Annotated in this window: 96 protein-coding genes and 1 pseudogene (1 of these 97 only partly in view); 51 read left to right on the top strand and 46 right to left on the bottom strand. The window is 65.5% G+C overall.

Annotated features, from left to right (window positions below; all coding sequences use genetic code 11):
• Positions 1-81: 81 nt before the first annotated feature.
• From L0963_RS11795 to L0963_RS11785, 3 genes are read right to left on the bottom strand one after another with little or no spacing between them, the layout of a single operon-like run.
• Entirely contained in the window at positions 82-474 is a 393-nt protein-coding gene (locus L0963_RS11795) for a hypothetical protein (protein ID WP_234179717.1), read from the bottom strand.
• Entirely contained in the window at positions 471-953 is a 483-nt protein-coding gene (locus L0963_RS11790; RefSeq protein ID WP_234179715.1) for a DUF5681 domain-containing protein, read from the bottom strand. The genes L0963_RS11795 and L0963_RS11790 overlap by 4 nt, the downstream gene beginning before the upstream one ends.
• 57 nt (positions 954-1,010) lie before the next feature.
• A complete protein-coding gene (locus tag L0963_RS11785) occupies positions 1,011-2,399 on the bottom strand; it encodes a site-specific DNA-methyltransferase (protein WP_234179714.1) in 1,389 nt (462 codons plus the stop codon).
• A gap of 96 nt (positions 2,400-2,495) precedes the next feature.
• Between L0963_RS11785 and L0963_RS11780 the strand changes: the two genes are divergently transcribed.
• From L0963_RS11780 to L0963_RS11755, 6 genes are all read left to right on the top strand, one after another.
• On the top strand, positions 2,496-2,735 hold the full coding sequence (locus L0963_RS11780; RefSeq protein ID WP_234179711.1) for a hypothetical protein: 240 nt from the start codon (positions 2,496-2,498) through the stop codon (positions 2,733-2,735).
• Between the two features lie 152 nt (positions 2,736-2,887).
• Positions 2,888-4,969: a S9 family peptidase gene (locus tag L0963_RS11775; RefSeq protein ID WP_234179710.1), complete on the top strand. Its 2,082-nt coding sequence runs from the start codon at positions 2,888-2,890 to the stop codon at positions 4,967-4,969.
• A gap of 163 nt (positions 4,970-5,132) precedes the next feature.
• Entirely contained in the window at positions 5,133-8,009 is a 2,877-nt protein-coding gene (locus tag L0963_RS11770) for a valine--tRNA ligase (RefSeq protein ID WP_234179708.1), read from the top strand.
• A 92-nt stretch (positions 8,010-8,101) separates the two neighbouring features.
• The gene (locus L0963_RS11765) at positions 8,102-9,463 is read left to right on the top strand and encodes an MATE family efflux transporter (protein WP_267960654.1); all 1,362 of its coding nucleotides are present in this window, start codon (positions 8,102-8,104) and stop codon (positions 9,461-9,463) included.
• 98 nt (positions 9,464-9,561) lie between these two features.
• Positions 9,562-10,728: a sensor histidine kinase gene (locus tag L0963_RS11760; protein ID WP_231737217.1), complete on the top strand. Its 1,167-nt coding sequence runs from the start codon at positions 9,562-9,564 to the stop codon at positions 10,726-10,728.
• Position 10,729: 1 nt separating this feature from the next.
• Complete coding sequence (locus L0963_RS11755) at positions 10,730-11,464, top strand: LytR/AlgR family response regulator transcription factor (protein ID WP_234179705.1); 735 nt, start codon at positions 10,730-10,732, stop codon at positions 11,462-11,464.
• 16 nt (positions 11,465-11,480) lie between these two features.
• Here the strand turns inward: L0963_RS11755 and L0963_RS11750 are convergent, their stop codons facing one another.
• From L0963_RS11750 to L0963_RS11740, 3 genes are all read right to left on the bottom strand, one after another.
• Positions 11,481-11,822: a UrcA family protein gene (locus L0963_RS11750; RefSeq protein WP_234179703.1), complete on the bottom strand. Its 342-nt coding sequence runs from the start codon at positions 11,820-11,822 to the stop codon at positions 11,481-11,483.
• Positions 11,823-12,122: 300 nt separating this feature from the next.
• Complete coding sequence (locus L0963_RS11745; RefSeq protein WP_234179701.1) at positions 12,123-12,506, bottom strand: hypothetical protein; 384 nt, start codon at positions 12,504-12,506, stop codon at positions 12,123-12,125.
• 106 nt (positions 12,507-12,612) lie between these two features.
• On the bottom strand, positions 12,613-14,688 hold the full coding sequence (locus L0963_RS11740; RefSeq protein ID WP_234179700.1) for a M13 family metallopeptidase: 2,076 nt from the start codon (positions 14,686-14,688) through the stop codon (positions 12,613-12,615).
• Between the two features lie 234 nt (positions 14,689-14,922).
• On the opposite strand from L0963_RS11740, the gene uvrA reads away from it, so the two are divergent.
• Positions 14,923-17,814 (top strand): excinuclease ABC subunit UvrA, encoded by a 2,892-nt coding sequence (gene uvrA / locus L0963_RS11735; RefSeq protein WP_234179698.1) that lies wholly within the window; start codon positions 14,923-14,925, stop codon positions 17,812-17,814.
• Between the two features lie 209 nt (positions 17,815-18,023).
• On the opposite strand, the gene L0963_RS11730 is transcribed toward uvrA, so the two are convergent.
• Positions 18,024-18,575: a hypothetical protein gene (locus L0963_RS11730; protein ID WP_062902144.1), complete on the bottom strand. Its 552-nt coding sequence runs from the start codon at positions 18,573-18,575 to the stop codon at positions 18,024-18,026.
• A gap of 154 nt (positions 18,576-18,729) precedes the next feature.
• On the bottom strand, positions 18,730-19,062 hold the full coding sequence (locus tag L0963_RS11725) for a putative quinol monooxygenase (RefSeq protein WP_234179696.1): 333 nt from the start codon (positions 19,060-19,062) through the stop codon (positions 18,730-18,732).
• Positions 19,063-19,301: 239 nt separating this feature from the next.
• Here L0963_RS11725 and L0963_RS11720 point away from each other — a divergent pair, with 239 nt between their 5' ends.
• The 6 genes from L0963_RS11720 (at position 19,302) to phoB (ending at position 25,515) form a co-directional block, all read left to right on the top strand.
• On the top strand, positions 19,302-20,363 hold the full coding sequence (locus tag L0963_RS11720) for a substrate-binding domain-containing protein (protein ID WP_234179694.1): 1,062 nt from the start codon (positions 19,302-19,304) through the stop codon (positions 20,361-20,363).
• A gap of 258 nt (positions 20,364-20,621) precedes the next feature.
• Entirely contained in the window at positions 20,622-21,998 is a 1,377-nt protein-coding gene (gene pstC, locus L0963_RS11715; protein WP_234179692.1) for a phosphate ABC transporter permease subunit PstC, read from the top strand.
• Between the two features lie 49 nt (positions 21,999-22,047).
• Positions 22,048-23,262 carry a phosphate ABC transporter permease PstA gene (gene pstA / locus L0963_RS11710; RefSeq protein ID WP_234179690.1) on the top strand — a complete coding sequence of 405 codons (1,215 nt, stop codon included), beginning with the start codon at positions 22,048-22,050 and terminating at the stop codon, positions 23,260-23,262.
• Positions 23,263-23,279: 17 nt separating this feature from the next.
• Positions 23,280-24,062, top strand: a complete 783-nt coding sequence (gene pstB / locus L0963_RS11705) for a phosphate ABC transporter ATP-binding protein PstB (RefSeq protein WP_058812153.1) — start codon at positions 23,280-23,282, stop codon at positions 24,060-24,062.
• A 41-nt stretch (positions 24,063-24,103) separates the two neighbouring features.
• Positions 24,104-24,817, top strand: coding sequence for a phosphate signaling complex protein PhoU (gene phoU, locus L0963_RS11700; protein WP_003039083.1), 714 nt, complete (start codon positions 24,104-24,106; stop codon positions 24,815-24,817).
• Complete coding sequence (gene phoB, locus L0963_RS11695) at positions 24,817-25,515, top strand: phosphate regulon transcriptional regulator PhoB (protein ID WP_003039086.1); 699 nt, start codon at positions 24,817-24,819, stop codon at positions 25,513-25,515. Before phoU ends, phoB begins: the two co-directional genes overlap by 1 nt.
• 242 nt (positions 25,516-25,757) lie before the next feature.
• Here the strand turns inward: phoB and L0963_RS11690 are convergent, their stop codons facing one another.
• Positions 25,758-26,003 carry a hypothetical protein gene (locus tag L0963_RS11690; protein ID WP_234179687.1) on the bottom strand — a complete coding sequence of 82 codons (246 nt, stop codon included), beginning with the start codon at positions 26,001-26,003 and terminating at the stop codon, positions 25,758-25,760.
• Between the two features lie 98 nt (positions 26,004-26,101).
• A complete protein-coding gene (locus tag L0963_RS11685) occupies positions 26,102-27,487 on the bottom strand; it encodes an OprO/OprP family phosphate-selective porin (protein WP_234179684.1) in 1,386 nt (461 codons plus the stop codon).
• Positions 27,488-27,705: 218 nt separating this feature from the next.
• Here L0963_RS11685 and L0963_RS11680 point away from each other — a divergent pair, with 218 nt between their 5' ends.
• From L0963_RS11680 to L0963_RS11665, 4 genes are all read left to right on the top strand, one after another.
• Positions 27,706-28,614 (top strand): SDR family oxidoreductase, encoded by a 909-nt coding sequence (locus L0963_RS11680; RefSeq protein ID WP_234179682.1) that lies wholly within the window; start codon positions 27,706-27,708, stop codon positions 28,612-28,614.
• Between the two features lie 126 nt (positions 28,615-28,740).
• Positions 28,741-28,887, top strand: a complete 147-nt coding sequence (locus tag L0963_RS11675) for a DUF4328 domain-containing protein (RefSeq protein WP_442800564.1) — start codon at positions 28,741-28,743, stop codon at positions 28,885-28,887.
• Positions 28,884-29,048 carry a hypothetical protein gene (locus L0963_RS11670; protein WP_234179680.1) on the top strand — a complete coding sequence of 55 codons (165 nt, stop codon included), beginning with the start codon at positions 28,884-28,886 and terminating at the stop codon, positions 29,046-29,048. The genes L0963_RS11675 and L0963_RS11670 overlap by 4 nt, the downstream gene beginning before the upstream one ends.
• 79 nt (positions 29,049-29,127) lie before the next feature.
• On the top strand, positions 29,128-30,192 hold the full coding sequence (locus L0963_RS11665; RefSeq protein ID WP_062902138.1) for a hypothetical protein: 1,065 nt from the start codon (positions 29,128-29,130) through the stop codon (positions 30,190-30,192).
• Here L0963_RS11665 and L0963_RS11660 read toward each other — a convergent pair.
• The 7 genes from L0963_RS11660 to eno form a co-directional block, all read right to left on the bottom strand.
• A complete protein-coding gene (locus tag L0963_RS11660) occupies positions 30,164-30,517 on the bottom strand; it encodes a DUF2794 domain-containing protein (RefSeq protein ID WP_234179678.1) in 354 nt (117 codons plus the stop codon). The genes L0963_RS11665 and L0963_RS11660 overlap by 29 nt on opposite strands.
• Entirely contained in the window at positions 30,517-31,236 is a 720-nt protein-coding gene (gene epsC, locus L0963_RS11655) for a serine O-acetyltransferase EpsC (protein WP_234179676.1), read from the bottom strand. Before epsC ends, L0963_RS11660 begins: the two co-directional genes overlap by 1 nt.
• A 106-nt stretch (positions 31,237-31,342) precedes the next feature.
• Positions 31,343-31,975, bottom strand: coding sequence for a hypothetical protein (locus tag L0963_RS11650; RefSeq protein ID WP_234179674.1), 633 nt, complete (start codon positions 31,973-31,975; stop codon positions 31,343-31,345).
• Positions 31,976-32,119: 144 nt separating this feature from the next.
• Complete coding sequence (locus L0963_RS11645) at positions 32,120-33,496, bottom strand: pyruvate dehydrogenase complex E1 component subunit beta (RefSeq protein WP_234179672.1); 1,377 nt, start codon at positions 33,494-33,496, stop codon at positions 32,120-32,122.
• 1 nt (position 33,497) lies between these two features.
• Positions 33,498-34,568, bottom strand: coding sequence for a pyruvate dehydrogenase (acetyl-transferring) E1 component subunit alpha (gene pdhA, locus L0963_RS11640; protein ID WP_234179670.1), 1,071 nt, complete (start codon positions 34,566-34,568; stop codon positions 33,498-33,500).
• Between the two features lie 129 nt (positions 34,569-34,697).
• Positions 34,698-35,057 carry an FtsB family cell division protein gene (locus L0963_RS11635; RefSeq protein WP_058812028.1) on the bottom strand — a complete coding sequence of 120 codons (360 nt, stop codon included), beginning with the start codon at positions 35,055-35,057 and terminating at the stop codon, positions 34,698-34,700.
• Between the two features lie 123 nt (positions 35,058-35,180).
• Positions 35,181-36,455 carry a phosphopyruvate hydratase gene (gene eno / locus L0963_RS11630; RefSeq protein WP_234179669.1) on the bottom strand — a complete coding sequence of 425 codons (1,275 nt, stop codon included), beginning with the start codon at positions 36,453-36,455 and terminating at the stop codon, positions 35,181-35,183.
• 180 nt (positions 36,456-36,635) lie between these two features.
• Between eno and L0963_RS11625 the strand changes: the two genes are divergently transcribed.
• The 5 genes from L0963_RS11625 (at position 36,636) to L0963_RS11605 (ending at position 38,748) form a co-directional block, all read left to right on the top strand.
• Positions 36,636-37,211: a hypothetical protein gene (locus tag L0963_RS11625; RefSeq protein WP_040589091.1), complete on the top strand. Its 576-nt coding sequence runs from the start codon at positions 36,636-36,638 to the stop codon at positions 37,209-37,211.
• 7 nt (positions 37,212-37,218) lie between these two features.
• Positions 37,219-37,683: a phage holin family protein gene (locus L0963_RS11620; protein ID WP_234179666.1), complete on the top strand. Its 465-nt coding sequence runs from the start codon at positions 37,219-37,221 to the stop codon at positions 37,681-37,683.
• Positions 37,683-38,069: a hypothetical protein gene (locus L0963_RS11615; RefSeq protein WP_234179663.1), complete on the top strand. Its 387-nt coding sequence runs from the start codon at positions 37,683-37,685 to the stop codon at positions 38,067-38,069. The genes L0963_RS11620 and L0963_RS11615 overlap by 1 nt, the downstream gene beginning before the upstream one ends.
• Complete coding sequence (locus L0963_RS11610) at positions 38,053-38,439, top strand: hypothetical protein (protein WP_003039125.1); 387 nt, start codon at positions 38,053-38,055, stop codon at positions 38,437-38,439. The genes L0963_RS11615 and L0963_RS11610 overlap by 17 nt, the downstream gene beginning before the upstream one ends.
• Before the next feature lie 93 nt (positions 38,440-38,532).
• Entirely contained in the window at positions 38,533-38,748 is a 216-nt protein-coding gene (locus L0963_RS11605) for a DUF4170 domain-containing protein (RefSeq protein ID WP_003039127.1), read from the top strand.
• 55 nt (positions 38,749-38,803) lie between these two features.
• On the opposite strand, the gene L0963_RS11600 is transcribed toward L0963_RS11605, so the two are convergent.
• The 3 genes from L0963_RS11600 to L0963_RS11590 all read right to left on the bottom strand — a co-directional run bounded on the left by L0963_RS11600 (position 38,804) and on the right by L0963_RS11590 (position 42,644).
• Positions 38,804-39,082 carry an ETC complex I subunit gene (locus L0963_RS11600; protein WP_003039130.1) on the bottom strand — a complete coding sequence of 93 codons (279 nt, stop codon included), beginning with the start codon at positions 39,080-39,082 and terminating at the stop codon, positions 38,804-38,806.
• Positions 39,083-39,148: 66 nt separating this feature from the next.
• The gene (hrpB, locus tag L0963_RS11595) at positions 39,149-41,623 is read right to left on the bottom strand and encodes an ATP-dependent helicase HrpB (RefSeq protein ID WP_234179661.1); all 2,475 of its coding nucleotides are present in this window, start codon (positions 41,621-41,623) and stop codon (positions 39,149-39,151) included.
• 7 nt (positions 41,624-41,630) lie between these two features.
• Entirely contained in the window at positions 41,631-42,644 is a 1,014-nt protein-coding gene (locus L0963_RS11590; RefSeq protein ID WP_003039135.1) for a polyprenyl synthetase family protein, read from the bottom strand.
• Positions 42,645-42,748: 104 nt separating this feature from the next.
• Here L0963_RS11590 and L0963_RS11585 point away from each other — a divergent pair, with 104 nt between their 5' ends.
• Together L0963_RS11585 and L0963_RS11580 are read left to right on the top strand one after the other, a co-directional pair.
• Complete coding sequence (locus tag L0963_RS11585; protein ID WP_058812022.1) at positions 42,749-43,036, top strand: chorismate mutase; 288 nt, start codon at positions 42,749-42,751, stop codon at positions 43,034-43,036.
• Positions 43,033-43,728, top strand: coding sequence for a glutathione S-transferase N-terminal domain-containing protein (locus tag L0963_RS11580; protein ID WP_234179659.1), 696 nt, complete (start codon positions 43,033-43,035; stop codon positions 43,726-43,728). The genes L0963_RS11585 and L0963_RS11580 overlap by 4 nt, the downstream gene beginning before the upstream one ends.
• A 116-nt stretch (positions 43,729-43,844) precedes the next feature.
• Here L0963_RS11580 and rpoC read toward each other — a convergent pair whose 3' ends face one another.
• Together rpoC and rpoB are read right to left on the bottom strand one after the other, a co-directional pair.
• Entirely contained in the window at positions 43,845-48,125 is a 4,281-nt protein-coding gene (gene rpoC / locus L0963_RS11575; RefSeq protein ID WP_058812020.1) for a DNA-directed RNA polymerase subunit beta', read from the bottom strand.
• 52 nt (positions 48,126-48,177) lie between these two features.
• Complete coding sequence (gene rpoB / locus L0963_RS11570) at positions 48,178-52,356, bottom strand: DNA-directed RNA polymerase subunit beta (protein ID WP_058812019.1); 4,179 nt, start codon at positions 52,354-52,356, stop codon at positions 48,178-48,180.
• A gap of 410 nt (positions 52,357-52,766) precedes the next feature.
• Between rpoB and L0963_RS11565 the strand changes: the two genes are divergently transcribed.
• A complete protein-coding gene (locus tag L0963_RS11565; protein ID WP_234179656.1) occupies positions 52,767-53,384 on the top strand; it encodes a hypothetical protein in 618 nt (205 codons plus the stop codon).
• A 66-nt stretch (positions 53,385-53,450) separates the two neighbouring features.
• On the opposite strand, the gene L0963_RS11560 is transcribed toward L0963_RS11565, so the two are convergent.
• Together L0963_RS11560 and L0963_RS11555 are read right to left on the bottom strand one after the other, a co-directional pair.
• On the bottom strand, positions 53,451-55,250 hold the full coding sequence (locus L0963_RS11560) for a sensor domain-containing diguanylate cyclase (protein WP_234179651.1): 1,800 nt from the start codon (positions 55,248-55,250) through the stop codon (positions 53,451-53,453).
• A 91-nt stretch (positions 55,251-55,341) separates the two neighbouring features.
• On the bottom strand, positions 55,342-55,962 hold the full coding sequence (locus L0963_RS11555) for a TetR/AcrR family transcriptional regulator (protein WP_003039152.1): 621 nt from the start codon (positions 55,960-55,962) through the stop codon (positions 55,342-55,344).
• 51 nt (positions 55,963-56,013) lie between these two features.
• Here L0963_RS11555 and L0963_RS11550 point away from each other — a divergent pair, with 51 nt between their 5' ends.
• A complete protein-coding gene (locus L0963_RS11550; RefSeq protein ID WP_234179648.1) occupies positions 56,014-57,456 on the top strand; it encodes an 8'-apo-carotenoid 13,14-cleaving dioxygenase in 1,443 nt (480 codons plus the stop codon).
• A gap of 144 nt (positions 57,457-57,600) precedes the next feature.
• Positions 57,601-58,620 (top strand): hypothetical protein, encoded by a 1,020-nt coding sequence (locus L0963_RS11545; protein WP_234179646.1) that lies wholly within the window; start codon positions 57,601-57,603, stop codon positions 58,618-58,620.
• A 138-nt stretch (positions 58,621-58,758) separates the two neighbouring features.
• On the opposite strand, the gene rplL is transcribed toward L0963_RS11545, so the two are convergent.
• Together rplL and rplJ are read right to left on the bottom strand one after the other, a co-directional pair.
• The gene (rplL, locus tag L0963_RS11540) at positions 58,759-59,133 is read right to left on the bottom strand and encodes a 50S ribosomal protein L7/L12 (protein ID WP_003039166.1); all 375 of its coding nucleotides are present in this window, start codon (positions 59,131-59,133) and stop codon (positions 58,759-58,761) included.
• Between the two features lie 56 nt (positions 59,134-59,189).
• A complete protein-coding gene (gene rplJ / locus L0963_RS11535; protein ID WP_003039169.1) occupies positions 59,190-59,705 on the bottom strand; it encodes a 50S ribosomal protein L10 in 516 nt (171 codons plus the stop codon).
• 452 nt (positions 59,706-60,157) lie between these two features.
• Here rplJ and L0963_RS11530 point away from each other — a divergent pair, with 452 nt between their 5' ends.
• Together L0963_RS11530 and L0963_RS11525 are read left to right on the top strand one after the other, a co-directional pair.
• On the top strand, positions 60,158-60,724 hold the full coding sequence (locus tag L0963_RS11530; protein ID WP_442800563.1) for a PadR family transcriptional regulator: 567 nt from the start codon (positions 60,158-60,160) through the stop codon (positions 60,722-60,724).
• Between the two features lie 11 nt (positions 60,725-60,735).
• A pseudogene (locus L0963_RS11525) lies at positions 60,736-61,049 on the top strand (DUF2218 domain-containing protein).
• 67 nt (positions 61,050-61,116) lie between these two features.
• On the opposite strand, the gene grxD reads toward L0963_RS11525, so the two are convergent.
• From grxD to L0963_RS11510, 3 genes are read right to left on the bottom strand one after another with little or no spacing between them, the layout of a single operon-like run.
• Positions 61,117-61,446 carry a Grx4 family monothiol glutaredoxin gene (gene grxD / locus L0963_RS11520; protein ID WP_003039178.1) on the bottom strand — a complete coding sequence of 110 codons (330 nt, stop codon included), beginning with the start codon at positions 61,444-61,446 and terminating at the stop codon, positions 61,117-61,119.
• A 48-nt stretch (positions 61,447-61,494) separates the two neighbouring features.
• A complete protein-coding gene (locus L0963_RS11515) occupies positions 61,495-61,728 on the bottom strand; it encodes a BolA/IbaG family iron-sulfur metabolism protein (RefSeq protein WP_062769264.1) in 234 nt (77 codons plus the stop codon).
• Positions 61,729-61,754: 26 nt separating this feature from the next.
• The gene (locus tag L0963_RS11510; RefSeq protein WP_003039183.1) at positions 61,755-62,081 is read right to left on the bottom strand and encodes a DUF1476 domain-containing protein; all 327 of its coding nucleotides are present in this window, start codon (positions 62,079-62,081) and stop codon (positions 61,755-61,757) included.
• Between the two features lie 215 nt (positions 62,082-62,296).
• Between L0963_RS11510 and L0963_RS11505 the strand changes: the two genes are divergently transcribed.
• From L0963_RS11505 to L0963_RS11470, 8 genes are all read left to right on the top strand, one after another.
• On the top strand, positions 62,297-65,407 hold the full coding sequence (locus L0963_RS11505; RefSeq protein ID WP_234179641.1) for a CHAT domain-containing protein: 3,111 nt from the start codon (positions 62,297-62,299) through the stop codon (positions 65,405-65,407).
• Between the two features lie 4 nt (positions 65,408-65,411).
• Complete coding sequence (locus L0963_RS11500; protein WP_234179639.1) at positions 65,412-67,499, top strand: adenylate/guanylate cyclase domain-containing protein; 2,088 nt, start codon at positions 65,412-65,414, stop codon at positions 67,497-67,499.
• Positions 67,486-68,250: a hypothetical protein gene (locus L0963_RS11495; RefSeq protein WP_234179637.1), complete on the top strand. Its 765-nt coding sequence runs from the start codon at positions 67,486-67,488 to the stop codon at positions 68,248-68,250. Before L0963_RS11500 ends, L0963_RS11495 begins: the two co-directional genes overlap by 14 nt.
• 177 nt (positions 68,251-68,427) lie before the next feature.
• A complete protein-coding gene (locus tag L0963_RS11490; protein WP_234179634.1) occupies positions 68,428-70,221 on the top strand; it encodes a ShlB/FhaC/HecB family hemolysin secretion/activation protein in 1,794 nt (597 codons plus the stop codon).
• Positions 70,222-70,223: 2 nt separating this feature from the next.
• Positions 70,224-77,720 carry a hypothetical protein gene (locus tag L0963_RS11485; protein ID WP_234179630.1) on the top strand — a complete coding sequence of 2,499 codons (7,497 nt, stop codon included), beginning with the start codon at positions 70,224-70,226 and terminating at the stop codon, positions 77,718-77,720.
• 52 nt (positions 77,721-77,772) lie between these two features.
• Positions 77,773-79,233, top strand: a complete 1,461-nt coding sequence (cysS, locus tag L0963_RS11480) for a cysteine--tRNA ligase (RefSeq protein WP_442800562.1) — start codon at positions 77,773-77,775, stop codon at positions 79,231-79,233.
• Positions 79,234-79,309: 76 nt separating this feature from the next.
• Entirely contained in the window at positions 79,310-80,269 is a 960-nt protein-coding gene (locus tag L0963_RS11475) for a D-2-hydroxyacid dehydrogenase (RefSeq protein WP_234179624.1), read from the top strand.
• Positions 80,270-80,342: 73 nt separating this feature from the next.
• Positions 80,343-81,104, top strand: coding sequence for a haloacid dehalogenase type II (locus L0963_RS11470; protein WP_234179621.1), 762 nt, complete (start codon positions 80,343-80,345; stop codon positions 81,102-81,104).
• Here L0963_RS11470 and L0963_RS11465 read toward each other — a convergent pair.
• The 6 genes from L0963_RS11465 to pyk form a co-directional block, all read right to left on the bottom strand.
• Positions 81,101-81,949 carry a metallophosphoesterase gene (locus tag L0963_RS11465; protein WP_234179619.1) on the bottom strand — a complete coding sequence of 283 codons (849 nt, stop codon included), beginning with the start codon at positions 81,947-81,949 and terminating at the stop codon, positions 81,101-81,103. The two genes, L0963_RS11470 and L0963_RS11465, sit on opposite strands and share 4 nt — an antisense overlap.
• A 38-nt stretch (positions 81,950-81,987) precedes the next feature.
• Positions 81,988-83,925 (bottom strand): cytochrome c3 family protein, encoded by a 1,938-nt coding sequence (locus L0963_RS11460; protein ID WP_234179617.1) that lies wholly within the window; start codon positions 83,923-83,925, stop codon positions 81,988-81,990.
• Between the two features lie 10 nt (positions 83,926-83,935).
• A complete protein-coding gene (locus L0963_RS11455; RefSeq protein WP_234179615.1) occupies positions 83,936-84,829 on the bottom strand; it encodes a hypothetical protein in 894 nt (297 codons plus the stop codon).
• Positions 84,829-87,264, bottom strand: a complete 2,436-nt coding sequence (locus tag L0963_RS11450; RefSeq protein ID WP_234179613.1) for a cyclic nucleotide-binding domain-containing protein — start codon at positions 87,262-87,264, stop codon at positions 84,829-84,831. Before L0963_RS11450 ends, L0963_RS11455 begins: the two co-directional genes overlap by 1 nt.
• Positions 87,265-87,518: 254 nt before the next feature.
• Positions 87,519-88,292 carry an arginyltransferase gene (locus tag L0963_RS11445; protein ID WP_234179611.1) on the bottom strand — a complete coding sequence of 258 codons (774 nt, stop codon included), beginning with the start codon at positions 88,290-88,292 and terminating at the stop codon, positions 87,519-87,521.
• 205 nt (positions 88,293-88,497) lie between these two features.
• Positions 88,498-89,952, bottom strand: coding sequence for a pyruvate kinase (gene pyk, locus L0963_RS11440; RefSeq protein WP_003039219.1), 1,455 nt, complete (start codon positions 89,950-89,952; stop codon positions 88,498-88,500).
• A 113-nt stretch (positions 89,953-90,065) separates the two neighbouring features.
• On the opposite strand from pyk, the gene L0963_RS11435 reads away from it, so the two are divergent.
• From L0963_RS11435 to pal, 14 genes are all read left to right on the top strand, one after another.
• Positions 90,066-90,386, top strand: a complete 321-nt coding sequence (locus L0963_RS11435) for a DUF1244 domain-containing protein (RefSeq protein WP_003039221.1) — start codon at positions 90,066-90,068, stop codon at positions 90,384-90,386.
• A 63-nt stretch (positions 90,387-90,449) separates the two neighbouring features.
• The gene (locus L0963_RS11430; protein WP_003039223.1) at positions 90,450-90,692 is read left to right on the top strand and encodes a DUF2312 domain-containing protein; all 243 of its coding nucleotides are present in this window, start codon (positions 90,450-90,452) and stop codon (positions 90,690-90,692) included.
• A 216-nt stretch (positions 90,693-90,908) separates the two neighbouring features.
• On the top strand, positions 90,909-91,226 hold the full coding sequence (locus L0963_RS11425; RefSeq protein ID WP_058812003.1) for a YbjQ family protein: 318 nt from the start codon (positions 90,909-90,911) through the stop codon (positions 91,224-91,226).
• An 82-nt stretch (positions 91,227-91,308) separates the two neighbouring features.
• Positions 91,309-92,055, top strand: coding sequence for a YebC/PmpR family DNA-binding transcriptional regulator (locus L0963_RS11420; RefSeq protein WP_003039229.1), 747 nt, complete (start codon positions 91,309-91,311; stop codon positions 92,053-92,055).
• A gap of 105 nt (positions 92,056-92,160) precedes the next feature.
• Entirely contained in the window at positions 92,161-92,634 is a 474-nt protein-coding gene (ruvC, locus tag L0963_RS11415; protein ID WP_234179608.1) for a crossover junction endodeoxyribonuclease RuvC, read from the top strand.
• Positions 92,635-92,829: 195 nt separating this feature from the next.
• The gene (gene ruvA, locus L0963_RS11410; RefSeq protein WP_234179606.1) at positions 92,830-93,429 is read left to right on the top strand and encodes a Holliday junction branch migration protein RuvA; all 600 of its coding nucleotides are present in this window, start codon (positions 92,830-92,832) and stop codon (positions 93,427-93,429) included.
• Positions 93,426-93,836 carry a GFA family protein gene (locus L0963_RS11405; protein ID WP_234179603.1) on the top strand — a complete coding sequence of 137 codons (411 nt, stop codon included), beginning with the start codon at positions 93,426-93,428 and terminating at the stop codon, positions 93,834-93,836. Before ruvA ends, L0963_RS11405 begins: the two co-directional genes overlap by 4 nt.
• Positions 93,829-94,869: a Holliday junction branch migration DNA helicase RuvB gene (ruvB, locus tag L0963_RS11400; protein ID WP_217373280.1), complete on the top strand. Its 1,041-nt coding sequence runs from the start codon at positions 93,829-93,831 to the stop codon at positions 94,867-94,869. Before L0963_RS11405 ends, ruvB begins: the two co-directional genes overlap by 8 nt.
• A gap of 102 nt (positions 94,870-94,971) precedes the next feature.
• Positions 94,972-95,436: a YbgC/FadM family acyl-CoA thioesterase gene (locus tag L0963_RS11395; protein WP_086456697.1), complete on the top strand. Its 465-nt coding sequence runs from the start codon at positions 94,972-94,974 to the stop codon at positions 95,434-95,436.
• The gene (tolQ, locus tag L0963_RS11390; protein ID WP_086456698.1) at positions 95,430-96,128 is read left to right on the top strand and encodes a protein TolQ; all 699 of its coding nucleotides are present in this window, start codon (positions 95,430-95,432) and stop codon (positions 96,126-96,128) included. The genes L0963_RS11395 and tolQ overlap by 7 nt, the downstream gene beginning before the upstream one ends.
• Positions 96,128-96,643: a protein TolR gene (gene tolR, locus L0963_RS11385; protein WP_086456699.1), complete on the top strand. Its 516-nt coding sequence runs from the start codon at positions 96,128-96,130 to the stop codon at positions 96,641-96,643. Before tolQ ends, tolR begins: the two co-directional genes overlap by 1 nt.
• Positions 96,644-96,653: 10 nt before the next feature.
• On the top strand, positions 96,654-97,478 hold the full coding sequence (locus tag L0963_RS11380) for a hypothetical protein (RefSeq protein ID WP_062902111.1): 825 nt from the start codon (positions 96,654-96,656) through the stop codon (positions 97,476-97,478).
• A gap of 5 nt (positions 97,479-97,483) precedes the next feature.
• Positions 97,484-98,851, top strand: a complete 1,368-nt coding sequence (gene tolB, locus L0963_RS11375; RefSeq protein ID WP_186401840.1) for a Tol-Pal system beta propeller repeat protein TolB — start codon at positions 97,484-97,486, stop codon at positions 98,849-98,851.
• A 112-nt stretch (positions 98,852-98,963) separates the two neighbouring features.
• A complete protein-coding gene (pal, locus tag L0963_RS11370) occupies positions 98,964-99,479 on the top strand; it encodes a peptidoglycan-associated lipoprotein Pal (RefSeq protein WP_174531846.1) in 516 nt (171 codons plus the stop codon).
• On the opposite strand, the gene L0963_RS11365 is transcribed toward pal, so the two are convergent.
• The 11 genes from L0963_RS11365 to L0963_RS11315 form a co-directional block, all read right to left on the bottom strand.
• On the bottom strand, positions 99,466-100,239 hold the full coding sequence (locus tag L0963_RS11365; RefSeq protein WP_234179601.1) for a prepilin peptidase: 774 nt from the start codon (positions 100,237-100,239) through the stop codon (positions 99,466-99,468). The genes pal and L0963_RS11365 overlap by 14 nt on opposite strands.
• Before the next feature lies 1 nt (position 100,240).
• Positions 100,241-100,960: a type II secretion system protein N gene (locus L0963_RS11360; protein WP_234179597.1), complete on the bottom strand. Its 720-nt coding sequence runs from the start codon at positions 100,958-100,960 to the stop codon at positions 100,241-100,243.
• On the bottom strand, positions 100,960-101,442 hold the full coding sequence (gene gspM, locus L0963_RS11355; RefSeq protein ID WP_234179594.1) for a type II secretion system protein GspM: 483 nt from the start codon (positions 101,440-101,442) through the stop codon (positions 100,960-100,962). The genes L0963_RS11360 and gspM overlap by 1 nt, the downstream gene beginning before the upstream one ends.
• Positions 101,439-102,584 (bottom strand): type II secretion system protein GspL, encoded by a 1,146-nt coding sequence (gene gspL, locus L0963_RS11350; RefSeq protein ID WP_234179590.1) that lies wholly within the window; start codon positions 102,582-102,584, stop codon positions 101,439-101,441. The genes gspM and gspL overlap by 4 nt, the downstream gene beginning before the upstream one ends.
• A gap of 1 nt (position 102,585) precedes the next feature.
• Positions 102,586-103,593, bottom strand: coding sequence for a type II secretion system minor pseudopilin GspK (gspK, locus tag L0963_RS11345; protein ID WP_234179588.1), 1,008 nt, complete (start codon positions 103,591-103,593; stop codon positions 102,586-102,588).
• Positions 103,590-104,201, bottom strand: a complete 612-nt coding sequence (gene gspJ / locus L0963_RS11340) for a type II secretion system minor pseudopilin GspJ (RefSeq protein ID WP_326490188.1) — start codon at positions 104,199-104,201, stop codon at positions 103,590-103,592. The genes gspK and gspJ overlap by 4 nt, the downstream gene beginning before the upstream one ends.
• Positions 104,202-104,314: 113 nt before the next feature.
• Positions 104,315-104,692 carry a type II secretion system minor pseudopilin GspI gene (gene gspI, locus L0963_RS11335; RefSeq protein WP_062769336.1) on the bottom strand — a complete coding sequence of 126 codons (378 nt, stop codon included), beginning with the start codon at positions 104,690-104,692 and terminating at the stop codon, positions 104,315-104,317.
• Positions 104,682-105,170 (bottom strand): GspH/FimT family pseudopilin, encoded by a 489-nt coding sequence (locus L0963_RS11330; RefSeq protein ID WP_234179585.1) that lies wholly within the window; start codon positions 105,168-105,170, stop codon positions 104,682-104,684. The genes gspI and L0963_RS11330 overlap by 11 nt, the downstream gene beginning before the upstream one ends.
• A complete protein-coding gene (gene gspG / locus L0963_RS11325) occupies positions 105,145-105,624 on the bottom strand; it encodes a type II secretion system major pseudopilin GspG (protein WP_040589238.1) in 480 nt (159 codons plus the stop codon). Before gspG ends, L0963_RS11330 begins: the two co-directional genes overlap by 26 nt.
• Before the next feature lie 12 nt (positions 105,625-105,636).
• A complete protein-coding gene (gene gspF / locus L0963_RS11320) occupies positions 105,637-106,854 on the bottom strand; it encodes a type II secretion system inner membrane protein GspF (protein ID WP_234179583.1) in 1,218 nt (405 codons plus the stop codon).
• Positions 106,847-107,760, bottom strand: the 3' portion of a protein-coding gene (locus L0963_RS11315) for a GspE/PulE family protein (RefSeq protein WP_234179581.1). It continues 589 nt past the right edge of the window; only the last 914 of its 1,503 coding nucleotides appear in the window; its start codon lies beyond the right edge, outside the window — the gene reads right to left on this strand; its stop codon occupies positions 106,847-106,849. The genes gspF and L0963_RS11315 overlap by 8 nt, the downstream gene beginning before the upstream one ends.

The following is a 107,760-nucleotide window of genomic DNA, read 5'->3' as shown; positions in this document are numbered from 1 at the left end:
AGACCATCGAACACCGACGCTTGCAGCACCGCAAGCTCGCCGCTTAATATCAACCCCAGGACGAGGCCCGCGCTCCGCTAATCAACGCCGCGATCTGCGCCAAATGTTCTGACGACAGACATACCATTCGCTCTCCATGATCCGGCGCGTGTCGTTCGAGTGCTGACGCGCAAGATCTTGGCTGTAGCTCGCTACGATTATCTTGAATCCCGGATCATGGCCGAGCAGCCAGGCCACGAACGCAACCGACGCGGTTATGGATTTCAGGTGACGCGGTGGCACGGTGATTACCAGCCGCGTCTTTCGCCCTCGGCGAACTTCTTCAAGCTCGTGACACATGGCTTGGATGTACCACGCAGGGTGGAGCGGCGGGTCTCCCGGATGCAGCGTCTCATAGACTTTCATCAGGAAAAGAAGGAGTTTTGTTCGGCGCAGCGCCGAGAGCCTTGCCTGCTCCTTCGGGCCGATCCTCATGATCCTCGTCCCAGCTGGAGGCGAATATCTTCGCGGAACATCTCGAGAATCTCGATGTCGGTCTGGGAGAGGTCATCCCCGCTTCCTGTGCCTTGTTCCGCCATTGGAGCATCGGGCACCGCAGGCCTGTAAAGATTGAGCAGCAATATTATTGCTCGGGCATTACCCTTCATTGCCAGCTCGACGGTCTTCTGGAGAACCGCCTCCATCTTGCTCATTCGCTTCTCGCCGTCCGGCGTTCGCACCCGAACCTTGGCCGTAAGCGTTTCGCGAGCGAGTGTGTTAATTCCTTTCGCGCCGCGAGGCCGGCCTTTGGGATTGCCCGATTGCCCGGGCTTATACTGACTAGCTTTTGGTGGTCGCTTATATCCCACCTCATAGTCGGGTGCTCTATAATCGGGTGCTCTCGACGTCGAAATTGGACGATGGCGCGGGGGCGGATTTACGGCAGATCGCTGGCCGTCATCAACTTTGCTCATGTTTCGTCTCCTAGGAGAATTTCTGTTCGCTCCATCCTGCAACGGAGCGGAGAGTGGTCAGTCTTGGCACCGTTCAGACGGCGCGACTGCGGGCAGGCGAGCTGCGGAAGCGTCCGCAAACGTTTCACCGGTATCAACAAGGATTGCTTGCTGACCGGAAGCTTCCTCCCAGCGCCGGATCGCTACATCGACGTAGCCTGGCTCCAGTTCGATTCCGTAGGCACGGCGTTTTGTAAGTTCAGCGGCAAGGATGGTACTTCCTGACCCCATGAATCCGTCCAGAACTATCTCGCGGTGGTGGGTCACGTCTCGGATCGCATCAGCGATGAGAGCGACAGGCTTGACCGTGGGATGATCGGCGAGATCTTCGTCACGCGATCCCCCGAAGCTGTTGGCACCAGGATAATCCCACACATTAGTGCGGTAGCGGCCATGCTTACCGAGCTGCACATTGTTGGTATGGGCCGCCTTACCCTTGCGCGCTATCAGCACCAATTCGTGCTTCGAACGATAGAGCGACCCCATCCCGCCGTTGCTCTTGTTCCAGACGCAAAGATTGAGCGGCGTCAATCCATTAATCCGGACCGCTTCGAAGAGTTCAGAAAGGTGGCGCCAATCCATGAATAGGTCGAGGACGGCGCCGTCTTTGAGGTGCACGGCCGCGCACCTAAAGGCAGTCGTCAAGAAGGCTAAAAACCCCTCTGACGACATCTCCCCCGAAGCCTGCGCGAACTCGGCATGCTGATGCTTCCCCAGCCCGGACACATTGCCTTGGATGCGGACGTTGTATGGCGCATCGGTGAACAGCATTTGGGCCGTTTCGCCGGCCATAAGTCGATCCCAATTAGCTGCATCCAAGCTAGAGCCGCAAAGAAGACGATGGACGCCAAGACCCCACAGGTCGCCGACACGACTGACCGGTTGTTTTGGAAGGCTGGGTATTACATCGACTGGATTGGATTCTGAGGTCGATTCATCGCGATGGTCCATCATGACATCGATCTCAGCCGTCTCCCAGCCAATCATCTCGACGTTCACATCGCCAATTTCGATAATTTCGGCGAGCTCAATCGCGAGAGTAGGCTCATCCCACGATGATAATTCTGCCAGACGATTGTCGGCGAGACGGTATGCCCGAACTTCCGACGCAGTCCATTTGTCAGCGACGAGAACGGGAATCTCAGCAAGGCCTAGCCGCGACGCGGCTTCAACCCGCGCTTGGCCCGCGATAATCGTTCCTTGACCATCGACCAAGACTGGCAACGCGAATCCAAACTGGTTTATCGAAGCCATAAGCTTCACGATTTGCTTCTCGGGGTGCTTACGCGGATTATTTGCGTACGGCTTCAGCGAGGCCGGTCGACGATATTCGATCGGGCCAAGCCTCTGATCGAAATTGACCAGCGACGGCGTCTGCACCTGAGGCAATGTAGCGATGTAAGTCATGTCTGCTTCCTGGCTAGGCCAGCAAGAGCAGCAGGATGCGAAGTTGACGCCAAGCAGCTGGACAACAGACAACCTGCCCCGCTTGCGCGTGGCCGAATGAACGTTGCCTTTTTTCGTGCTGCGCTCGGGACCCGGCCCAAACATTCTGCGTCAAAAAAGACGCCGGAACCATACATCGCGGGGATATGGAATCAATCATTTTTGGAAATTACGGCGAGAAATTTTGCGCTGATCTGCGGACGAATGAGGAGGAATTCGCTGCTGTGGCGACGCAAATTCCCTGTTTTTAAATTAGGGAATTCCGTTGCTAAAGTGTCGGATTTCGAACGCTTCTGACACTCTCCCACGCAGCCGAAAGGCGGGCTACCGGCGGTCTTCGCTGTTAAATCCCGAGGATCAGGGAATATTGAGCAGAGAGCGGTTCGCGTCTGACTACCTGCACCGCCATCAGGACTTGAACCCGGCCGCCGCAGCGTTAAACCCGCGGCATGCGTAACATTCTCGTCCCCAGCGCGCTCGCGCTCGCCGCCGCCCTTTCCACGCCCGCTCTCGCCCGGCCGATGACCGAGGTCGATCTTGCGACGCTCAATCGCGTTGCCGCGCCCACGGCTTCGCCCGACGGGCGATGGGTCGTGTTCCAGATGACCGAGACCGCGCCCGAAACCTACAAGCGCTCGACCGGGCTCTGGCTCGTCGATCGCAAGGCCAAGGACGCCAAGCCCGCACGAATCGCCGATGCCCCCGGCAAGAATGAGGCGTCGCCCGCATTTGCGCCCGACGGCAGTCTGTATTTCATCTCGAACGCCTCGGGCAGCGATCAGGTCTGGCGGATCGATCCGAAGGCCGGCACGCCCGCGACGCGGGTTACTGATACCAAGGCGGATGTCGCGGGCTTCAAAATTTCGCCCGATGGCGCGCGCCTGCTCGCATGGGGCGACATCCCGATGGAGTGCGCCGATTTCGGCTGCGACGCGAACGACGTGAAGGACAAGGGCGCGCTTGTCGGCCCCGGCAGCGGGCGACTCTACAAGGACGGCACCGGCTTCGTCCGTCACTGGGACACATGGGAAACCCCCGGCACCCACAGCCGCCCCTTTGTTTTCAATCTGGCGGACGGCAAGGCGAGCGCGGCGCGGCCGGTCGCGGCCGGACTGGTCGGCGACACGCCGTCGAAGCCCTTTGGCGGCGGCGAGGAGCTTGCCTGGGGTGCCGACAGCCGCACCGTCTATTTCACGCTGCGCAAGGCCGATCGCCACGAGCCGACCTCGACCAACCTCGACATCTATCGCTGGCTCGTCGACAGCCGGATGATGCCGGTCAATCTGACCGAGGCGAACCAGGCGACCGACACCCTGCCCACCCCCTCCCCCGACGGCAAATGGCTGGCCTATGTCGCGATGGCGCGGCCGGGGTATGAATCCGACCGGCAGGTGCTGATGCTGCGCAACCTTGCGACCGGCGACACGCGCAAGCTCACCGACGACTGGGACCGCTCGGTCGCCTCGATCGCCTGGGCCGCCGACAGCAAGGCACTGTTCGTCACCGCGCAGGACACGCTTGAACATCCCCTGTTCCGCGTCGACGCAGCGAGCGGCAAGGTCGAACGGCTGAAGGCGTCGAACGAAGCCTTCGACGGCAACATCGGCGACGTCAGCGTGCTCGCTGGCGGCGCGCTGCTCTATGCGCGCAACACCGCCCTAGCCCCCACCGACGTCTATGTCCGCGATGCCAAGGGCAAGGTGACGCAGCTCACCGCGGTCAACGCCGACCGCATGGCCGAATTCGATCCGGTGCGGCTCGATCGCATGCAGTTCGCCGGCGCCAATGGCGACAAGGTGTGGGGGATGATCCTCAAGCCCGCGAATGCGACCGCCGCGAAGCTGCCGGTCGCCTTCATCGTCCACGGCGGTCCGCAGGGCAGCTTCGGCAACAGCTGGTCGACGCGATGGAACCCCCGCCTGTTCGCGCAACAGGGCTATGGCGTCGTCACCGTCGATTTCCACGGGTCAACGGGTTACGGGCAGGCCTTCACCGACAGCATCAACAAGGATTGGGGCGGCAAGCCGCTCGAAGATCTGAAGCTTGGCCTCGCGGCGGCGGGCAAGCAGGATGCACAGCTCGACATCGCCAACGCCTGCGCGCTCGGCGCGTCCTATGGCGGCTATATGATGAACTGGATCGCCGGCCAGTGGACCGACGGGTTCAAATGCCTCGTCCAGCACGACGGCGTCTTCGATGCGCGCGCGATGGCCTATGAGACCGAAGAGCTGTGGTTCGACGAATGGGAGCATGGCGGCCCCTATTTCAAGGTTCCCGAGGAATATGAAAAATGGAACCCGGTGAACCATGTCGACAAGTGGAAGACGCCGATGCTGGTGATCACCAGCGAGAAGGATTTCCGCATCCCCTACACGCAGGGCCTCGCCGCCTTCACCGCGCTTCAGCGCCGCGGCGTTCCGTCGCAGCTGCTCGTCTTTCCGGACGAAAACCATTGGGTGCTGAAGGGTGCGAACAGCGTCCAGTGGCATCAGACCGTATTTAATTGGTTGGACAGCTATCTGAAGAAATAGGCAAGACCGCGTGCTCCCGCGGAGGCGGGAGCCCATCACCGGCCGGTGCAAGTTGGAACCGGCAGAAGATGGGTCCCCGCCTTCGCGGGGGCACGCGATGGCTTGCAGTAAGTGCGTGTCCCCCCTTGCCGCTGCGCGTCCCGGCTGGCAAAGGCGCCCGGCTATGCCGATGGAAAAAACCTTCGATCCCGCCGCTATCGAGGCGAAATGGTCCCACGAATGGGAAAGCCGCGGGCTCTATCGCCCCGCGCGTCCCGACGCGACACCCTTCACGATCGTCAACCCGCCGCCGAACGTCACCGGCGCGCTGCATATCGGCCATGCGCTCGACAACACGCTGCAGGACGTTCTCGTCCGCTATGAGCGGCTGCGCGGCAAGGATGCGCTGTGGGTCGTCGGCATGGACCATGCCGGCATCGCGACGCAGATGGTGGTCGAACGCCAGATGGAAGCGCGGCAGGACAAGCGCACCAATTACAGCCGCGAGGACTTCGTCGAAAAGGTCTGGCAGTGGAAAGCGGAAAGCGGCGGGCAGATCACCGGCCAGCTCCGCCGCCTCGGCTGCTCGATGGACTGGTCGCGCGAACAGTTCACGATGGACCCGCATTTCACCCGCGCGGTGGTCAAGGTGTTCGTCGATCTCCATAAAAAGGGCCTGATCTACCGCGACAAGCGGCTGGTGAACTGGGACCCCAAGCTCAAGACCGCGATCAGCGACCTCGAGGTCGAAACGGTCGAGGTGAAGGGCGGCTTCTGGCACTTCAAATATCCGCTCGCCGACGGCGTGACGCTCGACGACGGGCGCGATTATATCGAGGTCGCGACGACGCGCCCCGAAACGATGCTCGCCGACATGGCGGTCGCGGTGCACCCCGATGACGCGCGCTACAAGAGCGTGATCGGCAAGGACATCCTCCAGCCGATCACCGGCCGCCGCTTCAAGATCGTCGCCGACGAACATGCGGACCCCGAACTGGGTTCGGGCGCGGTGAAGATCACGCCGGGGCATGATTTCAACGACTTCGAGGTCGGCAAGCGCGCGGGCTTCAAACCCGCCGAGATGCTCAACATGTTCGATGGCGATGCGAACGTCATCCAGACTGCCGACGGGCTGATCCCCGACGAATATCTTGGCCTCCACCGCTTCAAGCGCGATGGTGTCGATGGCGCCCGCGAACTGGTTGTGGCGCGCATGAAGGAAGCCGGCTTCCTGATCCCGCACGTCGACAAGGACGGGAACGAACATGACGCCGAACCGCGCACGATCCAGACGCCGTTCGGCGACCGCGGCGGCGTGGTGATCGAGCCATGGCTGACCGACCAATGGTATGTCGATGCCGAAACGCTCGCGCAGCCGCCGATGACCGCTGTGCGCGACGGGCGGATCAACATCGTCCCCAAGACGTGGGAAAAGACCTTCTTCAACTGGATGGAGAATATCCAGCCCTGGTGCGTCTCGCGCCAACTCTGGTGGGGACACCGGATTCCGGCTTGGTATGGGCCGGAAGCTTACGCAGACGACGAAAAGCTATCACCCAATTGGCCTGACCTTTCATTTGATGTGAGCGAAGACTTCGCGACGGCTAACTCGACGTTGCTGTCCGATCATGTTTTTGTGAACGAAACTGAAGAAGGTGCCATTGAAGCAGCGAAGAGTTATTACGGTAGCAAGCTGGGCGACCGTGAGATCATCGTTTGCGAAGATCGACTTGCTGCGATGGCCATGTTGTTGAACGGCGAATTTGATCTCAGCAAGTCGGTTCCAATTTGGCGCGATGCCGACGTCCTCGACACCTGGTTCTCCTCCGCCCTCTGGCCCTTCGCGACGCTCGGCTGGCCTGAAAACACCGAGCTTCTGAAGCGCCACTACCCCAATGACGTGCTCATCTCGGGCTTCGACATCCTCTTCTTCTGGGATGCGCGCATGGCCATGCAGGGGATGGAGTTCATGGGCGACGTGCCGTGGAAGACGCTCTATCTCCACGGCCTCGTCCGCGCGCCCGACGGCGCGAAGATGTCGAAGTCGAAGGGCAATGTCGTCGACCCGCTCGGCCTGATCGACCAATATGGCGCCGACGCGCTGCGCTTCTTCATGGCGGCGATGGAAAGCCAGGGCCGCGACATCAAGATGGATGACGCGCGCCTCGCGGGCTATCGCAACTTCGCGACCAAGCTGTGGAACGCCGCGCGCTTCTGCGAAGCGAATGGCATTTCGGCCTCGACCAGCTTCGAGGCCCCTGCCGCGAGCCTGCCGGTCAACCGCTGGATCATCGGCGAGGTCGCGGATACCGTCGCGGCGATGGAGACGGCCTTCGCCGCCTATCGCTTCGACGAGGCCGCGAATGCGATCTACAGTTTTGCCTGGGACCGTTTCTGTGACTGGTATCTGGAACTGATCAAGGGCGCGATCGACGACGAGACAAAGGCCGTTGCCGGCTGGGTGCTCGACCAGATTCTCGTCATGCTCCACTCCTTCATGCCCTTCATCACCGAAGAGCTGTGGACGGGTCTCGGCGACCGCGCCGACTATCCGCTGATCACGGCCAAATGGCCTGCTCCGGCGGCCGAGAAGGACGCCGGCGCCAGCGCCGACATCGACTGGCTGATCAAGCTCGTCAGTGAGCTGCGGACCGCCAAGGCCGAGCTCGGCCTGCCGCCGGGCGCGCGCCTGAGCGCGCATTTCCCGGCATCGCTCAAGGGCCGTACCGACAAGCTCGCAGCGCAACTCGACCGCCTCGCGCGGCTCGAGGCGATCAGCTTCGACCCCGCGCCTTCGGGCGCCTCGGCACAGCTCGTCGTCGAGGGCGAGACGATCACCGTCCCGCTCGAAGGCGTGATCGACATCGCTGCCGAGCGCGAGCGGCTGACCAAGGCGCTCGCCGCCGCGACCAAGGAACGCGACAGCCTCGCGGGCCGGCTGAACAATCCCTCGTTCGTCGAACGCGCCAAGCCCGAAGCGGTCGACAAGGCGCGCGCCGACCATGCCGCCAAGGAGGCCGAGGCCGACCGCCTGACCGCCGCGCTGGCCCGGCTGGGGTGAGCGAAGACGCGTCCGTTACGCCGGTAGCCGCCGCTGCCGACCCTGCCGCCGCGCCGGTTCCGCCGCGCCAGACCGCGCGCGGCGCCGGACGCATGAACCTGACCGAAGGGCCGATCGCGAAGACGCTGATCCTCTTCGCCTTGCCGACGCTCGCATCAAACGTGCTGCAGACGCTGTCGGGGTCGATCAATTCGGTGTGGGTCGGCCAGTTCCTCGGCGGCAGCGCGCTCGCCGCGACCGCCAATGCGAACATCATCATGTTCCTGATGTTCGCGACCTTCTTCGGCTTCGGCATGGCCGCGACGGTGCTGATCGGCCAAGCGATCGGGCGCGGCGATATCGACGCGGCGCGCCGCGCCACCGGTGCCGTCGTCGGCCTCGCGCTGATCTTCTCGCTCGTCATCGCCATCGTCGGCTGGTTCGCCTCGACCACCATCCTGCATTGGCTCAAGACCCCGCCCGAAGCTTTTGACCTTGCACATGATTATCTGCGCGTGACCTTCATCGCGATCCCGGCAAGCATGCTGGCGGTGACGCTGATGATGGCGTCGCGCGGCGCCGGCGACGCGGTGACGCCGCTGCGCTTCATGCTGTTGTCGGTCGTCCTCGACATCGCGCTCAACCCGCTGCTGATCCTCGGCATCGGCCCCTTCCCGCGCCTCGGCATCGCGGGCAGCGCACTCGCGACGGCGATTGCCGGGACGATCAGCCTGATCGCGATGCTCGGCTGGTTCTATGCCCGCGACCATGTGCTGCGGCTGCGCGGACCCGAACTCAAATATCTCCTCCCCAATATGGAGGAACTGCGCTTCATCATCGGCAAGGGGCTCCCGATGGGCGCACAGATGCTCGTCATTTCGGGCGCCGGGCTGGTGATGGTCGGGCTGGTCAATCGCGAAGGGCTCGTCACCGCCGCTGCCTATGGCGCGACGCTGCAATTGTGGAACTATGTCCAGATGCCCGCGCTCGCGGTCGGCGCGGCGGTCAGCGCCATGGTCGCGCAGAATATCGGCGCTGCAAAGTGGAACCGCGTCACCACCATCACCAATAGCGGCATCGCGATCAACCTGATGATGACCGGGGTGCTGATCGCGCTGCTGCTCCTTTTCGACCGCACTGCGCTCGCCCTTTTCCTCGGTAGCGATACCGCGGCAATCGATGCCGCGCGCCATATCCAGTTGCTCGCGACCTGGACCTTCCTGCCCTTCGGCACGACGATCGTGCTGATCGGAACGCTCCGCGCCAACGGATCGGTCGTGCCGCCGCTCGTCATCCTGTTCCTGTCGATGTTCCCGATCCGCCTCGGCATCTATTATCTGGGTTACCCGGCGCTCGGCGGCGATGCGATCTGGTGGAGCTTTCCGCTGTCCTCGTTCGCGTCGCTGACCATGGCGTGGATCGTCTATCGCCGCGGCAACTGGCGCCGCACGCTGCCGCAACCCCGCGTCGCCTGACCGGCCGCGTTTCGACCAAAAGGCGCGCGGCTTCGACTGACGCAGCGCGCGCACCTAGTTTTTTGCGCCATATTCGCGCAAAAGCGACGGCAATGAACATGACCATCCGCAAAGAGACGCTGCGCGACCAGCGTGCGCACATGCTGGCCGCATCGCCGGGCTGGCGCGCGTCGGACGCCCGCGTCAATCCCCGCGTCGCGATCGGTTCGATCATCGCGATGTGGCTGATCTATTTCCTGATCACGACCGGGCTGGCCTTGCTGGCCGGGGCCGCCGAGCAATGGGGTGCGATCGGCCGCCGCGCGATCGTCGTCATCGCCGGTATCCTGTGCACCTTCACCCTCTATCAGCTGATCCAGCGGGTTCAGCCGAAAAGCTTTGGCGCGCGGCTTGCCGTCGCGATGGGCGCCGCGGTGCCGCTTGTCGTCATCTACGCGAGCATCAATCTGCTCGTCTTCTTCTACTGGTTTCCATCAGGCGATACCCAGAAGATCATCGAAGAGGTGCAGTCCAAATTCCCCATTGCCTGGGAAACGGTGCTGATCCTCGACAGCTCGATCCGCTGGTATTTCTTCTTCGCGGTATGGGCAGCGCTCTATGTCGCCTTCGGCTATGCCAACGAAATGCGCGCGGTCGAGCGCCGCGCCAACAGCTACCGGGTCGAGGCGCAGGCGGCGCAGCTGCGCGCGCTCCACTATCAGGTGAACCCGCACTTCCTGTTCAACACGCTCAATTCGCTGTCGACGCTCGTCATGCGCGGATCGCAGGCGGAGGCCGAGACGATGATCATGAATCTGTCGTCCTTCCTGCGATCGAGCCTCGCGATCGATCCCGAACAGCTCGTCAGCCTCGACGAGGAAATGGCGCTCCAGCGCCTCTATCTCCAGATCGAGCAGGCGCGCTTTCCCGACCGCCTGCAGGTCGAGGTGACGATGCCGAAAGCGCTGGAGAATGCGCGCGTTCCCGTGCTGATCCTGCAACCGATCATCGAAAATGCGATCAAATATGGCGTTGCTCCCAGCAAGGGAAGGATTGCGATCCGCCTGTCGGCGAGCAGCGAATATGGGCTGCTCGTGATCCGGATCGAAAATGACATCGACCCCGCCGCACCGACCCCCGAATCGGGCACCGGCCTCGGGCTCGGCAACGTCCGCGAACGGCTGATTACACGCTACGGCCCGGTGGCAGGCTGCGAATGGGGACGGTCGGACAGCGGCGGCTTCGCGGTATCGCTGTGGCTGCCGATCGCGGGCGAAGGACACTGACATGCTGCAGACGCTGCGCACCCTGATCGTTGATGACGAGCCGCTGGCAATCGAACGGCTTCAGATTCTGGCGGGGCAGCAGGACGGGGTTTCGCTCGTCGGTACCGCCAGCGACGGCGCATCGGCGCTGCGCATGGTCGAGGCGCTCGCGCCCGATCTGTTGCTTTGCGATATCGCCATGCCCGACCTCGACGGGCTGGAGGTGGCGACCGCGCTCGAAAAGCTCGATTGTCCGCCAGCCATCGTCTTCGTCACGGCGTTCGATCGCTATGCTGTCGCAGCCTTCGACGTCGCCGCGGTCGACTATCTGCTCAAGCCCGTGTCGCCCGATCGTCTTGCCAAGGCACTGGCGCGCGTGCGCGAATGGCGCAGCGCTGGGCGAACTGCCCCGCCGAAGAGCCGGTGGATCAACGAATTCTGGGTTCAGAACCGCGGTGAGATGCTGCGCATCGATGCGGCGCAAGTCGATCTGATCGAGGCCGAGCGCGACTATATGCGCCTCTATGTCGGCAGCCGAAGCTGGCTGATCCACCAGACGATCAAATCATTGGAAGAGCGGATGAACCCCGATCAGTTCATGCGCATTCACCGGTCCAAGATGGTCCGGCGCGACGGCATCGTCGGCCTCAAACATCATGGCGACGGCGCGTGGAGCGTAGACCTGGGCCAAGGCGGACAGCACCGGATCGGTCGAACCTATCTTCACGAAGTAAAGGCGATCATGCACGGCGCGTGATCGCCCTTACCACCGGTTAGCGCACGGCGAACTCTGCCGGGCGTTCGAGGGCCAATTTCACATCGCCTCCACCGAAGAGCGCTGCCAACTGCGGTTCGGCGCTGCGCCGCGCGTTGGCGACGCAATCCCGCTCCAGCGCCCGCTGAGCCAGAGTCGGCCGGGGATCGGTGCGGCACATGCCGCGAATGGCGATGTGCACGCGCGTTTCCAGCCGAGCCCGGCCCTTGACGCTGCTCAGATTGAGATCGCTGTACGGCACGATAACCGTCGGCGCTCCGTCGGGGTCCGCGACGCGCGTCTCGGCGGCGGTCGCGACCGGGGCGGCGGCGCCTGCCGACAGTGCGGCGGCACAGCTCATGAGAAAATATTTGGCAATACGGTCTGACATGGGGGAGTCCTCTCATCCGTTATAGGATGCGGGACACGCTGCGCCGTAACCGGGGAAGTCGGGTCGCCTCGTATCCCGCAGCCCGAGGAATGCGCCAATATTCCGCGCCAGACATGCGCGCTTCGACCAGCCCCAGCGACGAGTCGATTGAAAGATGAAGCGCCTACAAAGTGCGACCAACGGACGAACGGAAGCGCGCCAAAGAAAAGGGGCCCCGACTTGTCGTCGGAGCCCCTTTAATCACGCGGAATCGCGTGCCGATTGGCAGCACTATTCCTTGGGCTGCGGCTTGGCACAGCGGCTGGTGTCGCCCGCCTTGCAGGCCGCGACATCGGCCTCCCACTTTTGGCGTTCTTCGGCGGCCATCGCCGCGACGCGAGCCTTTTCCGCTTCATAAGCGGCGGTTTCATCGGCATATTTTGCCTGCGCAGCGGCGACCTGCTCGGCTATCGCAGCCTTTTGCTGCTCATATTGCGAAACGCTCTGCTGATAGCGCGCGGTTTCGGCATCGGCCTTCGCGAGCTGCTCGGCATTCAGCTTCGCGGTATCCGCGCGCTCCTGCACGGTCGTGCCGTCGGGCAGCTTCTGAGCCATCGCCGGCGCCGAACTCATCAGCGCCGCGACGACCGCGGCGGCAAAAATCGATCTGGTCATCGAGAAATCTCCTTAAACCGAGCACCCTGCCCGTCCAACGCTTTGCCGCAAGATGCGTTCCGCGGCCAGCGACATTGCGCGGATGGGGTAGCTGGGCGCCGCCAACTTACCAGATGCGCGTGCGATCCTCGGGTTTCAGATAATATTTGGCCCCCGGCGCGACGTTGAACGCCCTGTACCAGGCATCAACGTTGCGCAGCGGACCGATGATGCGCCAGCGCGCCGGGCTGTGCGGGTCGCTCGCCACCTGCTGCTTGGTCGCATCCTCGCGCGACTTATCACGCCACGCCTGCGCAAAGGCGAGGAAGAAGCGCTGATCGCCCGTCAGCCCGTCGATCACTGGCGCTTCCTTGCCGTTTAGCGAACGGTGATAGGCGTCATAGGCGACCTCGAGCCCGGCGAGGTCAGCGAGATTCTCACCCATCGTCAGATCGGGGTTGATGAACGCACCCGGCGCCGCCTCATAGGTCGCATATTGCGCGCCGAAGCCCTTGGCCTGCGCATCGAAGCGCGCGGCATCTTCATTGGTCCACCAATCGCGCACGGCGCCGCTCGCATCGATCTTGCGCCCCTGATCGTCGAAACCATGGGTGATTTCATGGCCGATCACGGCGCCGATCGCGCCATAGTTGACCGCATCGTCGACCGTCTCGCTGAAATAGGGCGCCTGCAGGATGCCGGCGGGGAAAACGATCTTGTTTTCGAGCCCGCCGTTATAGGCGTTCACTTCCTGCGGGTTCATGGACCATTTCTTGCGGTCGACCGGCTTGTCCAGGTCGGCGAGCTGGTAGGCATATTCGAACGCCGCGCTGCGCTTCACATTGCCGTAAAGGTCAGCGGGATCGATCTTGAGGCCCGAATAATCGCGCCACTTGTAGGGGTAGCCGACCATCACGTCCATCTTGTCCAGCTTGGCGAGCGCGGCTTCCTTGGTGGCGGGCGCCATCCAGCTGTTGCCGCGGATACGGTCGCCCATCGCCAGCTTCAGATTGGCGACGAGCGTTTCCATCTTCGCCTTGGCACTCGGCGGGAAATATTGCTTCGCATATTCCTCGCCGACCAGCTCGCCCAGGCTGCTATCCACAAGGCGCAGCCCGCGCTTCCAGCGCGGCCGCATCTCGGTCACGCCGCTCAGCGCTTTGGAGAATTCGAAGCGGCTGTCGACCCAGTCGTCGGACAGATAATTGGCCGCATTGTCGGCGAAATGGAATTCCTGCCACAGCTTCAGCGTATCGAGCGGTGTCTTGCCATAAAGCGCTGCAATGTCGCGGATCGCGGTATTTTCGTTGACGATGATGCGCTTCTGCGCCGGAATTTCGGCGCCCGCGAACCAGGCGTTCCAGTCGAGCCCGGGCGCATAGACGGCCAGCGCCTCCGACGACATCGGGTTATTGATCTTGCCCAGATCGCGGCGCTCGGCGATTGCCCAGCTCACCTTGGCGATCTCGGTCTCGAAAGCGAGCACCGCATCGGCGGCCTTTTCGGGATCGGGGTTACCGATCATCTTCATCGTCCGCGCGATGTAGGCGCGATAGGCCTCACGCTGCGGCTTGAAGCTGTCATTCAGATAATAATCGCGGTCGGGAAGCCCGATCCCGCCCTGCCCGAGCCACAGGACGTTGACGGTCGGCGTGTCGGGATCGGCATAGGGACCGCCACCGACGATCGAGGCGCCGAAGCTTCTCTGGGACGCGCCCATGAAGCGCGCCATCTCGCTTTTATCCTTGATCGCCGCGACGGCGTCGATATCCGCCATCAGCGGCTTGGTGCCCAGTTGCGCAACGCGCTTTTCGTCCATGAAGCTTTGATAAAGCCCGCCGACCTGACTGGTCGCGGGTGCGCCGGTGACGAGCTGGCGAAGCTGACGCTGCGTCAGATTATAGACATCGTAATCGACGCCGGCCGACGCCTGATCGGCCGGAATTTCGGTGCGCGCGAACCAGCCGCCATTGGCATATTTATCGAAATCGTCGCCCGGCTTTACCGACGGGTCTCGTGCGCTCAGATCGACGCCCCAGCTTCCGAAGGTCAGCGGCTTGAGCGACCCATCTTCGGCGCCGGCCGCAGCATCGGTCGCGGCGACCAAGGAGACGCCGGCACCCGGATTACGGGCCAGAACAGGTGCTGCGATCAGGGCAGCGGCGATAGCGACGGCAGCGGTGCCGCCCAAAAACATCTTCATTCCCCAGTCTCCTACCCCCGCGCACGGTTCAAGGGCCGATCCGCCGCAGGCCATGGCGACTTGTCCGCCCGCGCCAATCGCAGGTCAAGCAAGATGCAGGACGCTGGTCGAACGCACTCGTTCGTTGGTGGAATCGCCACCCCGTTGCGCGCAAAGCAGCCGCTTCCTATCTAGGCGTTCGAGCGAGCGGCGCCCTCTTGCGCGGCCGGAACAAATCTGGAACATACCCACCCCATGAGTCTCACCCACATTTCGGTGCGCGGCGCGCGCGAGCATAATCTGAAGGGCGTCGACGTCGATCTGCCGCGCGATGCGCTGATCGTCATCACCGGCCTGTCGGGCAGCGGCAAGTCGAGCCTCGCCTTCGACACCATCTATGCCGAGGGTCAGCGGCGCTATGTCGAGAGCCTGTCGGCCTATGCGCGCCAGTTCCTCGAAATGATGCAGAAGCCCGACGTCGAACATATCGACGGGCTGTCGCCGGCGATCAGCATCGAACAGAAGACGACGAGCCGCAACCCGCGCTCGACCGTGGCCACCGTCACCGAAATCTACGACTATATGCGCCTGCTCTGGGCGCGTGTCGGCATTCCCTACTCGCCCGCGACCGGCGAGCCGATTTCGGCGCAGACAGTCAGCCAGATGGTCGACCGGGTGATGGACCTGCCCGAGGGCACGCGCGCCTATCTGCTCGCGCCCGTCGTGCGCGGGCGCAAGGGCGAATATAAGAAGGAACTCGCGCAGTGGCAGAAGGACGGCTTCACCCGCGTCCGCATCGACGGCGAATTTTACGAGATGGAGGACGCCCCGGCGCTCGACAAGAAATACAAGCATGACATCGAGGTCGTGGTCGATCGCATCGTCGTGCGCGAGGGGATCGCGACGCGGCTGGCGGACAGTTTCGAGACGGCGCTGAAACTCGCCGAAGGGCTCGCCTATGTCGACCTTGCCGATGGCGAGGTTCCAGGGCGCGACGGCGAGGTCGGCGGCGCCATGAAAGGCGCCGGAATCCCGGCCAACCGCATCATCTTTTCCGAGAAATTTTCCTGCCCCGTTTCGGGCTTCACGATCGCCGAGATCGAGCCGCGGCTGTTCAGCTTCAACGCGCCGCAAGGCGCCTGCCCGGCATGCGACGGCCTTGGCGAGCGGCTGGAATTTGACCCCGAACTCGTCGTTCCCAACCATGCGCTCAGCCTGAAAAAAGGCGCCGTCGTGCCGTGGGCGAAATCGAACCCGCCCTCGCCCTATTATATGCAGGTGCTTGAAAGCCTGGGCAAAGCCTATGGCTTCGGGCTCGACACGCCGTGGCAGGATCTGCCCGGAGAGGTGCAACTCATCATCCTTTACGGCAGCGGCGGCAAGCCGGTCGAGCTGACTTTCAAGGACGGCCGACGCACCTATACGACGCACAAGGCGTTCGAAGGGGTGATCGGCAACCTCAACCGCCGGATGCTCCAGACCGAAAGCGCGTGGATGCGCGAGGAGCTGGGTAAATATCAGACCGCGCAGCCGTGCGAGACGTGCCACGGCGCGCGCCTGCGCCCCGAACCGCTCGCGGTCAAGATCGCGGGCGAGGACATCAGCATGTCGGCGCAACGCTCGGTCGCCGACGCGCTAGCCTGGTTCAGCACGCTCGACGCAAAGCTCAACGATCAGCAGCGTCAGATCGCGAAAGCGATCCTGAAAGAGATCAACGAACGGCTCGGCTTCCTCAACAATGTCGGGCTCGATTATCTCAACCTCAACCGCACGAGCGGCACGCTCAGCGGCGGCGAAAGCCAGCGCATCCGTCTTGCGTCACAAATCGGCAGCGGCCTCTCCGGCGTGCTTTATGTCCTCGACGAACCCAGCATCGGCCTGCACCAGCGCGACAACGACCGGCTGCTCGCGACACTGAAGCGCCTCCGCGACCTCGGCAACACGGTGATCGTCGTCGAACATGACGAGGATGCGATCCGCCACGCCGATTATGTCGTGGACATGGGCCCCGGCGCGGGCGTCCATGGCGGCGAGATCGTCGCCGAAGGCACGCTGAAGCAAGTGCTGGCGAACAAGAAGAGCCTGACCGCGGCCTACCTCACCGGCGCGAAGAAGATCGAGGTGCCGGCGCACCGCCGTCCCGGCAACGGGTTCGACCTGGTGCTGAAGGGCGCGCGCGCCAACAATCTCCAGAATGTCACCGCGACGATCCCGCTCGGCACCTTCACCTGCGTCACCGGCCTGTCGGGATCGGGCAAGTCGAGCCTCGTCATCGACACGCTCTACGCCAGCGCGGCGCGCACGCTCAACGGCGCGCGGCTCGTCGCCGGGCCGCACGACAGCCTGACCGGCCTTGAGCATTGCGACAAGGTGATCGATATCGACCAGTCGCCGATCGGCCGCACCCCACGCTCGAACCCCGCGACGTACACCGGCGCCTTCACGACGATCCGCGACTGGTTCGCGGGGCTGCCCGAGGCGCAGGCACGCGGTTACAAGCCCGGCCGATTCAGCTTCAACGTCAAGGGCGGGCGCTGCGAAACCTGCACCGGCGACGGCCTCATCAAGATCGAGATGCACTTCCTGCCCGACGTCTATGTGACGTGCGAGACGTGCCACGGCAAACGCTACAGCCGCGAAACGCTCGAGGTGAAGTTCAAGGGGATGAGCATCGCCGACGTGCTCGACATGACGGTCGAGGATGCGGCGGAGTTCTTCAAGGCGGTGCCCGCGATCCGCGACAAGATGGAAATGCTCGTCCGCGTCGGCCTCGGCTATATCAAGGTCGGGCAGCAGGCGACGACCTTGTCGGGCGGCGAGGCGCAGCGGGTGAAGCTCGCCAAGGAACTCTCGCGCCGCTCGACCGGACAGACGCTCTACATCCTCGACGAACCGACGACCGGCCTCCATTTCGAGGATGTGCGCAAGCTGCTCGAAGTGCTGCAGGCGCTCGTCGATCAGGACAACAGCGTGGTGGTGATCGAACATAATCTCGACGTCATCAAGACCGCCGACTGGATCGTCGACCTCGGCCCGGAAGGCGGGGTCAAGGGCGGCGAGATCGTCGCGGCGGGCACCCCCGAACAGGTGGTGAAGGAACCGCGCAGCTTCACGGGGCAGTATCTGGCGCCGTTGCTGGAGAGATAGGGCGCGGCCCCCTCTCCTGTCATCCAGGATCAGGTCTGGGCCGACGAACGCGGGGCAAGCCCGCATCGATATTGTGATCCCCGGCGAAAGCCGGGGCCCAGATGGCGTGTCGCACCCTGTCATGGCCCCGGCTTTCGCCGGGGAACACTTGCCCACCTGTCCCAAGGCCATGACCGCCGAGCATGTCCGGGGTGACGATTTTTAAAGGATCAATGCCACACCGCCGACAGCGGATAGAGCGCGAGGAGCCAGATCAGGCAGGCGACGACGATACGGCGGTCCTTTGCCGCGATCGCGAGCGCGGCGACGGGGAAGAAGGACCATGCGAGGATGAAGGCACGCAACGAGCCCGCCCTGGGGAGTCCGACAAAGGCCCAGGTGACGGCGACCAGCGCGATATTGGCCAGCAAGACGCCGCCGATCACCAGCCGCCGCTGTTTGTCGAAATGGGCGTTGAGGTCGTCCCACGCCTCCGGATCGTCGGGAAAGACCAGGCTCGCCGCGACGAAATAGACCGCGGTGACGACGAAGCCGCCGAACAGGATCGGCCAGTTCAGCGGCAACAGCTCGCGCAGATTCCATCCGAACATCCAGAAGGTCACCACGTCGCACGACACGAACAGGCCGAGCAGCGCGGTCGGCCAGCCGATGCGGACGCGGTGGCTGGCTTTAAGCGCGCGCGCCAACCCGCCGAGCCCCTCGGCCAGCGCGAGGCCCAGGATCAGGCCGAAAAAGGAAAAGCTGAATTCAAACCCCGTCATATGCCCCCGGCCTGATCTCTCCCCGCCCGCTTGCGGGAGGGGCTGCGAGATTGCGAACCCGTTCGCTAGTCGCAGCGGTGTGGGCAATCAACATCGGATGCGCGCACCGGCGCGCGGCCCACCCCCAACCCCTCCCGCAAGCGGGAGGGGAGATTTACCCCATCAGCTTCGCCGCAATATCCTCGGCGGCATAGATGCGGATCGCGGGCGGTTGCGGCGAGAGGGCGCGCATGTCGGCGACGAAGGCGCGCGAGGCGGGCAGCGCGAAATGGGCGCGCACCGCATCGACGCTCTCCCACTCCTCGACGAACGTCAGACATTCATAAGCCGAGCCATCCCCAGCCTGTCGAGGCACGGCATCGATATGGCAATGATGCGCCAGACACCCCGGCTCGCCCCGCGATCGCGCACTATGCTCGGCGCCGAACTCAATCATGCGCTCGCCATGCTCGGGGGTCAGGATGACGTGGCCGGTGATGAGGATCATGTTACCTTTCTTGCCACACAGAAATGACCTATCTCTAGTTGTCTAGGAAAGGCGAAACAAAGACACTGCGTACCGCACTGCACAATGCGATACTCGTGATCGAGAATGCATAGCCATCCATGACACTTCCATGACACTCCCTGTCACAAACGCGTCACACAAAACCCCCAAATGGCCCTCAGCGAGTCGCCGCGGGGGTGGCGGCTTGGTTCGGTAACGACCCCCGACAGGATCATTTCATGGTGAAGAAATTTGCCCGCACCACCGGCCTGCTCGCCTGCGCTGCGACCGCCGCGCTGGCGCTTTCGGCGTGTCAGGATCAGGCCTCCTCGGGCGGCGCCGCGCGCGATTATATCAGCGCCGTCGGCTCCTCGACCGTCTATCCATTTGCCACCGCGGTCGGCGAAAAATTCGCCGAAGCGACGGGCAACAAGACGCCGAAGATCGATTCGACCGGCACCGGCGGCGGCTTCGAACGCTTTTGCCAGGGCGTCGGCGGTGACACCCCCGACATCTCGAACGCCTCGCGCCGTATGAAGAAGAAGGAATTCGACACCTGCCAGAAGAATGGCGTCAAGGACATCGTCGAAATCCAGGTCGGCATCGACGGCATCGCGCTGGGCGAAGCGCAGCGCGGCCCCGGCTTCAAGCTGACCGAGGAAGATGTCTATAAGGCTTTGGCCGCCAACCCCTATGGCAAGCCCAACACCGCCAAGACGTGGAAAGACGTCAACCCGGCGCTGCCCGCTGTCGGCATTTCGGTCTTCGGCCCGCCGTCGACCAGCGGCACCTATGACGCGTTCAAGGAACTGATCATGGGCAAGGGCTGCGACGCCGACCCCGCGATGAAGGCGCTGAAGGACAGCGACAAGGACAAGCATGAAGCGGTGTGCACCGGCCTGCGCGGCGCGCCCTTCTATGTCGAACAGGGCGAGAATGACAATCTGATCATCTCGAAGCTCGACAAGAACCCCGACAGCCTGGGCATCTTCGGCTTTTCGTACCTCGATGCGAACAAGGACAAGATCAAGGCGGTTCCGGTGCAGGGCGTCAGCCCGACCTATGACACGATCGCCGGCGGCAGCTATCCCGGCGCGCGCCCGCTGTTCATCTATATCAAGAAGGCGCATGTCGGCGTGATCCCCGGCCTGGCCGAATATGTCGCCGAATTCCTGAAGGGTGCGGCGAAGGACGGCTATCTGGCCGCCAAGGGCCTGGTGATCTCGCCCCCCGACGTGTCGGCGAAGGCCGCCGCCGCGGCGAAGGACATGACGCCGCTCGACGGTTCGGAGCTTAAGTAATCTCCCCCGCCGGCGGCCGGGACGCGGGGGGCCACATCCCCCTGCCCCCGGCCGCCGCTTTTTGGGTCGCTCCCATCCCGTTCGTGTCGAGCGAAGTCGAGACACCCGTCGGGTCAGCGCATGGTCGAGGAGCATCTCGACTTCGCTCGATGCGAACGGACCAGAATGCGGGCGGATCGGAAATTATGACGCCGAGTCATCAAATTGCCACGCGCGGCCGCTTTAGGTTGCGGCGGGCCAGACGATAACGGGGACGATGTGACTTTCAACGCCGCCGCCTTATTGCTCCTGATCGCGGGGCTTGCGCTGATCGGCTGGCTGGCCGGCCGCGCGCGCTCGGCGCTGCTCGCGGGCCGCACGGGCACCCGGCTGCATTCGCGGCCGCAATATCATGGCTGGTATGTCGCGCTGTGGCTGTTCGCGCCCGCCGCGATCTTCCTCGCCGTCTGGTCGAGCATGTCGCCGGCGCTGATCACCAATGCGGTGCTCGCCAGCGCCGAGGCGCAGAGCCTGCCCGCCTTCGGCTTCGAACGCGGCGCGATGCTGTCCGACGCGCGCGCCGTCGCGCAGGGCAAGCAGGCCGCGGTGCGCATCGCCGAGGCGGCACCGCTCGTCAAACCCTATGCCGATGCGACCCACCGTTTCGCGTGGATCGGCATCGCGGCAATGCTCGCGCTGGCGCTTGCCGGCGGGCTTTATGCCTTTACGCGGATCAAGCCCGATTTCCGGGCGCGGACGCGGGTCGAACGGATCGTGATGGCGCTGCTGCTCATCGCATCGCTCGTCGCGATCCTGACGACCTTCGGCATCGTGCTGTCGCTGCTGTTCGAATCGATCCGCTTCTTCCGCCTCGTCCCCGCGACCGAGCTTTTGTTCGGCACCTATTGGAACCCGCAGAGCGGCGCGCCGCAGCCCGGCACCTTTGGTGGCATCCCGCTGTTCTGGGGCACGGTGCTGATCGGCGCGATCATCGCGATGATCGTCGCGATCCCGATCGGCATGATGACCGCGGTCTACCTCACCCAATATGCGGCGCCGACGGTGCGCAAATGGGTGAAGCCGTGCCTCGAGATACTGGCGGGCGTGCCGACGGTCGTTTACGGCTATTTCGCGGCGCTGACCGTTGCGCCGGCGCTGCGCAATTTCGCGGTGATGCTCGGCGTGCCGAATGCGAGCACCGAAAGCGCGCTCGCCGCGGGTATCGTGATGGGCGTGATGATCATCCCCTTCGTCTCGTCGATGGCTGACGACAGCATCAACGCGGTGCCGCAGGCGATGCGCGACGGCAGCCTCGCGCTGGGCGCGACGCCGAACGAGACGATCCGCCAGGTGCTGATCCCCGCCGCGCTGCCGGGCGTGATGGGCGGCATCTTGCTCGCGGTCAGCCGCGCGATCGGCGAAACGATGATCGTGGTGATGGCCGCGGGCCTCTCCGCCAACCTCACCGCCAACCCCTTCGCCAGTGTCACCACGGTGACGGCGCAGATCGTCAAGCTGCTGACCGGCGACCAGGAATTCGACAGCGCCAAGACGCTCGCCGCCTTCGCGCTCGGCCTCGTGCTGTTCATCGTCACGCTGCTGCTCAACATCGTCGCCCTGCGCATCGTCAAAAAGTATCGCGAAGCCTATGAATAGAGACGCTTCTTCCCGTTCCACGGCCCCGACCGACTGGAAAGGCGCGGCGATGCAAAAGCGCATCGCGGGCCGCTACGCCGCCGAACGCCGGTTCAAGGCGATGGGGCTGGGCGCGGTCCTGCTGTCGGGCTTTTTCCTCGCCTTCCTGCTGTTCGTGATGGTCGGCAATGGCGCGCGCGGCTTTACCTACACCCATGTCGCGGTGCCGATCGACTTCAAGGCGATGCCGCTGACGGTCGACAAGGCGCGGCTGTCCGACGCCGACGCCGATCAGGTGATCGCCAACGCCGGGCTCGCGGACATCGTTGCCTTTGCCGCCGACGAGGCGCTGGGCAAGGACGGATCGCAGCTGATCAGCGAAAATGCGTGGAAGGAAGTCCGCACCCGGATCAAGGCCGATCCCGAACTGCTCGACGGCAAGTCGCTGTTCGAACTCCCCGCATCGAGCGCGGTCGACATCGCGGCCAAGGAAGGCGCGAAGGGCGCGCTGGGCGAACGGGTCGATACGCTCGAAAAGGAAGGCAAGTTATCGACGGGCTTTCACACGCCCTTCTTCAAAAATGCCGACGCGACCGATCCTGCCGTCGCGGGAATCTGGGGCGCGCTCAAGGGATCGTTGATGACGATCTTCATCGCCTTTCTGATCGCCTTCCCCACCGGCGTGCTCGCGGCGCTCTATCTGGAAGAATATGCGCCGAAGAACCGCTGGACCGACCTGATCGAAGTGTCGATCAACAATCTGGCGGCGGTGCCCTCGATCATCTTCGGCCTGCTCGCGCTCGCGGTGTTCATCAACTGGTTCGGGCTGTGTCAGGCGAGCCCGCTCGTCGGCGGGCTGACGCTGGCGCTGATGACAATGCCGGTGATCGTCATCGCCAGCCGCAACGCGATCAAGTCGGTGCCGCCCTCGATCCGCGACGCCGCATTGGGCGTCGGGGCCAGTCCCGTGCAGGTGGTGTTCCACCATGTCCTGCCGCTCGCCCTGCCCGGCATCCTGACCGGCACGATCATCGGCATGGCGCGCGCGCTGGGCGAGACGGCGCCGCTGCTGCTCGTCGGGATGCGCGCCTTCATCGGCGACGTGCCGGGCGGTCTCTGCTCGCCGTCGACGGTGCTGCCGATGCAGATTTTCCTCTGGTCGGACGAGGTCGATCGCGGCTTCGTCGAAAAGACCTCGGCGGCGATCATCGTGCTGCTGTTCGTGCTGCTGTCGATGAACGCGCTTGCCATCTATCTCCGTAACAAGTTCGAAAAACGCTGGTGAAAATGAGCTCCCTGACCATGACCAACGACGACCTGATCATCGCCGATCCCAAGATGCGCGCCGAGGGCGTCAACGTCTTCTATGGCGACAAGCAGGCGATCAAGGACGTGTCGATCGACGTCGGCACCGACCTCGTCACCGCCTTCATCGGCCCCTCGGGCTGCGGCAAGTCGACCTTTCTGCGGTCGCTCAACCGCATGAACGACACCGTCGCCAGCGCGCGTGTTACGGGCCGCATCGAACTCGACGGCGAAGATATCTATGCGCCGTCGATGGACGTGGTGCAATTGCGCGCGCGCGTCGGCATGGTGTTCCAGAAGCCGAACCCCTTTCCCAAGTCGATCTATGACAATGTCGCCTATGGTTCGCGCATCCACGGGCTTGCCGCGAACAAGGCCGACCTCGACGTCATCGTCGAGCGCGCGCTGACCCGCGCCGGCCTGTGGGACGAGGTCAAGGACCGGCTGGGTGAAAGCGGCACCGCGCTGTCGGGCGGCCAGCAGCAGCGCCTGTGCATCGCGCGGGCGATCGCGGTCGACCCCGAAGTCATCCTGATGGACGAGCCCTGCTCGGCGCTCGACCCGATCGCGACCGCCAAGATCGAGGAACTGATCCACGAACTGCGCGGCAAATATGCTATCGTGATCGTCACGCACAATATGCAGCAGGCGGCCCGCGTGTCGCAGCGCACCGCCTTTTTCCACCTCGGGACGCTGGTCGAATACGGTAAGACGACCGACATCTTCACCAACCCGAAGCAGGAACGCACCAAGGATTATATCACCGGCCGCTACGGTTAAGGCGCGGGCGAAGAAGGACAGGAACGAGAACGATGGCAGTTGTGAACGATCATACGGTCAAGGCGTTCGACGAGGACATCAATCGCCTCCGCGGCCTGATCAGCGAAATGGGCGGGCGCGCCGAACAGGCGCTCCTCCAGGCGATGACCGCGCTCAGCAAGGGCGACCTTGCCCTCGCGGCGCAGGTGGTGGAGGGCGACAAGAAGATCGACGCGCTCGAAGCCGAAGTCGAACAGCTCACGGTGCAGACGATCGCGCTCCGCGCCCCGATGGCCGACGATCTGCGCGAGATGATCGCGGCGCTCAAGATCGTGTCGGTCGTCGAACGGATCGGCGACTATGCAAAAAATATTGCCAAGCGCGTCGCTCTGATGGACCAGACGCGATCGATCGAATCGATCCCGGTGCTGATGTCGATGTCGGCGATCGTCGCCGAGCTGATCCACGACGCGCTCGACAGCTTCGCTGCGCGCGACGCCGACCTCGCGGTGCGGGTCACGGTGCGCGACAAGAATGTCGATGATTTCTACAACAGCATCTTCCGCACGCTCGTCACCTTCATGATGGAAAATCCGAAGTATATCACCGAGAGCGCGCATCTGCTGTTCGTCGCCAAGAATCTGGAACGCATGGGCGACCATGCGACCAACATCGCCGAGATGGTTTATTATGTCGTCACCGGTGAGCGGATGGAGGAGCGCGAACGCGGCGAAACGCCCGAAGACAGCGCGACGGCGGAGAAGGAGCAAGGCTGATGCCGCAGCCCGACCTGCTGCTGATCGAGGATGACGAGGCGATCGCCGAACTCATCGTCTGGCATTTCGCCCGCGAAGGTTTCTCGGTCCGCCAGACCCCCGATGGCGAGCAGGCGCTCGTCCTCGTCGAGGAACGCGTGCCCGACATCGTCCTGCTCGACTGGATGATCGAAAGCCTGCCGGGGATCGAGGTGTGCCGCCGCCTGCGCCGCAACCCGAAATCGGCGAATGTGCCGATCATCATGCTGACCGCGCGCGGCGAGGAAGAGGACCGCATCCGCGGCCTCGAAACCGGTGCCGACGATTATGTCACCAAACCGTTCAGCCCGCGCGAACTGGTGGCGCGCGTCTCCGCGGTGCTGCGCCGCCTGCGCCCGGCGCTGGCCGGCGAGATCCTGGCCTATGCCGACATCGAACTCGATTCGGTGGCGCACAAGGTGGTCCGCGGCGGTCAGGTGGTCAGCATGGGGCCGACCGAATTTCGCCTGCTGCGCCACTTCATGGAACATCCCGGCCGTGTCTTTTCGCGCGGACAATTGCTCGACAGCGTATGGGGCCAGGACAGCGACATCGAACTGCGCACCGTCGACGTCCATATCCGGCGCCTGCGCAAGGCGATCAATCTGCCCGGCACCGCCGACATCATCCGGACCGTGCGATCCGCAGGCTACGCGCTCGACGCGGGGAAAAGCGTCTGACCCTACAGAGCATTTGCTTGCGGAGCGACCCTGCGAATGTTGGCTAACGACCGATGCTATTGAAAAATTCTGAAGGGGGTATTGGCGGGCAATATCGGAATCAAACCAAGGCGCTATGCGCACAGGTCGTTCGCGCAGCCGATGTCTCATGGATTATTCTTGCTGGAATTCGACGGGCGCATCGCTGCAGCCAACCTTTTAACAGTATCGACCGATTGTGAACTTACCTCGCTTATTTTCTGTTAATCCTTGCGCGAGCCATAAACGATAATATCAGGGCCTTGATATCCCGACCGATAGGCAAAATCGATGAGGTGTTTGTGGTCCCATTCGGGATCCTCGCAATACTCATCATAGCAGGCGTTAAAAAATTCAGAGATCATCTTCAAATCTTCTACGGACACAACCAGGGTTGCTTCTCTAAGCTCTGACACGCCAGTTTCTTCCACTGGATTGCTTGCGTTCACATCCGTCCCATAAACTTTCATTGCTGTCTGATCCTATGTACGGAGGGCTATCTCGATGTCATCAGCGATACGGCCACATGCGTTAACGTCCGCTCGCCGCCCCAAGCGGACTCCCCCGATCAGAAGTCGATCTGCGTCCGCAGGCCGAAGGCGTCGGCCGAATAGTTGCGGTCGCCGCTCGTGCTGCCGATCGCGGCATCGTCGTACATCAGATGGCCGTAATTGGCGGTCAGGCGCAGATAGGGGATCGGCGCCCACACGACCGCGAAGCCCAGCGTGCGCTGGCGCCCGCCGGTGATGCCCGCATCGCTGAGGTCGAGATGGTCGTACCGGGCGTTGATCTCGATCGCGCCGGGGCCACCCGCGGTGATCGGGCGCGACGGCACGAGCCGGTCGAAGCTGCCGTCCTTGTACCCGCGGCGATCGCCGCGCGTCAGCACATAGCCGACTTCGGCATAGCCGCCAAAGAAGGTCGGGTCGGCAAGGCCAGGGCGGCGCGCGGTCTGCCAGAAGCCTTCGCTGGCAACGTGGAAGGGGCCGGCGATCAGCGCGCCCTCAAGCCCCAGTCCGCGCTCGCTCGTCGCGGTGAATGTGCCGGTGTCGACAAGCCGGCTGTTCGTCGTGTGGACAAAGGGCCGCGCGGCGTAGCGCACCGCGCTCGGCCCGTCATTCGCCTTGCGCCAGTGTGCCGACGCCCCGAGGTGAAGCTGGGTATCGCCGAAGCGGGGCATCCACACCACTCGGCCGTCGACGCTCACGCTATTGTCCGAATCGCTCAGCAGGTCGTTGGCATTGTCGCCGAACACCCCGCCCTGCACGAGCAGCGCTTTGCCCTTGTACTGGCCCGAAAGGCCGACGCGCCGCTCGAAACCGAAGGCCTGGGTAAAGGCGGCACGTTCGGCGAAGCTGGTGAAGAGATCACTCGTCATTTCCTCGAGCGACCAGAAAGGCTTGATCTGCCCGGCGGTGATAGAGAGCGGGCCGGTGCCATAGGTCAGATAAACGTCGGTCAGTTCGACTGAGCTGTTCGCGACATCGGCCTCGACGCGGTAGCTGATTCCGCCCGGGATCTTGCCGTCGACGCCCAGATAGACGCGGCGGAATTCGGTCGCTAGGCCGCCATGCGTGTCGGTGACGCCCGGCGGCGCGTCGATGCTGGCGAGATCGAGCTGGATGCGGCCGCGCGGCTTGAAACTCCAGCCGTCGGCGGTCTTGATCTCGGGCGCGCCCTTCCACGCAATGTCGGTGCCGCGTTTCGCGGGCGCTGCCGCGGCCGTTACCGGAGCAGGCGCTGGCGTAGCTGCGGTCACCGTGCCCGATGGAACGGCGCCCGGCGCAGTCGCGGCATCGAGCCGGTCTTCAAGCGTCTGGACCTTGGCCTTGAGGGCAGCCAGCTCGGCGCGCAGCGCGGCGGCTTCCTCCGCACTCATCGCCTGCGCATGCGCGGTCGTGGGGATGCAGAACATCGTCGTCGCCAACAGGGCGGCGGTCAGGGTCGGACGCATGCAGAAGGCTCCATTGCGAAAAGGTGACGATCTGGTGGCGCTGTTATGACGGTTAAATGACAGTCGCACGTCATTTACGTTACATTTCGATGACAGTAGCCATTTTGTTGCGCCCGCCAAAATTGCCGCTCCCCCCTTGTCTGTCCGCCGCGAGCGGTTAAGGACGTGCCAGTTTTCTTGGGCAACCTTTCGCAGGATGCCCCTCATGGGAGATCAGCATGACGATCAAATTTGACGGCCGCGTTGCCATTGTCACCGGCGCCGGCGGCGGCCTGGGCCGCGCCTATGCGCTCGAACTCGCCCGGCGCGGCGCCAAGGTCGTCGTCAACGACCTCGGCGGCGCCCGCGACGGCACCGGCCATTCGGACGCCGCGCTGCAGGTCGTCGAGGAAATCCGCGCCGCGGGCGGCACCGCCATGTCGAACGGCGGCAGCGTCACCGAATATGAGCATATGGTCGAAATGGTGGCCAAGGCGAAAGAGGAATGGGGCGGCGTCCACATCCTGATCAACAACGCCGGCATCCTGCGCGACAAGAGCTTTGCCAAGATGACGATGGAGGATTTCAACCTCGTCGTGCAGGTCCATCTGCTCGGCAGCGCTAACGTCACCAAGGCATGCTGGGATCTGATGCGCGATCAGGCCTATGGCCGCATCCTGATGACCGCCTCGTCGACCGGCCTCTACGGCAATTTCGGCCAGGCCAATTACGGCGCGGCGAAGCTCGGCCTTGCCGGTCTTACCAAGACGCTGCACCTCGAAGGCGCGAAATATAACATCCGCTGCAACACGATCGCGCCGGTCGCAGGCACGCGCATGACCGAAGACATTTTCCCGCCTGAATTGTTCGAAAAATTCACCCCCGAAAATGTTGCGCCGGCCGCGCTGTTCCTGGTGAGCGAAGATGCGCCGTCGAACATGATCGTCGGCGCGGGCGCAGGCGCCTATCACGCCGCCTACATCACCGCGACCCCAGGCGTCGCCCTGCCCGAAGACGAGCGCACGCCCGAAGGCGTCGCCGCGGCGTGGGACAAGATTATCGACCGTACCGGCGAAATCGTGCCCCAGTCGGGCAGCGAACAGTCGATGGTGGTGATGAAGGCCTTGCAGGCGCTGGCCGGCGGCTGATACCCCTGTCTATACCGGCAGGCGCCAAAGACGGCGCCTGCCGGTTGAGGGGGACAATATGGCAGCGGGTTCGACTACACGCCGGGCTGGGCCGTCGGCTGGTACTTCGTCCCCTTCGCCAACCTCGTGAAGCCGTTTCAGGCGATGCGGCAGATTTGGAACGCCAGCCATGGCGAATCCGCCCCGAACCTCGACAACGGGAACAACCTGCTGACAATCTGGTGGACGACTTGGCTGCTCTCCAGCATTGCGACCAATACGGTACGCGAATGATTGCGGCCGCACAAACGCCGGAAACCTTGCGCAGCGGTCTGCAGATCAGCATCGTCGGAACGGCCATCTCGCTCCCGCTCTATTGGGCTGCGATCCAGCTTGTCGCACGCATCACGCGCGCACAGCGCGAACGCCTGACGGCAGCGCATATCTTCGCCTGACTTATCGTATTGCATCACTAATACGCTTTTGCTATACCCTGCGTGGGGCAAGGGGATCGGTCTAAGAAGGACGACCCCGATGTATAGCGAAAGCGACCTGCAAGCTGCGGTCGATGCAAAAGTCTTGACGCCGGAGGCGGCCACCGCCTTTCGGACGCATATTGCATCGCTGCGCGACGCCCCCGGAGCGGATGAGGAATCCTTCCGGCTCATTACCGGTTTCAACGATATTTTCGTCAGCATTGCCGCGGTGATCCTGCTGGTCGCGGTGGCGTGGATCGGTGAATCGATCCATCCGGCGCTCGCGGGGGTCTTCGTCGCCGGGTCGGCGTGGCTGCTCGCCGAATATTTCACCCGCCGCCGCCGCATGGCGCTGCCCAGCATCCTGCTCGTCCTCGCCTTTTCGGGCGGGGTTGCCGCGACGATGATCGGCTTCCTCGTCAAGCATGGCGAGGCGATCTTCGGCAATCATGTGAACGAAACCACGGGCGCGCTAATCGCCAGCGTCATCGCCTTCGTCACCGCGGGCGCGACATGGCTGCACTGGAGGCGGTTCATGGTCCCCGTGACGATTGCAGCCGGCACCGCCGCGCTTGCCGCCACCGCAGTCGGGCTGATCCTCTCGGCCGTCGGAATGCCCGATCCGTCGCAGACGCTGTTGATGGCCCTGATCCTCGTCGCCGGTGTCGGCGTCTTCACGCTCGCCATGTGGTGGGACCGCAGCGACCGGACGCGCACGACGCGGCGCAGCGACGTTGCCTTCTGGCTTCACCTGCTCGCCGCGCCGATGATCGCGCACCCGGTGTTCCATCTGCTTGGCGTCACGAGCGGCGACAATATCACCAGCGGCGCCGCGGTGATGGTCGTGGGCATCTATATCGTCTTCGGGCTGATCGCGCTCGCGATCGATCGCCGCGCGCTACTCGTCTCGGCACTCGCCTATGTGCTGTTCGCGATGACCGAATTGTTCCGCACCTTCGGCGCGGTCGAACTCAACGTCGCGCTCACGGCCTTCGTCATCGGTTCGGCGCTTCTAATGCTGTCGGCCTTCTGGCAGAATGCCCGGGCGGTGGTTGTCGGCATGCTGCCCGCGGACGTGGCGAACCAGTTGCCCGCTACAATCCGTCCCCAACCAGCTTCATAAGCTTGCGCTCGACGGGGGCGAGCACGTTAGAAAGCTCGTCCCCGCGCTTGAGCACTGCCCCGCCTTCGGAGACAAGGGCCCACATGCCCTGACGGCTCCGCAAGGCGGGGCGTTTTTCTATGCGATATTCGGGACGTTCGGCGGTACGCCGAAAGGCCGAGAAGATCGCGACGTCGCGGTGGAAATCCATCGCATAGTCGCGCCACTTCCCCGCCGCGACCATGCGGCCATAGAGATCGAGGATGCGCATCAGCTCGTCGCGGTCGAAACCGGTCTGTTGCGGCAATGCCCGCCCCGCATATGGAAGGGGCGTTACCGTCCCCATCAGGCGCTTTTCCGGCCTCCCTTGCGGCGCGGCGCATCATCGCCCTCACCCGATGCGGCGCGCTCATCGAGCAGCGTCTTGAGCTGCTTCTGCAACACTTCGAGCTGGCATTGCAGGATTTCGAGCTTCTGCGTCGCCGGGTCGAAGGCTTCATTGCACGGGGTGCCATAGGGCACGAAGTCGCGCGCATATTCGGTCGCGTCGAGTAAGGTCGAACGCGCCGGGATGCCCACCATCACTGCGCCTTCGGGCACATCCTTCGTCACCACCGCGTTGGCGCCGACGCGCGCGCGCGAACTGACGATCACCGGGCCCAGAATTTGTGCGCCCGAACCGACGATCACATCGTCGCACAGCGTCGGGTGGCGCTTGCCGCCGATGCCGTTCGCGGGATCGGTGCCGCCCAGCGTTACGCACTGATAGATCGAAACATTGTCGCCGATCTCGGCGGTTTCGCCGATGACGACGCCAAAGCCATGATCGATGAACAGGTGGCGGCCGATCGTGGCACCCGGATGGATGTCGATGCCGGTAAGCCAGCGCGACAGATGATTGACGAAGCGCGCGAGGAAGAACAGGTCCGCCTCAAACAGCCAGTGGGCGATGCGGTGCATCCCGACGGCGAGCAGCCCCGGATAGAGCAGGATTTCCCAGCGCGAGCGCGGCGCGGGATCGCGCGCCTTGATCGAGTCCAGATAGGCGACGAGCCCGTTAAACATCGCAATTTCCCCTGCGACCCTATCTTGTTTGCGCCAAGATAGAGGCTCGGGGGCGGCATTTCCACCCCCGCCACAACACTTTCCCGTCAAAGGCCAATCGGGCCCGTCAAAGGCCAGTCAGGCCGATGCGGAAAAGCAGCAAGCCTTCGCTGCGCCAGCGTCGTTCGCCGCCGCGCGCCGCGATGGCCGCCGACCAGCGATCGAGCATCAGCAAAGCCTTGCTGCCGAGCAATCCGCGCGGCGGTGCCGCGCGGTTACAGGCATCGCGAAGAAGCTGCGCCGCGTCATCCGCCGCTTCCTGCTGCCCGGCCAGCCAGACTAGCCCCCACCGGGCCCCGCCCGCGCCGCCCGACAGCGCGAACAGCGCCTCGCCGAACGCTGCGCCGGCTGCGGTCCGCGCTGCGGCGTCTTCGGCAAGCAGCACCGCTTCGGCGGCATCGACCAGCGCATCGAGCCCGCCCCGCCCTGCCCAGCTCCGCTGCAATTCGGCGAGCAGCGGTTCGCCCTTCGGCAGCGCGGCGGGATCGGACGCGAGCAGCCCCGCCATGTCGCGCCACCAGGCGAGCTTGATCTGGCCGATCATCGGCTCGCGCGTGTCGGCAAGCAATTTGGTGAGCCGCTCGGCGAGCGCCCACAGCACCGCCAGTGCCTCGCGCCGCGCGCGCGGCACCGCGACCATCACGCGCGGGTCGCGGATGTCGGGGTAGCCGTAGAGAATCGGCGAGGCTTCGGTCGTCATGCGATCGCGCGATAGAACAGACGGCGCCAAATAAGAACCGCTCGCCCTGAGCTTGTCGAAGGGCTGCTCTTCACTTCGACGTTGCGAACGAAGAACCGTGCTTCGACAGGCTCAGCACGAGCGGAGTTCGGGCGGTTCGGGATGTCAGCCGCGATTGCAAACCGTCTTCGCCGCCGCAATCACGCGCGGGACGTCGACCAGCGCCGCCTTTTCCAGATTGGCGGCATAGGGCAGCGGGACATCCTCGTCGGTTACGCGCAGCACCGGCGCATCCAGGTCGTCGAAGCCCTGTTCCATCGCCACCATCGCAAGTTCGCTGGCGATCGAGCAGGTCGGCCAACCTTCCTCGACGACGATCATGCGGTTCGTCTTCTTGAGGCTGGCGAGCACGGTTTCGGTGTCGAGCGGGCGCAGCGTGCGCAGGTCGATCACCTCGGCCTCGATCCCCTCGCCCGCCAGCGCGTCGGCGGCCTCGAGCGCAAGCCCGACGCCGATCGAATAGCTGACGATGGTGACGTCGCGGCCCTCACGCATAATCCGCGCCTTGCCGATCGGCAGGACATAATCCTCGACGTCGGGAAGCTCGAAGCTGCGGCCGTAAAGCAGCTCGTTTTCGAGGAACACCACCGGGTCTTCGCTGCGGATCGCCGCCTTGAGCAGCCCCTTGGCGTCGGCGGCGTCATAGGGCGAGATCACGATCAGGCCGGGGACGCTGGCGTACCAGGGCGCATAATTTTGGCTGTGCTGCGCCCCGACACGGCTCGCCGCGCCATTGGGGCCGCGGAAGACGATCGGACAGCGCATCTGGCCGCCCGACATATAATTGGTCTTGGCCGCCGAATTGATGATGTGGTCGATCGCCTGCATCGCGAAGTTGAAGGTCATGAATTCGATGACCGGCTTCAGCCCGCCCATCGCCGCGCCGGCGCCAAGGCCCGCAAAGCCATATTCGGTGATCGGCGTATCGATCACGCGGCGCGGGCCGAATTCTTCGAGCAAGCCCTGCGTCACCTTGTAGGCGCCCTGATATTCGGCAACTTCCTCGCCCATCACGAAGATGCGGTCGTCGGCGCGCATTTCCTCTGCCATCGCATCGCGCAGCGCCTCGCGAACGGTTAGCTTGACCATCGCCGTGCCCGCGGGGATCGACGGATCGGCGGCGCGTAGGGCCGGCGCCGACTTTTCCGCCGCGGGGGCGGGCGTGGCGGCCGGAGCCGGAGCCTCGGCAGGCGCGGGAGAGGCAGCAGGCGCGGGCGCCGGAGCCGGAGTGGTCTCTTCGCCCTCGCCCGAAATCGTCGCGATCACGGTGCCGACCTTCACATTGTCGGTGCCTTCGGGAACCAGAATCTGCGCGATCGTGCCTTCGTCGATCGCTTCGAATTCCATCGTCGCCTTGTCGGTCTCGATCTCGGCGAGAATATCGCCCGATTTGACCGCGTCGCCTTCCTTGACGAGCCACTTGGCGAGCGTGCCTTCTTCCATCGTCGGCGACAGCGCCGGCATCTTCAATTCGATGGCCATCTCAATATTGCTCCACCAGCACGTCGGTATAAAGTTCGGACGGATCGGGTTCGGGCGCGCTTTCGGCAAAGTCGGCCGATTCCGCGACAACCGCGCGGATTTCCTTGTCGATGTCCTTGATGCGATCCTCGCCGATGCCGGCGTCGATCATCGCCTTTTTCAGATGCTCGATCGCGTCGCTCTTGTCGCGCACCGCCTGCACTTCCTCGCGGCTGCGATATTTGGCGGGGTCGGACATCGAGTGGCCACGATAGCGATAGGTCTTGAGTTCGAGCAGGATCGGTCCCTTGCCCGCGCGCACCCATTCGAGTGCCACCTCGGCCGCGCCGCGCACCGCGAGCACGTCCATGCCATCGACCTGCATACCGGGAATGCGGAAGCTCTCGCCGCGGCGATAGAGCTGATCCTCGGCCGACGAACGGTTGACGCTGGTGCCCATGGCATATTGGTTATTCTCGATCACGAAGATGATCGGCAGCTTCCACAGCTCGGCCATGTTGAAGCTTTCGTACACCTGGCCCTGGTTAGCGGCGCCATCGCCGAAATAGGCCATCGCAACGCCGCCGTCCCCGCGATATTTGTGCGCGAAGGCAAGCCCGGTGCCCAGCGCGACCTGCGCGCCGACGATGCCGTGTCCGCCGTAGAATTTATGCTCGACGCTGAACATGTGCATCGAGCCGCCCTTGCCCTTCGAGATGCCGGCTGCGCGACCGGTCAGTTCGGCCATGATGACTTTCGGATCGATGCCATAGGCGAGCATATGGCCATGATCGCGATAGCCGGTGATCACGCTGTCCTTGTCGCCGTCGAGCGCCGACTGCAGACCGACCGCCACCGCTTCCTGCCCGATATAAAGGTGACAGAAGCCGCCGATCAGGCCGAGGCCGTAAAGCTGGCCCGCCTTTTCCTCGAAGCGGCGGATGAGCAGCATCTCGCGATAGAATTTCTCGAGCTCTTCGGCTGTCGCCGCATAGGGGACGGGCTCGCGCGGGGTTTCGCGATTGCTCGCGGCAGCTGGGGTGGATGCAGTCTTTTTTGGCGCGGCAGTCTTGCGCGCGGGTGCTTTTGCCAAGGCGATATCCTTTGCGTTTGGCCGTTACGGCAAGGCCCCTATAGGAGAGCGACGCCCCGCTTGGCAACGCCCCGCGGGCATGGCGCGACTGCGTGGCTACCTATGCATTTATCGTTGGGAAAGCGCCGGTCAGCGCTGGCCGTCGGCCTTGGGCGCGGGGGCCGCGGGCTTTTCCGCGGGGTCCATCGGAATGGCGATCTCGTCGGGGTGCATCACGCCCAGCTTTTCGCGAACATATTCGTCGGCCAGATCGGGATCGACGCGCTGTCGCCCGAGCAGGTTCACCCGGTTCTGCAGCTCGTTCTGCTTCTTGGTGAGCTCGGACAGGATGACGCGCTTCTTTTCGACCGACTGGCCGTAATCGCCCCACGCATAAAGGCCGGTGGGCCCGAAAATGATATAGCCGATCATCGCCAGCACCGCGATCAGCGCCACCGTCGGCCCGACCGCCCGGCTTATCGATTTACGGAATTTGTGGCGCTGCGTCATTTCGGTTCTTGAATCAGAGTTGATTCGCGGCGTCAAGGCGGCATCGCCGCATTCGCGTCGTCCCGGCGCATCATCCCGGTAAAAACCGGGACGACGCGTGACTGGTGACCGATCGGGCTCGCTTTATCCGAAAATCGCCGCCCCCGGATAGCGCGCCATGTCGCCCAGCTCTTCCTCGATGCGGATGAGCTGGTTGTACTTCGCAAGCCGGTCCGAACGCGCAAGGCTGCCGGTCTTGATCTGGCCGCAGTTGGTCGCGACCGCGAGGTCGGCAATCGTCGCATCTTCGGTCTCGCCCGAGCGGTGCGACATCACCGCGGTGTAGCGCGCGCGGTGCGCCATATCGACCGCGTCGAGCGTTTCCGACAGCGTGCCGATCTGGTTGACCTTGACGAGTAGCGAGTTGGCGAGGCCCGTCTTGATGCCCTCCTCCAGCCGCACCGGATTGGTGACGAACAGATCGTCGCCAACGAGCTGGCACTTGTCGCCGATCAGATCGGTCAGCGCCTTCCAGCCGGTGAAGTCATCTTCGCTCATCCCGTCCTCGATCGACTTGATCGGGTAATCATTGACCAGCGCGGCAAGATAATCGGCCATCTGCTCGGGGCTGAGCGACAGGCCTTCGCCGCTGATCTCATATTTGCCGTTCTTGAAGAACTCGGTCGCGGCGCAGTCGAGCGCCAGCACCACGTCGCTGCCAAGCTTGAAGCCCGCCTGATCGATCGACGCGGCGATGAAGTCGAGCGCGTCGCGCGTCGACGCGAGGTTCGGGGCGAAGCCGCCTTCGTCGCCAACCGCGGTGGCGAGCCCCTTGGCCGACAGGCCTTTTTTCAGCGTGTGAAAAATCTCGCTGCCCCAGCGCACGGCTTCGGCGATGCTGCCGGCACCGACGGGCATGATCATAAATTCCTGGACGTCGATCGGGTTGTCGGCATGTTCGCCGCCGTTGATGATGTTCATCATCGGCACCGGCAGGGTGCGCGCCGACACGCCGCCGACATAGCGATAGAGCGGCAGGCCGCGCGCGTCGGCCGCGGCCTTCGCCGCCGCCAGGCTGACGCCCAGGATCGCGTTGGCGCCGAGGCGGCCCTTGTTGGGCGTACCGTCCAGGTCGATCATCGCAATGTCGAGCTCGCGTTGATCCTCGGCATCGAGGCCGATCAGCGTCTCGGCGATCTCGCCGTTTACGGCGGCAACCGCCTTCGTCACGCCTTTGCCCAGATAGCGGCTCTTGTCGCCATCGCGCAGTTCGACCGCCTCGTGCGCGCCGGTCGAGGCGCCCGAAGGAACCGCGGCGCGGCCGAAGCTGCCGTCTTCTAGCAGCACGTCGACTTCGACGGTCGGATTGCCGCGGCTGTCGAGAATTTCGCGGCCGTGAATGTCGATGATGGCGGTCATGGGTCGGGTCCTGCTGCGGGGCCAAAGGGCGGCCGATTGAAAAGGCGCCCGCCTGTTATCGGCGCCCCGCCGCCAAAGCAACACGTCGCATAGGAATTTCACGGGATTTTCGGCGCGCTATGGAACCAAATCGCCGCGCTTGCTATATAGATTGAGGTAGGACCGCGGACGGCGCGACGCGTGCGCGCCCCCAACAAGAATGAAGAGGACGATGTGATGGCCAAAGCCGCTACTCCCGCGACCAAGAAGGCAGCTCCCCGCCCCAAGGCACCCGCAAAGCCCGCCGCCACCAAGGCAGCGCCGGCCGCGAAGGCGAAGGCGGCGGCAAAGGATCATCCGATCCGCGACCAGCTTGCCGTGACCCGCGACACGATCAAGGCCGAAGCGTCGAAGAAGGCCGCGTCGATCAAGGAAGATGCGACGAGCTTTGCCAATCAGGCATCGGCAAAGGCGCGCGAAGCCGCGACCAAGGGCAAGGACAAGGCGGCTGAAACCGTCGGCAGCCTCGCCAAGATGCTCGAGGATAGCGCCGACACGGTGGATTCGAAATTCGGCAAGCAATATGGCGATTATGCCCGCTCGGCCGCGACCACGGTGGCCGGCCTTGCCTCGTCCCTCGATCAGAAGGATCTCGACGAACTGGCGGGCGCGACCCGCGATTTCGTCAAGAAGAGCCCGGCGGTCGCGGTTGGTGCGGCGGCGGTGATCGGCTTTGTGCTGGCCCGTATGCTCAAGGGCGGGTCGAGCAACGACTGATCGCCCCTTGCCCGCACAGAAACCGACCCCTCCACCGACCTCTGCATCGGCGTCCGATCCGCACGGCTTCGGCGGCGTCAGCCATGGCTATGCGCCCGACGGGCCGCTCAGCACGCCGCCGCCGGTACCGCTCGAAGATATCGTTCGCGATCTCGTCGACGATGCCAAGCAGACGGTGCAGGCCGAACTGGCGCTTCTCGAAGCGCGCGGTGCGCTGGCCTCGCACGGGGTCAAATGGGCGTCGGCGTGGGGCTTTGTCGCGGCCTGCTCGCTGCTCGTGGCGTTGCTCGCGGTTGCCTTCGGCGCGATCCTGGTGCTCGCGCCGCACGTCGGCCCGCTGCTCGCGACGCTGATCGTGGTCGCGGCGCTCATCGGGCTCGCGGGCTTCGCCGGCTGGCGTGCAAAGCGAAGTGCGGGCGATGTGAAGCTTGCCCTGCGCAGCGACCTGTCACCGCAAGGGAGTGACGATTGATGTCCGCCGCCCGCAACCGCCTCGTCAACGCGCTGCGCCGGTCGATGCTGCAGCGCGCGGCCTTGCGGCGTCAGGCCGACACGGCGCGCGCCGCGTTCAAACCGCGCGCGCTCATCGATCGCGGCAAATATCGCTTGCAGGCAAAGGTCGACGACACCGCGCAGGCGGTCCGCGACGAATTTCGCAGCAACCGCCTGCCGATCGCGCTGGCCGCGGTCGCAGGGACGCTGTGGCTCCTGCGCGAGCCGATCAAGGAGCATGCCCCCCGCATCGCGCGGCGCATCCAGAACGCGGCGAGCGGCCTCGCCAACCGGCTGCGTCCCGCGACCGCGGACGCGGCCGAAGATATCGAACAAATGGAGGAAGACGATGAAGCCCTTCGGTGAAACCGCCCGCGACGCGCAGGCAAAAGCGAGTGAACTTGCTGAGAAAACCGCGGAAAATGCGCGTGCCACCGCCGAGGCGGCAAAGGCGCGCATCCAGGAAGGCTATGGCCGCGCCCGCGCCGCGACCAGCGACCTCGCAGACCGCACCCGCGCTGCGTCGAGCGAGCTTGCCGCAAAGGGGCGCGAACAGGCCGACGCCGCGCGCGAAGCCGCCGGTCACGCCTATGAAAAGGGCAAGGCGCAGGCGACCCGCGCCAACGGCAAGCTCAAGGACATCGCGAAGGACCAGCCGCTGACGCTGCTCGCCGGTGCCGCCGCGATCGGCGCACTGCTCGGTTCGCTGCTTCCGAAGGGTCGCAAATCCGACTAAAGCCTATGCCGGGCCTACTTGCCCGGACGGCGCGGTGCTGTTAGGGGCCTCGGCCTCTCCCTTCCCCACGCCGTAGCGGCAAGGAACCTGAAAATGAGCAAATTGCATCTGGTGTTCGGCGGGCGCGTCAGCGATCCGCAGGGCCTCGATTTCGTCGACCTGTCGAACCTCGACGTCGTGGGCCTGTTCCCCGATTACAAGTCGGCCGAAAAGGCATGGCGCGCCGCCGCGCAGCGCACGGTCGACGATGCCGAGATGAAATATGTCGTCGTCCACCTGCACAAGCTGTTGCAGCCCGACGCGGAATAAGCGCCGACAGGCGAATGGCCCGCGTCGCCCCCGCAAACCCGGGGACGACGATCGATCAACGGAAATTGTCGGCGTAAGCCTGGATCTTGAGCGTGCGCACCGGGGTCGGCATGACTTCGACCTCGATCCCGTTCTTCGCCGCATAGGCAATCGCTTCGTCGCGCGTTGCGAAGCTCAGGCGAAGCTGCCGCTGCGTATCGCCGCTACCCGCCCAGCCCATCAGCGGATCGGCCTTGCGCGCTTCGGCGGGGGCATATTCCAGGAACCAGCGCTGGGTGCCGGCACGGCCCGACTGCATCGCATTCTTGGGCTTCTGGAAAATACGCGCTTTCATCGGAGAGTCCCTGACTGGATTGCTATGCCGTCGCCTTAGCGGCTCTGTCGCGCCGCGAAAAGGGGGCTATTGCGCATCGCGCCGCGCCTGTGCCGCCTTGGTCAGCAACGTCGGGCGCGCGGTCGCCGGATCGTCGGGCCAGCTATGCTTGGGATAGCGGCCGCGCATTTCCTTCGCGACCTCGCGCCAGCTTCCGCTCCAGAACGACGCGATGTCGCGGCTCGTCTGGATCGGACGGTGCGCGGGCGAGGTTAGCGCCAGGACAAGCGGTATCGGCGGATCGCCGACGGTCGGATGGCGCGCCAGCCCGTACATTTCCTGCACCCGCACGCTGACCGTCGGGCCGCCCTCGGCGCCATAATCGATCGCGTGACGGCTGCCTGCGGGGGTGGTGTAATCGGCGGGAGCGAGCTTTTCGAGCAATTGCCGCGCCGGCCAGTCGAGCAACCCCATCAGCGCATCGGTAAGCCGGCGATCGCCAATATCGCGCAGCCCGCGCGCGCCATCGAGCAACGGTTCAAGCCACAGGTCGAGGCTGTCGGCGAGCGCGCCCGTCGACAACGCGTCGAGCCCGGCAAAGGACGCGCGCTGGCGCAGCGCCTGCGCCGCGGACCCCCAGCCGATCAGCCCCAGCCCTTTGTCGCGAACCGCGGCAAGCCGGACCGCCACATCATCCTCCGCGCCCGCATCGCGCCCGGCCTTGCCGCTTGACAGCGCGATCGCGCCCAGTCTCCGCTCGCGCCGGTGATCGACGCGGTCGTTCGCGGCGTCATAGACGCTTGCGCTCTGCTGGACGATGCGATCAGCGAAGATCGCCTCGACCTCGGCTGCCGCGATCGGCGCAGCGGCGAGGATGCGGACGCCGGCGGCATGGCCCTGCGCATCGGCGATGGCGAGCCATTCGGCATTGGCGAGCGGGTCGACGGGATCGATCTTGTAGGCCCGTCCCCCGACGCTGAGATATTCGCCGCGCTGGCCGGCGCGCTGGCGCGCAACGCGGTCGGGCCAGGCGGTGGCGATCCAGCCGCCGATAGAGCGTGTTTCGTCCGTTCGCGGGCCGGACGCCAATCGCTCGCCAACCCCGGCAAGCCGTCGCGCGAGCCGCCGCGCGCCCTCGGCACGCTCGCCCCTGATGCCCCGCCAGCGCCCCAGCCGTGCCTCGACATCGGCGCCGCGGCCGCCGAGGCCCGGCTCGGTCAGCAGGACCGCCAGTTCCCCTGCCAGACCGCCCTCGCCCGCCACCGCCGCGTCGAGCAGCATATGCGCGAGCGGGACCGGCAGCGGCACCGCCGCGAGCGCCTTGCCATGCGCGGTAATCCGCCCATCGTCGCCCAGCGCACCGATCGCCTGCAACCGCGCCTTCGCCTCTGCGATCGCAGCGGGCGATGGCGGATCGAGCCAGCCGAGCTGGCGCGGATCGACGATCCCCCAGCTCGCGCAGTCGAGCACCACGGGCATCAGGTCGTTCTCGTGAATTTCAGGTGGGTCGAAGGGCGGCATGCCGGCGGTCGCCGCCGCCTCCCACAACCGGTAGGCAACCCCCGGCCCCTGCCGCGCCGCGCGTCCCGCGCGCTGCGTCGCCGACGCCTGACTCGCGCGTTCGGTGACCAGTCGCGCGATACCCGCCGCCTTGTCGAAGCGCGGACGCCGCGACAGGCCGGCATCGATCACGATCCGCACGCCGTCGATGGTCAGGCTGGTTTCGGCAATGCTCGTCGCGAGGATCAGCTTGCGCGCGCCGCCGGGATCGCGAACCAGCGCCTTGCGCTGCATCGCAGGGTCGATCTGCCCATGGAGCCGGTGGACGACAAGCGGCAGACCCGCCGCCTCGACCGCCGCCGCTGCGCGCTCGATATCGGCGGCGCCGGCCAGAAAGGCGAGCATGTCGCCTTCCTTCTCATCGGCCAGCGCCTGCCGCACCGCGGCGAGCACGCTCGCCTCCAGCCGATCCTCGGCGCGGCGTCCGATATGGCGTAGATCGAGCGGCCAGCTCTTGCCTTCGCTCCTCACCACCGGCGCATCGCCGAGCAGCGCCCCGAAGCGCGCGCCGTCGAGCGTTGCCGACATCGCCACGAGCCGCAGATCGTCGCGCAGCCCCTGCTGCGCATCGATTGCGAGCGCGAGCGCGAAATCGCCGTCGAGGCTGCGTTCGTGGACTTCGTCGAACAATACCGCCGACACGCCTTGCAGTTCGGGATCGACAAGAATGCGGTTGCGGAACAGCCCCGGCGTCATCACCAGAAGGCGCGTCGCCGCCGACTGCTTGCTGTCGAGCCGCGTCGCATAGCCGACCGTCCCGCCGACCGCTTCGCCCATTTCCTCGGCAATGCGCTCGGCCGCCGCCCGCGCCGCGAGGCGCCGGGGCGAGAGCAGCCACACCGCGCCTTTGCACCATGGCTCGCGCAGCAGGGCCGGCGCGACGCGCGTCGTTTTGCCCGCGCCCGGCGGCGCGACGACGACGGCGTTGGGCTTCAAGAGCAGCGCCGCCATGATGTCGGGCAGCACCGCGTCGATGGGCAGGAAGGGCCCGGCGGTCGTCATCGCCGCCTCAATAGGCGCGGGCGACCGCAAAGGCGACGGCTTCGGTCAGCGCCGCCTTGGCCTGGCTGCTGCGAAAGCCCCCGATGGCATCGACCGCGCGCTGACCATAATGCCGCGCGCGCGCCAGCGTGTCGGCGATCGTGTCGTGCTTGAGCAGCAGCGAGGTCGCATAGGCGAGATCGTCGTCCGAAGCGCGGTGGCCGACGATGGCCTGCTTCCAGAATTCGCGTTCTTCGGCGCTGCCGCGCGCGTAAGCGAGGATGACCGGCAGGGTGACCTTGCCGTCGCGGAAATCGTCACCGACCCCCTTGCCCATCGTTTCGGCGTCCGAAACATAGTCGATCGCATCGTCGACGAGTTGGAAGGCGATGCCCAGATTGCGGCCGTAAGCGTCGAGCGCTGCCTCGGTCGCCTCGTCGCGCTCGGCAACGACCGCGGCGATCTTGCACGCGCTGGCAAACAGTTCGGCGGTCTTGGCGTTGATGATCGCGAGATATTGGTCCTCGCTGGTTTCGACGCGGCGCTGCGCCGAAAGCTGGTTCACTTCGCCTTCCGCGATCACTGCCGAAGCATGGCTGAGGATCTTGAGCACCTTGAGCGAGCCGTCCTCGACCATCAGTTCGAACGAACGCGCGAACAGGAAATCGCCGACGAGCACCGACGCGCTGTTGCCCCAGATGATATTCGCGGTCTTGCGCCCGCGGCGCAGGTCCGATCCGTCGACGACATCGTCGTGGAGCAGGGTCGCGGTGTGGATGAATTCGACCGCGGCGGCGAGCTTGCAATGGCGGCGCCCGGGATAGTCGAGCAGCTGCGCGCAGGCGAGCGTCAGCATCGGGCGCATCCGCTTGCCGCCGCCCGCGATCAGATGTCCGGCGAGTTCGGGAATGAGCGGAATTTCGGACTGCATCCGGTCGAGGATGACCGAATTCACCTCGTTCATGTCGGCGGCGACAAGCGCCATCATCGGATCGAGCGAGGGCGGACGGTCGCCGTGGAGCTGATGGATTTCGGCAGTCATGACACGGGCTGCCTTGGCCGTGCGCCTGCAATTTTGCAACGACTTTCGGCTTGCCACCCGCCCCCCGCCGGTGCCAAGCGTGCCCGACGCAAGAGGAGCCGCGCATGGACGATCAACTCAGCCGCTACCGCCAGAGCATCGACAATATCGACGCAGCGCTCGTCTACATGCTCGCCGAACGGTTCAAGGTGACGAAGGCGGTCGGCGAACTCAAGGCGAAGATCGACCTGCCCCCCGCCGACCCCGACCGCGAGGCACGGCAGGTCGAACGGCTGCGCGCGCTGGCGCGCGAGGCCGACCTCGATCCCGAATTCAGCGAGAAATTCCTGCGCTTCATCATCGACGAGGTGATCCGCCACCACGAACATCTGAAGCGGGAGGCCGGCGCATGACCGCGGCGCACCCCATCTTCGCCAAATGGCCGGCGCAGCATCCCGAGCGGCTGCAGCTTTTCACCGCGCCGACCCCGAACGGGGTCAAGCCGAGCATCATGCTCGAGGAATGCGGCCTGCCCTATGAAGCGCATCGCATCGACATCATGGCCAACGAAAGCCATGACCCGGCCTTTCTGGCGCTCAATCCCAACGGCAAGATTCCCGCGATCTACGATCCAGACGGACCGAACGGCACCCCGCTGGCGCTGTTCGAATCGGGGGCGATCCTGATTTATCTCGCCGACAAGACCGGCCAGTTCCTGCCCGCCGAGGCGAACCGGCGTTACGAAGCGATCCAGTGGGTAATGTGGCAGATGGGCGGCATGGGACCGATGTTCGGCCAGCTCGGCTTCTTCCACAAATTCGCGGGTCGCGACTATGAGGACAAGCGCCCGCGCGACCGTTACGCGGCGGAATCGGCGCGGTTGCTGGGCGTCCTCGACGCGCAGCTCGATGGCCGGGACTGGGTGATGGACGCCGATTACAGCATCGCCGATATCGCGATGCTCGGCTGGGTGCGCAACCTGATCGGTTTCTATGACGCGGCCGACATCGTCGGTTTCGATCGCTTCAAACATGTGCAGGCATGGCTCGACCGCGGCCTTGCGCGCCCGGCCGTCCAGCGCGGGCTGGAGGTCGGCGCGAGCTGATAGCGGCGCAGGCGACATCCCCGCCGAAACCCTCAAGGATAAAGAAAAAGCCCCGCCGGATCGCTCCGGTGGGGCTTTTCTTCGGTGACGTATCTGCGGCCCCGGGGCGCGAGGACTTAGTCCTCGTCACTCTGGATCAGATAATCGCCGGCATCGGCGTCGGTGCCGTGGGTTTCCCCTTCGACCGCGCCGAGCGGATCGTCGCCCATCGCCGCTTCGGGGCCCTGCGCCAGTTCGGCGGCATGCTCTTCGGCCGCAGTCTGCGGCGCGATGAGATGCGCTTCATTGGCGGCGCGCATGGCGGCACGCAGCGCCGCGTCCTTCGACGAGGCGGTGACGCGGATGCGGTTCATCGCCGCGCCGGTACCCGCCGGGATAAGGCGGCCGACGATGACGTTTTCCTTGAGGCCCATCAGCGAGTCGACCTTGCCCTGCACCGATGCTTCGGTGAGGACGCGGGTCGTTTCCTGGAACGATGCCGCCGAGACGAAGCTGCGCGTCTGCAGGCTCGCCTTGGTGATGCCCAGGAGAACCGGGCGCCCTTCGGCGGGCTTGCCGTTCTTCGGCAGCTTGGCGTTATATTCCATCATCTCCAGATAATCGAGCTGTTCGCCCGGCAGCAGCGTGGTGTCGCCGCCGTCGGTGATCTCGACCTTCTGCAGCATCTGGCGAACGATCACCTCGATGTGCTTGTCGTTGATCTTCACGCCCTGCAGTCGGTAGACCTCCTGGATTTCCGCGACGAGGAATTCGGCCAGCGCTTCGACACCCATCACGTCGAGGATGTCGTGCGGGTTCGGCGAGCCCGAGATCAGCGCGTCGCCGCGCTTCACATAGTCGCCTTCCTGCACTTCGAGCACCTTGGATTTCGGGATCAGATACTCGACCGCATCGCCCTCTTCCGGAACGATCGCGATCTTGCGCTTCGCCTTGTAATCCTTGACGAATTCGATGCGACCCGAAAGCTTTGCGATGACCGCATTGTCCTTCGGAATGCGCGCTTCGAACAGCTCGGCAACACGCGGCAGACCGCCGGTGATGTCGCGCGTCTTCGACGCTTCGCGGGTGACACGGGCCAGAACGTCGCCCGCCTTCACTTCCTGACCGTCTTCGACCGAGATCATCGTGCCGACCGCGAGCAGATAGCGCGCGGCTTCACCCGACGCATCGTCGAGCAGGGTCAGGCGCGGCTGAAGGTCTTCCTTCTTGCCGCGACCGGTGGTGCGATATTCGATCACGACGCGCTGGGCGATACCTGTCGCTTCGTCGACCTGTTCGGTCAGCGTCTTGGCATCGACCAGATCCTGATATTTCACGATGCCGTTCTTTTCGGTGATGAGCGGCATGGTGAACGGATCCCATTCGGCAATCCGGTCGCCCTTCTTCACCTTCTCGCCATTCTTGTGCATGATCTGCGCACCATAGGGCAGCTTGTGCGTCGCGCGTTCGCGACCTTCGCTGTCGATGACCGCGATTTCGCCCGAACGCGACAGCGCCAGACGGCGACCGCGCTGGTCGACGATCGTTTCCATGTCGCGATATTCGATCGTACCGTCCGAAATCGCTTCAAGGTTCGACTGTTCGTTGACCTGCGCCGCACCGCCGATGTGGAAGGTCCGCATCGTCAGCTGCGTGCCCGGTTCACCGATCGACTGCGCCGCGATGACGCCGACCGCTTCGCCGATATTCACCGGCGTACCGCGCGCAAGGTCGCGGCCGTAGCATTTGGCGCAGACGCCCAGGCTGGCTTCGCAGACCAGCGGCGAGCGGATCTTCACCGCCTGCACTTCGGCTTCCTCGATCTTGGCGACCGTGGGTTCGTCGAGCAGCGTGCCGACGGGGGCAATGACATTGCCGTCCTTGTCGACAACATCCTCGAGCGTCGTGCGGCCCAGGATACGCTCGCCCAGCGAGGCGATCGTCGAACCGCCCTGGATGATCGCGCGCATTTCCATGCCGCGGGTCGTACCGCAATCATCCTCGATCACAACGCAATCCTGCGACACGTCGACCAGACGGCGGGTCAGGTAACCCGAGTTCGCAGTTTTGAGCGCGGTGTCGGCCAGACCCTTACGGGCACCGTGGGTCGAGTTGAAATACTCGAGAACGGTCAGGCCTTCCTTGAAGTTCGAGATGATCGGCGTTTCGATGATCTCGCCCGACGGTTTGGCCATAAGGCCGCGCATGCCGGCAAGCTGCTTCATCTGCGCCGGCGAACCACGCGCGCCCGAGTGCGCCATCATGTAGATCGAGTTGACCGGAGCAAGCCGGCCGTCGTCGAGCTTCGGCGTCGCCCGGATTTCGTCCATCATCGCGTTCGCGACCTTGTCGCCGCACTGCGACCAGGCGTCGATCGCCTTGTTGTACTTTTCCTGCTGCGTGATCAGGCCGTCCTGATACTGCTGCTCGAAATCCTTCACCAGCGCGCGGGTCTCGTCGACCAGCTTTTCCTTGGCGTCGGGGATGATCATGTCGTCCTTGCCGAACGAGATGCCGGCACGGAACGCGTGGCGGAAGCCCAGCGCCATGATGGCGTCGGCGAACAGCACCGTCTCCTTCTGGCCGGTGTGACGATAGACCTGATCGATCACGTCGCCGATTTCCTTCTTGGTCAGAAGGCGGTTGACGACGTCGAAGGGCACGGTGTGCGACTTCGGCAGGCATTCGCCGATCAGCATGCGGCCCGGCGTTGTCTCGAAGCGGCGCAGATATTCATTGCCGGCTTCGTCGGTCTGCGGAACGCGGCTGGTGATCTTCGAGTGCAGCGTAACCGCGCCCGTGTAAAGCGCCTGGTGTACTTCGGCCATGTCGGCCAGCAGCATGCCCTCGCCCGGTTCGCCTTCGCGTTCCATCGACAGATAATAGAGGCCGAGGACCATGTCCTGCGACGGAACGATGATCGGCTTGCCGTTCGCGGGGCTGAGGATGTTGTTGGTCGACATCATCAGCACGCGCGCTTCCAGCTGCGCTTCGAGGCTCAGCGGGACGTGCACGGCCATCTGGTCGCCGTCGAAGTCGGCGTTGAACGCGGCGCAGACCAGCGGGTGAAGCTGGATCGCCTTGCCCTCGATCAGCACGGGTTCGAACGCCTGGATGCCGAGGCGGTGGAGCGTCGGGGCGCGGTTCAAGAGGACCGGGTGCTCGCGAATGACTTCGTCGAGGATGTCCCAGACTTCCTTGCGTTCCTTTTCGACCCACTTCTTCGCCTGCTTGAGGGTCATCGACAGACCTTTGGCGTCGAGGCGCGCATAGATGAACGGCTTGAACAGTTCGAGCGCCATCTTCTTCGGCAGGCCGCACTGGTGCAGCTTGAGTTCCGGACCGGTCACAATGACCGAACGGCCCGAATAGTCGACGCGCTTGCCGAGCAGGTTCTGACGGAAGCGGCCCTGCTTGCCCTTGAGCATGTCGCTGAGCGACTTCAGCGGACGCTTGTTGGCACCGGTGATCGTACGGCCGCGGCGGCCGTTGTCGAACAGCGCGTCGACGGCTTCCTGCAGCATGCGCTTTTCGTTGCGGACGATGATGTCCGGCGCACGCAGCTCCATCAGGCGCTTCAGACGGTTGTTACGGTTGATGACGCGGCGATACAGGTCGTTGAGATCCGACGTCGCGAAGCGGCCGCCGTCGAGCGGCACCAGCGGGCGCAGTTCGGGCGGGATGACCGGAATGACTTCGAGGATCATCCACTCGGGACGGTTGCCCGATTCGATGAAGCTTTCGACGACTTTCAGACGCTTGATGATCTTCTTGGGCTTCAGCTCCGACTTGGTCGTCGCCAGCTCTTCCATCAGATCGACGCGTTCCTGTTCGAGGTCGAGCCCTTCGAGGAGCACGCGGATCGCCTCGGCGCCGATGCCGGCCGAGAAGGCGTCCTCGCCATATTCGTCCTGCGCGTCGAGCAGTTCGTCCTCGGTCAGAAGCTGGAACTTCTCGAGCGGCGTCAGGCCGGGTTCGAGAACGATATAGGCTTCGAAATAGAGGACGCGCTCAAGCTGCTTGAGCTGCATGTCGAGCAGCAGGCCGATGCGCGAGGGCAGCGACTTCAGGAACCAGATGTGCGCGACGGGCGCGGCGAGCTCGATATGGCCCATGCGTTCGCGGCGGACCTTGGTCACCGTGACTTCGACACCGCATTTTTCGCAGACGATGCCCTTGTATTTCATGCGCTTGTACTTGCCGCACAGGCATTCATAATCCTTGATCGGACCGAAGATGCGCGCGCAGAACAGGCCGTCGCGTTCGGGCTTGAACGTGCGGTAGTTGATCGTTTCGGGCTTCTTGATTTCGCCGAACGACCACGAGCGGATGCGCTCCGGGCTCGCGATGCCGATCTTGATCATGTCGAAGGTTTCGGGCTTCGCGACCGGGTTCATGAAGTTGGTAATCTGGTTCATATTCTAGCTCCACTCTTCCCCCTCCACCGCCGGCGGAAGGGGGTGAGGAAAATCATTCGGCGGCTTCGGGAAGAGCGTCCGGACCATCTTTGTCGTCTTCGTCCGTATAGGACGACAGTTCGACGTTGAGGCCCAGCGAGCGCATTTCCTTGACGAGCACGTTGAAGCTTTCGGGAATGCCTGCCTCGAAGGTGTCGTCGCCCTTGACGATCGCTTCGTAAACCTTGGTGCGGCCGATCACGTCGTCCGACTTCACCGTCAGCATTTCCTGCAGCGTGTAGGCGGCGCCATAAGCCTGGAGCGCCCACACTTCCATTTCACCGAAGCGCTGGCCGCCGAACTGCGCCTTACCGCCCAGCGGCTGCTGGGTTACGAGGCTGTACGGCCCGATTGAGCGCGCGTGGATCTTGTCGTCGACTAGGTGATGGAGCTTCAGGATATACATATATCCCACCGTCACCTTGCGGTCGAAACGATCGCCCGTGCGGCCGTCGTACAGATCGACCTGACCCGACCGGTCGAGACCGGCACGTTCCAGCATCGTCGACACATCGCCTTCGCGCGCGCCGTCGAACACCGGCGTCGCGAACGGAATACCGAGCGACAGGTGGCCCGCCATCTCGACAATCTGATCATTGCTGCGACCCTTGATGTCGTCGGCATAATCGTCGCCATAGGCGGTGAGCAGCGCCTCACGTACCGCTTCGGGCGGCGCGCCCGCTTCGGGGTTCGGGTTTGCCGCACGCCAATCTTCGAGCGCCGCGGTAATCTGGCGGCCGAAACCGCGCGATGCCCAGCCGAGGTGCGTTTCGAGGATCTGACCGACGTTCATACGCGACGGCACGCCCAGCGGGTTGAGCACCACGTCGACATGCGTGCCGTCTTCGAGGAACGGCATGTCCTCGATCGGCAGGATGCGGCTGATGATACCCTTGTTCCCGTGGCGGCCCGCCATCTTGTCGCCCGACTGCAGCTTGCGCTTGATGGCAACGAAGACCTTGACCATCTTGAGCACGCCCGGCGCGAGTTCGTCGCCGCGCTGCAGCTTTTCGACGCGGTCCTCATACTTCGCGTTGATCCGCTTGATCGCGTCGTCATACTGCGCCTTGATCGCTTCGAGCGCGGCCTGCGCCTTGTCGTCGACGACCGCGAGCTTCCACCAGTCGCCGCGATCGAGTTCGGCGAGCTGATCTTCGGTCAGCACGTCGCCCTTCTTCATGCCCTTGGGCACTGCGCTGGTGGCCTGGCCGACCAGCAGTTCCTTGAGGCTGGAGAAGGTCGCGCGGTTGAGGATCGCGCGCTCGTCGTCGGCGTCCTGCTTCAGACGCTCGATTTCCTCGCGTTCGATCGCGATCGCGCGTTCATCCTTGTCGATGCCGTGACGGTTGAAGACGCGGACTTCGACGACCGTACCCGACACGCCCGGCGGCAAGCGAAGCGAGGTGTCGCGCACGTCGCTGGCCTTTTCGCCGAAGATGGCGCGCAGCAGCTTTTCTTCCGGCGTCATCGGGCTTTCGCCCTTCGGCGTGATCTTGCCGACCAGGATGTCGCCCGGGCCGACTTCGGCGCCGATGTAGACGATGCCCGCTTCGTCGAGGTTGCGGAGCGCTTCTTCGCCGACGTTCGGAATGTCGCGCGTGATGTCCTCCGGCCCGAGGCGCGTGTCGCGGGCGGTGACTTCGAATTCCTCGATGTGGATCGAGGTGAAGACGTCGTCCTTCACGATGCGTTCGGAAATGAGGATCGAGTCCTCATAATTGTAGCCGTTCCACGGCATGAACGCGACGAGCACATTCTTGCCGAGCGCCAGTTCGCCAAGCTCGGTCGACGGACCGTCGGCGATGATGTCGCCGGTGCGGATCACGTCGCCCACCTTCACCAGCGGACGCTGGTTGATGCAGGTGTTCTGGTTCGACCGCTGGAACTTCTGGAGGCGATAGATGTCGACGCCCGACTTGCCGGGTTCGACAAGGTCGGTCGCACGGATGACGATACGCGTCGCATCGACCTGGTCGATGATGCCGCCGCGGCGTGCCGCGATGGCCGCACCCGAATCGCGTGCGACGGTGCCTTCCATGCCGGTACCGACGACGGGCGCTTCGGCCCGCAACAACGGCACGGCCTGACGCTGCATGTTCGATCCCATCAGCGCGCGGTTGGCGTCATCGTTTTCCAGGAACGGAATGAGCGAGGCCGCAACCGAAACCAGCTGCTTCGGCGACACGTCCATCAGCGTGATCTGTTCGCGCGGCGCCATCAGGAATTCGCCGGCTTCACGCGCCGAGATCAGCTCCTCGACGAAGCTGCCGTCGGGGTTGAGATCGGCGTTCGCCTGCGCGACCGTGTGCTTCGATTCCTCCATCGCCGACAGATAGACGACTTCGCTCGTCACCTTGCCGTCGACGACGCGGCGGTACGGGGTTTCGATGAAGCCATATTTGTTGACGCGCGCGAAGGTCGCGAGGCTGTTGATCAGACCGATGTTCGGCCCTTCCGGCGTTTCGATCGGGCAGATACGGCCATAGTGCGTCGGATGGACGTCGCGGACTTCGAAGCCCGCGCGTTCGCGGGTCAGACCGCCCGGCCCGAGCGCCGAGACGCGGCGCTTGTGGGTGACTTCCGACAGCGGGTTGGTCTGGTCCATGAACTGCGAAAGCTGCGACGAGCCGAAGAATTCGCGCACCGCAGCAACCGCCGGCTTCGCGTTGATCAGATCGTTCGGCATCACGGTCGAGACGTCGACCGACGACATGCGCTCCTTGACCGCACGCTCCATGCGCAGCAGGCCGACGCGATACTGGTTTTCGAGCAGCTCGCCGACCGAACGGACGCGGCGGTTGCCGAGATTGTCGATATCGTCGATCTCGCCCTTGCCGTCCTTCAGGTTCACCAGTTCCTTGACCACGGCGAGGATGTCCTCGCTGCGCAGCGTCGTCACCGTGTCCTCTGCATCGAGGCCGAGGCGCATGTTGAGCTTAACGCGGCCCACCGCCGACAGGTCATAGCGTTCGGGATCGAAGAACAGGCCCGCGAACAGCGCGTCGGCGGTTTCGCGCGTCGGCGGTTCGCCGGGGCGCATGACGCGATAGATGTCGCTCAGCGCCTGATCGCGATCCTCGGCCTTGTCGGCCTTCAGCGTGTTGCGGATCCACGGACCGGTGTTGTTGTGGTCGATGTCGAGCAGCACCAGCTTGTCGATGCCGGCGGCGTCCATCTTTTCCAGATTTTCCGCGGTCACTTCGTCGCCGGCTTCGATGTAGATCTCGCCGGTCGATTCATTGATCAGGTCATAGGCGCTGTAACGGCCGAAGATTTCCTCGGTCGGGATCAGCAGCGTTTCAAGACCGTCCTTAGCCGCCTTGTTGGCGAGGCGCGGGCTGATCTTGTGCCCAGCGGCGAACACGACTTCGCCGGTCTTGGCGTCCACGATATCGAACGCCGGCTTCGCGCCGCGCCAGTTTTCGAGGACGAACGGAATCTTCCAGCCATCGGCCGCACGTTCGAAGATCATGCGGTCGTAGAAGAAGTTCAGGATTTCTTCGCCCGACATGCCCAGCGCATACAGCAGGCTGGTCACCGGAAGCTTGCGCTTGCGGTCGATACGGACGTTGACGATGTCCTTGGCGTCGAATTCGAAATCGAGCCACGAACCGCGATACGGAATGACGCGCGCGGCAAAGAGATATTTGCCCGACGAGTGGGTCTTGCCGCGGTCATGGTCGAACAGCACACCCGGCGAACGGTGCATCTGGCTGACGATGACACGCTCGGTGCCGTTGATGAAGAAGGTGCCGTTCTCGGTCATGAGCGGCATGTCGCCCATGTAGACGTCCTGCTCCTTGATATCGAGAACCGAACGCGTGTCGGTTTCGCTGTCGACTTCAAAGACGATCAGGCGCAACGTGACCTTCATCGGCGCTGCATAGGTGATGCCGCGCTGACGGCATTCCTCGACGTCATATTTGGGCTCTTCGAGCTCGTAATGGACGAAGTCCAGCTCCGCGGTCCCGGCAAAGTCGCGGATCGGAAACACGCTGCGCAGCGTCTTTTCAAGGCCCGAGACGTAACCGACCGACGGATCGGAACGCAGGAACTGTTCATAGGATTCGCGCTGCACCTCGATGAGGTTGGGCATTTCCACGGCTTCGTGGATATTGCCGAACAGCTTGCGGATTCGCTTGGTTGCGGTTGCTTCGAGGGCCTTGCCCACCGACTTCGCCTTGGTCGCCATAAAGGATTGTCTCGCCTGTAAAAATTCGACTCGCGAGCGCGATAGAGACGCAAAAAAGCCGCAGGCAACCGTTGCCGGTTTACCGCAGCTTTCCAACGCATCTCGAAATCCCGACCGCCCTATTCGTGCCGCCTGCTGCGCAAAGTCAGGCCGCTTCCCGGACGGAAAGGTGTGAGGCGGATATAGGATCGGGGCCCGCCACTGTCAATTGTCGTCCCCCAATATCAGCTTTGCATCAGGCCCGCCGGCTCCATGACGTCGTCCCGCAGCGAATATTCCGTGCCGATTGCGCGCCGCGGCTCGCTTCGTCGCGGCTCTGCCACGGTTCGGCAGCTTTGGCATGGCCTTCGCGTCGCGGCATGCGTTCAAGGTCCATGTCAATCCGAAAACCACCAAGGAGAAAAGAAGCTATGCGCAAGATCGCAGGCATTGTCACGTCCCTCTCTCTCGGCCTCGCAATGGCCGCCGGCGCGCCGGCATTCGCGCAGAGCGCGCCCGCCGCGGCGCCGACCATCAACCTCGCGCCCGGCACCACGGTCTATGACTCGGCCGGCAAGGCGATCGGCCCGATTGCCAGTGTCGCCGACCCCAACGTCGTCATCACTGTCGATGGCAAGTCGGTCGCACTGCCCAAGACGTCGTTCATGGTAACCGACAAGGGCCCGGCGATCACGCTGACCCTCGAACAGCTCACCGCCTGGCTCGACCAGCAGGCCGCCGCCGCCACCGCGGCGCTGAACGCCGCGCTCGTCCCCGGCGCCGACATCCGCAGCGCCAAGGGCACCGCTATCGTTGGCAAGGTCAAGGTTGTCGAAGCCGACGCCGTCGTGCTGACGACCGCCGAAGGCGACATGCGCTTGCCGAAGTCGGCTTTCTTCCAGTCGCAGCAGGGTCTGGCCACGAGCTTCACCGCCGAGCAGTTTGCGGCGGCGATTGCCGAAGCCAAGGCTGCAGCGCAGCCCGCGGCGACCGCCGAAGCGGCAGCCGATCCGGCGCCCGCGGAAGCGACGGCAAAAGAAGCCAACTGATCGCAGCACGATTGGTTAAAGGTGGGCGCGAGGGACATCCCTCGCGCCCTTCTTTTTGTCCGCGGATCAGGCTGCCATGCGCAGCCGGTTGCGCCCTTCGCGCTTGGCGAGATAGAGCGCCTTGTCGGCGCGGTGCAGCAATTCCTCGACGCTGGCGTCGGCGGCATACGCCGCAAGGCCGATGCTGATCGTGACATGCGCCGGGCCTTCGGCCTCGACATCGGCCTTTTCAATCGATGCCCGAATGCGCTCGGCGACCAGTTCCGCCGACCGGGCGCTCGGCCCCTGAAAGATGCACACAAATTCCTCGCCGCCATAACGGCCAACGACATCTTCCTCGCGCAGCGTCGCCTTCGCGCGCTGCCCGACCCAGCGGATCACCTCGTCGCCCACTGCGTGACCGTGACGATCGTTGATCTGCTTGAAATGATCGATGTCGAAAATCGCCACCGCGAGCTGCGTCCGCCCCTCGCCTGCCGCCAGCAAGGCGCGATTGAGCAGCGCGAGTGTCGAGCGCCGGTTGGGCAGCCCAGTGAGCATGTCGGTGTTCGCGGCTTCCTCGGCGATGCTGCGCGCGGCTTCCAGGCTGCGGGCATTTTCGACCGTTGCTGTGACATCCTGCACCGTACCGAAAATGCCGACGCTGCGCCCGCCGCGCCCGCGCTCGATCGAACCGTGCGATTTGACATAGCGTATCGCGCCGTCGGCGCGGATGATCCGTCCCTGATATTCGAAGGGTTCGCCGGTGCGCACCGCCTCTTCCAATATCGCCCTCACCGCGGGCTGATCCTCTTCGACATATTGCTCGACGCTGGTCGTCACGCTGACCGGCGCGCCGGGTTCCAGTCCGTGGATGCGATAGGTCTGGTCCGACCAGTGGATCGTCCAGCGCATCAGATCGACGCGCCAATGGCCCACCAGCGCAGCCGCTTCGGCCTGCACCAGCCAGCGATTGCTCTGCTCGAGCCGTTTGGCGAGCCGGCGCTGGACGACGAGCGATGCAGCGAGGGGCAGCGCGGTCGACTGAAGCGCGAGCAGATAGAATTGCAGGAAGAAGACCTGCTCCTTGACGCTGGCCTCCATCGCCGCGACCGGCCCGTGCCCCTGCCCGGTCAGCCAGGCCGCGATGCCGGCGATGATGAGCATGCCGGCCGCGGCGCCGAACGGACCGACGCGATAGGCGGCGACGATCACCGCGATGACCGGAAGGAATGTCGCCGGAAAGTGCGATTGTTCGAAGCTGACCGCAGTAATCAGCGCCGCAAGCGCGAGCACCGAGATCGCTTCGATCTTCATGCGCATGGTCGCATTGTCGAGCGCCTTCGACGCGACAAGCCGCGTCAGCATGATCAACGGCGGTGCCACGATCAGCATGCCGAGCGCCACGGTCGTCATCCACGAGAGGAAGAAGTCGAGGCCGATGCCGCCGAAAGCCAGCATCGTACCGCCCCCCGCGATCAAGGCACTGGCCATGCTGGCCACGATCACCGCAAGGCAGAAGCTGGCGACGGCGCGCGGCACCATGAACGAGAGGTCCTCGCCCTCGCGGCGGCGAACGATCCAGAAGGCGAGCCCCGCCTCGACCGAATTGGCGAGCGTGAAAATCGCCGCCATCAGGAAGGGCGCCCCGCTCAGCATGTTCGCGGCAAGGCTGGCCGCCGCTGCGGCGCCGATCGCCGCCGGTCGTGCGCGCCCCGGCATCAACAGCAGCAACGCCAGGAAATAGCCGCTCGGCGGCCAGATCGCGGCGATATTGTCCTCCCCCTTCGTCGCATGCAGCGACAGGCTGGCGAGCATGAAATAGCCAAGCGCCATCAGCAGCGACCAGAACGTCGCTTCTACTCGTGGGGGGAGTGTCCGCGTCATGCCCGTTATCTGGCAAAAACTGGAAAACAAATGGCTAACATCGCCACCTGTTTAGCCGGGAACGGGCGCGAAATCTCTGCAAATCATCGCGTTAGTCGAACCCGCCGAAAGTCATTGCGACGACCTGTTCGACCCGCGCTTCGTCCCATTCGATCCGGCGGTCGAGAATCAGCATTGCCAGCCCGTGCACCAATGACCAAGCGTGGAGCGCCGCGACGTCGGGCGCATCGAGCTGCGGCAGCGCCTGCGACACCCCGACGCGCAGCAGGTTGAAGGCGGTTTCGCCGCCATCGGTCCCTGCTTCGCGATAGCGTTCGGGCATCTGGCGCGTGAAGCTGAGCCGAAAGATAGCGGGGTCTTCGTGCGCAAAGCGGACATAGGCGATACCGATCGCAAGAAAGCCCGCCTTGCCGCCGCCCGCCTTGAGCCACGCCTGCGCCTGCAACGCCCCCAGCCGCCGCAATCCTTCGTCGGCCAGCGCGTCGAGCAGCGCCTCCTTGTCGGGGAAATGCCGGTAAAGCGCGGTCGCGCTGACGCCGACGTCGCGCGCCAGCGCGCGCAGGCCGAGTTCCGCATCGTCGCCCTCGGTCAGCCGCTTCATCCCGGCGGCGATCACCGCAGCGCGCAGGTCGCCATGATGATAGCCCTTGCCACGCGGCGTCGCCACCGCATCGACATTTTCCATGTTGACACTGTTATCTTCGTCGATCATGTTTGCACTGTAAACATCGCGAGTCGGTCGCGCAAGCGAAAGGAGAAGGGCATGGCGAGCAATATGGAAACGCTGATCCGCGGCGCGGTCACCAAGGGCATCGGCAAGGTCGCCGATTTCAACCGCAAGCGCCTGCCCCGCCCCACCGAAGCGCATCCCTATCTGACCGGCATCCACAAACCGATGACCGAGGAATTGACGATCGAGGCCCTGCGCGTCGACGGGGACATTCCCGCGGCGCTTTCGGGGCGCTATCTGCGCAATGGCCCCAACCCGGCTCTCCCCCCCGATCCCGCGAGCTACCACTGGTTCACGGGCGCCGGCATGGTCCACGGGCTGCGCATCGGCGACGGCAAGGCGCACTGGTATCGCAACCGCTGGGTGCGCGGGAACGAGGCGTGCGCAAAGCTCGGCGAGCCGATCCCCCCCGGCCCGCGCACCGACGGCTTCGATGCCCCCAACACCAATGTCGTCGGATTGGCGGGACGTACCTTTGCGATCGTCGAGGCGGGCGGCAAGCCCGTCGAACTCGACGATCAACTCATGACGATCGCCCACAACCCCTTCGACGGCACCCTCGCTGGCCCTTACACGGCGCACCCGCATCATGACCCGCTCACCGGCGAGACGCATGCGATCACCTACCGCGGCGACGAAATGAACAAGGTCTGGCACGTCGTGCTCGACGACAAGGCGCAGGTGATCCGTGAAGAAGCGGTCGCAGTGAGCGACGGTCCGTCGATTCACGACTGCGCTCTCACCGAACATTACGTGCTGGTGTTCGATCTGCCCGTCACCTTTTCGATGAAATCGCTGCTCGCCGGCTATCGCTTTCCCTATGCGTGGAACGAAGCCCATCCCGCGCGCGTCGGCCTCCTCCCCAGGAAAGGCCGTGGCGACGAGGTGGTGTGGGTGCCGGTCGATCCCTGCTATGTCTTTCACCCCGCCAATGCGTTCGAAACCACCGACGGCAAGGTGGTGGTCGATGTCGTCGCGCACGACACGATGTTCGCGCGCTCGAAGCGCGGCCCCGACAGCGAACGGTCGCGCATGGAACGCTGGACCATCGACCCGGTGGCGGGGACCACGACGCGCGCAGTTGTACACGATCATCCGCAGGAATTTCCGCGCTACGACGAGCGCCTGACCACCCGCCCCTATCGCTATATCTACAGCGTCGCCATTCCGGGCGGTGACGCGGTCGAAATGGCGATCGCCGATACCCGGCTGTTCCGCCACGATCTGGAAAGGGGCGCGACCGAGGCGCGTGATTTCGGCCCCGGCCGCCATCCCGGCGAGTTTGTCTTCGTCCCCCGCAGCGCCGCCGGGGCCGAAGATGACGGCTGGCTGATCGGCCTGGTGGTCGACATGACCAACGAGACGAGCGAGCTCGTCATCCTCAACGCCGACGATTTTACCGGCGCGCCGCAAGCGGTAATCCATCTGCCGCACCGGATCCCGCCCGGCTTTCATGGCAATTGGATCGCTGACTGAGCCACGGCGCGGCGGCCGGTCGCAACCCCGACTCGGTTCGCCGACGCGCCGAATCTTCGTCCAATCGCCGGGCCGCCACGGCTCGTCGTGAAAAGCGCTGTCATTTGGCAGCGCTTTTCACGCGCGGTTCGTTTTCCTTTCACTATGACGAAGAAGCTCCCCCTCCTCCGCCCTGCCACGAGCGCGATGGCCGCGTTCCTGGTCCTGTCCACCCCGGCCGCCTTTGCGCAGACCGCGCCGGCCGAAACCACGCCCCCCGCGATGGCGCCCGAACCCGTCGCGCCGCCGGTTGTGATGGTCCCGCCGGTCGCCGCACCGGCTCCGCAGACGACGCAGCCTGCGACGACCGCACCTGCGCCGGTCATCCGCGTGCCGCTCGACGTCGCGCCCCCCGCTACCGAAGCAACGCCGAAGGTGGCGGAACCGCAGGCCGAGGCGCTCCCCGCGCCGCGCGCCGAACGTCAGGCGAAAGCCGCGCCGGCCGAGCGGACCCGCGAGCCCGCGGCCGCCCCGGCAAGCCCGGCAACCGAACCGGCCGCACCGACTAGCGCAACCGCATCGACGCTCGCCGAAGATAGCGCGCTGACGCCGCCGCTTGCGACGCCGGTCGCCGAACCCGCAGATCCTATGGTCGCGCAGCGCGCCGATGCCGGCGGCGACGCCTTCCCCTGGGAAATCGCTGGCGGCGCCGCCGCTCTGCTGCTCGCGGGCGGCGCAGCCTTCGCCTTGATGCGCCGCCGTCGCACCGATGGTGTCGCCGAGGAAACGCGCTACGAAGATGGTCCGGTCGCGGCCCCTGCGCCCGAAGCCTATCGCGCGCCCGTCATTACGGTGCCGCCCGCCAAGCCGCGCTCGGCGCCCGCATTCGCCACCGCGCCGCACGGCAGCATGGGCCGTCATGAGGCGCTGGCCATGGCCGGCCCGAGCGAGGACAATCCCTTCCTGACGCTCAAGAAGCGGCTGAAGCGCGCGCGCTTCTATGACCGCCGCGAACGGATGGACTATGATGCGCTGCTCGCTGAACAGAAGGATATGCGCCGCCAGCCGGCCAGCGCGTGGGATATCGCCCAGCGCCCCGAACCGGCCCCGGCGCAGCAGGACGTGCATCCTCCCGATATCCGCCCCGCGCGCCCGGGCCTGCGCCCCGGTTTCGCCAAGGGCTGAGACAGAGGCTGACTAGCCGCGCGCGCCAAGTTTGTTCGTCGCGCAAGGAAAAAGGGCGGCGCCGCAAGGCACCGCCCTTTTTCTTGTCGCCATGGTTCCGCCGGGAGCCGGCGGCAACCGCTGCGAACGACAGCGAACTTACTTGAGTTCGACGGTCGCGCCGGCAGCTTCCAGCTTCTTCTTGATGTCTTCGGCTTCGGCCTTGTTGACACCTTCCTTGACGGCCTTCGGCGCGCCTTCGACGAGCGCCTTGGCTTCGCCCAGGCCCAGGCCGGTGATCGCGCGGACTTCCTTGATGACGTTGATCTTCTGACCACCGTCGCCGGTCAGGACGACGTCGAATTCGTCCTTTTCTTCAGCAGCCGGAGCGCCAGCGCCAGCAGCCGGAGCGGCAACAGCGACAGCAGCGGCGGCCGAAACGCCCCACTTTTCTTCGAGCATCTTCGAAAGTTCAGCAGCTTCCAGAACGGTCAGCGCCGACAGGTCTTCAACGATCTTAGCAAGATCAGCCATTTTCATTCTCCATCAGAACCCGGATAGCCCGGTGAATTGGTAAGGGTAGGTAGGGTTTATGCCGCTTCCTTGGCGCCATAGGCACCAAAGACCCGCGCCAGCTGACCAGCCGGGGCTGCCGCAATCTGGGCAACCTTGGTGGCCGGAGCCTGAAGCAGGCCGATAAGCGTGCCGCGCAGCTCGTCGAGCGACGGCAGCGAAGCGAGCGCCTTCACGCCTTCCACGTCGAGGACAACATCCCCCATGCCGCCGCCAACGATTTCAAGCTTGTCGTTGGTCTTGGCAAATTCCACGGCGATCTTCGCAGCCGCCACCGCATCGGTGGAAGCGGCAATAGCCGTGGGACCGGTCAGATAATCGCTGATGCCGGTGTAGGGCGTGCCTTCGAGCGCGATCTTGGCCAGGCGGTTCTTCGCGACCTTGAAGCTCGCGCCCGCGTCGCGCATCTGCTGGCGAAGCACCGTCGACTGGGCGACGGTAAGACCAAGGTTGCGAACGATCACAACCGAAGCCGCATTCGACAGCGTAGCGTTCAGCGAGGATACGGCATCGGCTTTTTGAGCACGATCCATGCCTGTTTCTCCACTCTGTGCCCGGATGCGCGCAACAGGGCGCGCCGCCGGGCGGCTAACGAACGCAAAGGCCAGAAAGGACGCATCCCGTCTGTCCGTTGCGTGGCGATGTCCGATGGGGTCGGTCAAGCCGCGGGCGCCTGGATACAGGCGGGCGACCGAAAAAGACTGTTCCCCGTCTAGGCTGGAAATTAAGCGGAGCAAATCCCCCGCACCAACTGTCTCGGACGGAATTGCCAGGATCGGAACCCTGACAACACGGGGGCGCCTAATAGCGGCGAGCCGCCGCGAGTCAAGGAAAATAGCCGGACCCGCCGCAGGGCGTTCGCGCACAAAATCGCGCAAATCCCCTTGCGCAATTTCATTTAAGATATATCTTAGAGCTATCTAAAAACAGTCTAAAGGATAAAGACATGCACTTTCATGGACATAGAGGCGATCGCGGATGCGGCATGCGCCATGGCATGCGACACGGCGGGCGCGGATTCGGACCCGGCTTCGGCCGCGGGCGCGGCTTTGGCGGCCGTCACGGCCACGATGACGAGGGCCGCGGCCGGCGTCGCCGGATGTTCGACAGCGGCGAACTGCGCCTCGTCCTGTTGCGGCTGATCGCCGACGAACCGCGCCACGGCTACGACCTGATCCGGCGGATCGAGGAACTGACGCGCGGCGCCTACGCGCCCAGCCCCGGCGTGATCTACCCTACCCTCACCTTGCTCGACGACATGGGCCAGATTGCCGCTGCCGACAGCGAGGGCGCCAAGAAGCTCTTCGCGATCACGCCGGAGGGTCAGGCCGAACTCGACGCCAATGCCGCGCTCGTCGACGAACTGCTGGCGCGGCTGGCGGAAGTCGGCGATGAGCAGCAGCGCACCGACAGCGCTTCAGTGCGCCGGGCGATGGGCAATTTGCGTGCCGTATTGATGAACCGGCTGCGCGACCGCGAGCTCGACGAAGCCACGCTCCACGAGATTGTGGCGCGGATCGACGAAGCGGCACAGAAGATCGAGCGGCTTTGATGGAGGCTCAGATGACCCATACCGCCACCGCGCAGGTCCCCACGGCGCATGCGAGCAAATATCTGCAGCAGCTTTGCAAGCATTGGCAGCATAATCTGGCGGTCGCCTTCACCGCCGATCACGGCACCGTCACCTTTCCGCGCTACGCGCGCGGAGCGGACTGGCCCGGCGACGGGCTGGTGACCTTCGACGCCGGCGAAGCCGCGCCGTCGGTTCGCATCGATGCGAGCGCCGAAGGCCAGCTCGAGGCACTGAAGGGCGCGGTCGCGCGTCATCTCGACCGCTTCGCCTTTCGCGAAGCGCCGCTGCGTTCGACTGGCAATAGGCAAGGTCGAGCCGGGCGCGCGGTCTATACCGCCGGCCCGGCCGGTCAGCCGATGGCCTGCGTCATGTCAGTCGGCGCGCGCGGGAAGACCGTTGACGAGCTGATGCAGCTCACCGGCTTCCCACATTTCCATCATGATATCGCTGCCGCCGACGAATTCGCCCTTCACATAGAGCTGGGGGATCGTCGGCCAGTCCGAAAATTCCTTGATGCCCTGCCGGATTTCCATGTCCTGCAGCACATCGACGCTGGCATATTCGACGCCAAGCCGGTCGAGCATCGCAATGGCGCGCGACGAAAAGCCGCACTGCGGGAAAAGCGGCGTGCCCTTCATGAAGAGCAGGACGGGATTGTCGGCGACCAGCTTGGCAATGCGGTCGTGAGTGGCTTCGGTCATAACAGGTCTCCGGCACGGGCGCGGGCGCGCCGCATTGGGGTCATACCCCTATGAAGGGATGGCGGTGGTCAATTGCAAGGCGTGAAGTTCGCCGCCCATGCGCCCGCCGAGCGCGGCATAGACCGCCTTGTGCTGCGCGACGCGGCTCAACCCGCGAAAGGATTCGCTGACGATATGCGCCGCATAATGATCATTGTCGCCGGCAAGATCGGTGATCGTCACCTCCGCGTCGGGAAGCGCCGCCTCGATCATCGCCCGCAAATCGGATTCGCGCATGCCCATGCCGGATGTCCTGCCCGATTCCGCGATCAGTTCTGCGTGTCGATGAACTGGCGGCGCGCCTCGGCCGTCTTTTCGTTGAGCATCGAGCGGATTTCGGCGTCGCTGATCTCGACCGCGGCGGCGGTCAGGTCGCCAGCCAGCTTGCGGATCACATCCTCGTCGCCGGCCTCCTCGAAATCGGCCTGCACGACCGCCTTGGCATAGGCATCGGTTTCCTCGGGCGTCAGCCCCATGCGCTCGGCGGCCCATTCGCCGAGCAGGCGATTGCGGCGTGCGGTGATGCGGAACTGCACCTCCTGGTCGCGGGCGAACTTCGCCTCGAAAGCCCGTTCACGATCGTCGAATCCGCTCATTTCACCCTCTTTTGGAAATTGACCCTGTCGGGATGGCAGATAGGTGGCCGCGCCCCGGCGCGCAAGCCGCCTGTGCGGCAGATCACTTCCCTTTTCGCCACAAGGGGTTTAGGGTCCGCCGCAACGGGAATGGGTCGTACCGCAGCAACAGACTGCGCCTTGCCGCCAACCAGATGGCCAGGTGCCCGATGCCGTGACCCTGGGGGAATATCGTGATGACCGTACGACCTGCGTTTCGCCTGTCCTTGCTGGCGCTGCTCGCCGCATCGGCGCCTGTCCCGGCCTGGGCGCAAGGCGAAGACCCGACGCTCCGCGACAGCTTTTCGATCGGCAGCCAGGGCGGCTCGCTGTGCGAAGTGCAGGCGACTGTCCGCGACGCCGTCGTCAAGGGCATGTTCGACCGCGCCTGGGTGATCGTCTGCCGCGACGCGAGCCAGCCCGTCGGTTATATCCGCGCGCTGCGTGCCAGCGAAGCCGACGCGGTGCAGCGGCTGGCGGCGGCGCGCGATCCCAACATTGTCTGCGGCGCCGACGGTCGCTGCACGATCAAGGGCAGCAGCGTCGAATGGGCGAGCCGCATCGAAATGGACGGCGCGACCGCCTACACCGCCGAAGGCTTTGCCGCTTATGGCGACGCGCTGACGCTCGCGCTCCAGTCGATCCGCCAGCACAAGGTCGCACCGGGCGTCATCAAGGTCGCAACGACATCGGTTGGCGGCGGCGACGAAGGCTTCGCGCGCACGCTCGCCGGGACGATCGACCTCGACCGGGCGCTCGCCGAAGGCTATCGCCGCAACCACAGCGGCGACTATGCCGAAGCGGCCGAATTTTTCGAAGCGCTGTCGCGCCGCACCGGGAACGATGCGTCGACCGGCGACATCGACCCGAGCGAATTCACGCTTAACCGCGCGCTCCAGAAATCGAACCTCGGCGAATTTGCTGAAGCCGCGCGCCTGTTCGCCGAAGTCGATGCGATCCCGACGAGCGACCCGGTGCAATTGCGGCTGCGGCGCAATTTTCAGGCGATCGATGCGCTCAACCAGCGCGACTATGCGCGCGCCGCCGAAATCCTGCAGCGTCCGGTGCCGCCGACCACCGCATCGATCGAAGCCGCCGACGGCGGCGTCACGCTAACCCCTGCGATCACCGCCGGCGTCAACAGCGGTAGCAACGCCCGCGCCATCCGCCAGACATCGGACAGCGAGCGGCTGAGCCCGCTCGAGCGCGCGCAGATCATCGACGCACAGGCGACGCATCTGCTCGGCACCGTCGATCGCCTCCGCGGCGATGCGAAAACCGCCAAGCAGCTCCAGCTCAAGGGTCTGACTGACGCGCTGGCCGTGCGGCAGGGGCGTGTCACTTCGATCGTCCGGCTGCGTTCGCAGATGCTCGGCGAGCTTGCACTGACCGAAGAGGCACTGGGCGACATGGGCGCGGCGGATGCGCGCTTCCGCGAATCGGTCGATGCGCTCGCGATCGAATATCCCGAAACCAATGCGCTCGCTTCGGCGCGCGCGCGCTACGCCGCCTTCCTGACCCGCCAGGGCCGCGACAACGAGGCGCTCGCCCTCTATCAGGCGGTGGTAAAGGCGCTCGCCGACACGCAGCGGTCGTCGACCGGCATGGCGAATATCATGGCGCCCTATTACCGCCTGCTTGCGGCACGCGCGCCGACCGATCCCGCCGCCGTCGCCGATTTCTTCGTCGCCAGCCAGCTCCAGGTTCGTCCCGGCGTCGCCGATACGCAGGCGGTGCTGGCGCGCGAACTGTCGGGCGGCGACGGCGACGGCGCCCGGCTGTTCCGTCAGGCGACGACGCTCAATCGCGACATCGAACGCGCGCGGATCGAGGAAGCCCGACTGATCCAGCTCCCCGCGACCGGCGAGGTCGTTGCACGGCTCGCCGATGTGAAGACGCAGATCGACAATCTGTCGTTCCAGCAGGCCGAAACCGTCGCCAAGCTGTCGGCGTTCCCGCAATATCGCGTCGTATCGTCGGGCAAGCTCGATCTCGGCGAATTGCAGCAGGTACTGCGCCCCGACGAAGCCTATCTGAAGATGCTGGTCGTCGGCGACGCCGTCTATGCGATGCTGATCGAACCCGGCAGTGCCCAGCTCTGGCGCGCCGACATCGACGCCGACGGCCTAGAAAACGCCGTTGATGCGATCCGCTCGACGATTTCGACGGTCGAGAACGGGCGCCGCGTCACTTATCCGTTCGACGCGGCCACCGCACGCAAACTCTATGTCCAGCTGTTCGGCCCGGCCGCCGACCGGCTGCCGGCGATCAAGCATCTTGTCTTCGAACCCGATGGCGCGATGCTGAAACTGCCGGTCAACCTGCTCGTCACCTCCGACACCGGGCTCGCCGCCTATGAGCAGCGGGTCAATGATCCCGCCGCCGACCCCTTCGACATGCGCGGCATCGCCTGGCTCGGGCGCTCGACCCGGCCGAGCACCGCAGTATCGGCGCTCGCTTTTCGCAACGCGCGCCAGGCGCCGCCGTCGACCGCGCGGCGGCAATATTTCGGCCTTGGTGAAAATCTGCCGCTCGCCGGCGGCATCCTGCCCTCGCTCGGCACCCGCGGCGCGGCGAGCGACAGCGTCGACGGCACCTGCCAGTGGAGCGCCTCGCAATGGGCGCGTCCGATCTCGGCCGCCGAACTCGTGACCGCAAGCAGCACCATCGGGCGCGACAGCTCGACCCTGCTCACCGGCGGCGACTTCACCGATACCGCGGTCAAGGAGCGCGGCGACCTTAGCGACTATCGCATCATCCATTTTGCAACCCACGGTCTCGTCACCGCACCGAAGCCGTCCTGCCCGGCGCGCCCCGCACTCGTCACCTCGTTCGGCGACAAGGATTCGGACGGCCTGCTCACGTTCCAGGAAATCTTCGACCTAAAGCTCGATGCCGACCTGGTGATCCTGTCGGCCTGCGATACCGCGGGCGCCGCCTCGGTCGCCGCAACGCGCGAAGCCGGCGTCGCCAGCGGCGGCGGCAGCGCGCTCGACGGTCTCGTCCGATCGTTCATCGGCGCAGGTGGGCGTTCGGTCATCGCAAGCCACTGGCCGGCGCCCGACGATTTCGACGCAACCAAGCGGCTGATCGGCGGCCTGTTCGCGGCCCCTCAGGGCGAAAGCGTCGCCGATGCGCTGTGGACGACGCAAAGCCAGCTGATGAACGACCAGCAAACCTCGCATCCCTATTATTGGGCCGGGTTCGCCATCATCGGCGATGGTGCGCAGCCGCTGCTGCACGGCCTCCCCACGACGACCGCAGCCGCCCTTGCCACCGGAGTTTCGACCGGACGCGCGGCGCGCTGACCCGATGACCGCGAGCATCGCCCCGGACGCCGCGCCCGACGCAATGCCGGCCGCCAACGGCCCGGCGGCGATCCCGCTGCGCAAGCGGCTCCGGCGGCTGGTCATGCAGCTCGGCCCGTCGCGAATGGCGGCGACGATCCTCTTCCTGATCGTCGCGACGCTGTTCGCGCGCTTCAGCTGGGACATGCCGCTCGTCAACGATGCCGAACGCGCGCTCTACGATGCGCGCGCGACGCTGATGGCGCCGCACGTCGCGCAGGATCAGCGCATCGTCATGATTACCTATAATGACGAAACCCTGTTCAATACCGGCATCCGCTCGCCGCTCGACCGGACGCTGCTTGCGCGCGCACTCGCCAATATCGACCGCATGGGCGCGAAAGCGATCGGCATCGATATCGCTTTCGATTCGCCGCGCCCCGACGACGATCTGCTCAAGACGCAGTTGCGCGCCATGACGACGCCGACATGGCTCGCCTATGCCGAACAGGCGAGCAATCCGAACACCATCTTCTACGAACAGCAGAGATTCCTTCAGTCCTTCATCGCCGACGTGCGCACCGACAAGACCCGGCCGACGAGCGTCCTGTTCCGCACCGACGGCGACGGCGTGATCCGCCGTTGGCCCGACCGGCCGAAGAATCTGCCGCCGCTGATGGCGAATGCGCTGACGCCGGTCGACGCCGCCCACGCCGATTATCAGGGCAATATCCGCTTCCTCCTGCCCGCCCGCGCTAATGCCGGACAGGAGGAGCCGGTCTTCGCCAACATCCCGATCGACACATTTGCGGTGCCGATGGACGATGAAATGCTCGCCGGCCTCGCCGAGCTGGTGCGCGGACGCTATGTCCTGATCGGCGGCGACATCATCGACAACGACCAGTTCAACACGCCAATGAGCCGCTTTGTCGATCCGATCACCGGGCTGCACGAAACGATGATCGGGCTCGAAGTTCATGCGCATATGCTGGCGCAGCAACTCGACGGCGACTGGCCAGCGCCGATGCCGGGGCCGTCGCTGTGGGTGCTGGCCATCCTCGTCGTCGTCGCCGGGGGACTGACCAGCCTGATCGACATGCGTGCGCGCTGGGTCGCGCTCGCCTTTCTGGGGCAGCTTGCCTTCTTCGTCGCCTTCCCTTTCTGGCTGCATCGCCACGGCATCGACACGACGACGCTGCCGGCCTTCGGCTGGGCGGTCGGCTGGCTGCTCGGCTATGCGGCGGTCGGCACCGCGGCGCGCACCATCGGCTCGCGTCAGCGCGCCTTCGCGCAGTCGGCGCTCGGCAAATATCTGCCTGTCGATGTCGCCGCGCAGATCATGCGCGATCCCGACCAGCTTTCGCTGCACGGCGAACGGCGCAACATCTATTGCGTCTTTACCGACCTCGAAGGTTTCACCAAGCTCAGCCATGCGGTGACGCCGGAGACGGTGGCGCGGCTGCTCAACGAATATCTCGACCGCCTGTCGGACATCGTCCTCGAACATGGCGGGACGATCGACAAGTTCGTCGGCGACGCGGTCGTCGCCTTCTGGGGCGCGCCGATCAGCCGCCCCGACGATGGCGCGCGCGCCGCGGCGGCGGCGGTCGCCATGTACCAGGCGGGTGAAGCCTTTCGTGTCGATATGGCGGAGGGCGTGCCGCCGATCGGCATGACGCGCGTCGGCCTGCACGTCGGCGACGCAATCGTCGGCAATTTCGGCGGCGAGGACCGCATCCAATATACCGCGCTCGGCGACAGCATGAACACCGCCTCGCGGCTGGAGGCGGCGAACAAGAGCCTGAAGACCGGCGTCCTCATCTCGGCCGAAGCCGCCGAGCGTTCGGGCCGCGACGATCTGGTGCCGATGGGCCGGGTGACGCTGCGCGGGCGGGCGCAGCCGGTCGACGTCTTCACCCCGCGCGCCGACCTCAGCCCCGATCAGCGCGCCGCGATCGCCGCGCTGGTTGCCGCGCATGCGGCGGGCGATAAAAAGGCCTATGTGACCTGCGCCACAGCATTGGCGGCCGAATGGGGTAAGGATTTGTCCATCATGTTCCTGATCGAACGCCTGAACGATACCGACAAGGGAGAAAGCTATGTCCTTTCCTGACTTCCGGACCCGCCGCCTGGGCCTGACCACCGCCGCAGCCGCCATTGCCTTCGCGGTTGCCGGCACCGCCGCAGCGCAATCGATGGTCGTGCGATCGACCGGTCCGTCGGCGTCCAAATATCCGACCGGCGCAAAGCTGAAGGCCAGCGACAAGCTGACCCTGGTGGCGGGCGACAAGATCGTGCTGATGCAGGGCGGCAAGACGCGCACCCTGTCGGGGCCCGGCACCTATGGCGCCAGCGGCCCGATCCAGTCGAACCAGACGATGGGCAGCGCGGTGACGCGGATGCTCGCCAGCGGCCCGTCGATGCGATCGCGCGGCGGGTTTTCGCGCGGTCCCGACGAACCCAAGCCCGCCGAACTGCGTGCGCCGAACCTGTGGTTCATCGACTATCGCGAAGCCGGCACCTTCTGCGTCGCCGATCCCGCGACGCTGATGCTGTGGCGCCCCTATATGGACACCGACGAGCTTCTGAAGATCGAGCAGGACGGCAAGACGCAGACCGTTGCTTTCGTCGTCGGCGCCAATTTCCGCAAATGGCCGTCCGATGCGATGCCGGTCAAATATGATGTCGATTATCGCCTGTCGGGCGGCGGGCTCAGCGCCCCCGTCACCATCCGCTTCAAGCCGATGGGAGAGGTGCCCGCGACCCCCGACGCATCGGTCGATGCGCTGATGGCAAAGGGCTGCACGCCGCAGCTCAACCGGCTCGTCGACACGATGGCGGAAGCCGAAGAGAGCGGCGGCTGAACGCACGGCCGGCGGGCATTGAAGGGGCCGCGCCGGTCTGATATTTGTTGCAGACTATGCGGCCGGATAGAGCCGCAAGTCCTTTCCTTGGGTCGATAAATTGGTCTAGCTGCCCGTGGGGGCGGCAGGATCGCTGGAGCGCGTTCGAAAACGCCTGCGCTCGGGGTTGGGGGTAATATGACGGTCAAGGGCGACAGGACAGGTTTCGTTGCGGCGCTCGCCGGTTCGGTGGCGATCGCCGCCTTGATGGCGCCAGCCGCCGCATCAGCGCAAAGCGCGCCGCCGGTCCCGACGCGCGAGGAAATCGACCGCAGCGCACCGCCGCCGATTGCACCGACGGGCGAGCGCGTCGTATCGGCCGACGACAGCATCGAACACGCCCCCTGCCCCCTCGCCGCGCCCGAATTCGCCAATGTCCGCGTGACGCTGCGCAGCGCCGAATTCTCCGCCGCGCCGGGGATCGACACCGCCATGCTCGCGCCCGCCTGGTCGGACAAGGTCGGCCAGGATCTGCCGATCGCGGTCGTGTGCGACATTCGCGACCGCGCCGCGACGCTGCTGCGCGCCAAGGGCTATCTCGCCGCGGTGCGCGTCCCGCCTCAGACAATCAGCGACGGCATCGTCCGCTTTGACATTCTCTCGGCACGCCTTGCGCGCGTCGAAGTGCGCGGCGATGCCGGCAGCAACGAGCGGCTGCTGCAACGCTATCTCGCGCGTCTCGACGATGCGCCGATCTTCAATGTCGAGGATGCCGAGCGCTATCTGCTGCTCGCGCGCGACATCCCCGGCCTCGATGCCCGGCTGACCTTGCGTCCCGGCAATGCGCCCGGCGAAGTGATCGGCGAGGTCACGGTCACGCGCACGCCGTTCGCTTTCGACGCCAATATCCAGAATTTCGGGTCGCACGACGTCGGCCGCTGGGGCGGCATGGTCCGCGCGCGCGCCGCCGGCCTGACCGGCTTGGGCGACCTGACGACCGTCAGCCTGTATTCGACCGCCGATTTCGAAGAGCAGCAGGTGCTGCAACTGTCGCACGAAATGCGTGTCGGCGGCGAAGGTCTGCGGCTTGGCGGCAGCTATACCTATGCATGGACGCGCCCCAATGTCGCGACGCTGCCGCTGAAATCGCATACGCAGATCATCAGCCTGTTCGCCGGCTATCCGCTCGTGCTGACGCAGGCGAAGCGAATTCAGATCGGCGGCGGGCTCGACATCATCGATCAGGACATCGCCATCGGCGGCGTCCCCCTCAACCGCGATCGCGTGCGCGTCTTCAACCTTCACATAGATGGCAACTGGACCGATCCGGCATCGATCGCGGGCCGGCACGGCTACACGCCGGCCGAGCCGCGCTGGGCCTTCGGCGCCTCGCTCGAAGCGCGCCAGGGCGTCGATTTCCTGGGCGCCAGCAAGGACTGCGGCCCCGGCGGCACGGCCTGCTTCCTGCCCGGCGCGGTTCCGCTGACCCGGATCGAGGCGAAACCCGATGCCTTCGTGCTGCGCGCCAACGCACAGGCCGACTGGCGACCGACGCCCAAATTCACCCTGTCGGTGGCCCCGCGCGCGCAATGGGCGAGCGATCCGCTCGTCGCCTATGAAGAATTTTCGGGCGGCAATTTCACCGTCGGACGCGGTTTCGACCCCGGCACGGTGATCGGCGACAGCGGCGTCGCGGTGACGACCGAGGCCCGCTACGGCTCGTTCGTCCCCGCCAATACCAAGGCGCTTGCCATCCAGCCCTTCGCCTTTTTCGATGCGGCATGGGTCTGGAACAAGGACAGCAGCTTCAACGGCCTGAATCCGCAAAAGCTGTTCTCCGCCGGTGGCGGCGTGCGGCTTGCCTATGGCACGCTCGGCCGGCTCGACATGACCGTCGCGGTGCCGCTGAACCGGCCGGCGCTGATGGCGCAAAAGCCCGACCCGCGCTTCCTGCTGTCCTTGACGACGCAATTCGGTGTGAGGGCTCGTTGATCATGCAATTCGAACCGGAAACGACCGCCATGCGCAAAACCGCAAACACCAGCCTTCCCGCCGCACGGACGGCGAAGCGCCAATTGTTGCAGGGCTGCGCGATTGCCGCGGGTCTTGCCGCGCTTGCCTATGGCGGGCCGGCGCTGGCGCAGGTCGCCGGGACGGGCACCGTCGTGAGCGGAAGTGCGACCATCTCGCCGCCCGGACCCGGTGCGACAACCGTGACCACCGGCGGATCGCAGACGATCATCAATTGGGTTCCGACCGACAACGCTCCGACCGGCGGCGACATCGACTTCCTGCCGGCCGGCAACGCCTGGAATTTCAGCGGCAACGGCAATTATGTCGTGCTCAACCGCTTCGTGAACGGATCGGGTGGGTCGCTGAGCCGGCAGATCGCGCTGAGCGGCACGATCAACAGTTTCGATTCATCCGTCAGCGGGCCGGGCGGCAGCATCTGGTTCTACAACGCCGGCGGCATCCTGATGAACAGCGGCAGCGCGATCAACGTCGGCAGCCTTCTCCTCACCGCCAACGATATCGACACGACCGGCGGTCTTTTCGGACCGGGGGGCGAAATTCGCTTTCGCGGCGCGTCGGGCAGCACCGCCGCGATCCGCATCGACGCAGGCGCCTCGATCACCGCCGACATGGGCGCGGCGGGCGGCAGCTATGTCGCGCTCGTCGCCCCGCGCATCGTCCAGGACGGCATCGTCAACGTCAACGGGTCGGCGGCCTATGTCGCCGCCGAACAGGCCGACATCCGCATCAATGCGGGCCTGTTCGACATCAACGTGCTGACCGGCGCCGAGGGCGGTCAAGTCATCAGTCACAGCGGCGTTACGACGGGACCGGAACAGCAGGTCAGCGGCGGCGCCCAGCGCATCTATATGGTCGCCATTCCCAAGAATGACGCCGTATCGATGCTCGTGTCGGGCCAGATCGGCTATCAGGACGCCGTTTCGGCGGTGACCGATTCCGACGGCGCCGTCATCCTGTCGGCGGGCTATAACATCACCGGGGGGGCGATCGACACCGCGCCGGCGAGCAGCGTCGGGGCCAATATCACGATCAACGACACGCTGTTCCGCAGCAACACCATTGCACGCGCGAGTGGCGATTTTCTGGGCCAGCCCATCGATACGATTCCGCCGGTCGGCGGAGCCTTCGTCCCGCCGCCGCAGCTTGGCCGGATTCTCGTTCAGGGCAATGCGCTGTTTGAGGGCGACAACAGCGCGACGATCAACGTCGGCGCGGTTCAGGCCGTGGGCGCGACCGGCCAGTTCATCGTCCGTTCGAAAGCGGCCTCGGCAATCACCGTCGACGGCGGACAGCTGGCGGCGGGCACCGACATCCTCGTGTCGGCTTCGCGCGATGCCAATGTCGTGACCGGCGTTGGCGAGGGCGGCAATGCCAGTCTGACCGTCCTCAACGGCGGCAGCGTGTCGGCCAATAGCGTGACGGTCAGCGCGCGCGGTCTGGGCGGATTTTCCGACAGCGGCGCCGGCGGAACCGGGATCGGCGGAACCGCAAGCATCAGCGTCAGCGGCCCCGGCAGCACATTGAATGTCGGCTCGTTGATCGTCGATGCCGGCGCGCTCGGCGGCGGCGCCTATGTCGGGCAAAGCGGCCCTACCGTCGCCGACGACAGTGGCGACGGCCAGGGCGGGACAGCCACGCTCGATATATCCGACGGCGCCACGGTTCAGGCCAGCAACTTCGTTCGCGTGACCGCCGATGGTCAGGGCGAGACCGGCCTTGTCCGCTCGGGCGACGGCGCAGGCGGGACGGCGCGGATCACCGCTGGCGGGCCTGGCACGACCTTCATATCGAGTTCGACCGACATCAATGCGCAGGGTTTTGGCGGCGGAAGCCAGTCGAGTTCGAGCGGATCGATCTTCTCCGCCTCCGCCGGAAACGGCGTCGGCGGCACCGCGTCCTTCAGCGCGAGCGGCGACGATTCGACCCAGATCGCACCGGGGAACCTCTATCTGTCGGCAAGCGGCCTCGGCGGGGGCGCCAATGCGGCCACGGGGCCGCAGGGCGGCGACGGCACCGGCGGCGACGCGTCGGTGTCGGCCGATGGCGCCTTCACACTCGATCTCAACTCGCTGATCGTTCTCGCCAACGGCGAAAATGGCGGCGCCTCGAGTTCGGGCGGCGATACGGGCGTCTCGGGGGACTCGCAGGGCGGCACCGTCAGCCTGTCCGCAAGTAACGGCGCGACGATCGCCAGCACCTTCTATATCCAGCTCGACGCCGGCGGCATCGTTTCGAGCAGCGAGAATATCGGCAACGGCAAGGGCGGCGGCGTCCGCATCGACGCGACGAGCGGCGGGTCGATCACCACCGACGGCATGCTGCAGATGACCGCCGACGGCGGCAGCTTCGGCGGCTTCACGGTGGCGACGAGCGGCGGCACCGGCGACGGCGGCAACATCCTCATCAACGCCGACGGCGGATCGGTCGGTGCCGGCTACTATTATCTGACCGCCAACGGCAGTTCGACCAATTCGGCCGGCACCACGGGCGCCGCGCAGGGCGGCAATATCGACCTTTTTGCGCTGGGCGGCGGCAGCATCAGCGCCACCGACCCGAGCCAGTTCAGCAGCTTCAATGCCGATGGGCAGAGCGGCTACAGCGTCGGCGGCGCCAACGGGTTCGGCGGCTTCATCGGGCTTCACGCCGACGGCGGCACGATTGATCTTGCCGGAACGATCCGGCTGTCGATGGGCGGCTATTCGGGCGGTAACACCGATCCCGCTGGCGGCGCGGTCCCGGTGGGCCTCGGGGGTTCTGCGTTGATCGAGGTGCTGAATGGCGGCGCCATGACGCTCGGCGACTTTGCGGCCGATGCTGAGGGGCGCGGCTATGGCAATGTCGAATCGCCCGGCGGAGCGGGCACTGGCGCGGCCAATGGCGTCGGCGGCGATGTCGTCATCACGCTGAGCGACGGCACGCTGAGCGCAAGCCGCTTCGCCCTGTCGGCCAACGGTTTCGGCGGCCAACCCGGGTCCGGTAGCGGCACCGGCCAGGGCGGCACCATCAGCTATACGCAGACCGGCGGCGATGCGAGCTTCGGCGACATGTCGATCACCGCCAACGGCTATGGCGGTTCGACGCTGACCGGCACCGGCAACGGTATCGGCGGCACCGCGACCATGACCCTGTCGGGCGGCAGCTTCGGCGCATCGACCGCAGCCGCCTATGCCGAAGGTTTCGGCGGCGAAGGCAGCTATGGCTATGACGATTTCTCGAACCCGGTTCAGCCCGCGGGCAACGGCGGCGATGGACAGGGCGGTACCGCGACGATCGTCATCGACGGACCGATCGCGATCGATACCGGCACGTTGGCGGCCTATGCGGGTGGCCGCGGCGGCAGTGGCGGCGATTTCAGCAGCATCGGCGTCGCGGTCGGCAACGGCGGCGATGGCGGTGCGGGCACGGGTGGTCAGGCATCGATCACCGTCACCGACGGGTCGATCGACACCGGCGACCTGATTGCGGACGCTGGCGGAATCGGCGGCAACGGCGGCAACAGTTACGATTCGGGCAGCTTCGGCGCGCCCGCGGGTATCAGCGTCGGCGGCCGCGGCGGATCGGGCACCGGCGGGACGGCGACGATCAACCTCGCCGCGGCGGTCGGGGTCGCGGACACGCTGACGGCACGCGCAGCGGCGTCGGGCGGGCTTGGCGGCTATGGCTCGGTCGGTAACGACGGCGGCGCCGCGACGGGCGGCCTTGCCCAGTTGATCGTGACCGATTTCGACGCCGGACCGCTCGGCGTCGTGCTCGACGCGACGGCGCTCGGCGGCGGCGGCGGAACCGGCTATGACGGCGCGGGCGGAGACGGCGGCGCGGCAACCGGCGGCACCGCGCGCGTCGAGGCGACCGGCGCCAACGGCGCGGCGTCGATCACCCAGGCCAACTTCCTGGCCAGCGGCACCGGCGGACGCGGCGGCGACGGCAATTCCACCTTCTTCCTGAACCCCGTCGGCCCCGATGGCGGCAAGGGCGGCGATGGCACCGGCGGCACTATCGAAGCCATCGCGAGCGAAAATGCGACGCTCACCCTCGCCGGCGCGAATGGCGCGCCGGTCACGCTGGCGAGCGGCGGCACCGGCGGCGATGGCGGCAACGGCGCCTTCAATGGTGAAATACCGGGCAGCACCGGCGGCGATGGCGGCGATGGCGGGGCGGGCTCGGGCGGCGTCGTCCATCTGCTTGCCAATGGCGGCACGGTCAGTTCGGCGGGTGCGCCGGTCAACATCAGCGTGGCGGGCACATCGGGCAACGGCGGCATCGGCGGCGACGGCAATGTCGACGCGGGCGGCAACGGCGGCAACGGCGCGAACGGCGCGATCTTCGCCGACCGCGGCGGGCGTATCGTCATCGAGGCACTGGCAACCCAGTCGGGCCCCGGCGCGATGGACCTTGGCGATACGACGCTGGTCGCAAGCGGCGCGCTCGCTGGCCGGATCGAGATCCGCACCGACGGCACCATCGACTTCGCCAGCCTTGACGCCGAAACCTACGGCATCTCCGATCCGACGAACAATGACACCAACGTTGCGACAAGCGGTATCTTCGTCGCGACGACCGATGGCACCATCAATGTCGGTGGCAACGCATCGCTGCGTAGCGACGGCTCGGTCGGCGTCTATGGGCAGGCGGCGGGGTTGTTCGTCATCACGGGCGATCTGACCATCGAAGCTGGCGACCAGATCGATATCCGCCACGATTTCGGCGAAGGCACGCCGCCGACGATCCGCGCCGGTGGCGATTTTACGGCGACCGCGGGATCGGGCATCAGCGGCGCGACCGGTTCTTTCCTGATCGCGGGCGGCGACCTGTCGTTGACGGCGTCCAACGGCGCGATCGGCGTCGATAGGCTGCAGGGCAGCAATATTTCCCTGACCGCAAGCGGTGCGGGATCGGTCGAACATGCCGAAGCGGACAATGATTTCATCGCCAGCGCGGCAAGTTTCCGCACCGGGCTCAATTCGATCATCACCGGCGGCAATATCATCGTCACCGCGCCCGGCGCGGTCGATCTCGGCAATTCCACTGCCGGCGGCTATGTCTCGGTCGACGGGGAGTCGATCCAGTTCGCGAATATCGGCGCGGGCGGCTTCGTCACGCTCAACGCCTCGGGCACTGCGCCGGGGGCCGAAGGTATCGCCGGCGGATCGATCGACGCGGGCAGCTCGATCAGCCTCTCCGGCAACAGCATCGCACTCACCGGCCCCGTCACTGGCGCCGGGCCGCTGTTCGCGACGGGCACCGGCGGCGCGGTGAGCATCAGCGATGCCGATGTCGCAGGGTCGATCGTCGTCGCCGCAGTGGGCAATATCAGCGGTAGCTATGTCTCGGGCGGCGACATCCTGCTGACCTCGGACGCCGACATCAACGCATCGGCGACGGCCAATGGCGGTTATGCCGATCCGGCAACCGGCGCGATCGCCGACGGCAATGTTTTCGCCGATGCAGCGGGCAACGCCACGCTGACCGATAGTGGTGCGGCGCGCATGTTCGGCGTCAACGCGGGACAGGCGGCCACGGTCACCAATGCGACCGCCGGCGAGGATCTGCTCGTCCTTGCCGGTACGACCGCCAATCTGACCAATGTCACGGCGGGTGACGACATCGACGTCCGCGCCACCGGCGCGATCATCGCGAACGGGCTCGACGCCAACGGCACCGGACTCGACGGCTTCCTGATCAACTATGTGCCCGGGAACGGCTTTACCATCGGTCAGGGCGAAGGCACGTCGAGCATCGACGGGTCGGACATCGATATCACATCGTCGGCGGCATCGATCGACGCCACCAACCTTTCGGCGGGTGACGATATCCTGCTGTCGGCGGCGACGACGATCGCCCTTGACGGCGGCACGACGCTGGGCCTCGGCATCACCGGCGGCGACAGTAGCATCCGCACGCAGGGAGGCGATACGGTCCTCACCAACCTCGACGCGTTCGACGACATCGTCGCGACTTCGGCGGGTGCGATCAGCGGCGACGCCATCGCTGCGGGCCGCAATCTCGCGCTGACGGCCGTAGATGCCATCGATTTCGGCGCCATCACCGTGGGCGGGACGACCACCCTCACGAGCAGCGGCGGCGCGATTGGCGTCGATGCGCTCAACGCCGCCGGGCCGATCACGGCGAGCGGCGACAGCATCGACATTCGCGGCGGCGCGATGCAATTCGCGTCGCTTACCGCCAATGTCGGCAACGCGCTGATCCGCTCGACCGGCAATCTTTCGATCGCAAGCGGCAGCGTGGCGGGCAGCGCCGATCTCGCGGCGACAGGTGGCAGCATCGCCCTGTCCGACCTGTCGGCGGGCGGCGACCTCAACGCGACCGCAAGCGGCGCCATTCAGGTCGATGGCATCGTCAGCGGTCCGCGCATCGCGCTGGCGTCGAACGATATCGTGATTGCCGGACAGGGCCGCGTCGGGACCGCCGGCACCACGCAGAGCCTGACGCTCACGAACAATGGTGCCACGCCCACCTTCGTCGGCGGCAGCGGCACGCAGAACGGCTATCACGCCGACGCGACCGAAATGACGCGGCTGTTCGCGACGAACATCACCGTCAACGCGCCCAACGGTGCAGCGGCGACCGACCTGATCGTCGACAGCTTCACTCTGGCGGGCAATTCCAATCTGGGCGCGGCGGGCTCGCTCACGCTGCAGACGCCGGGGCGGGCACGCGTGATCGGTGCGGTCGAACTGACCGGCCTGACGAGCGCAAACCGGCTGACGCTTTCGGGCGACGATCGTGTCGAGATCATTCTGGGTCAGGGCAGCATCCGTCTTTCGGCGAATGGCGCTCCGCAAGGCATGCTGGATCTGCGCGGAAACGATATCTTCGTCGCCACCGCGGCGGCCATCACCGATGTCGACGCAGCGACCTCGACCAGCGCGGTCGACACGCGCCTCGCACAGAATGACGGCGTCACCAGCGACGAAGGCGCTTTGTTCGCCGGCGGCATCAACGTCACGACGTCCCGCGGCTTCTATGTCCAGAACAGCGGTGCCGGGACCGACTACGCACAGCGGCGCGGGCTGACCTTCGCCGCGGGCGGGCTGAACGTCGATGCGCCGTCTTCGGGCGTGCGGATCGTCATCAACGGCGTCCGGCTCGGCGCCAACGGGCAAGTCACCGGGCTCGACACTATCCCGTTCCTCACCGTGAACGGTTCGACCCCGACCAGCGGCACGATCGACATGCGGTCGACCTTCAACGGGTGCCTGATCATCAGCACCGGCGGCTGCACCTTCATCGATCCGGGCAATCAATTCCCCGTGCAGGATGTCGTCGAGGACGAGGTTGGCAGCGATGGTGACGGGGATGGCGACGGCGGCGGCACCGGCTTGCCCGTGCCGCTTATCACGATCCGCGGCATCGATCCGCTGAGCGGCGCGCCGCTGCTCGACGATCCGGTTACCGGCGCGGGCAACGACGATCTGTGGACGCCGACGACGCCCTGACGCGCGTGTGCACAGTTGACGCCGACGGGCGGGCCGGGGCATGGGCGCGGTCATGACCGATACCCCCGCCCCCGTCCCCGCTTCCGGCGCACCGCTGCGGCTGTTCAACAGCCTGACGCGCCAGTTGGAGCCCTTCGCGCCCGTCCACCCCGGCGAAGCGCGCGTCTATTCGTGCGGGCCGACAGTCTATAACTATCCGCATATCGGCAACATGCGCGCTTATGTCTTCGCCGACACGCTGGGCCGGACGCTGACCTACAAGGGCTACAAGCTCACCCACGTCATCAACATCACCGACGTCGGCCACCTGACCGACGACGCCGATGCGGGCGAGGACAAGCTGGAAAAGGCGGCGGCCGAACGCGCCCAGTCGATCTGGGACATCGCGCGCCATTATACCGACGCTTATTGGGCCGACATCAAGGCGCTGAACATCCGCCAACCGGCGCATTGGTCGATCGCCACCGACTATGTGCCGCAGATGATCGACTTCGCGAAGGCGATTGCGGACAGACATTGCTATGAACTCGACAGCGGTCTCTATTTCGACACCACGAGCGTGGCCGACTACGGCCGCCTCGCGCGTCACGGGACTGACGAAGGCGAAAGCCGGATCGACCCCGTCGACGGAAAGCGGCATCCGGCCGATTTTGCCATCTGGCGCAAGACGCCGCCGAGCGAAACGCGCCAGATGGAATGGGATTCGCCGTGGGGCCGCGGTGCGCCGGGCTGGCACCTCGAATGTTCGGTGATGTCGGAGGCGCTGCTCGGCTTTCCGTTCGACATCCACACCGGCGGCATCGACCATCGCGAAATCCACCACCCGAACGAAATCGCCCAGAACCAGGCGCATAGCTGCTCGGCTGACAGCGGCGCGCGGATGTGGATGCACAATAATTTCCTCGTCGAACGCAGCGGCAAGATGTCGAAGAGTTCGGGCGAATTCCTGCGTCTGCAATTGCTGATCGACAAGGGTTACCACCCCCTCGCCTACCGCCTGATGTGCCTACAGGCGCATTATCGCAGCGAGCTGGAATTTTCGTGGGAGGGTTTGGGCGCGGCGCTCACACGGCTCAAACGGCTGGTGATGGGCGTCGCTCCCGTGCGCGACATTCCCGCCGCAGCGGTCGAAGATCGCCGACTGACCGACCTGCTCGGCAAGTTCGACGCCGCCATCTCGGACGACCTCAACACCTCGGTCGCGTTGACGCTGCTCGAAGACGTCATCGCGATGAAAAAGACCGATGCCGGACAGAAGCGCGCCGCGATCGGGACCATCGACGGCGTTCTGGGCATCGGTCTTATGGACGTGCTGCGCGGAGATCTGCGCATCCGCCCCAAAGCGGCGGCCATCACGGACGAGGAAATCGGAACCGCCCTCGCCCGCCGCAAGGAAGCGCGCGCGGCAAAGGATTTCGCCACGTCCGACAAGCTCCGCGACGAATTGATCGCCGCGGGCGTCGAGGTGATGGACGGCGATCCGCTCGGTTGGGATTGGCGCCTCGGCGAATAAGTTTCGCCTCCCGCTTGCGGGCGGCATCGGACATCGCCATGATTGGTTGCAAAATCGAACGGAAGAGATGCCCGCAATGACCAAGACCGTCACCGTCCTGTCCGGCCTGATCCGCCCGCTGGTCGAAGGCCGCCTGCCCGATTGGGTCGTGCCGCGCTTCTTCACGACGAAGGACGAGGCGATGGCGATGGCACCCGAGGCCGTGATCGGCTGGTTCGATATGTACGACAAGAACGACATGGCCGAAACGATCGCCGCCGCGACGCGGCTGAAATGGCTCAATTCCATCTATGCCGGGGTCGATGGCATGCCGCTCGATCTGCTCGCGGAGCGCGGGACGGTCGTCACCAACGGCGCCGGGATCAACGCGATCACCATCGCCGAATATGTCGTGATGGGAATGCTGACCGTCGCCAAGGGCTATCGCGAGGTCGTGCGGGCGCAGGATCGCCGCGAATGGCTGATGGATTCGCCGGGCAAGGTCGAACTGTTCGGATCGAAGGCGCTGCTGCTCGGCTATGGCGCGATCGGCAAGCTGATCGAGGAGCGGCTGAAGGGCTTTGCGGTCGATGTGACCATCGTGCGCCGGTCGCCCCCTAAAGACTCAGGCGGCCCCAACACGCTGACGCCCGACCAGTGGCGCGCGAAACTGGGCGACTTCGACTGGGTAATCCTGGCGGTTCCGGCGACGCCCGAAACCGATGGTATGATCGGCGCGGCCGAACTTGCCGCGATTAAGCCGACTGCCACACTGGTCAACATCGCGCGCGGCAGCGTGGTCGATCAGGATGCGCTGGTTGCGGCGCTCGACGCAAAGCAGATCGCCGCCGCCTTCCTCGACGTGACGTCCCCCGAGCCGCTGCCCGCCGACGATGCGCTGTGGAGCCTCGACAACGCGCATGTCACGATGCACCTGTCGGGCCGCGCGCAGGACAAGATGTTCGTCCGCTCGGCGCAGCGCTTCCTGGAAAATCTGGATCGCTGGCACAAGGGTGAAGCGGTCGAGCCGCGGGTCGACCTGACCCTGGGTTATTGATCGCCCGCGCCGTCACCTTTCGATCCTTTCGCGCGAATGGGAAGAGACCTCTCCCGTCGCGCAAAGGATTGCCATGCTCCTCCTTCTTCCTCGCCGCACCTTGCTGATCGGCGCCGCGGCTTCGACCGTCGCCACCGCGCTTCCCGCGCGCGCCGCCGCGGTCGCGCCGATCCGCGCGATCGGCTTCGACGGCTTTCCGATATTCGACCCGCGCGGCGTCGCAGCGCGCGTCAAAGCCATCGTCGGCGACAAGGGAGAGGCCTTTGCCGCCCAATGGTCGGCCAAGCTGTTCGGCTATAGCTGGCTCGAAACCGCCGCCGGCCGGTACCGAGATTTCCGCACGATCGCCGACGCGGCGCTGCGGCACACCGCCGCGGCGATGCAGGTGGCGCTGAGCGATGCCGACCGCGCGGCGCTCGTCGGCGCTTACGACGCGCTCGACATCTGGCCCGATGTTCGTCCGGCGCTCGAAACATTACGCGGCGCCGGAGTTCACCTGGCCTTTCTGTCGAACCTCGGCGCCGACACGCTCACCGCCAATATGCGGCGCAACGCCATCGCCCATTATTTCGACGCGCCGCTGAGTACCGACCGCGTGAGCGCCTTCAAACCGTCGCCCAAGGCCTATGCGATGGCGCTCGACGCGTGGGACATTCCGCGCGAACAGATCGGCTTTGCGGCGTTCGGCGGGTGGGATGCGGTGGGCGCGACCTGGTTCGGCTACCGCACCGCCTGGGTCAACCGCTTCGGCGTCCCCGCCGAACCGCTCGGCGTCGAACCGGCGATCACGAGCCGCGGGATCGAGGGCGTGCTTGCCCTTGCCGGCCTCGCCTAAGCCGGCCGCTCGGCCTTCAGTTCGCGCACCAGCGGCTGCAGCCGCGCGTCATATTTGGCGAGCATCGTGTGCGCGCCGGCATGATCATAGAAGCTGACGAGCTCGCGGCCGTTCCAGCGATGGAGCGCATAGGCCGGATCTTCGGCCACGATCATCGGGCGATCGTCGGGATGATTTTCGTCGATAGGGCGCAGGTCGAGCGACACTTGCGGCGCGGTCGACGAACAGATCGCGACCGTCCGCCCCTCCCACGCCACGGTAACGCTGCGATGCAAATGGCCGCAGATCAGGCCGCGGACATGGGGATGGCCGCGCACGACATCGGTGAAGCAATGCACCCACGGTTCGTCGGGATGGGTGTTCATCCACTCGATGCCGCTTTCGACCGGCGGATGGTGCATGACGATATAGGTCGGCTTGGTCGTATCGCGCGCGAGTTCGGCGTCGAGCCATGCGGCGCGCGCGTCGCAAAAGGCGCCGCCGTGGCGCCCTTCCTCCAGCGTGTCGATCGTGACCAGCCGCACGTCGGGCAGATCGATCGCATATTGCACGAAGCCGTTACCGTCGTCGAAGCCCGGAAACTGCGCGTGAAAATTGTCACGCAAATCATGGTTGCCCACGCTAGGCCAGACCGGAAAGGGACAGCGCGAAAAGGCGGTGGCAAGCCGGCGATAGCTGTCGGCATCGCCGCGATCGGTGATATCCCCGGTCGCGAGCAACAGGTCGGGCCGGTTCGGCCCCTCGATGAGCACGTCGAGCACATCGTCGAGCCGCTTGCGGTTATATTCGGCCGGATTGTCCGGATCGAACCCGATATGGATATCGGTGATCTGGGCGATCAGCATATCCGTCCCCTGCTCGGCCGCTGGCGGCCTTCAATATCTCACCCGCCCCGCCTTGCCCCGTGCAAGGAAGGTGTGCGCCACGTCACATCATAAAGGCCCCGCCCCTCGGTGCCTGTGATCAGGCTCACATCATAGATAGCAGCCAGAGGTTTATGCGTGATTGCCGCACTGTTAACCTTCCGCTGACGGGCGGGCATCCACGGTTTGCCGCCGTCCGAATGATATTCATGGCACATGGCGCACGGCGATTCGGTCGCGGTCTCGACCTTCACCAGCCGCGCCCCGCCCTCGCCCACATGGCAGTCGCGGCACTGACGCAGTCCCGGCACCAGCAGGTCGCTGGCCGCCTTCGAACCCGGCGCGGCGGTATGGCAGTCGGCGCATTTCGTCGCCTTGTGCGCATCGTGATCGAACCAGCCCTTTTCCAGATAGCGCGGGGTCTGATTCACCGCCATCACCCGCCAATTGTTGCCCGATGCGGGTGCGAAAATCGTGTGGCAGTCGTAACAGGCCCCGCCCTTGGAAAAGACCGCGCGCACCGCATCGGCGGCGCGATTGGGCCGCACCGCGACCTCGCGGAAATAGATATTGTAAAGCTGACCCTCGGCATATTGGCCGGGCCGCCGCCGTTCCATGCCGCCGAGTTGCAGCGGCCGGCTCGGCGGGGTCGAGCGATAATAGGCGTAGAGGTCCGCCACGACCTGATCGGGCTCGCCATGGCGCAGCGTGCGGGTGACGCCGCCGACGGTTTCAAAGGCCAGGCTGTGGCACATCGCACAGTCGCGTTCCATCACGACGGGTTTGATTCGCACCCCGTCGGCATCGGGGCGGTGGCAATTCTGACATTCGAGCTTCTTGCCGAAATCATATTGGCCGCGGAAACTTGCCGCCATCCGCGCCACCCCGCCGTTGGCGGCGAGATGGACGTCGTGCGGAAATTTCAGGCCGTCATAATCGACCAGCGGCCCCGTGCCGGGCATCGCGCGCGTCGGTTTGGCGCCCGGCGCCGCGCGGACGAGCGGGCGGAATTCGGGGTGCGCGGTGCCGAAATCGCCGGCATCGGCGACATCGACCTTGAAGCCTGCCGCCTTGAGCCGCGCGGCCATGCCGTCGTGGCAATCGGCGCAGAATTTCTGCGGCGTCGGCGGCATCGGCCCCGCGCCTTCATGCTCGGTGTGGCATTCGACGCAGCGCCCCTGCGGCTTGTTGAACGCCTTGGCGAAGCCCGCGAGGACTTTCTCGCCGACACCCGGCGGGTGCCGCGCGGCGAGAAGCATCGCGGTCGAGGCATCGGCATGGCTCGCGCTCATCGCCTTATGCTCGCCCGTATGACATCCGACGCACGCCTTGTCGGTCACCGCGACGAACGCGTCGACATGGCACGCCTGGCAATCATTCTTCAGGCTGGCGTGTGCGCTCGACAGCGGTCCCGACAGCCACGCCTTGTCGGCATGATAGCCCTGCGGACGGACATCGACGCTGCGATAGCTATGCCAGGCCCAGATCGGCCCGACCAGAAAGGCGAGCAGCACGACCAGCGCAAAAGCCCAGGCGCCCATGCGGCGCCCCGGCATCACCGCGGCGAGCGAAAAGGCCCGGGCCTCGTCGACATCCTTTGACGATTGCGACAGTTCGTCGATCCGCTCGACGAGCAGTATGATATTCTCGCCCTCGCGCGCGATCGTCAGCCGGTGGCCGCCAAAGCGCAGTTCGGCCCCCGCCGCGCTGTCGATGTCGGCCGTGTCGAGCGTCCGGCCGTTGAGGTCGAACCCCAGCCCCTCGCTCGCCTGCACCCGCACATGGCGGCCGTCGGCGCTGCTGATCGTTGCATGCTGCGGGTTCACCGCCAGATCGGCGACATGGATCGTGTTGCCGCCGTCGCGGCCCAGCGTGATGCTGGTACCGGGCAGCGGCTGATCGCGAACGATCTGCTTGCCCGTCTTGGTCGTCGATATGCGGCGCAGGATGAAGCTCATGATCCCCGCCTCACCAGTAAAAGAAGACGCTGATGATATGTGCCAACAGCGCCGCGATCAGCGCGAAGGTCAGCGGCACATGCACATAGAGCCAGATCTCCAGCATCGCTCGGATGCGCAAATGCGCGCGCAGACGCGACAGTGCGGCTTCCTTTTGCGAAAGCAGTCCGATGACCTTCTGCCGCGCGTCGGCGTTACCGCCGTGCGCGAGCGACAGCGCGCGCAGCGCCGCCGCCGTCGCGTCCTTCGGATAGCGCCCGGTCAGCCGCGCCCTGATGCCCCCCGAGAAGGGATCTTCGTCGAGCGAGGCGAGCACCGGCGCCGTGTCCTCCGGCGACAGCGGCTGCGCGGCGGCGTGCAATTGGCGGTCGAAGGCGCGGATCGCCTCCAGCATCTGCATCTGTGTCATCTCGTCGCGATTGTTCGACAGCGCCGCGGGCAGCGTCGCGTAGACGATTACGCCATAAAGGCCCGACAGGATGACCAGCATCATCAGCGCCCAGGCGAGCGTGTGGACGTTCCAGCCGAGCTGAAAACCCGTGTGCCAGGTGCCGATGACGACCAGGCTCAGACCCAGATAGACATGCGCCGACGTCCACGCCTTCAGCGACCAGGCGTCGCGCGTCATCTTGCGCTTGCGATAGCCGAGCGCGGTGAGCCAGAGGATCAGCAGCGCGCCGATGGTGCCGAGCGTATAGCCGTACCAGCTTCCGCCATTGGGGCGCGGCGTCACGTCGATCAACGCATAGGAGGTGATGACGAGCAGGCAGAGGCCGCCCGAAATCTTCGCCCAGCGGAAATTGGCGTAGCGCAAAAAGCCCTCATGCTTGCGCTCGCGGACGCGTTCGGTCTGGGTGGCCCGGTTGCGGCGACCCAAAAGCCTTCTGGGAAACAGACTCGCCATCAGCCCGCATCCTCCTCGAGCCGCGCGATGGACAGAAACTCCTCGGGTGACACGCGGATCGCGGCGCCGGTCGGACAAGCGCGAACGCAGGCGGGCCCGCCCGCGATGCCCTTGCACATGTCGCACTTCACCGCGATTTTCTTGGGCTTTTCGTCGCCGAGCTTTTTCTTGGTCCATTTTGGCGAGGGTTCGCCCGGCCCCGGCCCCTTGCCGAAGAGCAGCCAGCTAAGCAGCCCCGGCTTTGGCGGCGGCGCCGCCTCCATGCGGATCACGCCATAGGGACAGTTGCGCATACAGTTGCCGCAGCCGATGCAGCCCGGTTCCATGAATACCTCGCCGTCGGGGCCACGGTGGATCACGTTCGGCGGGCAGTCGGCCATGCAATGCGGATGTTCGCAGTGACGGCAGCTTGTCGGCACATGCAGATGCGCGAAGGTCTTGCCCGCCTCGCGGTCGAGCCGCGACAGTCCCTCATGGCTGTCGGCGCAGGCCTTTTCGCAATTGTCGCAGCCGACGCACAGATTTTCGTCGATCAGCAGCGCATCGGTCGCCTCGCCCAGCCCCTCCTTCATGATGAAGCTGGCGGTGTCCGAATAAAGATCGACCGCGCTCGAATAGCTCGCCTTGCGCGATTCGATGAAGGCGTTCATCGCCGCGCGTTCGGCGACCGCCGCCTCCGTCGCGGCGCGCACCTGCGGCCGCGCGGCGAGCATCTTGCGAAAGCTTTCGCCGGTCAGCTTGATGACCTCGCTGCCGACCGCGGCCTTGACCGTCGCATTGCGCGGCTCGCCGCTGAGCACGCCCATCTCGCCGAAATAGCTGCCGGCGGGCAGATAGCGCAGGAAGATCGGCTTGCCGCCGATATCCTTTTCGACGACCATCGAGCCTGACCGGATGACATAGACATCGTCGCCCTGCTCGCCTTCGGTCACGACCACCTTGCCCGCGGGAACGCGCACGACCTCGGCCTGGTCGACGACCTCCTGCAGATCACCGACGGTCAGGCCGCCCTTGAAGATTTGCAGCAATTGGCGTTCGAGCGAGATGCGGTTGATGACGCGCTTCGCTCCCGGCACCGCGGCCATCAGCTTGAGCGCGGCGGTGCGCGACACCTCGACGAAGATGCTGTCCTCGCCGGCGCGGATCGTCGCGCCGCGCTTGCGGCCCGAGATCAGCCCGACCTCGCCGAAGATCGACCCCTGTTCGATCGGCACCGTGACGCCGGGCGCCACTTCCACCTCGGCATGACCGTCGGCGATCGCGAACAGCGACGATCCCGGCTCGCCCTTTTCAAACACCACCTCGCCGCGGCGATAGAAGGCGACCTTCGAATCGAGCATGAATTCGCGCATCTGCAGCGGCGACACATCGGCGAAGATGCGGACCCGCGTGCGCAGATAGTCGAGCCATTCGCTGACCGATTTCTTCTGCGGCAAATCGGCAAAGATCGCCGCCAGATCCTTTTCGTCGGCCGGGGTCAGCGCGCTGTTGCCGTTGATGAACTCGACGACGTCATAGCCCTGGTTCATGCAATGCTTGATCAGCGGATAGCCCGCGAGCGCGCCGATCACGAAAATGCCCGGAACGGTCGATTCAAAGGTCGGGGACAATTTGGGAAAGGCTTCGCGGTCCGGACCGGTGAATTCGATCCCCATCGATTCGACGAAGCCGCGCGGCGCGACCGACCCCAGCCGCGCGACGATCACGTCGCATTCGATCCGCTCGTCGCCGTTCGGCGTTTCCAGCGTCAGCCAGCCGGGCTCGACCAGCTTGGGCTGCGTTTCGGTGCGGATCGACAGAAAGCCGTTCTCGCCCGCCTCCATCATGTCGGAGACATTCTTCGCCTTGGCGCGCGCGAAATCCTTCGACCGGTTCAGAATGGTGACGGTGTTTTCCAGCGCTTCCTCTGCAACGCCGAGCGCATTCTCGATCCCCGCGTCACCCGATCCGACCACGGTGATATGCTGGTTCTTGAAATCCTCGGGGTCGTCGACCTGATAGATGATGTGCGGCAGATCATATCCGTCGCAGCGCAGGCGATTGGGATTGCCCTGCGTGCCGATGGCGAGGACGATATTTTCCGCCGCGATCACCGCGCCCTTGGCGGTCTTGATCGAAAAGGCGCCCTTCTGCCCCGATACCTCGACGACCTCGGCCTGATAGGCGACATTGACGCCGTTGTTCGCGGCATCCTGATCCCAATTGCCCAGGATCGTTTCGCGCGCGCCCTCGGCGAACCGGCAGTCGGACCGCAAATCGAGCCGTTCGGGCGTCGCAAGGACGCGCTTGCCCTTCTGATATTTGAAGATCGTATCCGAAAGATGGTCGGTCTTTTCCAGCAGCACATGCGCCAGCCCGAGCTGCGCCGCGCGCGCCGCAGCGCTCAGGCCGGCGGGGCCCGATCCGATGATCGCGACCTTGACCGCCTCGCTCACGCGCGATTGCTCCGCGATCCGTCGTCGCGCCCGTCGCCGTTGCTGCAGATGACCATGCGCACCAGCATCCCTTCCCCCTCTCGCCGGCCCCATTTGGCGATCAATTTACGGATGCGACCCGGACTTATGTCCTGGAAGCCTAGCTATGCCCCTGAATGCGGGAAAAGGTCAATGCGGGAAAAGGTCAACCGGCGACGCGCGCACGGCGGCCGGCGAACATGATTTTTGATACGACAATGCCGCGTCTTGAGCGGTCAGGCGATCTCGAACATCGCCGCAATGCGATCGGACGCCACCGGCTCGCACCGCGTCCAGCCTTCCGGCCCCAGCTTTTCCAGCGGGCGGAAGCGCGCCTTGTACGCCATGCGGGCCGATCCTTCGATCCAATAGCCCAGATAGACATAGGGCAGCCCCGCCTTGCACGCGCGGCGGATATGGTCGGCGATGATGAAGGTGCCCAGCCCCTCGCGCAGCGGATGGGCGGCATCGAAGAAGCTGTAGATCATTGACAGGCCGTCGCCCTGACGGTCGGTCAGGCAGCAGCCGACGAGCCGGCCGCGCGAACCATCGGTCGTCGGCTCGCGATATTCTATCATATAGCTGTCGACCGGAGTCTGCTCGACCATGTCGGCAAAATCCTGTTCGTCCATATCGGCCATGCCGCCATCGGGGTGGCGCGCGCCGAGATAGGATCGCAGCAGCGCATATTGCTCCTCGGTCGCCCAGGGCTTGCACGCGGTGACGACCAGATCGCTGTTGCGGCGGATCGTCCGTTTCTGCGATCCGCTCGGCTTGAACTCGCCTGCACAGACTCGCACCGACACACAGGCGGTGCAATCGGCGCAGCTTGGGCGATAGGCGACCGACTGGCTACGGCGAAAGCCGATCCGGCCGAGCGCGTCATTCAGCTCATTGGCATTATTGCCGCTCAGTTCGGTGAAAACCTTGCGCTCGGTCTTGCCGGCCAGATAGGGGCACGGCGCCGGGCTGGTCACGAAAAAGCGCGGAAAACGGAACGGTGCGGACACGCGGGCTCAACCTCCGGATTTGCAGAAGCGCCCCCACCGCGGTGCGCCGTCGCCTTCGTTCCAGCGACTATGCCGCGCACGGTCAATGGTGCAAAGTCCATTTACCATTTTAAAGCGTCTCGAACTGAATCAGCGCGAAAATTTTCTGAATCCGCCGCTAACTCTTGTCTCGATTTGAATCGACTCGGCCGCGCCGGCGTCCGGTTCAGCTATAGCCGCGCAGTTCGTCGCCGGTCAGTGTCGCGACGTGCAGCACATTGGTCGAACCCGGCGTCCCGAAGGGCACCCCCGCCATCATCACCAGCTTGGCCCCCGCCTTGCCGATGCCGTGGCGCAGCGCCATGCGCTTGCCCTTGGCGATCATCTCCTCGAAGCTGCCGATATCCTTGGTCGGCACCGCATGCGCCCCCCACAGCAGCCCCATGCGCCGCGCCGCATCGCGCTTCGGGGTCAGCACGAGCAAGGGCGCATTCGGCCGCTCGCGCGCGACGCGGCGCGCGGTCGATCCCGATGCGGTGAAACAGATGATCGCATCGGCGGCGATCGTCTCGATGATGCTGCCCGCGGCCTCGGCCAGCGCATCGGCGGTGGTCGCATCGGGCTGCGTCTCGGTGAAGTGCAACCGCCGGTAATAGTCGGGATCGCTTTCGACCGAGCGCGCGATCGAATCCATCATCGTCACCGCCTCGACCGGCCAGGCGCCCGCCGCCGTCTCGGCCGAGAGCATGATCGCGTCGGCGCCGTCATAGATGGCGGTCGCGACGTCGGACACTTCGGCGCGGGTCGGCGTCGGCGAGACGATCATCGATTCGAGCATCTGGGTGGCGACCACGACCGGCTTGCCCATCCGCCGCGCCGCCGCAACGATCCGCTTTTGCAGCGGCGGCACCGCCTCGGGCGGCAATTCGACGCCCAGGTCGCCGCGCGCGACCATCGCGGCGTCGGCGATCTCCAATATTTCCTCCAGCCGCGCGACCCCGGCGGGCTTTTCGAATTTGACGAGCAGCGCCGCCTTGCCGCCGATCAGCCGCCGCGCCTCGGCAACATCCTCGGGCCGCTGGACGAAGGAAAGCGCGATCCAGTCGACATGCTGGTCGAGCGCGAAGGCAAGGTCGCGGCGATCCTTTTCGGTCAGCGCGGCGAGCGGCACGACCACGTCGGGGACGTTGACGCCCTTGCGATCCGAAATCTTGCCGCCGACCTCGACCAGCGTCTCGATGCGGTCGGGCGCGACGCTCTTGACGCGCAGCACCAGCTTGCCGTCATCGACCAGCAGGCGCGTTTCGGGTTCGAGCGCGGCGAACAGTTCGGGATGCGGAAGGTGGACGCGGCTGGCATCGCCCGGCGCCTTGTCGGTGTCGAGAACGAAGGTGGCGCCCGTCGCCAGTTCGGCCGGCCCGTCGCGAAAGGTGCCCACGCGCAGCTTCGGCCCCTGCAGGTCGACCAGGATCGTCGTGGGCCGCCCCGTTTCCTTTTCCAGCGCGCGGATCGCCGCGATGACCTTGGCATGGCCTTCATGGTCGCCATGGCTCATGTTGACGCGAAAGGCGTCGGCGCCGGCGCGGTGCAGTGCGGCAATCATTTCGGCATTGGCGCTCGCGGGACCGAGCGTGGCAAGAATACGCACCTTGCGCTGGCGGGGGGTAAAGCTCTGGACCACGATTGCTCCGCTTGTCTCTTGATCTACAATATCGCTACGGCCGCGTGGCATGGCGCGTTGCCTGCCGAAGCGCAACCGCCGTATAGCTATTCATCCACAGACCGGAGAATGTCATGTCGTGCAGCGATGACCAACCGATGACCGCCGACCCCCTCGACAGCATCGACGATGCCGTCGCCGCAGCGGCCTTCCGCCGCCTTGTCCGCCTGCTCCGCCACCGCAGCGACGCGGCGAATATCGACCTGATGGGCCTCGCGGGTTTTTGCCGCAATTGCCTGGGCGACTGGATCGCCGAAGCGGGCGACCTCGACAAGGAAAGCGCCCGCGCCATCGTCCACGGCATGCCGACCGCCGAATGGAAGGCGCGCTTTCACGTTGCCGCCACCCCTCAGCAGCTTGCCCGCATGGAAGAAAGCATGGCCAAGAATCCCTGACCCCGCTAATCGGACGCCCGAGGCGATTCTCGCCACAACCATTCCTATCCATCGGAGCATAAAATGAGCGAAGCCACGACTGCCGACGAACAACTGCGCCTTTTCATCGAGCGCATCGAGCGGCTGGAAGAAGAGAAAAAGGGCATCGCCGACGATATCCGCGACGTTTATCTGGAATCGAAGTCGCAGGGCTATGATCCCAAGATCATGCGCCAGATCGTGCGCCTGCGCAAAATGCCGGTCCACGACCGCAAGGAAATGGAAGCGATCCTCGACGTTTACAAATCGGCGCTCGGCATCGTCTGAACTCCGAAAAATCGCTGTCCTACATGATCGGGCCGCGCTACCCCCTTCGCCATGTTACCCGTCACGCCTTCGTTTGTCCGGTCCAACAGGCCGTTTCGGCGTGACGGGTATCATGGCACCGGAGGGGAGCGACAAGTTTGACAACTTCCGCGAAACCGGCGGTCCGGAACCGCCTCTCCGCTTGAAGCATTGACCGCAGACGCCAGGGAGGAAGATATGTTCAGCACCACGACCAACGCTGTCGAAGGCCATCCGGTCCGCGAATATCTGGGCATCGTCACCGGTGAGGTGATCGTCGGCGCGAACCTGTTCCGCGACCTGTTCGCCAGCATCACCGACATCGTCGGCGGCCGCTCGGGCAAATATGAAGATGTCCTCGCCCGCGCCCGCAAGGAAGCGATTGGGGAAATGGAAGCCGAAGCTGCGCGCCTTGGCGGCAATGCCGTGATCGGCGTCGATCTCGACTATGAAGTGCTCGGCCAGAACGGGTCGATGCTGATGGTCAGCGCTTCGGGAACCGCCGTCGTTGTCTGATCGCCGCCGCCACCCGTGGTTGTCTGCGACCGCGCTTCGCGCTAGGGGCGGCGCCAGATTTTTCCGTTAAGGGAGGTAGGCCGTGGCCGGCCATAGTAAATTCAAGAACATCATGCACCGCAAGGGTGCTCAGGACAAAAAGCGCAGCAGCCTCTTTTCGAAGCTGAGCCGCGAAATCACGGTGGCGGCAAAGATGGGCCTGCCCGATCCCGACGCCAACGCCCGCCTTCGCGCGGCGGTCAACGCCGCCAAAGCGCAGTCGATGCCCAAGGACAATATCCAGCGCGCGATCGACAAGGCCGCAGGCAATGATGGCGAGAATTACGAGGAAATCCGTTACGAAGGCTATGGCCCCGGCGGCGTGTCGCTGATCGTCGAAGCGCTGACCGACAATCGCAACCGCACCGCGACCAATGTCCGCACCGCGTTCAGCAAGAATGGCGGCAACCTCGGCACGTCGGGCAGCGTCAGCCACGGCTTCGACCGGCTCGGCATGATCAGCTATGCGGCAAGCGCGGGCGATGCCGACACCGTCTTCGAAGCCGCGCTCGATGCGGGCGCCGACGATGTCGAATCGACCGAAGATGGCCATGACATCTGGACCAGCGTCGATTCCTTGCACGAAGTCGCAAAGGCGCTCGAAGCCAAGCTGGGCGAAGCCGAAGGCGTGAAACTCGCGTGGCGCCCGACGCTGAAAAGCGAAGTCGCCGACGAAAGCGTCGCGCAGACGCTGTTCAAGCTGATCGACACGCTCGACGATGACGACGATGTGCAGACCGTGTGGGGCAATTATGAAATCCCCGACGCGGTGATGGAAAAGCTCGGATGACAAACCCCTCCCCTCCCGCTTGCGGGAGGGGCCGGGGGTGGGCCGATGCACGGCACGCCGCTTGCCCACCCCAAACCCCTCCCGCAAGCGGGAGGGGCTTCTAACATGATCATCCTCGGTCTCGACCCCTCGCTCAGCTGTACCGGCTGGGGCATCATCCGCGTCGAGGGCAGCCGGATCAGCCACATCGCCAACGGGCAGATCAAGACCGACGCAAAGGCGCCCCTGCCCGACCGGCTGGCGTATCTCGATACTGCACTCGCGGCCGTGATCGCCGATCACGCCCCCGCCTGCGCGGCGGTCGAGGAAATCTTCGTCAACGACAATCCGCAATCGACGCTGAAGCTCGCGCACGCGCGCGGCGTCGTCCTGCTCGGCTGCGCGCGGGGCGGGCTGACCGTCGCCGAATATGCGCCGCGCCTGGTCAAAAAAGCCATCGTTGGTACCGGCGGCGCAGCGAAGGAGCAGGTGCAGGCGATGCTGCGCATCCTGCTGCCGGGCGCGAAGGTCGCGGGCGCCGATGCGGCCGATGCGCTGGCGGTCGCGATCTGCCACGCGAACCACCGGCCGCGTATTTGAAGGGTTCACGCGAAGACGCGAAGGCGCGAAGAGGCTGGCTCGGACCGTCAGGCCCCTTTCTCCTTGACGCCGCGTCATCGCGCACCACCCGACGATGAATGCCGCTTTGCGGCAAATGCAACATCTTCCCGCCTTCGCGTCTTCGCGTGAACCAAATCTGTTCCCTTTTCATTCCTATCACGCTAGCACATCGCCATGATCGCAAAACTCACCGGACGGCTCGATTCAAGCGGCGCAGGCCATGCGGTGATCGACGTCGGCGGCGTCGGTTATCTGGTCGAGGCGTCGGCGCGCACGCTCGACGCGCTCGGCCCGGTCGGCGGCGATGTCACCATCCACACCGAAATGCTGGTGGGCGAGGATTTCCTGCGCCTGCTCGGCTTCGCCCGCGCCGAGGAACGCGACTGGTTCCGCCTGCTCACCAGCGTCCAGGGCGTCGGCGCAAAGGTCGCGCTCGCGATCCTCTCCGCGCTCGAAGTCGCCGACCTGCAGCGCGCACTCGCCAGCGGCGACAGCGCGATGATCGCGCGCGCCAACGGCGTCGGGCCGAAGCTCGCACAACGCATCGCGCACGAACTGAAGGACAAGGCGGGCGCACTGGGCGGGATCGCCGGCACCGGTCCCGCGGCCGTCCCGGCCGCCGGCCCGCTCGGCGATGCCGTGACCGCCCTCACCGGCCTCGGCTTTAAACCCGGCGAAGCGAGCGCCGCCGTCGCCGCGGCGAGCGAGGAACTGGGCGCGGGCGCCACTCTGGATGCGCTGGTTCGCGTCGCGCTCAAAAAGGCGGCGAAATGACCGCCCTCACCCGCCACGCCTCCTGCCGCTGCGGCCAGATCCGAATTGCCTGCACGGGTGAGCCGATCCGCGTGTCCGTGTGCCATTGCCGCGAGTGCAAGGCGCGCAGCGGCAGCGCCTTTGCCGCACAGGTCCGCTTTCCCGTCGAGCAGGTCCGCATCGAGGGCGAAGCGAGCGCGAAGATGTGGCAATATACCGGCGAGAGCGGCAACACCGCCGACTTCTTCTTTTGCGGCACCTGCGGTTCGGGCGTCTGGTATCGCGCGCGCCCCTATCACGACGCCTACGCCATCCCGCTCGGCAATTTCGCGCCCGGCCACGGCTTCATTCCCGACTATTCGATGTATGAGGAGCGCAAGGAGCCTTGGGTTTCGATCACCGGCGAGGCAATAGAGCATTATGACTGAGCCCGCCCTGACGACGCCGATCCGCACCCCCGAGGATGCCGACGCCGCGCTGCGGCCGAAGTCGCTCGCCGAGTTCGTGGGTCAGGCGGCGGCGCGCGAGAATCTGCGCATCTTCATCGAGGCGGCAAAGGCGCGCGCCGATGCGCTCGACCATGTGCTCTTCTTCGGCCCGCCGGGGCTGGGCAAGACGACGCTGGCACAGATCGTTGCGAAGGAGCTGGGCGTCGGTTTCCGGTCGACCAGCGGCCCGGTCATCGCCAAGGCGGGCGACCTTGCCGCGCTGCTCACCAATCTGGAGGATGGCGACGTCCTCTTCATCGACGAGATTCACCGCCTGTCTCCCGCAGTCGAGGAAATCCTCTATCCCGCGATGGAAGATCGCGCGCTCGACATCATGATCGGCGAAGGGCCGTCGGCGCGCAGCGTGCGGATCGACCTGCCCAAATTCACGCTCGTCGGCGCGACCACGCGGCAGGGGCTGCTGACGACGCCGCTGCGCGATCGCTTCGGCATCCCGGTGCGGCTTAATTTCTACACCCATGCCGAACTCGAACAGGTGATCGGCCGCGCCGCCCGCCTGCTCGGCCTCGGCATCGCGCCCGACGGCGCGCTCGAAATCGCGAAGCGTTCGCGCGGCACGCCGCGCATCGCAGGGCGCCTGCTCCGCCGCGTGCGCGATTTTGCGACAGTGGCGGGGGCGCAGATCGTCGACGCGCGGGTGGCCGACGCGGCGCTCAACCGGCTGGAGGTCGATGCGCTGGGCCTCGACGCGATGGACCGCCGCTACCTCACCATGATCGCCGACATCTATCGCGGGGGGCCCGTGGGGGTCGAAACGCTGGCGGCGGGCCTCAGCGAGCCGCGCGACACGATCGAGGATGTGATCGAACCCTATCTGCTCCAGATCGGCCTGATCGCCCGCACCGCACGAGGCCGCTGCCTCAACGCCAGCGCGTGGAAGCATCTGGGCCTCAATCCGCCCGCGGGCGTGCAGGACGGACTATTCGATTCTGGCGGCGGCGCGGCAAAATAGGACGGAAAAGTGCGGCTTTGAATCCGTCAACCGGCCCCGCGCTGCGACGAACCGTTCAAGAGGGCTTTGCGACGAGTCGAAGCATCGCTATCGCTCGCACCTATGGTTGACGTTCCGCCTCCCTTCATCCCCGGCGCCTTTGTCGGGGCCGCGCATCATTACCGGCTGCGTGTCTATTTCGAGGACACCGACCTCAGCGGCATCGTCTATCACGCCAACTATCTGCGCTATATGGAGCGTGCCCGGTCGGACATGCTGCGCATCGCCGGGATCGACCAGCGCGCGGCGATGGAAGCGGGCGAAGGCGCCTGGGCCGTCACCGACCTTGCGATCAAATATGTACGCCCGGCCAAGCTCGATGACGATTTGCTGGTCGTCAGTACCGTCGAGGCGGTGCGCGGGGCGAGCGTGATTATCGCGCAACGCATCCTTCGCGGTCAGGACGAGTTAACCAACGGGCGTGTTACCGCAGCCTTTCTGTCGCCCGAGGGCCGGCCGCGCCGCCAGCCCGCCGGGTGGGCCAGCCGCTTTACCGCGATCATGAATGGAGAGACCATCCCTTGCTAGACAATATCAAGCTGGCCGCCGACGCGGCGACCTTGTCCCCCATCGCACTGTTCCTGCAGGCCGATATCATCGTGAAGGCGGTAATGATCGGGTTGCTTGCCGCGTCCATCTATGTGTGGGCGGTGATCTTCACCCACGGCCGCGGCGTCGGCAAAATGATGAAGGCGTCGGACAGCTTCGAGCGCGATTTCTGGCGCGCCGACAATATCGACAAATTCTATGACAAGAATGGCAATGAAGAATTGCCGAGCGCGAAGGTGCTGGCCGCGGGGATCGGCGAGTGGCGCCGTTCGACGCGGAGCAAGGTCATCGACCGTGAAGGAACGCGCGAACGGCTGGGCATTGCGATGAACAGCGCCGTCGCCGGTGAGGTCGACCGCCTCGCCGAAAAGATCGGCACGCTGGCCACCATCGGTTCGGTTGCGCCCTTCGTCGGCCTGTTCGGGACGGTGTGGGGGATCATGCGCAGCTTCACCGCGATCGCCGCATCGAACAACAGCAGCCTCGCCGTCGTCGCGCCGGGGATCGCCGAAGCGCTGTTCGCAACCGCGATCGGGCTGTTCGCGGCCATCCCCGCGGTGATTGCCTATAACGCCTTTTCGCAGCGGCTGAACCGGCTCGAATCGCGGCTCGGCCGCTTTGCCGATGGCCTGCACGCGACCTTCAGCCGCGAACTGGAGGTCGAAGGCTGATGGCGATGACCGGACCTTCGGGCGGCGTCGGCGGGCGGCGTCGCGGGCGCGGCGGGCGCCGGGCGCCGATGTCGGAGATTAACGTCACCCCGCTCGTCGACGTTATGCTGGTGCTGCTGATCATCTTCATGATCACCGCGCCGCTGCTTGCCTCGGCGGTGCCGATCGACCTGCCCGAAAGCCGGGCCAAGCCGATCGAGACCGAAGAGCAGGAGCCGGTGCAACTGTCGATCAATGCCGACGACACGCTGTATATCGGCGACCAGGTCGTCCCCGAGGCCGAACTGCCGGCCCGCCTCGATGCCATCGCGCGCGAAACGAAGGACGGCGACAAGCCGCGACAGATCATGCTGCGCGCCGACAAGGGGCTCGACTATGGCCGGGTAATGCGGGTGATGGGCGAACTCAACCGCGCCGGCCTGTCGCGTATCGCGCTGGTGACGACAGGCGCCGACACCGATACCGCCGCTGCCGCCGAAAGCGCGGTCACAGACGGTTCAGAAACGCAGCCATAGGGTCAAGATCATGGCCGAAACGCGGGCATATGGGGCAACACAGGGACGCGGCATCGCCGTGGCCGTCGCCGCGCATGTCGTGATTATCGTACTGTTGTCAGTGCAATGGACCGCGGGCCAGCGCCGTTTCGACAATCCGCCGATGGAGGTCGATCTGATCGCGGAGACGGCGCCGCAATCGACCGCGCCGGTCATCAACGCCAATCCCCCCGCCGCACGGCTGGGCGAGGAGGATGCGGCCGATATCGCCGCGCCGCCCGAACCGGTGCCGACGCCGCCGCTGCCCGAGCCCGTCGTCCGCCCGACGCCCGCCCCTGCACCAAAGCAGGTCGCGAAGCCCGTTCCGGCGACACCCAAGAAATCCCCGCCAGCGGCCCAGAAGGCGCCGCCGCGGCCGACACCCAAGGCCGAACCGAAAAAACAGTCGTCGCGGCCCACTGGCCGTCTCGACGGCATCGTCGACGGGCTGAGCCGTTCGCAGCCAAAGGCACCGGCTTCCAAGGGCGCACCGGCCGCCGCGACGGCGGCCGAGGTCAAGCGCTCGATCGACGTCAGCATCAAGGCCGCCGTCGGTCCGCGCTGGAACGGATGCCGCATCAGCGGCGTCGATGTCGATCAACTCAAGACCGTGGTCAAATTCCGCCTGACCCAGTCGGGGGCGCTCGCCGGATTTACCAGCGTCGAGACGAGCGGCCAGAACGACAGCAACAAATTCCAGGTCCAGCGGCATCAGGAATGCGCCAAGCGTGCCATCGAACTCGCCGCCCCCTTCGACCTGCCCGAGGAAAATTACAGCTTCTGGCAGAATTACACGCTCGATTTCATCAAGAGGTAAGAGAGATGCCGCTTCGCTCCATCGCCCTCCCGCTCGCGCTCATGCTGTCCGTCGCCCCGGCGTTGGCGCAGGTCGCATCGCCCACACCCGCCCCCGCGGTCCCCACCGAACCGCGCGAAACGATCGAAGGCACGCTGTCCCAGGACCGCACGGTCATCGCGGTTCCCGCTTTCGCCACGCCTGCCGTCACCACCGTCGCCGGGCTGCGCACCGACAATCTGGGGCGGCAGATCGCCGATGTGATCGCCGCCGACCTTGAACGCAGCGGGCTTTACGCGCCGCTCGGCCCCGGCAGCGTTCGCGCGATCAGCATGGCGGAAGTGCGCGCGCCGCGCTTCGCCGACTGGCAGGCGCGCAACGCCGAAAATGTCGTCCATGGCTTCGTCCAGACGAACAGCACCGGCGGCTTCGTCGTCGGCTGCTATCTCTATGACACCCAGCTCGGCAGCGAGCTGGTGCGGCAGGGTTTCGAAATCCAGCCGGGCGACTGGCGCCGTGCCGCGCACAAATGCGCCGACGCCATCTATTCGCGTCTGTCGGGGGAATCGCCCTTCTTCGACAGCCGCGTCGCCTATATCGCCGAGAGCGGGCCGAAGGGGAACCGGATCAAGCGCCTTGCGATCATGGATTCGGACGGCGGCAACCACCGCTTCATCACCAATGGTCAGGCGCTGGCGCTGTCTCCCCGTTTCTCGCCCGATTACAAGAAGATCGTCTATGTCAGCTATCTGAACGACCGCGTCCGCGTCTTCATCTATGACGTCAATGGGGGCACGCAGAAGCTGGTGACCGAAAGCCGCAACGCGACCTTCGCGCCGCGCTGGTCGCCCGATGGCCGGCAGATCCTCTTTTCGATGGCGGTCGGCGGCAACACCGACATCTATCGCATCTCGACCGAAGGCGGCACGCCGGTGCGGTTGACCAATGCCCCCGGCATCGACGTCGGCGGCAGCTTTTCGCCCGACGGCAAGAAGATCGTCTTCGAAAGCGACCGGTCGGGCAGCCAGCAAATCTATACGATGAATGTTGACGGGTCCGATCAGCGCCGGATCAGCTTCGGCGGCGGTCGCTATGCGACGCCCGAATGGTCGCCGCGCGGCGACCTGATCGCCTTCACCAAAATGGGCGGCGGCGAGTTCCGCATCGGCGTGATGACCCCCAGCGGCAGCGGCGAGCGGCTGCTGACCAACAGCTGGCAGGACGAAGCGCCGACCTGGTCGCCCAACGGCCGCGTGATCCAGTTCTTCCGCACCACATCGGGCCGCGAGGGCAAATCGACGATCTGGCAGGTCGACCTGACCGGCGTGAACCTGCGCCGGTTGCCGACGCCGCAGGACGGGTCCGACCCGAGCTGGGGCCCGATCCTGCCCTGAGGCGCGCCGGCGCGCGCGGAACCAAAGGAAAACCGCGGGGTTCAATCCTGTGTTAAATTGACGTTCATCGCATTTCGCCACGACTGAAAACGCAACAAAAAGGACAGACGACATGACGATACGCAAAACCACCGCGATGATCGCGGCGATCACCATGCTGACTGTGGGTGCCTGTTCGAAGAAGGCCCCCGAAACGCTGCCGCCAGCCCCCGAAGGAACCGACACCGGGACCGGTACCGGAACCGACCCCAATGCGGTCGTTCCGGGGTCGCAGCAGGACTTCATCGCCAACGTCGCCTCGGACCGCATCTTCTTCGGCTTCGATCAATATAATGTCGATGCAGAGGATATGGCGACGCTGCAAAGCCAGGCGCAATGGCTGCAGCGCAATCCCGCGGTGCGCGTGACGATCGAAGGTCATGCCGACGAACGCGGTACCCGCGACTATAATATCGCGCTCGGCGAACGCCGCGCCAACGCTGCGAAGAATTATCTCGCCTCGCTCGGCATCGACCCGAGCCGTATGAATGTCATCAGCTATGGCAAGGAAAGGCCGGCCGAACTCGGATCGAACGAGGAAGCCTGGGCGAAGAACCGCCGCGCGGTGACGGTCGTTATCGGCCGCTGATCAACGGCCAAAGCGGCACCGTCGCCCAAGCGGCGGTGCAAGCGAACACACCGAAGGGGACGGCCCGCATCGACAGCGGGCCGTCCCCTTTTCGTTGCGCGCCAAACGCCCAGACCAGCCCGCCCAGGCTGGCGAGCAACAACAGCAGCGGCAGTGCCTGCCACCCGATCCAGCACCCGATCGCCGCGACCAGCTTGGGATCGCCGCCCCCCATCCCCTCGCTCGCACGCACGCGCCGGTAGGCGGCAGCGATGGCTGCAAGGGCCAGCCCACCCGCCACCGCGCCGATCCAGCGATCGAGCAGACTTACTTCGAGCAGCGGCCCGGCGAGCAGCAGTCCGGCGAGCGCCAGCACCACGTTGAGCGGATCGGGCAGCCACATATGCCGCGCGTCGAGCAGCGCGAGCGGCAGCAACAGCCAGCCAAACAGCGCCCAGAGCCAGCCCGCCGTGCCGGGCATCAGCGCGAGCGCCGCTGCCCCGATCGCCGCCGACAACAATTCGACCCGCCAATGCAGCGCGTCAATCGGTGCGCCGCAATGACGGCAACGACCGCGCGCCGCGATGGCCGACAGCAGGGGTATAAGGTCGCGCGCGGTCAGCGCCGTGCCGCACGCATCGCACTGCGAACGCCCGCGCAACACCGACCGCCCCAGCGGCCAGCGCAGCACCAGCGTCGCCAGGAAGCTACCGAGCAGCAACCCCGCCAAAGCGGCCAGGCCGACGCCCATGCCAAAGGGCAAGGCGTCGAACGCGGCCATGTCAGAATCGGCCCGTGGTCGCCAGCACGTAGCCGTCCGACGCCGGACGGAAGCCGAGCATCGTCAACGCCGCCGCCATCGACGGATCGTCGTCGACGGTGATCGCGAACTGCGCGCGCCACGCGCCACGACCGTCAAACCCCAGCGTCAGCCGCTCCATCCCCGACTGGCTGCTCAGCGCCGCCTGTGCACGCCCGTTCGCACAGCTCAGCGGGCCCGACAGCCCGCGCGCCAGATCCAGACCGGCAATCGGCGCCGCGATCGAAAGCTGCACCCGTCCGCTTGCTTCTACGCATTTCCCGTCATTGTCGAAGCGTGTGGTGGCGCCTTCGAAGCGGAGGGTGTGGACGGGGATCGCGCCGAGGCCGCCCGCGAGCGTCGTGACGCCGTTAACGTCGGCGGCGCCGCGCGGGTTGGTGCCGTAGAGTCGGCCCGACAAGGCGCCCAGCCGATCGTCCTGGCGCGCAAAGGCGAGTTCCGTGCTGCCCGTCAGCAGGGCGAGCGGCGACAGGCTGGCCTTGACCGTGCCGAGCGGGAGAGCGCCCAATCGCGCGTCGACAAGTTCGCCCGACCAGACCGAGCCGCGCACCGTCCGCGCGCTGAAGCCCGCGTCGGCGACCCCGGCGAGCGACAATGCCAGCCGCATCGGAAAGGTCGCGGCGATCAGCAGCAGCGCGAGCAGTGCCGCGGCGGCGATCCAGAGACGGTGCGAGCGGGCCATCACTGTCCCCCCTTGCGCAGTTCGGCGGTCATGCCCACCGTGCCGTCGGCGGCGGGGGTGACGGTGAGCTGATCGACAACGAACCCCTGCGTCTCGAGCGCCGCGAGCCAGTCGTTGAGGACGGGCGCCTTCGCGGTCGCGATGGCGATGGTTGCCTGCGCCGTTCCGCGCGCTTCGTTACGGTCGAGGGTCAGGCCGATCTCGCCCGCGGATTGCGCCAGAAATTGGTCGATCGCTACCGCATCGGTGGCCGCGGCGACCGCCTTCGCCGGACGCTGCGACAAAAGATGCACCTTGGCCGCGACGCGCCCTTCGCGCTCGATTGCCGCGGCATGGTCGCTGCCAAGATCGACCAGCGCCGCATAGGCCGGACGGCCGAGCGCCCAGACGAGCACCGTCAGCGCCAGCGCCGCGGCAATGCCGACAAGCCAATGCTCGCGCCGCGACAAACCCGCCCACCAATTGCGCATCCTGTCGATCATGGCACCGCCCGAACCGTAATATTTGCCATCTGTTGGCCGTCGGTGCCCGCCATCGGCTGCGCGGTCACGCGATAGCCGCGCGCCTGCAGCGCCAGCAGCACCTTGTTGAGATCATCGACGCGCGGCCCCGCCAGCGTCGTCGTCAGCGTCCCGTCGGTGCGGTGCGACAGCGTCTTGAGCGTCACCCCCGGCGTGTCGCGCATCGCATCGAACAGCGCCGACGCCGGGACCGAAAAGGCAAGCGGGCCGCCGCCCGCGCTGGCCAGCCGGCGATCGACTTCGGCTTCCGCCGCGGTCGCATCAGGAGCTTCGATCCCCAGCGTCGCCGCAGCCGCGACAACTGCGGCATCGGCGCGGCGGGTGTCGGCGGCAAGGCGCACCGCATAAGCGACCGGGATCAGCAGGCTGACGATCAGCAACGCCGCGAGCAGGCGCTTGCCGATCCGCACCAGATCCGGATCGACCGCCCAGCGGCGCTTCGGCTTCCAGCTTCCGCTCAACAGATCAAGCGGCGGCGCGGCGAGCGAGAGCAGCAACGCTTCCCGCGCCGCATCGGCGCCCAGCGGGACGATCGTCCGCTCCTGCGCGACCAGCGCGTCGATTTCCGGATCGGAGCGCCATGCCCGATCGGCCGAGCGCAGGATCGCTTCGCCGCCAAGTTCGGCAGTCCACAAATGATCGGCGTCGGGCGGCGGCAAGATGGCGGCGGCGGGAAGGATCGCCGCGGCGGTCAGCCCCTCTGCCGCGAGCCAGCCAGTCCAGGCCGTCATCGCGGCGTGGGCGGTGACGGCCACCGGCACCGCCTGTCCGGTCTCGGCCGGCTCACCGGCCACGATGTGCAGTCCGGCCGCGTCGCCCAGACTGTCGCGCAGCGCGTCGATCCGCGCCGCCGCCGCCGCCTGCGCGGGGGCCGCATCGGGATAGGCGCGCCAATGGATCGGCACGTCGCCTGCAGGGGCGAGTGCAATGAGTCGATCGTCGCCCGCGTCGTCCTGTGGTTTCTCCCAGGCGTCGACCCAGCCGTCGTCCTGCCCGCTGTCGACGATCACGCCATCGTCGACGCGCAGCCAGACAGGCCGCGCGGCTTCGTCGCCACCGAGCGCCGCCGCCGACGGCAGCCAGAGGATCAGCGTCCGCGCCACGTCAGTCGGCCTCGCCCCAGTCCCGGCGGACGATGACCGGCGGCGCCTGACCGGCGCCCGGCGCGCCGCCATTGACGTCGATAAGCGAATGTGCCGTCAAAAACCCGTCCCCAATCGTCACTTGCGTCGTCAGCGTGAGCCACCGGCTGGTCACCGCGGCCTGTTCACCCACATCGGTGGGCGGATCGAGCCGGGCGAGCGATCGCGCCTCCCAGAATCGCACGCTGCTGCCATAGCCGCCAGCGGGCCGGGCCGCCAGCGCCGCCCGCGCATCGGCGATGCTGATCTGCCCCGGCATCAGCATCGCGATCAGCGGCGCCTGTTCGGGACGCAGCGTGTTGACGTTCAGCTTCACCGGTTCGGCGCGCGGCAAGGCGCATATCCACGGCTTCAGCCGCGCATAGATTTTGGGCGTCACGCCGCGCACCGTGCGCAATTCGCTGACATCGGCCATCTTGCGGTTTGCGGGCAGGTAGGCGCCGGGGAGCGCGCGATAGACGCCATCTTCGGCGCCGAGCGGCCCGTCGTTGCCGTCGCTGTCGATCCAATCCGCGGCCGCGCCGGAAATCGCCATCGCCTGTCCGCGGTCGATACCGAGCAGCACCATCAGCTCGGTAAATTGCGCGGTAGCGCCCGACCGCTGGCTGAGCTTTCCCGGCGCGGTTTCGGCGGCCAGGCTGTTGAGATTGAAGCAATTGTCGGCATCGCTCAGCCGCGCGCTCCCCTGCCCGCCCGGCAGCGGCAGGATAAAATCGCGGTCGAGCCAATCGCCGTCATTCGACAGTCGCGACGGATCGCGCGCCACCAGATTGGCGACACGCCGCAGCGCAATCTGTTCGGCGGCAAAGGCATAGGCGCGTCCCTGATCGACCGTCGCGGCGCTGGACGCGATCCGCGTCGCAAGCGTCAACCGGTCGAGCGCGGTCGCTGCGATCACCGCCATGACCGCGACGAGCAGCAACACGCTGAGCAGCGCCGCCCCGCGATCGTCCCGTGTCGGCCCGGTCATGGCGTCGCCCCAGTCAGCGAAGGCAGCGGCGGTGGGAGCGTCGGCGCGGTCAGGAACAGCATCGTCAGCGGCGGCCGCCCGGCTCGGGTCAATCGCACCTCGACCGCGCGCGGCAAACGGTCGTCGGGATCGCTCGACCAGCTTTCGCTCCAGTTGCCGCGCTCGTCGCGGTAGCGCACCGCAGCCGCCGAAACGTCGCCGACCAGCCGGTCACCGTCGCCGAGCGTCGTGCCGTCGAGCGTCGGCTGCACCGCGCGGCGCCACTCACCTCCGATCAGGGCATAGCCGACGCGTTCGACATCGGGCCGCGCGCCCCCCTCGATCGTAGCCGCACCCGCATGAACGAAGGCGAAGCCGTTCGCCGAGCCGGTGAAGGCCGGAACCGCCTCGCCCGCCGCGCCGCGCGTCGGCCGCTGCACCGCCTGCGCCAGATCGTTCGCCATGACCGCGCGGATGCGGTTCATCCCGCTCATCGCCTTGAGCCGCGTCTGTACCGCCTCTTGTGTGTCAACGCTGCTGCGTAGAAGGCTCACCCCCATCGCCGCGATCGCGGCAAAGAGCGAGAGCGCAACGAGCATTTCGACGAGGGTGAAGCCGTGCTGACCTATCGCAACCTCGGTTCGTGCTGAGCCTGACGAATCACCGCTCTTTTCTTTGACGCCGAAGAAAGGGCGACCCTTCGACAAGCTCAGGGCAAAGGGAGAAGAAATGCGAATGCGCCTCATCGCGACGCCCGGATGATCGTCAGCGCCGCCTGCCCGCGCCCCGCCTCGGGCCGGACGATCAGGTCGATACGCAGCAGGCTGTCGTCGGCGGTCGGGGCGACGCGTTGTTCGATCCGCCAGTTGCGCCCGGCATTGGTCACGCTGGTCGTGCTGGCGCCGATCGTCGGTGGCGCCGGATCGGTCCAGAGTTCGACGGCGCGATTCTGCGCGACGATGCCCGCGACGGTGCTTTCGTCGAGATCGCCCGCGGTTCGCACTGCATAGGCATCGAGCCGGACAAGCGTCAGCGCCGCAATGCTGATGATGCTGAGCGCAACGAGCATTTCGAGCAGGGTGAACCCGCGCTGGCCGGCGATCGACGGCCTAGCGATCACGGCTGACCTCTCCGGTTGCCGAAACGCGGACCACTTCGCGCGCCTCGCCGCCCGCCAGCACCACCGCCTGCGGCGTCGGGCTGGTACCGACGCGGTCGAACAGGATGCGCGCCGCGCCCTGCCCGTCGCCAGCGGCGAAGCGAATATCGGCGGGCCAATTGCGCTGCGCAAAGGCCCGGCCGGGCAAAGGCGCCCAGGCGCCGTCGATGCGATGTTCGAAACCATAGCCCGACGGCGCGAAATTGACCGCGACACTGCGCCCCTCGACCACCGCGACGTCGCGCGCCGCGGCGAGCCGCGCCGCCAGCCGGTCGGCCTCGCTGCGCACGCTGCGTTCCTCGCCCGGGATGGTCAGCACGACGGCGGTCGCGGCCAGCGCCAATATCGTCAGAACGACCATCAGTTCGACCAGCGTGAAGCCACGCGCCTTGCCGCGCCGGAGGCGACCGCGGTCAGCTGTCCCCGTGGATGTCGGCATTTTCGTCGGTCCCGCCGGGCGCGCCGTCGGCGCCGAGCGACCAGACGTCGAACGGCTTTCCGTTCGCGGCGGGCGCCTGATAATTATAAGGGCGTCCCCAAGGATCGCTCGGCAGTTTCTTGATATAGCCGCCGCGGCGGTAGCGTTCGGGCTGCGCCAGCGACGGCGGCGGCGTCGACAGCGCGTTCAGCCCGTCGGTCGTCGCCGGATACGTCAGATTGTCGAGCCGATATTGTTCGAGCGCATTCTCCAGCGTCGCAATATCGGCCTTAGCCTTCGTCACCATCGCCTTGTCCTGGCTGGGCAGGACGTTGATCAGCACGACCGTTGCGAGCAGCCCGATAATGAAGATAACGACCATCAATTCGGTAAGCGTGAAGCCGCGCTCGTCGCGCTTGCGGCGGCGCCGCGGCGGGCGTGAGGGATCGAGCATCAGGCGAAGGAAAAGCTGCATCAGCGACATCTATTATAGCCCTGCAAGGTTCTGCAACTGGAGGATCGGAAGCAGGATGGAAAGGATGATAAGCGCGACGCAAGACCCCATAATGACAATTATGACAGGTTCGAGTAGCGCCATCGAAGCGGCGGTAAAACGGTCGAATTCGCGTTCGAGATAATCGGCGGCGCGTTCGAGCATCTGTTCGAGTCGACCCGCGCTTTCGCCGCTTGCGGTCATGTAGACGAGCAGTGGCGGAAACACCCCGGCATCGCGCAGCGCCGACGACAGGCTGCCGCCCGCGCGCACCTGATCGACGATGCGGTCGGTTGCACTGGCAAGCGCGGCGTTGCGGATTGTCGGCACGGTGAGCCGCAACCCCTCGACCAGCGGCAGCCGGCTCGACACCATGGTCGCGAGCGTCCGGGCGAAGCGGGCGGCATAGAGGTCGCGCAGCAGGCGGCCGAGCAGCGGCAGGCGGAGCAACCGGGCATCGACCCCGGCCTTGAAGTCCGGGCGGCGCATCGCGCTGACCCAGCCGAAAATCGCGCCCGCGATCAGCAGCAGCATCAGCCACCACCAGTTTGCCGCAACGCTTGAAACCGCGATGACCGCGCGGGTCAGGAAAGGCAGTTGCTGCCCGACGTCGTCGAATTGTTCGACAACGCGCGGGACGACGAAGATCATCAGCGCCGCGACAACCCCGACGGCGACAATCGCGAGCACCACCGGATAGGCAAGCGCGGCGATCAGTTTGCCGCGCACCTGCGCCTGGCGTTCGAGCAGGTCGGCGAGCCGCGCGAGGATCGTCGTCAAGCTCCCCGTGGTTTCGCCCGCCGAGACCATCGCACGGTAGAGCGGCGGGAAACTGGCCGGCTGCCGCGCCATCGCGTCGGCAAGGCGGCGTCCTTCGAGCAGGCCTGCGTGAACGTCGCCGATCACCGCGCGCGCGCTTTCGGCCTCGCTCTGGCGCGTCAACGTGCGCAGCGCCTCTTCGAGCGGCGCGACTTCGGCGAGCGTCGCAAGCTGGCGCGTGAAGAGCGCCAGTTCCTTCGCGCTCAACCGCGCGCTGCGAAAGGCGAAAAGCGACCGCGCGGGCGCGGCGCGCGTACCTGCTTCCTCGACCGCGACGATATGGAATTTTCGCGCGGCAAGGTTGGCTCGCGCAGCGTCGTCGTTGGCGGCGGTCAATCGTCCCTTGCGCTCGCGGCCCTTGGGATCGATCGCCACATAGCGATAATCAGGCATCGACATCCTCGCGCCGCGCGATGCGGATCGCTTCCTCGGGCGTCGTGATCCCCTTTGCGACCATCGCGCGGGCCGCGCTGGCGAGCGTCGGCGCCTTCAGAAAGACGTGCTTCGCGATCATCGACTCGTCGCCGCCGGCATAGATGTAGCGTCGCACCGTCTCATCGACCTTGATCGCCTCGAACACGCCGATCCGGCCCTTGAAGCCCGTATGTCCGCATTCATCGCAGCCCTTGGGCCGCCAGATCACGGTGCCGATGTCGAGGCCGAGCATCGCGGCAATGCCATTGTCGGCCTGCACCGGCTCGCGGCACGTCGGGCACAGCTTGCGCACCAGACGCTGCGCGAGCACGGCACGCAGGGTCGAGGCGAGCAGAAAGGGTTCGACCTTCAGATCCTTGAGGCGCGTGATCGCGCCGACCGCGTCGTTGGTGTGGACGGTCGACAGGACGAGGTGGCCGGTAAGCGATGCCTGCACCGCAATATCGGCGGTTTCGCGGTCGCGGATTTCGCCGATCATCACGACGTCCGGGTCCTGGCGAAGGATAGCGCGCAGTCCCGCCGCGAAATCGAGTCCGACCTTCGCATTGACCTGCGTCTGACCGACGCCCTCGACCGCATATTCGACCGGATCTTCGACGGTGAGGATATTGCGCTGACCGTCGTTGAGTTGCTTCAGCGCTGCATAGAGCGTGGTCGTCTTGCCCGAACCCGTCGGCCCAGTGACGAGAATGATGCCATTGGGTTCGGCCAGCGCCTCGCGCAGGATGCGGTCGGCTTCGCCGGACAGGCCGAGGACGTCGAAATCGATCCCCGCGGTATCCTTGTCGAGGATGCGCATGACGACGCGCTCGCCCGCGCGACTGGGCAGCGTCGACACGCGGACGTCGATCGCCTTGCCCGCCA

The sequence above is a fragment of the Sphingopyxis sp. NFH-91 genome (assembly GCF_021401285.1).
GTDB classification, from domain to species: domain Bacteria; phylum Pseudomonadota; class Alphaproteobacteria; order Sphingomonadales; family Sphingomonadaceae; genus Sphingopyxis; species Sphingopyxis terrae_A.
The sequence above is the reverse complement of the archived record's forward strand: the minus strand, read 5'-3'. Positions and strand labels throughout refer to the sequence as shown.

Excerpts from the sequence above, each read along its gene's own strand:
- L0963_RS11795 (WP_234179717.1), bottom strand. The coding sequence starts at position 474 with ATGAGGATCGGCCCGAAGGAGCAGGCAAGGCTCTCGGCGCTGCGCCGA.
- L0963_RS11790 (WP_234179715.1), bottom strand. The coding sequence starts at position 953 with ATGAGCAAAGTTGATGACGGCCAGCGATCTGCCGTAAATCCGCCCCCG.
- L0963_RS11785 (WP_234179714.1), bottom strand. The coding sequence starts at position 2,399 with ATGACTTACATCGCTACATTGCCTCAGGTGCAGACGCCGTCGCTGGTC.
- L0963_RS11780 (WP_234179711.1), top strand. The coding sequence starts at position 2,496 with ATGAACGTTGCCTTTTTTCGTGCTGCGCTCGGGACCCGGCCCAAACAT.
- L0963_RS11775 (WP_234179710.1), top strand. The coding sequence starts at position 2,888 with ATGCGTAACATTCTCGTCCCCAGCGCGCTCGCGCTCGCCGCCGCCCTT.
- L0963_RS11770 (WP_234179708.1), top strand. The coding sequence starts at position 5,133 with ATGCCGATGGAAAAAACCTTCGATCCCGCCGCTATCGAGGCGAAATGG.
- L0963_RS11765 (WP_267960654.1), top strand. The coding sequence starts at position 8,102 with ATGAACCTGACCGAAGGGCCGATCGCGAAGACGCTGATCCTCTTCGCC.
- L0963_RS11760 (WP_231737217.1), top strand. The coding sequence starts at position 9,562 with ATGACCATCCGCAAAGAGACGCTGCGCGACCAGCGTGCGCACATGCTG.
- L0963_RS11755 (WP_234179705.1), top strand. The coding sequence starts at position 10,730 with ATGCTGCAGACGCTGCGCACCCTGATCGTTGATGACGAGCCGCTGGCA.
- L0963_RS11750 (WP_234179703.1), bottom strand. The coding sequence starts at position 11,822 with ATGAGCTGTGCCGCCGCACTGTCGGCAGGCGCCGCCGCCCCGGTCGCG.
- L0963_RS11745 (WP_234179701.1), bottom strand. The coding sequence starts at position 12,506 with ATGACCAGATCGATTTTTGCCGCCGCGGTCGTCGCGGCGCTGATGAGT.
- L0963_RS11740 (WP_234179700.1), bottom strand. The coding sequence starts at position 14,688 with ATGAAGATGTTTTTGGGCGGCACCGCTGCCGTCGCTATCGCCGCTGCC.
- uvrA (WP_234179698.1), top strand. The coding sequence starts at position 14,923 with ATGAGTCTCACCCACATTTCGGTGCGCGGCGCGCGCGAGCATAATCTG.
- L0963_RS11730 (WP_062902144.1), bottom strand. The coding sequence starts at position 18,575 with ATGACGGGGTTTGAATTCAGCTTTTCCTTTTTCGGCCTGATCCTGGGC.
- L0963_RS11725 (WP_234179696.1), bottom strand. The coding sequence starts at position 19,062 with ATGATCCTCATCACCGGCCACGTCATCCTGACCCCCGAGCATGGCGAG.
- L0963_RS11720 (WP_234179694.1), top strand. The coding sequence starts at position 19,302 with ATGGTGAAGAAATTTGCCCGCACCACCGGCCTGCTCGCCTGCGCTGCG.
- pstA (WP_234179690.1), top strand. The coding sequence starts at position 22,048 with ATGCAAAAGCGCATCGCGGGCCGCTACGCCGCCGAACGCCGGTTCAAG.
- pstB (WP_058812153.1), top strand. The coding sequence starts at position 23,280 with ATGACCAACGACGACCTGATCATCGCCGATCCCAAGATGCGCGCCGAG.
- phoB (WP_003039086.1), top strand. The coding sequence starts at position 24,817 with ATGCCGCAGCCCGACCTGCTGCTGATCGAGGATGACGAGGCGATCGCC.
- L0963_RS11690 (WP_234179687.1), bottom strand. The coding sequence starts at position 26,003 with ATGAAAGTTTATGGGACGGATGTGAACGCAAGCAATCCAGTGGAAGAA.
- L0963_RS11685 (WP_234179684.1), bottom strand. The coding sequence starts at position 27,487 with ATGCGTCCGACCCTGACCGCCGCCCTGTTGGCGACGACGATGTTCTGC.
- L0963_RS11680 (WP_234179682.1), top strand. The coding sequence starts at position 27,706 with ATGACGATCAAATTTGACGGCCGCGTTGCCATTGTCACCGGCGCCGGC.
- L0963_RS11670 (WP_234179680.1), top strand. The coding sequence starts at position 28,884 with ATGATTGCGGCCGCACAAACGCCGGAAACCTTGCGCAGCGGTCTGCAG.
- L0963_RS11665 (WP_062902138.1), top strand. The coding sequence starts at position 29,128 with ATGTATAGCGAAAGCGACCTGCAAGCTGCGGTCGATGCAAAAGTCTTG.
- L0963_RS11660 (WP_234179678.1), bottom strand. The coding sequence starts at position 30,517 with ATGGGGACGGTAACGCCCCTTCCATATGCGGGGCGGGCATTGCCGCAA.
- epsC (WP_234179676.1), bottom strand. The coding sequence starts at position 31,236 with ATGTTTAACGGGCTCGTCGCCTATCTGGACTCGATCAAGGCGCGCGAT.
- L0963_RS11650 (WP_234179674.1), bottom strand. The coding sequence starts at position 31,975 with ATGACGACCGAAGCCTCGCCGATTCTCTACGGCTACCCCGACATCCGC.
- L0963_RS11645 (WP_234179672.1), bottom strand. The coding sequence starts at position 33,496 with ATGGCCATCGAATTGAAGATGCCGGCGCTGTCGCCGACGATGGAAGAA.
- L0963_RS11635 (WP_058812028.1), bottom strand. The coding sequence starts at position 35,057 with ATGACGCAGCGCCACAAATTCCGTAAATCGATAAGCCGGGCGGTCGGG.
- eno (WP_234179669.1), bottom strand. The coding sequence starts at position 36,455 with ATGACCGCCATCATCGACATTCACGGCCGCGAAATTCTCGACAGCCGC.
- L0963_RS11615 (WP_234179663.1), top strand. The coding sequence starts at position 37,683 with ATGTCCGCCGCCCGCAACCGCCTCGTCAACGCGCTGCGCCGGTCGATG.
- L0963_RS11610 (WP_003039125.1), top strand. The coding sequence starts at position 38,053 with ATGAAGCCCTTCGGTGAAACCGCCCGCGACGCGCAGGCAAAAGCGAGT.
- L0963_RS11605 (WP_003039127.1), top strand. The coding sequence starts at position 38,533 with ATGAGCAAATTGCATCTGGTGTTCGGCGGGCGCGTCAGCGATCCGCAG.
- L0963_RS11600 (WP_003039130.1), bottom strand. The coding sequence starts at position 39,082 with ATGAAAGCGCGTATTTTCCAGAAGCCCAAGAATGCGATGCAGTCGGGC.
- hrpB (WP_234179661.1), bottom strand. The coding sequence starts at position 41,623 with ATGACGACCGCCGGGCCCTTCCTGCCCATCGACGCGGTGCTGCCCGAC.
- L0963_RS11590 (WP_003039135.1), bottom strand. The coding sequence starts at position 42,644 with ATGACTGCCGAAATCCATCAGCTCCACGGCGACCGTCCGCCCTCGCTC.
- L0963_RS11585 (WP_058812022.1), top strand. The coding sequence starts at position 42,749 with ATGGACGATCAACTCAGCCGCTACCGCCAGAGCATCGACAATATCGAC.
- L0963_RS11580 (WP_234179659.1), top strand. The coding sequence starts at position 43,033 with ATGACCGCGGCGCACCCCATCTTCGCCAAATGGCCGGCGCAGCATCCC.
- rpoC (WP_058812020.1), bottom strand. The coding sequence starts at position 48,125 with ATGAACCAGATTACCAACTTCATGAACCCGGTCGCGAAGCCCGAAACC.
- rpoB (WP_058812019.1), bottom strand. The coding sequence starts at position 52,356 with ATGGCGACCAAGGCGAAGTCGGTGGGCAAGGCCCTCGAAGCAACCGCA.
- L0963_RS11565 (WP_234179656.1), top strand. The coding sequence starts at position 52,767 with ATGCGCAAGATCGCAGGCATTGTCACGTCCCTCTCTCTCGGCCTCGCA.
- L0963_RS11560 (WP_234179651.1), bottom strand. The coding sequence starts at position 55,250 with ATGACGCGGACACTCCCCCCACGAGTAGAAGCGACGTTCTGGTCGCTG.
- L0963_RS11555 (WP_003039152.1), bottom strand. The coding sequence starts at position 55,962 with ATGATCGACGAAGATAACAGTGTCAACATGGAAAATGTCGATGCGGTG.
- L0963_RS11550 (WP_234179648.1), top strand. The coding sequence starts at position 56,014 with ATGGCGAGCAATATGGAAACGCTGATCCGCGGCGCGGTCACCAAGGGC.
- L0963_RS11545 (WP_234179646.1), top strand. The coding sequence starts at position 57,601 with ATGACGAAGAAGCTCCCCCTCCTCCGCCCTGCCACGAGCGCGATGGCC.
- rplL (WP_003039166.1), bottom strand. The coding sequence starts at position 59,133 with ATGGCTGATCTTGCTAAGATCGTTGAAGACCTGTCGGCGCTGACCGTT.
- rplJ (WP_003039169.1), bottom strand. The coding sequence starts at position 59,705 with ATGGATCGTGCTCAAAAAGCCGATGCCGTATCCTCGCTGAACGCTACG.
- L0963_RS11530 (WP_442800563.1), top strand. The coding sequence starts at position 60,158 with ATGCGCCATGGCATGCGACACGGCGGGCGCGGATTCGGACCCGGCTTC.
- grxD (WP_003039178.1), bottom strand. The coding sequence starts at position 61,446 with ATGACCGAAGCCACTCACGACCGCATTGCCAAGCTGGTCGCCGACAAT.
- L0963_RS11515 (WP_062769264.1), bottom strand. The coding sequence starts at position 61,728 with ATGGGCATGCGCGAATCCGATTTGCGGGCGATGATCGAGGCGGCGCTT.
- L0963_RS11510 (WP_003039183.1), bottom strand. The coding sequence starts at position 62,081 with ATGAGCGGATTCGACGATCGTGAACGGGCTTTCGAGGCGAAGTTCGCC.
- L0963_RS11505 (WP_234179641.1), top strand. The coding sequence starts at position 62,297 with ATGACCGTACGACCTGCGTTTCGCCTGTCCTTGCTGGCGCTGCTCGCC.
- L0963_RS11500 (WP_234179639.1), top strand. The coding sequence starts at position 65,412 with ATGACCGCGAGCATCGCCCCGGACGCCGCGCCCGACGCAATGCCGGCC.
- L0963_RS11495 (WP_234179637.1), top strand. The coding sequence starts at position 67,486 with ATGTCCTTTCCTGACTTCCGGACCCGCCGCCTGGGCCTGACCACCGCC.
- L0963_RS11490 (WP_234179634.1), top strand. The coding sequence starts at position 68,428 with ATGACGGTCAAGGGCGACAGGACAGGTTTCGTTGCGGCGCTCGCCGGT.
- L0963_RS11485 (WP_234179630.1), top strand. The coding sequence starts at position 70,224 with ATGCAATTCGAACCGGAAACGACCGCCATGCGCAAAACCGCAAACACC.
- cysS (WP_442800562.1), top strand. The coding sequence starts at position 77,773 with ATGACCGATACCCCCGCCCCCGTCCCCGCTTCCGGCGCACCGCTGCGG.
- L0963_RS11475 (WP_234179624.1), top strand. The coding sequence starts at position 79,310 with ATGACCAAGACCGTCACCGTCCTGTCCGGCCTGATCCGCCCGCTGGTC.
- L0963_RS11470 (WP_234179621.1), top strand. The coding sequence starts at position 80,343 with ATGCTCCTCCTTCTTCCTCGCCGCACCTTGCTGATCGGCGCCGCGGCT.
- L0963_RS11465 (WP_234179619.1), bottom strand. The coding sequence starts at position 81,949 with ATGCTGATCGCCCAGATCACCGATATCCATATCGGGTTCGATCCGGAC.
- L0963_RS11460 (WP_234179617.1), bottom strand. The coding sequence starts at position 83,925 with ATGAGCTTCATCCTGCGCCGCATATCGACGACCAAGACGGGCAAGCAG.
- L0963_RS11455 (WP_234179615.1), bottom strand. The coding sequence starts at position 84,829 with ATGGCGAGTCTGTTTCCCAGAAGGCTTTTGGGTCGCCGCAACCGGGCC.
- L0963_RS11435 (WP_003039221.1), top strand. The coding sequence starts at position 90,066 with ATGTCGTGCAGCGATGACCAACCGATGACCGCCGACCCCCTCGACAGC.
- L0963_RS11430 (WP_003039223.1), top strand. The coding sequence starts at position 90,450 with ATGAGCGAAGCCACGACTGCCGACGAACAACTGCGCCTTTTCATCGAG.
- L0963_RS11425 (WP_058812003.1), top strand. The coding sequence starts at position 90,909 with ATGTTCAGCACCACGACCAACGCTGTCGAAGGCCATCCGGTCCGCGAA.
- ruvC (WP_234179608.1), top strand. The coding sequence starts at position 92,161 with ATGATCATCCTCGGTCTCGACCCCTCGCTCAGCTGTACCGGCTGGGGC.
- ruvA (WP_234179606.1), top strand. The coding sequence starts at position 92,830 with ATGATCGCAAAACTCACCGGACGGCTCGATTCAAGCGGCGCAGGCCAT.
- L0963_RS11405 (WP_234179603.1), top strand. The coding sequence starts at position 93,426 with ATGACCGCCCTCACCCGCCACGCCTCCTGCCGCTGCGGCCAGATCCGA.
- ruvB (WP_217373280.1), top strand. The coding sequence starts at position 93,829 with ATGACTGAGCCCGCCCTGACGACGCCGATCCGCACCCCCGAGGATGCC.
- L0963_RS11395 (WP_086456697.1), top strand. The coding sequence starts at position 94,972 with ATGGTTGACGTTCCGCCTCCCTTCATCCCCGGCGCCTTTGTCGGGGCC.
- tolR (WP_086456699.1), top strand. The coding sequence starts at position 96,128 with ATGGCGATGACCGGACCTTCGGGCGGCGTCGGCGGGCGGCGTCGCGGG.
- L0963_RS11380 (WP_062902111.1), top strand. The coding sequence starts at position 96,654 with ATGGCCGAAACGCGGGCATATGGGGCAACACAGGGACGCGGCATCGCC.
- tolB (WP_186401840.1), top strand. The coding sequence starts at position 97,484 with ATGCCGCTTCGCTCCATCGCCCTCCCGCTCGCGCTCATGCTGTCCGTC.
- pal (WP_174531846.1), top strand. The coding sequence starts at position 98,964 with ATGACGATACGCAAAACCACCGCGATGATCGCGGCGATCACCATGCTG.
- L0963_RS11365 (WP_234179601.1), bottom strand. The coding sequence starts at position 100,239 with ATGGCCGCGTTCGACGCCTTGCCCTTTGGCATGGGCGTCGGCCTGGCC.
- L0963_RS11360 (WP_234179597.1), bottom strand. The coding sequence starts at position 100,960 with ATGGCCCGCTCGCACCGTCTCTGGATCGCCGCCGCGGCACTGCTCGCG.
- gspM (WP_234179594.1), bottom strand. The coding sequence starts at position 101,442 with ATGATCGACAGGATGCGCAATTGGTGGGCGGGTTTGTCGCGGCGCGAG.
- gspK (WP_234179588.1), bottom strand. The coding sequence starts at position 103,593 with ATGACCGGGCCGACACGGGACGATCGCGGGGCGGCGCTGCTCAGCGTG.
- L0963_RS11330 (WP_234179585.1), bottom strand. The coding sequence starts at position 105,170 with ATGCCGACATCCACGGGGACAGCTGACCGCGGTCGCCTCCGGCGCGGC.
- gspG (WP_040589238.1), bottom strand. The coding sequence starts at position 105,624 with ATGCAGCTTTTCCTTCGCCTGATGCTCGATCCCTCACGCCCGCCGCGG.
- gspF (WP_234179583.1), bottom strand. The coding sequence starts at position 106,854 with ATGCCTGATTATCGCTATGTGGCGATCGATCCCAAGGGCCGCGAGCGC.